This is a genomic window from Conexibacter sp. S30A1 (assembly GCF_023330665.1).
Lineage (GTDB): Bacteria > Actinomycetota > Thermoleophilia > Solirubrobacterales > Solirubrobacteraceae > Palsa-465.
This window is the reverse complement of the sequence record NZ_CP097127.1, coordinates 1,181,865-1,295,223: the sequence shown is the minus strand read 5'-3', so window position 1 is coordinate 1,295,223 and position 113,359 is coordinate 1,181,865. Positions and strand designations below refer to the sequence as shown.

105 protein-coding genes and 1 pseudogene (2 of these 106 only partly in view) are annotated in these 113,359 nt (G+C 69.3%); 56 read left to right on the top strand and 50 right to left on the bottom strand.

Features of this window, described 5'->3' with window-relative positions; all coding sequences use genetic code 11:
• The 4 genes from M3M54_RS06440 to M3M54_RS06425 all read left to right on the top strand — a co-directional run.
• Positions 1–198, top strand: partial view of a type IV toxin-antitoxin system AbiEi family antitoxin domain-containing protein gene (locus tag M3M54_RS06440; protein WP_249021358.1) — the 3' portion only. 543 nt of this gene lie to the left of the window's left edge; only the last 198 of its 741 coding nucleotides appear in the window; the start codon falls outside the window, past its left edge; its stop codon occupies positions 196–198.
• A 110-nt stretch (positions 199–308) separates the two neighbouring features.
• The gene (locus M3M54_RS06435) at positions 309–1,094 is read left to right on the top strand and encodes a nucleotidyl transferase AbiEii/AbiGii toxin family protein (protein WP_249021357.1); all 786 of its coding nucleotides are present in this window, start codon (positions 309–311) and stop codon (positions 1,092–1,094) included.
• Positions 1,095–1,247: 153 nt separating this feature from the next.
• Positions 1,248–2,699 (top strand): IS66 family transposase, encoded by a 1,452-nt coding sequence (locus tag M3M54_RS06430; RefSeq protein WP_256465820.1) that lies wholly within the window; start codon positions 1,248–1,250, stop codon positions 2,697–2,699.
• Between the two features lie 160 nt (positions 2,700–2,859).
• Positions 2,860–3,729, top strand: coding sequence for a hypothetical protein (locus M3M54_RS06425; protein WP_249021356.1), 870 nt, complete (start codon positions 2,860–2,862; stop codon positions 3,727–3,729).
• A 227-nt stretch (positions 3,730–3,956) separates the two neighbouring features.
• Here the strand turns inward: M3M54_RS06425 and M3M54_RS06420 are convergent, their stop codons facing one another.
• On the bottom strand, positions 3,957–4,322 hold the full coding sequence (locus M3M54_RS06420; RefSeq protein ID WP_249021355.1) for a helix-turn-helix transcriptional regulator: 366 nt from the start codon (positions 4,320–4,322) through the stop codon (positions 3,957–3,959).
• Positions 4,323–4,515: 193 nt separating this feature from the next.
• On the opposite strand from M3M54_RS06420, the gene M3M54_RS06415 reads away from it, so the two are divergent.
• Together M3M54_RS06415 and M3M54_RS06410 are read left to right on the top strand one after the other, a co-directional pair.
• Positions 4,516–5,211 carry a hypothetical protein gene (locus M3M54_RS06415; protein ID WP_249021354.1) on the top strand — a complete coding sequence of 232 codons (696 nt, stop codon included), beginning with the start codon at positions 4,516–4,518 and terminating at the stop codon, positions 5,209–5,211.
• A 4-nt stretch (positions 5,212–5,215) separates the two neighbouring features.
• Positions 5,216–5,788 (top strand): DUF6036 family nucleotidyltransferase, encoded by a 573-nt coding sequence (locus M3M54_RS06410; protein WP_249021353.1) that lies wholly within the window; start codon positions 5,216–5,218, stop codon positions 5,786–5,788.
• A 434-nt stretch (positions 5,789–6,222) separates the two neighbouring features.
• Here the strand turns inward: M3M54_RS06410 and M3M54_RS06405 are convergent, their stop codons facing one another.
• The 3 genes from M3M54_RS06405 to M3M54_RS06395 form a co-directional block, all read right to left on the bottom strand.
• Positions 6,223–6,522, bottom strand: coding sequence for a type II toxin-antitoxin system PemK/MazF family toxin (locus M3M54_RS06405; protein WP_249021352.1), 300 nt, complete (start codon positions 6,520–6,522; stop codon positions 6,223–6,225).
• A complete protein-coding gene (locus M3M54_RS06400) occupies positions 6,522–6,752 on the bottom strand; it encodes a ribbon-helix-helix domain-containing protein (RefSeq protein WP_249021351.1) in 231 nt (76 codons plus the stop codon). The genes M3M54_RS06405 and M3M54_RS06400 overlap by 1 nt, the downstream gene beginning before the upstream one ends.
• Before the next feature lie 66 nt (positions 6,753–6,818).
• On the bottom strand, positions 6,819–7,154 hold the full coding sequence (locus tag M3M54_RS06395; protein ID WP_249021350.1) for a PIN domain-containing protein: 336 nt from the start codon (positions 7,152–7,154) through the stop codon (positions 6,819–6,821).
• Between the two features lie 71 nt (positions 7,155–7,225).
• Between M3M54_RS06395 and M3M54_RS06390 the strand changes: the two genes are divergently transcribed.
• Positions 7,226–7,387: a hypothetical protein gene (locus M3M54_RS06390; RefSeq protein ID WP_249021349.1), complete on the top strand. Its 162-nt coding sequence runs from the start codon at positions 7,226–7,228 to the stop codon at positions 7,385–7,387.
• Positions 7,388–7,456: 69 nt separating this feature from the next.
• On the opposite strand, the gene M3M54_RS06385 is transcribed toward M3M54_RS06390, so the two are convergent.
• On the bottom strand, positions 7,457–8,131 hold the full coding sequence (locus M3M54_RS06385) for a type II toxin-antitoxin system VapC family toxin (protein ID WP_249021348.1): 675 nt from the start codon (positions 8,129–8,131) through the stop codon (positions 7,457–7,459).
• Here M3M54_RS06385 and M3M54_RS06380 point away from each other — a divergent pair.
• Positions 8,121–8,333, top strand: coding sequence for a hypothetical protein (locus M3M54_RS06380; protein ID WP_249021347.1), 213 nt, complete (start codon positions 8,121–8,123; stop codon positions 8,331–8,333). The two genes, M3M54_RS06385 and M3M54_RS06380, sit on opposite strands and share 11 nt — an antisense overlap.
• Before the next feature lie 154 nt (positions 8,334–8,487).
• Here the strand turns inward: M3M54_RS06380 and M3M54_RS06375 are convergent, their stop codons facing one another.
• Entirely contained in the window at positions 8,488–8,712 is a 225-nt protein-coding gene (locus M3M54_RS06375; RefSeq protein WP_249021346.1) for a type II toxin-antitoxin system Phd/YefM family antitoxin, read from the bottom strand.
• A 99-nt stretch (positions 8,713–8,811) separates the two neighbouring features.
• On the opposite strand from M3M54_RS06375, the gene M3M54_RS06370 reads away from it, so the two are divergent.
• From M3M54_RS06370 to M3M54_RS06355, 4 genes are read left to right on the top strand one after another with little or no spacing between them, the layout of a single operon-like run.
• Positions 8,812–10,350 carry a TIGR02677 family protein gene (locus M3M54_RS06370; RefSeq protein ID WP_249021345.1) on the top strand — a complete coding sequence of 513 codons (1,539 nt, stop codon included), beginning with the start codon at positions 8,812–8,814 and terminating at the stop codon, positions 10,348–10,350.
• Positions 10,347–11,549: a TIGR02678 family protein gene (locus tag M3M54_RS06365; protein WP_249021344.1), complete on the top strand. Its 1,203-nt coding sequence runs from the start codon at positions 10,347–10,349 to the stop codon at positions 11,547–11,549. Before M3M54_RS06370 ends, M3M54_RS06365 begins: the two co-directional genes overlap by 4 nt.
• Positions 11,546–15,640, top strand: coding sequence for a TIGR02680 family protein (locus tag M3M54_RS06360; RefSeq protein ID WP_249021343.1), 4,095 nt, complete (start codon positions 11,546–11,548; stop codon positions 15,638–15,640). The genes M3M54_RS06365 and M3M54_RS06360 overlap by 4 nt, the downstream gene beginning before the upstream one ends.
• Complete coding sequence (locus M3M54_RS06355) at positions 15,613–16,983, top strand: TIGR02679 family protein (protein ID WP_371878625.1); 1,371 nt, start codon at positions 15,613–15,615, stop codon at positions 16,981–16,983. The genes M3M54_RS06360 and M3M54_RS06355 overlap by 28 nt, the downstream gene beginning before the upstream one ends.
• A 62-nt stretch (positions 16,984–17,045) precedes the next feature.
• On the opposite strand, the gene M3M54_RS06350 is transcribed toward M3M54_RS06355, so the two are convergent.
• The 3 genes from M3M54_RS06350 to M3M54_RS16895 all read right to left on the bottom strand — a co-directional run bounded on the left by M3M54_RS06350 (position 17,046) and on the right by M3M54_RS16895 (position 19,153).
• A complete protein-coding gene (locus tag M3M54_RS06350; protein WP_249021342.1) occupies positions 17,046–17,321 on the bottom strand; it encodes a hypothetical protein in 276 nt (91 codons plus the stop codon).
• Between the two features lie 20 nt (positions 17,322–17,341).
• Entirely contained in the window at positions 17,342–18,625 is a 1,284-nt protein-coding gene (locus tag M3M54_RS06345; protein ID WP_249021341.1) for an NAD(P)/FAD-dependent oxidoreductase, read from the bottom strand.
• Between the two features lie 324 nt (positions 18,626–18,949).
• On the bottom strand, positions 18,950–19,153 hold the full coding sequence (locus M3M54_RS16895; RefSeq protein WP_371878648.1) for a DUF5661 family protein: 204 nt from the start codon (positions 19,151–19,153) through the stop codon (positions 18,950–18,952).
• Between the two features lie 323 nt (positions 19,154–19,476).
• On the opposite strand from M3M54_RS16895, the gene M3M54_RS06340 reads away from it, so the two are divergent.
• Both M3M54_RS06340 and M3M54_RS06335 read left to right on the top strand, forming a co-directional pair.
• A complete protein-coding gene (locus tag M3M54_RS06340) occupies positions 19,477–19,803 on the top strand; it encodes a hypothetical protein (protein WP_249021340.1) in 327 nt (108 codons plus the stop codon).
• 383 nt (positions 19,804–20,186) lie between these two features.
• Complete coding sequence (locus M3M54_RS06335; RefSeq protein WP_249021339.1) at positions 20,187–20,846, top strand: hypothetical protein; 660 nt, start codon at positions 20,187–20,189, stop codon at positions 20,844–20,846.
• 278 nt (positions 20,847–21,124) lie between these two features.
• Here M3M54_RS06335 and M3M54_RS06330 read toward each other — a convergent pair whose 3' ends face one another.
• The 3 genes from M3M54_RS06330 to M3M54_RS06320 form a co-directional block, all read right to left on the bottom strand.
• Positions 21,125–23,338: an APC family permease gene (locus M3M54_RS06330; protein ID WP_249021338.1), complete on the bottom strand. Its 2,214-nt coding sequence runs from the start codon at positions 23,336–23,338 to the stop codon at positions 21,125–21,127.
• A gap of 302 nt (positions 23,339–23,640) precedes the next feature.
• The gene (locus M3M54_RS06325) at positions 23,641–23,988 is read right to left on the bottom strand and encodes a DUF2892 domain-containing protein (protein ID WP_249021337.1); all 348 of its coding nucleotides are present in this window, start codon (positions 23,986–23,988) and stop codon (positions 23,641–23,643) included.
• A 135-nt stretch (positions 23,989–24,123) separates the two neighbouring features.
• Positions 24,124–24,411, bottom strand: a complete 288-nt coding sequence (locus M3M54_RS06320) for a hypothetical protein (RefSeq protein WP_249021336.1) — start codon at positions 24,409–24,411, stop codon at positions 24,124–24,126.
• A gap of 926 nt (positions 24,412–25,337) precedes the next feature.
• Between M3M54_RS06320 and M3M54_RS06315 the strand changes: the two genes are divergently transcribed.
• Entirely contained in the window at positions 25,338–26,687 is a 1,350-nt protein-coding gene (locus M3M54_RS06315; RefSeq protein ID WP_249018800.1) for a transposase, read from the top strand.
• A 642-nt stretch (positions 26,688–27,329) separates the two neighbouring features.
• Here M3M54_RS06315 and M3M54_RS06310 read toward each other — a convergent pair.
• Both M3M54_RS06310 and M3M54_RS06305 read right to left on the bottom strand, forming a co-directional pair.
• Positions 27,330–27,599, bottom strand: a complete 270-nt coding sequence (locus M3M54_RS06310; RefSeq protein WP_249021335.1) for a hypothetical protein — start codon at positions 27,597–27,599, stop codon at positions 27,330–27,332.
• A gap of 411 nt (positions 27,600–28,010) precedes the next feature.
• Positions 28,011–28,394 (bottom strand): STAS domain-containing protein, encoded by a 384-nt coding sequence (locus M3M54_RS06305; RefSeq protein WP_249021334.1) that lies wholly within the window; start codon positions 28,392–28,394, stop codon positions 28,011–28,013.
• A gap of 447 nt (positions 28,395–28,841) precedes the next feature.
• Here M3M54_RS06305 and M3M54_RS06300 point away from each other — a divergent pair, with 447 nt between their 5' ends.
• Positions 28,842–29,111, top strand: a complete 270-nt coding sequence (locus M3M54_RS06300; protein WP_249021333.1) for a hypothetical protein — start codon at positions 28,842–28,844, stop codon at positions 29,109–29,111.
• Positions 29,112–29,227: 116 nt separating this feature from the next.
• Here the strand turns inward: M3M54_RS06300 and M3M54_RS06295 are convergent, their stop codons facing one another.
• Positions 29,228–30,598 carry an NAD-dependent succinate-semialdehyde dehydrogenase gene (locus tag M3M54_RS06295; protein WP_249021332.1) on the bottom strand — a complete coding sequence of 457 codons (1,371 nt, stop codon included), beginning with the start codon at positions 30,596–30,598 and terminating at the stop codon, positions 29,228–29,230.
• 126 nt (positions 30,599–30,724) lie between these two features.
• Between M3M54_RS06295 and M3M54_RS06290 the strand changes: the two genes are divergently transcribed.
• Both M3M54_RS06290 and M3M54_RS06285 read left to right on the top strand, forming a co-directional pair.
• Entirely contained in the window at positions 30,725–31,213 is a 489-nt protein-coding gene (locus tag M3M54_RS06290) for a pyridoxamine 5'-phosphate oxidase family protein (protein ID WP_249021331.1), read from the top strand.
• On the top strand, positions 31,210–32,733 hold the full coding sequence (locus M3M54_RS06285) for a hypothetical protein (RefSeq protein WP_249021330.1): 1,524 nt from the start codon (positions 31,210–31,212) through the stop codon (positions 32,731–32,733). The genes M3M54_RS06290 and M3M54_RS06285 overlap by 4 nt, the downstream gene beginning before the upstream one ends.
• 7 nt (positions 32,734–32,740) lie before the next feature.
• Here the strand turns inward: M3M54_RS06285 and M3M54_RS06280 are convergent, their stop codons facing one another.
• Positions 32,741–33,973 carry an MFS transporter gene (locus tag M3M54_RS06280; RefSeq protein WP_249021329.1) on the bottom strand — a complete coding sequence of 411 codons (1,233 nt, stop codon included), beginning with the start codon at positions 33,971–33,973 and terminating at the stop codon, positions 32,741–32,743.
• Positions 33,970–35,187, bottom strand: coding sequence for an amino acid deaminase/aldolase (locus M3M54_RS06275; RefSeq protein WP_249021328.1), 1,218 nt, complete (start codon positions 35,185–35,187; stop codon positions 33,970–33,972). Before M3M54_RS06275 ends, M3M54_RS06280 begins: the two co-directional genes overlap by 4 nt.
• Before the next feature lie 16 nt (positions 35,188–35,203).
• On the opposite strand from M3M54_RS06275, the gene M3M54_RS06270 reads away from it, so the two are divergent.
• The 9 genes from M3M54_RS06270 (at position 35,204) to M3M54_RS06230 (ending at position 43,295) form a co-directional block, all read left to right on the top strand.
• Positions 35,204–36,502, top strand: a complete 1,299-nt coding sequence (locus M3M54_RS06270) for a D-arabinono-1,4-lactone oxidase (RefSeq protein WP_249021327.1) — start codon at positions 35,204–35,206, stop codon at positions 36,500–36,502.
• Between the two features lie 385 nt (positions 36,503–36,887).
• Entirely contained in the window at positions 36,888–37,538 is a 651-nt protein-coding gene (locus M3M54_RS06265) for a PDZ domain-containing protein (protein WP_249021326.1), read from the top strand.
• 24 nt (positions 37,539–37,562) lie between these two features.
• The gene (locus M3M54_RS06260) at positions 37,563–38,522 is read left to right on the top strand and encodes a VWA domain-containing protein (RefSeq protein WP_249021325.1); all 960 of its coding nucleotides are present in this window, start codon (positions 37,563–37,565) and stop codon (positions 38,520–38,522) included.
• Between the two features lie 19 nt (positions 38,523–38,541).
• Entirely contained in the window at positions 38,542–39,555 is a 1,014-nt protein-coding gene (locus tag M3M54_RS06255) for a MoxR family ATPase (RefSeq protein ID WP_249021324.1), read from the top strand.
• On the top strand, positions 39,555–40,505 hold the full coding sequence (locus tag M3M54_RS06250; protein WP_249021323.1) for a DUF58 domain-containing protein: 951 nt from the start codon (positions 39,555–39,557) through the stop codon (positions 40,503–40,505). Before M3M54_RS06255 ends, M3M54_RS06250 begins: the two co-directional genes overlap by 1 nt.
• Positions 40,502–41,458 (top strand): VWA domain-containing protein, encoded by a 957-nt coding sequence (locus M3M54_RS06245; protein ID WP_249021322.1) that lies wholly within the window; start codon positions 40,502–40,504, stop codon positions 41,456–41,458. Before M3M54_RS06250 ends, M3M54_RS06245 begins: the two co-directional genes overlap by 4 nt.
• A 57-nt stretch (positions 41,459–41,515) precedes the next feature.
• Positions 41,516–41,833 carry an antitoxin gene (locus M3M54_RS06240; RefSeq protein WP_249021321.1) on the top strand — a complete coding sequence of 106 codons (318 nt, stop codon included), beginning with the start codon at positions 41,516–41,518 and terminating at the stop codon, positions 41,831–41,833.
• Positions 41,830–42,765 carry an aldose 1-epimerase gene (locus M3M54_RS06235; protein ID WP_249021320.1) on the top strand — a complete coding sequence of 312 codons (936 nt, stop codon included), beginning with the start codon at positions 41,830–41,832 and terminating at the stop codon, positions 42,763–42,765. The genes M3M54_RS06240 and M3M54_RS06235 overlap by 4 nt, the downstream gene beginning before the upstream one ends.
• A 14-nt stretch (positions 42,766–42,779) precedes the next feature.
• Positions 42,780–43,295: a nitroreductase family protein gene (locus M3M54_RS06230; RefSeq protein WP_249021319.1), complete on the top strand. Its 516-nt coding sequence runs from the start codon at positions 42,780–42,782 to the stop codon at positions 43,293–43,295.
• A gap of 197 nt (positions 43,296–43,492) precedes the next feature.
• Here the strand turns inward: M3M54_RS06230 and M3M54_RS06225 are convergent, their stop codons facing one another.
• Together M3M54_RS06225 and M3M54_RS06220 are read right to left on the bottom strand one after the other, a co-directional pair.
• Complete coding sequence (locus M3M54_RS06225) at positions 43,493–45,715, bottom strand: DEAD/DEAH box helicase (protein ID WP_249021318.1); 2,223 nt, start codon at positions 45,713–45,715, stop codon at positions 43,493–43,495.
• 253 nt (positions 45,716–45,968) lie between these two features.
• Positions 45,969–46,562: a GNAT family N-acetyltransferase gene (locus M3M54_RS06220; RefSeq protein ID WP_249021317.1), complete on the bottom strand. Its 594-nt coding sequence runs from the start codon at positions 46,560–46,562 to the stop codon at positions 45,969–45,971.
• A gap of 65 nt (positions 46,563–46,627) precedes the next feature.
• Between M3M54_RS06220 and M3M54_RS06215 the strand changes: the two genes are divergently transcribed.
• A complete protein-coding gene (locus tag M3M54_RS06215; RefSeq protein WP_249021316.1) occupies positions 46,628–47,683 on the top strand; it encodes a hypothetical protein in 1,056 nt (351 codons plus the stop codon).
• Positions 47,684–47,706: 23 nt separating this feature from the next.
• Here the strand turns inward: M3M54_RS06215 and egtD are convergent, their stop codons facing one another.
• From egtD to M3M54_RS06140, 15 genes are all read right to left on the bottom strand, one after another.
• Complete coding sequence (egtD, locus tag M3M54_RS06210; protein ID WP_249021315.1) at positions 47,707–48,699, bottom strand: L-histidine N(alpha)-methyltransferase; 993 nt, start codon at positions 48,697–48,699, stop codon at positions 47,707–47,709.
• On the bottom strand, positions 48,699–49,985 hold the full coding sequence (egtB, locus tag M3M54_RS06205; protein ID WP_249021314.1) for an ergothioneine biosynthesis protein EgtB: 1,287 nt from the start codon (positions 49,983–49,985) through the stop codon (positions 48,699–48,701). The genes egtD and egtB overlap by 1 nt, the downstream gene beginning before the upstream one ends.
• 458 nt (positions 49,986–50,443) lie before the next feature.
• Positions 50,444–51,811: an FAD-binding oxidoreductase gene (locus M3M54_RS06200; protein WP_249021313.1), complete on the bottom strand. Its 1,368-nt coding sequence runs from the start codon at positions 51,809–51,811 to the stop codon at positions 50,444–50,446.
• Entirely contained in the window at positions 51,811–52,797 is a 987-nt protein-coding gene (locus tag M3M54_RS06195) for an oligopeptide/dipeptide ABC transporter ATP-binding protein (protein ID WP_249021312.1), read from the bottom strand. Before M3M54_RS06195 ends, M3M54_RS06200 begins: the two co-directional genes overlap by 1 nt.
• Positions 52,798–52,811: 14 nt before the next feature.
• Positions 52,812–53,225, bottom strand: a complete 414-nt coding sequence (locus M3M54_RS06190) for a VOC family protein (protein ID WP_249021311.1) — start codon at positions 53,223–53,225, stop codon at positions 52,812–52,814.
• Positions 53,222–53,854 carry a GPR1/FUN34/YaaH family transporter gene (locus tag M3M54_RS06185; protein ID WP_249021310.1) on the bottom strand — a complete coding sequence of 211 codons (633 nt, stop codon included), beginning with the start codon at positions 53,852–53,854 and terminating at the stop codon, positions 53,222–53,224. The genes M3M54_RS06190 and M3M54_RS06185 overlap by 4 nt, the downstream gene beginning before the upstream one ends.
• Positions 53,855–53,909: 55 nt before the next feature.
• Positions 53,910–55,559, bottom strand: a complete 1,650-nt coding sequence (gene groL / locus M3M54_RS06180; protein ID WP_249021309.1) for a chaperonin GroEL — start codon at positions 55,557–55,559, stop codon at positions 53,910–53,912.
• Positions 55,560–55,584: 25 nt separating this feature from the next.
• Entirely contained in the window at positions 55,585–56,619 is a 1,035-nt protein-coding gene (locus M3M54_RS06175; protein WP_249021308.1) for an NAD(P)-dependent alcohol dehydrogenase, read from the bottom strand.
• Positions 56,616–57,326, bottom strand: coding sequence for an iron-sulfur cluster assembly protein (locus M3M54_RS06170; RefSeq protein WP_249021307.1), 711 nt, complete (start codon positions 57,324–57,326; stop codon positions 56,616–56,618). Before M3M54_RS06170 ends, M3M54_RS06175 begins: the two co-directional genes overlap by 4 nt.
• Positions 57,323–58,348 (bottom strand): amidohydrolase family protein, encoded by a 1,026-nt coding sequence (locus M3M54_RS06165; RefSeq protein ID WP_371878647.1) that lies wholly within the window; start codon positions 58,346–58,348, stop codon positions 57,323–57,325. The genes M3M54_RS06170 and M3M54_RS06165 overlap by 4 nt, the downstream gene beginning before the upstream one ends.
• Before the next feature lies 1 nt (position 58,349).
• Entirely contained in the window at positions 58,350–59,699 is a 1,350-nt protein-coding gene (locus M3M54_RS06160) for a transposase (RefSeq protein ID WP_249019411.1), read from the bottom strand.
• 223 nt (positions 59,700–59,922) lie between these two features.
• Positions 59,923–60,273 carry a propane 2-monooxygenase effector subunit MimD gene (mimD, locus tag M3M54_RS06155; protein WP_249021305.1) on the bottom strand — a complete coding sequence of 117 codons (351 nt, stop codon included), beginning with the start codon at positions 60,271–60,273 and terminating at the stop codon, positions 59,923–59,925.
• 3 nt (positions 60,274–60,276) lie between these two features.
• Complete coding sequence (locus tag M3M54_RS06150; protein ID WP_249021304.1) at positions 60,277–61,374, bottom strand: aromatic/alkene monooxygenase hydroxylase subunit beta; 1,098 nt, start codon at positions 61,372–61,374, stop codon at positions 60,277–60,279.
• Positions 61,371–62,423 carry an FAD-binding oxidoreductase gene (locus M3M54_RS06145; RefSeq protein ID WP_249021303.1) on the bottom strand — a complete coding sequence of 351 codons (1,053 nt, stop codon included), beginning with the start codon at positions 62,421–62,423 and terminating at the stop codon, positions 61,371–61,373. Before M3M54_RS06145 ends, M3M54_RS06150 begins: the two co-directional genes overlap by 4 nt.
• Positions 62,424–62,496: 73 nt before the next feature.
• On the bottom strand, positions 62,497–64,158 hold the full coding sequence (locus tag M3M54_RS06140) for a hypothetical protein (protein ID WP_249021302.1): 1,662 nt from the start codon (positions 64,156–64,158) through the stop codon (positions 62,497–62,499).
• A 135-nt stretch (positions 64,159–64,293) separates the two neighbouring features.
• On the opposite strand from M3M54_RS06140, the gene M3M54_RS06135 reads away from it, so the two are divergent.
• Positions 64,294–65,811: a helix-turn-helix domain-containing protein gene (locus M3M54_RS06135; RefSeq protein WP_249021301.1), complete on the top strand. Its 1,518-nt coding sequence runs from the start codon at positions 64,294–64,296 to the stop codon at positions 65,809–65,811.
• Between the two features lie 52 nt (positions 65,812–65,863).
• Here M3M54_RS06135 and M3M54_RS06130 read toward each other — a convergent pair.
• The 3 genes and pseudogenes from M3M54_RS06130 to M3M54_RS06120 form a co-directional block, all read right to left on the bottom strand.
• A pseudogene (locus M3M54_RS06130) lies at positions 65,864–66,271 on the bottom strand (GGDEF domain-containing protein); the annotation flags it as partial.
• 264 nt (positions 66,272–66,535) lie between these two features.
• The gene (locus M3M54_RS06125; protein WP_249021299.1) at positions 66,536–66,898 is read right to left on the bottom strand and encodes a hypothetical protein; all 363 of its coding nucleotides are present in this window, start codon (positions 66,896–66,898) and stop codon (positions 66,536–66,538) included.
• A gap of 158 nt (positions 66,899–67,056) precedes the next feature.
• Entirely contained in the window at positions 67,057–67,419 is a 363-nt protein-coding gene (locus M3M54_RS06120; protein ID WP_249021298.1) for a hypothetical protein, read from the bottom strand.
• A 114-nt stretch (positions 67,420–67,533) separates the two neighbouring features.
• Between M3M54_RS06120 and M3M54_RS06115 the strand changes: the two genes are divergently transcribed.
• Together M3M54_RS06115 and M3M54_RS06110 are read left to right on the top strand one after the other, a co-directional pair.
• The gene (locus tag M3M54_RS06115; protein WP_249021297.1) at positions 67,534–68,607 is read left to right on the top strand and encodes a 6-phosphofructokinase; all 1,074 of its coding nucleotides are present in this window, start codon (positions 67,534–67,536) and stop codon (positions 68,605–68,607) included.
• Positions 68,608–68,922: 315 nt separating this feature from the next.
• On the top strand, positions 68,923–69,522 hold the full coding sequence (locus M3M54_RS06110; RefSeq protein ID WP_249021296.1) for a YceI family protein: 600 nt from the start codon (positions 68,923–68,925) through the stop codon (positions 69,520–69,522).
• Here M3M54_RS06110 and recD read toward each other — a convergent pair.
• From recD to recC, 3 genes are read right to left on the bottom strand one after another with little or no spacing between them, the layout of a single operon-like run.
• Positions 69,509–71,314 carry an exodeoxyribonuclease V subunit alpha gene (gene recD / locus M3M54_RS06105; protein ID WP_249021295.1) on the bottom strand — a complete coding sequence of 602 codons (1,806 nt, stop codon included), beginning with the start codon at positions 71,312–71,314 and terminating at the stop codon, positions 69,509–69,511. The two genes, M3M54_RS06110 and recD, sit on opposite strands and share 14 nt — an antisense overlap.
• A complete protein-coding gene (locus M3M54_RS06100) occupies positions 71,311–74,790 on the bottom strand; it encodes a UvrD-helicase domain-containing protein (protein WP_249021294.1) in 3,480 nt (1,159 codons plus the stop codon). Before M3M54_RS06100 ends, recD begins: the two co-directional genes overlap by 4 nt.
• A complete protein-coding gene (recC, locus tag M3M54_RS06095) occupies positions 74,790–78,164 on the bottom strand; it encodes an exodeoxyribonuclease V subunit gamma (protein ID WP_249021293.1) in 3,375 nt (1,124 codons plus the stop codon). Before recC ends, M3M54_RS06100 begins: the two co-directional genes overlap by 1 nt.
• A gap of 55 nt (positions 78,165–78,219) precedes the next feature.
• Between recC and M3M54_RS06090 the strand changes: the two genes are divergently transcribed.
• From M3M54_RS06090 to M3M54_RS06080, 3 genes are all read left to right on the top strand, one after another.
• Positions 78,220–78,486, top strand: a complete 267-nt coding sequence (locus M3M54_RS06090) for a hypothetical protein (RefSeq protein WP_249021292.1) — start codon at positions 78,220–78,222, stop codon at positions 78,484–78,486.
• An 85-nt stretch (positions 78,487–78,571) separates the two neighbouring features.
• A complete protein-coding gene (locus M3M54_RS06085) occupies positions 78,572–79,819 on the top strand; it encodes a hypothetical protein (protein ID WP_249021291.1) in 1,248 nt (415 codons plus the stop codon).
• A 78-nt stretch (positions 79,820–79,897) separates the two neighbouring features.
• On the top strand, positions 79,898–80,545 hold the full coding sequence (locus tag M3M54_RS06080; protein WP_249021290.1) for a hypothetical protein: 648 nt from the start codon (positions 79,898–79,900) through the stop codon (positions 80,543–80,545).
• Between the two features lie 38 nt (positions 80,546–80,583).
• Here the strand turns inward: M3M54_RS06080 and M3M54_RS06075 are convergent, their stop codons facing one another.
• Positions 80,584–81,549, bottom strand: a complete 966-nt coding sequence (locus tag M3M54_RS06075; protein ID WP_249021289.1) for a zinc-binding dehydrogenase — start codon at positions 81,547–81,549, stop codon at positions 80,584–80,586.
• Between the two features lie 123 nt (positions 81,550–81,672).
• Entirely contained in the window at positions 81,673–82,293 is a 621-nt protein-coding gene (locus tag M3M54_RS06070) for a nuclear transport factor 2 family protein (RefSeq protein ID WP_371878624.1), read from the bottom strand.
• A 29-nt stretch (positions 82,294–82,322) separates the two neighbouring features.
• Between M3M54_RS06070 and M3M54_RS06065 the strand changes: the two genes are divergently transcribed.
• Together M3M54_RS06065 and M3M54_RS06060 are read left to right on the top strand one after the other, a co-directional pair.
• Positions 82,323–82,778 carry an SRPBCC family protein gene (locus tag M3M54_RS06065; RefSeq protein ID WP_249021287.1) on the top strand — a complete coding sequence of 152 codons (456 nt, stop codon included), beginning with the start codon at positions 82,323–82,325 and terminating at the stop codon, positions 82,776–82,778.
• A gap of 136 nt (positions 82,779–82,914) precedes the next feature.
• Positions 82,915–83,145, top strand: a complete 231-nt coding sequence (locus M3M54_RS06060; RefSeq protein ID WP_249021286.1) for a hypothetical protein — start codon at positions 82,915–82,917, stop codon at positions 83,143–83,145.
• 112 nt (positions 83,146–83,257) lie between these two features.
• On the opposite strand, the gene M3M54_RS06055 is transcribed toward M3M54_RS06060, so the two are convergent.
• The 3 genes from M3M54_RS06055 to M3M54_RS06045 all read right to left on the bottom strand — a co-directional run bounded on the left by M3M54_RS06055 (position 83,258) and on the right by M3M54_RS06045 (position 85,851).
• Entirely contained in the window at positions 83,258–84,310 is a 1,053-nt protein-coding gene (locus M3M54_RS06055; protein WP_249021285.1) for an LLM class flavin-dependent oxidoreductase, read from the bottom strand.
• Positions 84,311–84,337: 27 nt separating this feature from the next.
• Positions 84,338–85,294 carry a hypothetical protein gene (locus tag M3M54_RS06050; protein WP_249021284.1) on the bottom strand — a complete coding sequence of 319 codons (957 nt, stop codon included), beginning with the start codon at positions 85,292–85,294 and terminating at the stop codon, positions 84,338–84,340.
• 65 nt (positions 85,295–85,359) lie between these two features.
• Entirely contained in the window at positions 85,360–85,851 is a 492-nt protein-coding gene (locus M3M54_RS06045) for a hypothetical protein (protein ID WP_249021283.1), read from the bottom strand.
• A 138-nt stretch (positions 85,852–85,989) separates the two neighbouring features.
• Between M3M54_RS06045 and M3M54_RS06040 the strand changes: the two genes are divergently transcribed.
• From M3M54_RS06040 to M3M54_RS06015, 6 genes are all read left to right on the top strand, one after another.
• Entirely contained in the window at positions 85,990–86,985 is a 996-nt protein-coding gene (locus M3M54_RS06040) for a beta-ketoacyl-ACP synthase 3 (RefSeq protein WP_249021282.1), read from the top strand.
• Positions 86,982–87,458, top strand: coding sequence for a carboxyl transferase domain-containing protein (locus M3M54_RS06035; protein ID WP_249021281.1), 477 nt, complete (start codon positions 86,982–86,984; stop codon positions 87,456–87,458). The genes M3M54_RS06040 and M3M54_RS06035 overlap by 4 nt, the downstream gene beginning before the upstream one ends.
• Positions 87,380–88,405, top strand: coding sequence for an acyl-CoA carboxylase subunit beta (locus M3M54_RS06030; RefSeq protein ID WP_371878646.1), 1,026 nt, complete (start codon positions 87,380–87,382; stop codon positions 88,403–88,405). The genes M3M54_RS06035 and M3M54_RS06030 overlap by 79 nt, the downstream gene beginning before the upstream one ends.
• Positions 88,402–89,523: an SDR family oxidoreductase gene (locus M3M54_RS06025; RefSeq protein WP_249021280.1), complete on the top strand. Its 1,122-nt coding sequence runs from the start codon at positions 88,402–88,404 to the stop codon at positions 89,521–89,523. Before M3M54_RS06030 ends, M3M54_RS06025 begins: the two co-directional genes overlap by 4 nt.
• A 69-nt stretch (positions 89,524–89,592) precedes the next feature.
• Entirely contained in the window at positions 89,593–90,741 is a 1,149-nt protein-coding gene (locus M3M54_RS06020) for a GAF domain-containing protein (protein WP_249021279.1), read from the top strand.
• Positions 90,734–91,366 (top strand): response regulator transcription factor, encoded by a 633-nt coding sequence (locus tag M3M54_RS06015; RefSeq protein WP_249021278.1) that lies wholly within the window; start codon positions 90,734–90,736, stop codon positions 91,364–91,366. The genes M3M54_RS06020 and M3M54_RS06015 overlap by 8 nt, the downstream gene beginning before the upstream one ends.
• Positions 91,367–91,378: 12 nt before the next feature.
• Here M3M54_RS06015 and M3M54_RS06010 read toward each other — a convergent pair whose 3' ends face one another.
• Positions 91,379–93,364 (bottom strand): glycoside hydrolase family 15 protein, encoded by a 1,986-nt coding sequence (locus tag M3M54_RS06010; RefSeq protein ID WP_249021277.1) that lies wholly within the window; start codon positions 93,362–93,364, stop codon positions 91,379–91,381.
• Positions 93,365–93,523: 159 nt separating this feature from the next.
• On the opposite strand from M3M54_RS06010, the gene M3M54_RS06005 reads away from it, so the two are divergent.
• From M3M54_RS06005 to M3M54_RS05990, 4 genes are all read left to right on the top strand, one after another.
• A complete protein-coding gene (locus M3M54_RS06005) occupies positions 93,524–95,362 on the top strand; it encodes an ABC transporter ATP-binding protein (protein ID WP_371878645.1) in 1,839 nt (612 codons plus the stop codon).
• Between the two features lie 119 nt (positions 95,363–95,481).
• Complete coding sequence (locus M3M54_RS06000) at positions 95,482–96,933, top strand: carboxypeptidase M32 (protein WP_249021276.1); 1,452 nt, start codon at positions 95,482–95,484, stop codon at positions 96,931–96,933.
• Between the two features lie 54 nt (positions 96,934–96,987).
• Complete coding sequence (locus M3M54_RS05995) at positions 96,988–97,944, top strand: hypothetical protein (protein ID WP_249021275.1); 957 nt, start codon at positions 96,988–96,990, stop codon at positions 97,942–97,944.
• A gap of 28 nt (positions 97,945–97,972) precedes the next feature.
• Entirely contained in the window at positions 97,973–98,284 is a 312-nt protein-coding gene (locus tag M3M54_RS05990; protein ID WP_249021274.1) for a hypothetical protein, read from the top strand.
• A 1-nt stretch (position 98,285) separates the two neighbouring features.
• On the opposite strand, the gene M3M54_RS05985 is transcribed toward M3M54_RS05990, so the two are convergent.
• Together M3M54_RS05985 and M3M54_RS05980 are read right to left on the bottom strand one after the other, a co-directional pair.
• Complete coding sequence (locus tag M3M54_RS05985; RefSeq protein ID WP_249021273.1) at positions 98,286–98,879, bottom strand: glutathione S-transferase family protein; 594 nt, start codon at positions 98,877–98,879, stop codon at positions 98,286–98,288.
• 7 nt (positions 98,880–98,886) lie between these two features.
• A complete protein-coding gene (locus M3M54_RS05980; RefSeq protein ID WP_249021272.1) occupies positions 98,887–99,540 on the bottom strand; it encodes a CHAP domain-containing protein in 654 nt (217 codons plus the stop codon).
• 118 nt (positions 99,541–99,658) lie between these two features.
• Between M3M54_RS05980 and M3M54_RS05975 the strand changes: the two genes are divergently transcribed.
• On the top strand, positions 99,659–100,933 hold the full coding sequence (locus M3M54_RS05975; protein WP_249021745.1) for an FAD-dependent oxidoreductase: 1,275 nt from the start codon (positions 99,659–99,661) through the stop codon (positions 100,931–100,933).
• Here M3M54_RS05975 and M3M54_RS05970 read toward each other — a convergent pair.
• A complete protein-coding gene (locus tag M3M54_RS05970; protein ID WP_249021271.1) occupies positions 100,905–101,465 on the bottom strand; it encodes a GNAT family N-acetyltransferase in 561 nt (186 codons plus the stop codon). The genes M3M54_RS05975 and M3M54_RS05970 overlap by 29 nt on opposite strands.
• A 62-nt stretch (positions 101,466–101,527) precedes the next feature.
• Here M3M54_RS05970 and M3M54_RS05965 point away from each other — a divergent pair, with 62 nt between their 5' ends.
• The 6 genes from M3M54_RS05965 to M3M54_RS05940 all read left to right on the top strand — a co-directional run bounded on the left by M3M54_RS05965 (position 101,528) and on the right by M3M54_RS05940 (position 108,537).
• Positions 101,528–102,724, top strand: a complete 1,197-nt coding sequence (locus M3M54_RS05965) for a trans-acting enoyl reductase family protein (RefSeq protein ID WP_249021270.1) — start codon at positions 101,528–101,530, stop codon at positions 102,722–102,724.
• A 44-nt stretch (positions 102,725–102,768) separates the two neighbouring features.
• Entirely contained in the window at positions 102,769–103,425 is a 657-nt protein-coding gene (locus M3M54_RS05960; protein ID WP_249021269.1) for a response regulator transcription factor, read from the top strand.
• A gap of 2 nt (positions 103,426–103,427) precedes the next feature.
• Positions 103,428–104,660: a HAMP domain-containing sensor histidine kinase gene (locus M3M54_RS05955; RefSeq protein ID WP_249021268.1), complete on the top strand. Its 1,233-nt coding sequence runs from the start codon at positions 103,428–103,430 to the stop codon at positions 104,658–104,660.
• A 102-nt stretch (positions 104,661–104,762) separates the two neighbouring features.
• Positions 104,763–106,514 carry an efflux RND transporter periplasmic adaptor subunit gene (locus M3M54_RS05950; RefSeq protein ID WP_249021267.1) on the top strand — a complete coding sequence of 584 codons (1,752 nt, stop codon included), beginning with the start codon at positions 104,763–104,765 and terminating at the stop codon, positions 106,512–106,514.
• Positions 106,511–107,320, top strand: coding sequence for an ABC transporter ATP-binding protein (locus M3M54_RS05945; protein ID WP_371878623.1), 810 nt, complete (start codon positions 106,511–106,513; stop codon positions 107,318–107,320). Before M3M54_RS05950 ends, M3M54_RS05945 begins: the two co-directional genes overlap by 4 nt.
• Complete coding sequence (locus tag M3M54_RS05940) at positions 107,317–108,537, top strand: ABC transporter permease (RefSeq protein WP_249021265.1); 1,221 nt, start codon at positions 107,317–107,319, stop codon at positions 108,535–108,537. Before M3M54_RS05945 ends, M3M54_RS05940 begins: the two co-directional genes overlap by 4 nt.
• Here M3M54_RS05940 and M3M54_RS05935 read toward each other — a convergent pair.
• A complete protein-coding gene (locus M3M54_RS05935) occupies positions 108,480–109,826 on the bottom strand; it encodes a transposase (protein WP_249021264.1) in 1,347 nt (448 codons plus the stop codon). The genes M3M54_RS05940 and M3M54_RS05935 overlap by 58 nt on opposite strands.
• A gap of 107 nt (positions 109,827–109,933) precedes the next feature.
• Here M3M54_RS05935 and M3M54_RS16785 point away from each other — a divergent pair, with 107 nt between their 5' ends.
• The 3 genes from M3M54_RS16785 to M3M54_RS05920 form a co-directional block, all read left to right on the top strand.
• Positions 109,934–110,641: a DUF5666 domain-containing protein gene (locus tag M3M54_RS16785; protein WP_305883097.1), complete on the top strand. Its 708-nt coding sequence runs from the start codon at positions 109,934–109,936 to the stop codon at positions 110,639–110,641.
• Positions 110,642–110,681: 40 nt separating this feature from the next.
• Complete coding sequence (locus M3M54_RS05925; protein WP_249021262.1) at positions 110,682–111,356, top strand: hypothetical protein; 675 nt, start codon at positions 110,682–110,684, stop codon at positions 111,354–111,356.
• A 76-nt stretch (positions 111,357–111,432) separates the two neighbouring features.
• On the top strand, positions 111,433–113,359 hold the 5' portion of the coding sequence (locus tag M3M54_RS05920; RefSeq protein ID WP_249021261.1) for an acetoacetate--CoA ligase. Its footprint extends 41 nt past the window's final position; the window shows 1,927 of its 1,968 coding nt (coding positions 1–1,927); the start codon lies at positions 111,433–111,435; its stop codon lies beyond the right edge, outside the window.

The following is a 113,359-nucleotide window of genomic DNA, read 5'->3' as shown; positions in this document are numbered from 1 at the left end:
GCCGATGCGCTCGCCAGTCATGCACATCGATTCAGACTCCGACGTCACGACGGTCTCGGACTGCTTCGGTGGCTCCTCGATCTGGTCGGCGACGGCGACACGGACTTCTGGGTGAATCAGGCGCGAGCTCACCATGAACGCGCCGCCGACATTGAGCGCGCGCCGAGACCTCGATCTCGCGAAGGTGCTGCGCCGTGAGCGGACGTGGGGCCTACAACACTCCGGGCGATTTCCGCCGGGCTCTCACGGACAAACTCCGGGAGCTGGCAAGTGAGAGTCGATGGGCGCTCCCACAGCTCCAACGACAGATGGCCTACGACCGGCTCCTCGAGCGGCTCTACTTGGTTGACAACGGATGGGTGGTCAAGGGGGCGATAGCTCTGCTTGCTCGTGAGATCGGCGTGCGAGCCTCGAAGGACATAGACGTCTACCGCCAAGGGGAGCGTGAACTGATCGAGGCCGAGCTTCGAGAGGCCGCGAGGTTGGATCTTGGAGATTGGTTCCGCTTCGATGTCGGCGCGACCCAGGCCAGCTCGGATGGCGGTGCCGGCGTCCGGCTGCCGATCGATGCCTATGTCGGTGACAAGGTCTGGGCAAGCTTCCACGTGGACCTTGTCGGCAGCGACCTACCGATGACGGGGCAACCGGAGAACATGCCTCCGCTCGCGCGGGTTGTGATTCCCGATTTCTCTCAACGCGGGTACAGGGTCTATCCCCTCTGTGATCACGTCGCGGACAAGGTCGTCGCGACCTTTGACGGCTACGGCCAGGACAAGCACAATCCTTCCACACGCTTCCGGGATCTGGTTGATCTGGTCGCGATCTCCCTGGCCGCCGCCATAGCTGCCGAGCCGCAGATCAAGGCGCTTGAGTCGGAGGCGTCGCGCAGGAATGTGAATCTGCCAGGACGGTTCGACGTTCCAGACTGGACCCTCTGGGAAACCGGCTACGCCGCCGAGGCTCGCCGCTCGCTGCTCCCCATCGCGCGTGAGCTTGATGAGGCACTGCATGTCGTGCGGCTGTTCCTCGATCCGCTTCTGGACGGAACGGCGCGCGGAACTTGGGACTCCCAACAACGGGTCTGGATCAGTTGAGCTCATAACCCGAAGCTCGCAGGTTCGAAGCCTGCCCCCGCTACTACAGAAGTCCCTGGAAATACGGGGGTTATGGTAGGCGTTCAGTCCCTGGGTTTGCCTGCGTAGGTTTTCATAGCGAGGGTTGGGGAGGCGGGTGGCGAACTTGTTGTCATGGACCAGGCCGAGGCCGAAGCGATCTATGACCGGGGCCGGGAGGCGTGCGTCGAGTTTCTGATGCGGATCGCTGACCGCCAAGTCCGGCTGGAGCAGCGACTCGTAGCGTTGGAGCAGAAGACCGGTCCGAGTTCTCGGACCGGGTCCCAGCCGCCGTCGGCGGACACGCCCAAGACCCGGCAGCAGCGTCGCGCTGAGGCGCGGGAGAAAGCGAAAGAGCTTCAGAAACGGGCCGGTCAGAAACGCGAGGCCGGCGGCCAGCCAGGCCATCGGGGGTCTGGGCGCAAGCTGTTGGATGTGGAGGAGATGTCCGAGATCATTGACCATTACCCGGACCGGTGCTCTGGGTGTGAGCGTGAGTTCAGTGACGCGGAGAAGGTCCCCCGTCACGGCCCCGGACGCCACCAGGTCACAGAACTGCCGGCCACAGCGGTATTTCATGTTGAGCATCGCACTCACCGACTGCGATGCTCGGAGTGTCGGACACGCACTCGAGCGAAGCTTGGGATTGTTGGCGAGTCCGTGTTCGGGCCGGCATTGCAGGCCGTGGTCGTCGCGTTGACGGTCCGTAACCGGATATCGCGGCGGGACATGTCAGAGCTCCTCTCAGAGTTCTTCGGGGTCGATATCTCGGTTGGCGCGATCGATCAGATCTGCCAGCGCGCCTCGACGCTGCTTGACGCGCCGCATGAGCGTTTGATCAAACAGGTGCTGGCTTCTGAGGCGGTCAACGTTGACGAAACGGGCTGGTATCTGAAAGGCGAGAACCGCACGATGTGGACCGCCAGCACTCCCAACGGTGCGGTATTCCGGATTGTTGAGGACCGACACCGGGACCGGCTTGAGGCGCTGCTCGGACCCGAGTTCGCAGGTGTCGTGACATCGGACCGTTGGTGGGCATATGACCTGCTGAGCCCAGAACAACGCCAGGTGTGCTGGTCACACCTGCAGCGTGATTTCAGGTTCCACTCAGAAGGGCTATCGGTCCAGAAAGAGTTCGGGGAAGCGGGTCTGGCGTTGACCGAAGCACTGTTCCGTGCATGGCATGGTTATGTCGATCATCAAGATCGTGACCGACTGATCAGTGACATGACGCCGGTCCAGACCAGGCTACGTGAGCTTCTTGAGCACGCCGCTGATGGCGGCAAACACCATCGGCTTCATCGTCGGTTCGCGAAGAACTTGATCAAGCTCTGGCCCGCGTTGTGGACGTTCGTGACCGTGCCGGGCGTCACGCCGACAAACAATGCGGCCGAACGGTCCCTCCGCGGACCGGTTATCCACCGCAAGCTCTCACACGGCAACCAGTCCGATGACGGCGAGCGGTTCACCGAACGATCCTTGTCAGCGTCGGTGACCTGCCGCCTTCAACACCGGTCGTTGTTGAGCTATCTCAAAGACCTGTTCACCGCCCACCATGCCGGCGGTGCGCTCCCAGCTCTTTTGTGATTCCGACCCCGGAGAACCCGGGAACTGAACGCCTACGGGTTATGAGGGCCTCGGGTGACCGGTGTCCTTTCTGTTTCGGGGGTTTGTCAGACGGATGTCAAACGCACGGGCACGGACTGGGCGGATTCCGCGGGAGCGGGCGACGGCCCACGGTGTGGAGTTGCTCGAGAGGATCTGCGACGGCGAGGGCGCCGCGAAGTGCGTGACTGCCTTCTGCGCGTTCGGCTCGTGGTCCCGTGGGGCGCTTGAGGTCGGGGATGTCGATCTCGATATCGAGTACGACCGCTCTCGCGATCCCGAGACGGCGCGGCAGATGCTGGACCTGCTCGTCGCCGGCCGTGACTGGAACTCGCCGCTGCGCAAGGCATTGAAGCCGCGGCGGGTGCTGCAGGTGTTGTACGAGGAGATCGCTCACATCACGGAGCCGGTCCTGATCTACCAGGACGGCGACGACCTGGAGGCGGCGCTGGCGCGCGTCAACGCCATCAACGCCGATCCGGCCACCGCTCGGGCTGAGCGTGATCCGGTCCACCCTGTGCTTGAGCCGGTCATCGACGCTCTGAGTCGACCGTCGCTGATCCTGCTTGGGGAGTTGCTGACCCACGGCCACATTGGCGTGTCGGTGCTGGACCTCCGGGACGTGGCTCTGAGCGACGTCGAGGATCCCGAGTTCCACAAGTTCCTGGTCGATGCCTGGGCTGAATCGAGCCCGCGGGCCCGGGCGGCGCGGGCCGGCGGGGCGTTCCTGCTGGGCCGCGGGCTTGAGCTGTCCCGTTTGGAGATCCTCGGGCGCCACCCGGGCGGGCCGGCCGACGGCTTGACATGGGCGGTTGAGGCACGGGAAGGCAAGCTCAAGAACTTGGCCCGGGACCTCGGCCATAGGTTTGAGAGCTGGCTGTACGTGGTCCGGCCCGAGCGCAAGCAACCACTCCGCGCGCTCGAGATCACCGCCCCGGCGACGTCGGTGCTACACGACGAGGACTTTGAGATGAACGCGTCGCTTCTGAAGCACGCGCCGCACATCCAATAGATCGGCTCCGCCCGAGGCTGACGAGACTCTCGGCGGCATTGGTGGTTCTCGTCCGGACCGGAGGGCAGATCCTCACAGCGTGGTGTACGCGTCGGGAGGCCAGCTTGATTTTGGCGGTGGTGGTCGCGGTACTGCCAGTTGGCGCGCGCTCATCCGCGACCGCGCGCCAACTGGCAGTCTTTGATGCCCAGACTGAACGGCCCACCCGGACCGGATAGGAATCGCTTTCAGGCGACGGCGGCGAACTCGCGCTCGACTTCGCCGTCAACGGTGCTCTGGAAGCAGAGGATCAGTTCTTCACCCAGGACGGCGGCGATCTTCTGCAGGGTGGCGAGGCTGGGCGTGTGCCTACCGCTTTCAAGCCGGGAGATTGCGGAGTGCGACGTGCCGGCGGCCGTGGCGACCTCCTGCTGAGTCATTCCGAGCTCATACCGGCGCTCACGCAGATGTGCAGCAACGGGGCTCATCTTCCGCAGTTCACGGATGCGGGCGTACTCCTCACCGGCGGCGCGGAACTCCTCGCTGCGCGCTGCTAGTTCGGCGCTGTGTTCTGTGACCGTTCGTCCTACTGGGCTGATCAAGGACTCGCTCATTGGTGGATCTTACCAAGACTGGTAAATCCGCCGATCATGGGGCATCCCGTCCAGCTGGTCGCGGCGGACGTCTGGGCGTGGCGTCCATCCGCGCACGGAAGTCATCAAAGCAGCGAATGCGGGACCGCTGGCCCGTTTGAAAGTTTCCACTTAAGGGTGGTTGCTGGAAACTTTACGCTATGCTCTTTTGGCCATGCGTGGCAGCACACTCCCCCGTAAACGTGAGCTTTTTGAGCAGCTTTTGGCACTGCGTCAGACGGCGCAGCACGTTCCGCTTGACGCGGGGCTTGCGGCCGTGCGTGCGTCGCTTGAGCGCGAGCTAGGGCAAACGGTGTCGATCAGGCTTGCGGGTGAACTGCTCGGTGTCAGTCATACCGCGATCCGGCGGTGGGTATGCAGCGGTGATCTTGCGACTGTGTACGCCCGTTCCGGTCGGCAGGAGATTCCCCTCGGCACGGTGCTTGATTTGTACGAGACGATCAGTGAGGCGCGTGAGGCGGGACGGCGTCATGTGATTGAGCCTGCGATGCGCGAGGCCCGCCAACGGGCGGGTCGGCTCAAGCCCGCCACGCTCCTCAGCGACACCCACAGCGACGGCGGCCATAGCGGCGCGGAGCGGCGGGCGCTGGCGTATCACCGGGTGGTCGCTAAGCGTCTGCGTCGCAAGGACGTGAATGACGCGCAACAGCGTCTGCTCTCGTGGCGTGAGGGCGGGCGGATAGACGCCCGGTACGCTGACGAGTGGGCGCAGTTGCTGGCCCAACCAATGCCCGCGATCCGGCGTGCCCTCAGCGCAGACACACAGCAGATGCGCGACCTGCGGCAGAACAGCCCGTTTGCCGGGATGCTCAGCGACCGTGAGCGCGCCAAGATCATCGCGGAGGTCTAGTCCGGTGCGACGCGCGGACATTGAGCACATTATTGGGGCGGCGGCGAACGTCACCGGGGAGCAAGAGTTCGTCATCATTGGCAGCCAGGCGATCCTCGGGAACCCGGTTGATGATCCTCCGGCCGACCTGCTCGTGTCGATGGAGGCCGACATTTACCCTTACCGCGCGCCGGAGAAAGCGGACCTGATCGACGGGAGTCTTGGGGACGGCTCGCGCTTCCATGAAACGTTCGGGTACTACGCGCACGGCGTTGGGCCGGAGACGGCCAAGGCGCCGGCCGGGTGGGAGAACCGCCTGATCGAAGTGCCCATCGCTCCGCGCCTCGGCTCCAGCACAGAGTCCACCGCACTGTTCTTGGAAATGCACGACATAGTGCTCTCCAAGTGCGTGGCCGGACGCGACCGCGACTGGGACTACGCCCGCGAGGCGATGCGGCACGGCCTGGTGACGCTCGAAGGGTTGCGGGCCGGTATCCCGATGCTGCCGATCCCCGAGCCGGACCAGCAGCGCATCGCGGCGATGCTTGAAGCTCTCGCCAGGCAGGCTGCCGCCCCTGCGGAGCGCCCGCAAGTCTGACGACGCTGGAAGTGCGGTGGCGAGTGCGCACCTGCTGGCCTAGCTGATGCTGTTCATGGTGTGTTGACGGACACACCGGATGGTGATGATCGCGCCGGCGCTCGTACTCGGCGGCTTGAGCGCGGTCGAGGTGACACGACGTTTGGTCCGCTCGTAACGCGAAAGTCACAGTTGAACGTCGGGCGGGTGAAACACGCCTCAAACAGGACAAGCAGCTCGTTCGGCGAAGATGGTCCTGCCTCTCCCGCGCCGGACAGCTCAGGCCATCAAACTCGCAGCCAGCCCGCCGCCGCCAACACGCGGCCGCTCAACCCACAAGAGTGCGAAACCTGAGCCGGAGAGGGTGGACCGACAAACGGGCGCCGTCCAGCGAGACTCGCGGCGACGACGGAATCAGGCCCGCTGCGCGCGCAAGGCGGGTGTCTGTTGTGCTGCTACTCGAGATCGAAGGCGGCGTGAATCGCTTCGGTCAAGGCGGGCTCCTGGTCCTCGAGTAGCAGTCCGATCTGCTCGCCGAGCGTGTGCGCTGGGATCGTTGTGATGTGGTCGCACGCGACGACGCAGTCGTGGTCAAGCCCGTTGCGGGTGCCGAGCTTGACTTCGGTCGATAGCCCTCGGATCGTGCTTGTGATTGGTGCGACCGTCACCGAGTTGAGGTGCGGTCGGACGAGCTCACGGGTGAGCACGAGCACTGGCCGCGATTTGTCGAGCGTTGCGGCGTGGATCGGTCGCATCAGTCTCTGACGCGAACTCCGGCGGCGTACCCCGCAAGCCCTTCGAGTTCGGGATCTGGTCCCGCGGAGGCGAGGATCTCCGCGTCGCGCGTAGCGACCATGCGTCGTCGCTCGCGCTCCAGTGCTCGGGTCACAACCGCGGCCCGGCTTGCTTCTTGTCCGCTTCCCACGACCTCGTCTACGAAGTCAACGAGGTCATCGGGCAGACGAACTGCGATCTGCTTGCTCATACCAGAACGGTACCAGCCCGGGATGCGGCCCTTCCCGGCGGGCCCGCTTACGCCTACGGACGCATATCACGCGCGCTGCCGCCGCTGACCGCTGATGCGCGGGTTGCGCGCATCAGCGGTCAGACGGGGCTCGGGGTGACCTGTGCCGTTGCCTGTGATGCGACCGAGACCATCGTCGTAGGTCAGTAGCTTCGATCCGAGAGCGCGTGCTGTCGCGAGCACGATCGCGTCCGGTGGTCGTAGTCGCCCGTGCGTTGCTCGCAACTGAGCCGCGTGCTCGCCGATCACGGCCGTCAGGGGTGTTACGACGATCCCCATGGCTGCGATCGCTTCGCGGGCGTCGGCTTGACGCATCGCCGCGACCGGGAGTGTGACCTCGTTCTTGGAGGAGACCTTTGCCATCCCTTTACTTTGTAATCGGTAGCGGTAAAGGTAAAGCCCGTCTCGGTTCCTTCGAGCACGAGCCTTTGGTGATGCTCGAGAGCACGCCGGCCGGTGCTCTGTTCCGCAAGCTCACACCGGCCCAGAAGGTCAGGTACGCCAAGCGCACTGGTGAGAACGTATTCTTCGCCTCAGTCGCCGAGATGGATGAGGCGGTTCTGGGGGTCGCGGTCGACGAGCCGGCGGACGAGTAGCCAGCTGCTGTCGCCGAACTGCAAAGCGTCGGCGCGTGTGCTGCGCGAACTTCGGAAGCTGGCGCTCGATCAACGCCGCGCGAAGTTCCGCACTGGCCCGCAAGTGCGGCCCGGCGAGCCGCATCTCGTTTGGCCGCGCGTCGGCACCCACGCTGTTCTCGACGAGCCCGCCGGATAGCGTCGCCGATCACCAGTCAGAAAGCGCCCGCTACGTGAGGCAAGCGCCAGCAGCCAGGCCCAACCGCGGACGGGCCGGTCTCGGTAGACGGTGAGCCCCGGCGATGACCAACGCTGCGCCGCGGCGGCCAGCCGTCGGGCCAGCTCGCTTGGGCGCACACCCAGCCCTGCGGTCAGCAGCGCCGCCTCCAGCGTGACCAGCGTCGCTTTCCGATCGCTGGCTGGCGCCGCGTAGGCGGCGTCGTGGAGCGTCAGCCCATGCGTCTCGGCGAGCTCGGTTGCCAGCCGCATCTGGTGGCGGCTCGAGGCGATCGCCGGGCACACTTCGCTCAGGGCATCCAGCACGACTGCAACTCGTTCGGCAGACGCCTTGGCGTGACCCCGAAGCAACGCGTTTCCCACCTCGCATGGCGTGATATCCAGTACCGCGAGCGCGATCAGCCGCGCCTTATGTGCCTCGATCAGGGCGCGAGACGGATCAACCCGTTCCTCGCCATCGGCGTGGAACCACTTCAGCGCGACGCTGGCGTCGCTAACAACGTCGATCACGCGCGTCGTGGTCGTCACGCTCAACACGGATCAGCTGCGCCGACTCGAAGGCTCCGGCACCAGCCAGCGCCTGGCGTCCGCGCAGGAGCGCTGCATCGATCTTTGCCGGATCCGGCCAACCAAGCTCCCGGCGCGCTGGCTCTTGAAGAAACGCGCGGCGCGTTGTGCCGCGCATGCCGGCCTCGCGATCGACGTGATCGAGCAGCTCGGCTGGGATTGAGATCATGACCTTCGGCATCTGCCGAGTACAGCTCCTGGCAATGCTCACTACGGATCGGGCGTGAGACGGTCCACGGGCGATGGGTGAGTTCGCGCAGCTCTACAGGAACGCTGTGCGGCGGCTCCAAACAGGCCGACGGGCGCCGTTGGGTGCCTCAGACGCCCTCGACCGTTTGCTGCCCAGAAAGCGCCCGCTCGACCCTGCTCCACTGCTCCAGCGAGACGACCACGGCACGCATGCGATTGCGCTGCGTGAGCACGAGCTTCTCGACCTCTCCGTCTTCGAGCGCGGTGAGCATGGAGCCGAGATCGCGCATCGCCTCGCGCACGGTGCGCAGCTCGTCGGGGCGGATGCGGATCGAAGGTGTTTCATCGATCATGGCACCGAAACGTAGACGAGGGTGCGGACGACTGACGACAGAGCGTCGACAGATCCGCGACGCGGTTCCGTCCGCGCACCCTGTCACCGTGTGCGCAGGATGGAGGATCCCGCCCGCTTCAAGCCGTTCTCGTACCTGACGTCGCAGAACGCCGATCTGTACCGCAAGGTGATGCTGACGTTCGTCGCCGCCAAACGCCGGTTCGTTGTGCACCTGCGTGCCGAGGACATCGCGGAGCGGCTGCCTGGTGCGGAGCTGCAGGCGATCGCCGATGCGCTCAAGCAGCTCGTGGCCTGGGGCAATCTGCGAGCCGACCCCGACACGAGCAGGGTGACGAGCGTTGAGGACTTCCACCGCGCCCGCTTCCTCTATCAGCTCACCCATGCCGGTGAGGCAGCCGAGCGGTCTCTGGCGGTGTATGACGAGCAGCTCGGTCGCCGCGGAGCGCTACAGGCGGTCGCGCTCGGGGACATCGCGGCCGGTCTGCGTGCGCTGCGTGCGCTCGCCGCCGAGCACGAACCCGATGTCGGGCGCAGCGGCCTTGTCCTGCGCGACCTCGTCGGCCGCTGTGGCGACCTTGCCGAGAACGCGCAGGCGTTCATGGGCTCGCTGCAGCGCACGATCGATCTCTACGAGCTGGAGGTCGATGCCTTCCTCGCTTACAAGGACCGGCTGATCGACTATCTGGAGCGCTTCATCAAGGGCCTGGCCAGTACCGGTGCCGAGATCGCAGAGCTGCTCGGCGAAATCGGCGAGGCCGACGTCGACCGGCTGCTCAGGCTGGTGGCCGAGCGCGACGCCGAGGATGTCGCGCCCGGCGGTGAGGCCTCGCGCGAGCAGAGCGTCGAGGCCGAGCTCGCCGTCTGGCGCGAGCGGTGGCTCGGCCTGCGGCAGTGGTTCATCTCCGCTCAAGGACACCCCAGCCAGGCGAAGCTGCTGCGCGCGAGCGCGCTGAAGGCGATCCCAGACCTGCTCGGAGTCGTCGCGCTGCTCAACCAGCGTCGCACCGGTCGCTCCGATCGCAACGCCGACTTCCGGGAGCTGGCCGTCTGGTTCGCGCAGGCGCCCAACGAGGTGGCGATGCACAGCCTCTGGCAGGCCAGCTTTGGTCTGAACAGCGCGCGGCACCTGACGATCGACGGCGACAGCGCCCAGGCACGCGAGCAAAGCCCGGTCAGGCCGTCGACACCGTGGCGCGATGCGCCGCGGCTGATGATCAGCCCACGCCTGCGAAGGACGGGCAGCTACGAGCGGCGTGGCAAGCCCAGCCGTGTGATTGACCGCCGCAGCGAACGGCAGTTCCTCGCGGCGCGCGCCGCCGCGGAGGCGGAGCAGACCGCGGCCGCGCGCGCCCGGTTGCTCACCGAGCATCCCATTCGTCTGAGCGAGCTCGACGAATTGGACGCGGATGCGTTTGCGCTGTTCCTGGCCCTGCTCGGGCAGGCGCTATCGGCGCGGCGGCCTGATGAGCCGCAGACCCGCACGGCCAGCGGTGACGGCTCGCTGGAGATCCTGCTCACACCGATCGCCGGTGCCGGCCTGGTTGAGATCCGCACCGACGAGGGGGTTTTCCGCGGGGCCGATCACCTCCTGCACATCGTCGACCTCAACAGTCGCGCGCGGAGGCTCGTCGCGTGAGCGAGCAGCTGAGCGGCGCACTGCAGGAGGCCGATGAGCGTGATCTGCGCCGCGCGGCGCGGGCGCTCCTGCGCCGGCCCCTGCTGCTGGCCCGTGATGACCCCGAGACCTTCCGCGTCGTGCGCCAGCAGGCGACGGCGCTGCGCGACTGGTTTGAGCAGAACACAGGGTGGCGGCTGCACGTCGACGCGGAGGTGGCACGGCTGTTCAAGCGCGCCGGCGTGGCGCCCGAGGGGACGCACCCGGCGCGTGAGCCGCGCTCCGGCCTGGCCTTCGGCCGCCGGCGGTACGTGCTCGTCTGCCTGGCGCTGTCGGTGCTCGAGCGCGCCGATCAGCAGATCACGCTCGGGCGCCTTGCGGAGGGCATCATCGTCGCAGCCAGCGACGAGCGCCTGGCCGCAGCGGGAGTCACGTTCGAGTTGGACGGCCGGGCAGAGCGGGGAGACCTCGTTGCCGTCGTACGGATCCTGCTCGAGCTCGGCGTCTTGGCGCGGGTCGCCGGTGACGAGGAAGCGTTCATGCGCGACGCCGGCGACGTCCTCTACGACGTCGAGCGACGTGTGATGGCGGTCCTGATCAGCGCCGTGCGGGGCCCCTCCACGATCACTGCGGAGAGCTTTGCCGAGCGCCTGGAGGCGCTCGTGGCCGAGAGCGAACCGGCCTCTGCGGAGCTGCGCAACCGGGCCACACGCCAGCGGCTGATGCGATCACTGCTCGACGAGCCCGTCCTCTACTACAACGAGCTCAGCGAGGCTGAGCTTGCCTATCTGAACGCCCAGCGCGCGCTGCTGACAGGACGAGCCGGTGAGCTCACCGGCCTGTTGCCTGAGATCCGTGCTGAGGGGATCGCGATGGTCGACCGTCGTGACGAGCTAACCGACGTGCGCATGCCGGAGATCGGCACCGACGGGCACGTGGCACTCTTGATCAGCGAGGAGCTGGCCGCGCACGACGGCGCGGTCACGATCGGCGAGCTGCGCGCGCTGGTGCGGCGCCTGGCTCAGGAGCACCGCTCCTACTGGCGGGGCGACACGCGCGAGCCTGGCGCCGAGGCGGGCCTGGTCGAGCACGCGCTCGAGCGCCTGGTAGCGCTGCGGCTCGTGCGGCGGGAGGGTGATCACGTGCGGCCGCTGCCGGCACTCGGGCGCTTCGGCCTGGACACACCGACGCTCACACAGGGCCAGGGGACACTCGCATGAGCCTGCCAGAGCCGGCCCGTGAGCGCTGGGCGCCGCTGCGCATCGGCCTCGAGGACCTCTTCTACTACGACCATCAGGAGTTTCACTTCCGCGACGGCCGGCTGCTGCTGCGCGGCAACAACGGGACCGGTAAGTCCAAGGTGCTTGCGCTCACGCTGCCTCTGCTGCTGGACGGCGAGCTCTCGCCCCACCGCGTCGAGCCCGACGCCGACCCGAACAAGCGGATGGAGTGGAACCTGCTGCTCGGCGGGGAGCACCCCAACCCCGAGCGGCTCGGCTACACCTGGATGGAGCTGGGCCGCCGCGGTGATGACGGCCCCGAGTTCTTGACCATCGGCTGCGGATTGAAGGCCGTCTCGGGACGCGGGATCACCGCGCACTGGTTCTTCATCACCGAGCTGCGCGTGGGCGCTCAGCTTTCGCTGGTGGACCACACCGGCGTCGCGCTCAGCGCCGAGCGTCTCGGTGAGGCGCTCGGACAGCGCGGCACCGTGCACCGCCGCAAACGCGACTATCGGCGCGCGATCGACGAGCGGCTGTTCGGCCTTGGCGAGCAGCGCTACGGCGCCCTGATCGACCTGTTGGTCAAGGTCCGCCAGCCGCAGCTCTCAAAGCGGCCCGACGAGCGCAGCCTCTCGGCGGCGCTGACCGACGCGCTGGCGCCGCTTGACCAGGCGCTCCTGCACAACGTCGCCGAGGCGTTTCGCGCGCTCGAGGATGATGCTGCCGAGCTAGAGGCGATGACGGAGGCCCATGAGGCCTCGCAGCGCTACCTGGCGACCTACAGCGCCTACGCCCGCATGGCGACCCGTCGGCGGGCGGCACCGCTGCGCCGGACACAGACGGTTGTTGAGCGCCTCAGCCGTGAGCTGGCTGATGCTGAGCAGGAACATCGCGGCGCCGTCGAAGAGCTGGCCACCGCGCGCGCTGAGCTCGTCACGCTGCGGACCGAGCAGGCCAAGCTGAGTGCCCGGCAGGAGGTGCTTCGCGCCGATCCGCTGATGCGCAGCGCACACGAGCTGCGCCGAGCCCGCGAGGACGCCGAGGCGGCTGAGCGCCAGCGTCAGGAGCTGCAGTCAGCGCTGCAGCGTCTCAGCGACCAGATCGCGGCGCGGCAGGCCCGTGTCAGCGAAGCTAGCGCCGAGCTCTCGGAGGCCACCGCCGCCCGTGAGACGATCAGCCAGCGGGCGCACGCGCATGCGCAGGGCGCCGCCATCGGCGCGCAGTTCGCAGAGGCGATGAGCACACGCGCGCTGAGTGATCTGCCCCGCGTGGTGAGCGAGCTCAGTGCGCGCCAGCACGCCGGGATTCGCCGCGTGGGGACGCTTCTGCGCCGCTGGGAAGAGGCGCAGCGGGCGCTCGTCTCCGCGCGGCACGGCACCGAGCAGCGCGAGCGTGAGCTCGCCGGCGTGGCCGAGCGCCGAGACGAAGCCCAACAGGATCTGCGCGGACGCAGTGACGACTACGCCCGGGACATCCGCGCTCACCTCAACGACTCGACCGAGTTCGCCCTGGCCGATGCGGCGACGGCCCTGGCGGCACTGGACGAGTGGCTTGAGATCCTCGCCGGAGCCAATCCGCTCGACCAGGCGATCCTCGAGGCCGGCCACGCGGCGGTTGGTCGGCTCGAGCGCGAGCAGGCAGAGATCGACGCGCGCACGCGGGAGGTTCGCTCAGCGATCGCGGAGCTTGAGCGCGAATGCGCCGAGCTTGAGTCGGGCGTCCAGCCCGCTCCGTTCGCCCCACCGACACGCGCGGCGGGCGTGCGCAGCGGCAGGCCGGGTGCGCCACTGTGGCAGCTCGTCGACTTCCGCGACGATCTCGATGCCGGCCAGCGGGCCGGCATCGAAGCGGCACTGGAGGCAAGCGGCATCCTCGACGGCTGGGTGACCCCGCAAGGCGAGCTCGTCGACCCGCACACAGAGGACACGCTGCTTGCTGCAACGGGCATCGGCGGGGACGGTCCGCGTCTCGGCGATGTGCTCAGCGCCGCGATTGGCGCCACCGCGCCGGTGGGCGAGCGCGAGGTGCAGCGGCTGCTCGAGTCGATCGGACTTGGCCAGAGCGACCGGACCGTGTGGGTGGCCGCGGATGGCCGCTACCGCAACGGCGCGCTGCGCGGGGCCTGGCACAAGCAGGCGGCGCGGTTCATCGGTCATGGCGCCCGGGAGGCGGCACGCCGCGCCCGGATCGCAGAGCTGCAGGCGGCGCTGGGGCACGCGCGTGCCGGGCTGGCGGAGCTCGAGCGCGAGACGGCGGCCCTGGCGGACCGCCGTGAGCGACTGGGGCGCGAGCTGTCTGACCGTCCTTCGGATGCGGCGGTCCGCGACGCTCATGCGAGGCTCGCGGCCGCGCAAGCCGAGCTGGCGGTGGCCGAACAGGCGCTCGAATCGGCGCGTGCGGCCGAGCTGGCCGCACTGGCGGCGGTGCAGGAGACCCGGGAGACGCTCGTGGCCGACGCTGCCGACCTGGGGCTGCCCGCGGGCGGGGCGGCGCTTGAGGCGCTCACGGGTTCGCTGCGCGAGTTCGAGCTCGCCGCCGCGACGCTCTGGCCGGCCTGCGCGCGGGCCGACCGGGCGCAGGGCGCGCTTGCCCGGTCGAGCGAAGACGTGCAAGAGGCGCAGCAGGGGCTGGTCGAGGCACAGGGCAAACTGGCCGACACCGATCGGCAACTCGCCGCGGCGATCGAGCGCCGCGACACGCTGCAGGCCAGCGCCGGTGCGGCGATCGCGCAGCTCGACCGGCAGCTGCGTGAGGTGGGCGATGCGCTGCGCGCCAACACGGCCGCCCAGGAGGGCATCGAGAGCCGTGTCGGCGAGGCCCAGCGCGCCGAGGGCGCGGCGGACGTGCGCCAGCGCGAGCTGCGCGGCAAGCTCAGCGACGCCACCGACGAGCGGCTCGCTGCGGTCGCCGGACTGCACCGTTTCGCCGAGACCGGGCTTGTTGAGGTCGCCCTCGCAGACATAGAGCTACCGGATGAGTGGAACGTCACCCAGGCCCTGCGACTGGCCCGCGACATCGAGCAGGCGCTCGCCACCGAGCCCGACGAGGAGGGTCGCTGGCTGCGGCTGCAGCGTCAGGTGAGCGACGAGCTCGGGCACCTCGCCGACGCGCTGCGCCGTCACGGTAACGACGCGGCGATGTTCCCGCGCGAAGAGGGCATCGTCGTGGAGGTGAGCTTCCAGGGCCAGACAAAGACGCTGCCCGGTCTGGTGAGCGGGCTGGCCGCCGAGGTCGCGGAGCGCCGCCGACTGCTCGACACGCGTGAGCGGGAGATCCTTGAGAACCACCTGGTGGGCGAGGTCGCAAGCGCGCTGCAGGAGCTGATCGTCGCCGCCGAGCAGCGCGTGCGTGACACCAATGCCGAGCTGGCCGCCCGCCCAACGAGCACCGGCATGCAGCTGCGTCTGCGTTGGATCACCGACCCTGAAGCGCCGGATGGTCTGCGCGACGCGCGCACCCGGCTGCTGCGCCAGAGCACCGACGCGTGGTCAGAGGAAGACCGCGCCGCCGTCGGCGGCTTCCTGCAGCACCAGATCCGCGCGGCCCGTGCCGCCGACGAGGCGGCAACCTGGATCGAGCTGCTCACGCGCGCCTTTGACTACCGCCACTGGCATCGCTTCAGCGTCGAACGCCGTCAGGCCGGCGGCTGGCAGCCTGCGAGCGGCCCGTCCTCGGGCGGTGAGCGCGTGCTCGCCGCCAGCGTGCCGCTGTTCGCGGCCGCGTCCTCCTACTACAGCTCGGCCGGCAACCCCCACGCGCCCCGCCTGGTGATGCTGGATGAGGCGTTCGCCGGCGTCGATGACCGCGCTCGTGCGAAGTGCCTCGGACTGCTCGCCGCCTTCGACCTGGACGTGGTCATGACCAGCGAGCGCGAATGGGGCTGCTACGCGGAGGTGCCCGGGCTGGCCATCGCCCAGCTCTCCCGCATCGACGGGGTCGCCGCCGTGCTCGTCACCCACTGGGAGTGGGACGGCTTTGAACGTACGCGGGCGCCCGAGGCGCCGGAGGCGCCCGGGCCGGCGACCGTGACCATGCTCGCTCCGCCGCAGGGAACGCCGCTGTGGGACAGGTCGACCACGAGCGACTGAGCCGGCTGCTCGGCACCGCCGAGCTCGCGTGGGTGATCGACCGTGCCCGCCGGCGGATGGAGCGCGGCGAACCGCTCGACGGGACCGTGACGCTGGCGAGCGCCAGCGCAGGCGAGCGCGACGCGCTCGCGCGGCTGCTCGGCCGCCAGCCACGCACTGCCCGCGGGCTATCGGTGTCGCTTGGTGACCTCGACGCACTCCTACGGCGCGCGGGTTTGCACGACGGCGGACTTGCCGGGGCGGTGATCACGCTGAGCGGTCCTGTGACCGTCCGCGCGCAGGCGCAGTCCGCGCAGGCGCTTGCGTGGGCGCAGGCGTTTGCGGGGCTCGAGGCGGCGATCGCCGCAAGGACCGGGGCCGCAGGCGGGGCCGAGCTCGCCGAATGGCTCGCGCATGTGCGCTCAAGCGGACTGATCAAACGCCTGGCGGGAGGATCTCCAGCCACCGGCGCGCGGCTGCTCGCGGGCCTTGCGCTGGTGCTCGAGGCGCTTCCGTGCCAGCGGCCGGAGTCACTGCCGGCGTTTGCCGCGCGCGTCCTTGGCCGGGCGCACGCCCTCGACGACGGTGCACCGCTCTCCACGCTCGCGCTCGGCGCTGCGCGGGCGCTGGCCGGCATCGCCGCACCCGGGCTCGGGGAATCCCCATCTGAGGCGCGTCGCGAGGCGTGGGCGGCCGTCGGCGTGCTCTGCGATGAGCTCTCGAGTGTCGTGCTCACGCTGGGACTCCCGGGCGATGGGACCGAGAGCGGCGGCCCGCTGGCCGCCGCTCACGCTGCCGGCGAGCCGCTGTGGCTGACGCTGCGCCAGCTCGTGCGGTCGCCGCCCACCTGGCGAGGGCTGCAGCGCGTGCTGATCGTCGAGAACCCCTCGGTGGTGGCATTCGCCGCCGACCGGTTCGCGCCGGCGTCTGTGCCGTTGGTCTGCACTCATGGCCAGCCGCGCGCGGCGACGATGGTGTTGCTGCGCTCGCTGGCGGCTGCGGGCGTACAGCTGGTGCATCACGGCGACTTTGACTGGCCCGGCATCACGATCGCCAACCTCCTGCAGCGCCGACTGCCGCTGAAGCCGTGGCAGTTCGGCGCCGATGCCTACCGTGAGGCGGTGCTGGCGCACAGGCACACGGCGAGCCTCGTGGGCGCGCCGGTTTTGGCGAGCTGGGACCGGGAGCTGACCGCGACGATGGCTGCCACCGGGCGCCAGGTCGAGGAGGAGCTCGTCGCTCAGGATCTGCTTGACAGCCTGGAGGGCGCATCCAATGAGGCACCCGGTGGACCTGCCGGCGGCCACCCAAGTTCAGGCGATGGCGAACCGCCTTGGCCTGCGAGGCTGGCACCGGCTTGGTAGCGCAGATCGCAGGCCACGACGCTTCGTGTGCACACGCCGGGGTAACGCTGCAAGGGCCTCACCTACCATTTGCCCGTTCGTGCCAGCTTGTCGCGGGCGGCCTGTTCACGATCGCGGTCGCCTTGGCTGCGTAGCGAGAGCCGCACGAACCAGTTGAACGTGGCTATGACGGGCACAGCCGCGAACAGCGCCAGTCCGAGCGCGCCGTCGCCCAGAACGATCAGCGCCGTGCCAGCCAGCACGAGCAGCGCTGGAATCACGATTCGTGCGACGGCGCGGCCGACCAGACCACGTCGCGAGTTCTCCTCGCCGACTTCGGCTGCCAAGAGCGGTTTCATCGCCTCTGCCTGGCCTGACCTCAGACGTGCGCGAGGCCGTGGTCCATGGTGAACTCCGTGAATGGCATGCCCCAGGAGACCGGCTTTCCGCCCGTGCGGAAATACATCTCCTTGAATGCCATCTTCATCGCGTATGGCGCGTACCCCATCTCGAAGACGCTGGTGTCGCCTCCGAACCAGGTATCGGAGTGGATGTAGAAGCCCTTGTGGCCTCCCATGTCGCCGAAGCACAGGATCGCGGGCTTGTACGGGTCGCGAGCGGCTGCTTCATCAGTCAGGCCAACCTGGACGGCGATCTGATCGGCGACGATCTCTGCCTGCTGATGGCCGAGAGATCCGAGCTTCGGAACGGTCAGCGCGGCGGCATCGCCAACGGCAAAGACCTCGGGATGGGTCGGGTTCCGCATGTGCGTGTCAGTGAGTATGAAGCCGCGTTCGTCACTGATTGGGAGGCCGGTGAGGAACTGGTGGGGCACCCAGTCGGGGAGCACGATCTTGATCTCCGCCTCAACGCTCGCACCGCTTTCAAACTCGATTCCGTCTGCGGAGATCGCCTTTATGTCTTGCGTGTTGTTCAGATACCCGAAGCCCATCTCTGTGGCCATCTGGAGGAACTCCCCGACTATCGCGTCGCCGGCGTCCTCGGCGATCTTCTCGGCTGGGGTGAACAGGGTGATCTTGTGGGCGTCGCCGAGTCCGCGATGCTCTAACCAGTGTGCCATCGTCAGGGCGAGCTCGAGCGGCGGACCCTCACATGCGGCGGCAGCTTCGGGCAGCCACGAAGGCTTGTCCTTGAGTCCCTGATGGAAGCGCGCTGACCCGATCGCGACCGGGCCACCCTTGTAATCATGGAACAGCTTACGCCGCAGCTTGTTTCCGTAGTGCCCGCTGGAAACCGCGTCGCCATGCTCGGCAAAGCCGTCGATGCGGTCATAGGCGAGCCGACTGCCGGTGGCGATCACAAGCATGTCGTAACGCAGCAGCTCGGGTGCCGAGCCGGCGCGATCGGTCGGACGGATCGTGACCCGCTTGGAGTCCAGATCTATTTCGATCGCCTCCGCGTTGACGAAGGCCGTACCGTCCTTGTCGTGGAACCGGACCGTGCCCATGTGCATCGTAACCAGCGGGTCATGATCGGCGAACACCTCCATCGGCAGGTTGGGCACGAAGATCAGATATGGGTTCGGATCGACAACGGTTAGGTGGATGCGGTCACCCAGCGTCTGATGGATATAGCGTGCCGTGGTCAATCCGGCAAAGCTGCTGCCGAGGATTAGAACTCGTGGGCGAGTGTCGGTGCTCATGTGCGCTTCCCTTCTGGCCGTGAGGCCTGTAGTGAAAGAAACGCCGCTTCAGCAGTAGCGCAGCTCCAGCGAAACCAGCAACGTCTGAACTTCTCGTTGGACTTAAGCCAAAACGGAGAAAGTCAGCTTCGGCTGCCACCATTTACGGCTGACGACCTGAGTGCCCTTCGAAATCTGACTGTAGCAATGCCGTGAGTGCGTCACGGCGGCCTTGGCGTGCGGGGCTGGTGTCGGCGATGCCGCCGGACTGGCAAAGGGCAGCGATCAGGGCGTCCACGAGTGTCCGGCGGTGTGTGCCGGCGATCCGGTGAGGTCGAGCTTGGGTCACTGGGGGTGTCCGGGGTTGTGTGCGGCCCAGTAGCGCTCCGCCTCGGCTTCCATCTGTGCGAGGCGGGCGTAGTAATCGGGGAACTCGTTCAGGTAGGCCCACGCGATCTTGCCGGTTGTGGCTTCGTCGTCATCGCTGACGTTCGTCGCTGGGTCGCGTCGCCCGTGCTCGAGTTCGACCTCCAGCCCGATGCGGAACAGCTCAACGTCGAACCACGAGTCTGGTCAATCTGGGTGGCAGGCGTCGGCGCGGCTCGCTGAGTCTCGATCTGGGAATCGCGATGCAGGCTCGGGATCTTGTGGTGTTTCGAGGCTGCGCCGGAGTTGAACGCACGCTGGCAGGTCACGGAGGTCAGCCAGGACATGTCAGCAGCGGTTTCCGAAAGGCCCGTCGCCAATCCTCGAAACGCTCCGGGTGTCTGCCGGCGCGATGACGACCGCGCGTGTCTCTCCAGCGCCATTGATGAGATTCCTCGCCAGCACGCCGAGCATCACGAGGATCTGTTGGCCAACACCAGGCACATGTGGCCGAGGCGGCCCGCGAAGCTCCCCGAGAACCGCGTGAGCTGCCTGACGAACCGCTCACCCAGCCGCTCGAGGCGAGTCGTGAGTGCACGGTGGCTGGGGAGCCACGCAGGTTCTGTGAGATCAGCGACTCGGACACCGCGCAGAAGTTCCTCACGCGCTGGACCGTTCGGGCGCGCAGCGGCGAACCTGGACCGCGCACCTGGTTCTGTGACCTGCTTGAGCAGCGTTGGCTCGGCGTGACCCGCCGAGATCGCGGCCGTATCAGCAACGGGCTGCTCGCGAGGTCAAACAGCCTGAGCCAGGCGGTCAAGCGGCGCCCCTGAGGAGCCAGTGCGCGCACGGGTTGGCCTTGAGGCGGTCGCGAAGCGGAGTACGCTTGAGCAAGCTGCTTCTCTCCAGCTCTCGGCGAGGCAGCAATGTTCCGGCTCCATCACTCGGTCGGCTGTCCCAGGGTGACCGTCAAGGTCGCTCGACCACAGACAGCGTCAGGAGCCTGAGAACGATGCAACACCACACGCAGTGGACCGGCGCAGCTGAGCAAGATGCGTACGCGGCGTCGACGCAGCGCAGGTCGGCTGTTCATGCCACCGGAGCACTGCAGCCCGAGCCGAGCGGGGGTGGGGCGATACTGCTCCCTCTCTTCGTTGGCCTCTCGCTGCTGGTTATCGCTCTGGTTGCGGTACTTGTCAAAACCAGAGCCGTGTGGATGCTTCCAGTGGCGTCGGGCCTGGAAGTGGTCGTGATCGCGGGCTCGTTGGTATGGCTGATGCTGCTGCTCGCCGACCATCCGGAGGCGCCGGCGACGGTGACCCTGGGGACAATGGGCGCGGCCAGGTTCGCGCCTGCCGAGGGCCGCCATCATGTGTTGGTCATTGCCAATCGCGGCCTTGAAGACCCGCGCCTCTGTGCGGAGGTGTGCAGCCGCGGCACACGTTCAGAGACGGACGTGACAGTGATCGCTCAGGTCGTCGCGGCCGGTTGGTTGCACAGCGTGCTGGGCGACATCGACGCCGAGCAGCGGGTCGCGCAAGGCCGCGTCAACGCCGGCTTACAAACACTGCTCAGGAACGGCGTCCGGGCGACGGGACACACGGTTGTCGGGCAGCCGATAACCTCGCTGCTCGACGGACTGCGGGAGTTCCCGGCCAGCGAGGTCGTGATGCTCAACGGCGGCGAAGCCGGTTGGACTGACGCGAGCACGTTCGCTGAGCGCGTCAGGTCACAGTTCGGCCTGAGGGTCACCGAGGTCGATCCGAGCCCTGGCTCGCCGCGCGCCGCACCGCAGCCTGAGGGCGCCGAAGAGGTCGAGGCCTCCGTGGCTGCAGCAGCCACGCACGCCCTTGGCAAAGACCGGGCGTCGACATGAGCCCGGACCAGGTAGCGATCGAGGCATGGGAGTCAGAGGGCGGCACAGTGCCGGTCACGCGGACCGAAGGCGCGCGCGATGGCGGTGTCCGGGACCCCAGCCACGCGACCATGGTGAGCGGAGAGTGGCGTCAGGCGCTCCGGCGTGGCGCCGCAAAGCTCCGCACACCCGGTCGCGCAGTGCGATCACGCTTGCGTCACTGAGCAAGTGGCGGAAACGAGGACCGTTCCTGCCGCGCATGGCCAGGCCCGGCTGCGTGCAAGACGTCGATGGCCGGGTCAGTTGGGCAGGTGGAAGGGGATGCTGGTGATCACGATCCCGGGTTGATGGTTGAGGGCCCTGCGCAGGCGTTGTCCGGTGCGGCTGTGCAGCGTCCGCTGCCAGCTGTGCCGGACGACGACCTGTGGGACGACCACGGTGAGGGTGAGCTCGGGCCGCTGCAGGTGCAGCGCCTCGATGTAGTTGGCCAGCGGTGCGAGGGTGGTGCGATAGGGTGAGACGAGTACTTCCAATGGGAGGTGGTCGCCCCAGTCTTGCCAGTAGCGGTGGAACCGATCGGCCTCCTGGTCGCTCGGGCTGACGTGAACGGCCAGGGTGGGAATGTTCAGCGAGGCCGCGTAGGCCAGCGCTCGCAGAGCGGAGCGATCCAGTGCCGCGACCGGCACCACCGCCAGGTGGGTGATCTCGGCTGGGGCGTCCTGGCCTTCGTAGGTTCTGGCCCCTGCGTCAGTTGACGGCAGTGCAGCATCCTCCACAGCCGGGTAGAGCGCCGCTTGGGCAAGCTGGTAGTGGCGGTGCACGCTCAGGCAGGCGACGATGATCATCGGGATCAGCAGGACCACGATCCAGGCGCCCGAGGTGAACTTGGTGACCAGCGCGATCAGCACCACTGCCCCGGACAGGATCGCGCCGAGCAGGTTGATCAACAGTCCGCGGCGCCACCCGCTCGCGTGGTGCTGGCGCCAGTGGGCGACCATGGCGCTCTGGGCCAGGGTGAAGGCAACGAACACGCCGATCGCGTAAAGCGGGATCAACGGCTCCGTCTGGCCGCCGAAGATCGCGTAGAGGAAGGCGGCCGGCACGGCCAGCACGACGATTCCCACAGAGAACGCGAGCCGGTCACCCATGTGCAGGAAGGCATGCGGTATGAAGTCATCACGGGCCATGAAATACAGCAGCCTCGGGAAGCCGTTGGCGGCCGAGTTGGCGGCGATCAACAGGATCAGCGTGGTGGAGAGCTGGACGTAGCCGTAGAGCAGCCCACCGCCGACGCTGCGATGGGCGATCTGCGACAGCACCGTTTCGGAACCGGGGCTAGCTCCATCCAGGTGGGCGACCACCAGGACGCCGATGAACATCGTCACCAGCAACCCGAGCATGACCGTGAGCGTGCGGCGCGCATTGTCGGCCTCTGGTGGTTTGAACACCGGGACCGCGTTGGAGATCACCTCAATGCCGGTCATTGCGGTCGCGCCTGAGGCGAACGCCCGCAGGATCAGCAGCAGGCCAAGCGCCTCGCTGGCGCCGTGGGTGGCGGGTGGCACCGCGGCAAAACCGTGAGACCCGGCGTCGACGAGCCCGACCACTGTGATCAGCGCGATCGCGACAATGAACATGTAGGTCGGCAGCGCAAAGGCGGCGCCAGCCGCCCCAACGCCGCGCAGGTTGGCAAGCACCAGCAGCACGATCACCACCAGCCCGATCGGGACCGCCCAAGGGCTGGCAGCAGGGATTGCAGAGGTGATCGCCGCCACGCCCGCGGCGACCGATACTGCCACCGTGAGGATGTAGTCGACGATCAGGCCGGCACCAGCCAAGAGGCCCCAGCGCGGGCCGAGGCTGTCGCTGGCCACGATGTATGAGCCGCCCCCGTTCGGATAGGCACGGATGACCTGCCGGTATCCCATGCCGACAGAGACCATCAGCGCCACCAGCACCGCCCCGATCGGTAGGGAGAGCTTCAGCTCTGCGCTCCCCGCCGCGACCAGGATCGCCATCATCGCCTCGGGGCCGTAGGCGACCGAGGAGAGCGCGTCAGGAGACAACACCGGTAGTGCCAGAAGCTTTCCCATTCGCTGCGCGGCGACGGCCGAGCTGCGCAGCGGAGGGCCGATCACCAGGCGCCGGACGTGGTGGCCGACCCGGCCCAGGCGGGTATCTTCGCCGCCGGCTTGTGTGGCCTCCAGCTCATCCTGGCCGCTGGCCAGCGGGTGGTGGACCTGGACGAACGCTCCTCGCTCATGGCGGCTGTCGTACCGGTAGCGGAGCTGAGGGTCCAGCGGCAGTGAGGCTCGCCGGGGATCCGGTGCGGCTTCCGGCGGGCCCCAGCGGCGGCCGACCTCGGCGAGTGCCCGCAGCGACGACTCATCGAGCTTTGGCAGCTGCGCATCCGCTGTTACCGTCGCGTCCGGACCGGCCGAGCCCGCCGCGCCCTGGTCTCGCGTTGGGCGCCCCGAGGACCGCGCCGGCTCTGTCCGCGGCCGCTTGCTCACGGGGTTCGGCGGCCCTTGCGAAGCGTCATCCACGGCTGCTCGCTCCGCGCCTGGAGACCGAAAATCAGCACGAGGCCGGGTCCCGGTGCCGGCCCCGTTGCGCCAGCCGGGTTGTTCCGCGCCCATCGCCAGCCGCAAGGTCGATCCCGCGCACGGCCGTCAGCTCGTCGGTGTCGGTGTCGGTGTCGGTGTCGGGCAGGGTGGCTCCTCGGCGCGGCCGAGGCCGCGGCGTCTGTCACAGCGGCCCCGGCCGTTGCTGTCCATTGCGGCTCCCATGCCGATGGCACCCCGACGCGCGTTGCTCAGCGCGGAACTTGGCGCTGCCCGCGGCTATCGAAATGCACCAGCGAGTAGGCTGGGCAGTAGCCCGTGGCTCCGGTCGCAACCATCACCCCTGCGACCAGGTACAGGATGATCGACACGATCGATGCCGGGCCCATCAGGATGCCGAGGATGACCGCCACCGGCGCGACCAGCGTTGTCCGCAGACGCCGGTCATGGTTGCTCATGTTCTTGTGCATGGAATGCTCCCTTTGTTGGTTGGTCGAAAGGTCATTTGGTCGGTGGCCGTTGTTCCACCGCAGCTTGCTGAGGCGTGAGCCCACGCCGAGTTTCAGCGTCGGGGCACCGATGATCAGCACTACCCCCATCGGTCAGACCAGTCACGTTTCCCGCCCGTGGCACACCCAGCAACCGCGCCCGGTCGGTCTCCGGTAGCCGTGAGCGGCGCAGGTTTCCACGACACCTCTGCCGTGCTGCGCGGATGGTCCTGGTCCTCGTGGCATTCAGCGTCCGCATTCGCTGTCCCCGGAAAGCGGCCGTGTGGCTGACTCAGCGGCACGACGGCGCTGTAACCGGCTCGTGCTCTGTGCTGGGGCGCGCGAGTTTGTGACCAGGCGGTAGCGCAGAGATCGCTGTCCGCTCTCATCTCTCACCGGAGCGCGCTCAATGACATGACCTACCAGTTGCAGGTCGTACACGGCCTGGGCGGGGGCGTCGATTCCCCGCTCAGACATCTCGCCGATCGTCAGCGTGCCGCGGCCCAGCAACGCCAGCAGGCGCGCCTGGTTCAAGTCCGCCGCACCCACGGGCCTGGCCCGATCCGCCGGCCCTGAGCCGGTCCTGCGAGCTCGGGCCAGTCGATACGGGGACGTGAGGGAGTTACGCAACGCTGGCGCCAAGCGGGAGAGCCGCGCACGAGCGGCTCCCGGCAGCGCGCGGGTGGGGGCGTCGCGTAGACCGGCGCTGGTCCTCTCAGCGCCCGTCGCCAAACTGGCGGCGGGTCCCCTGACCGCTTCGGGCTGCGCCAACAAGTTCTGTACAGCTGGCCCGTAGGTCCGATCGCCCCCGGATACTTTGCCAGAGCCTTGCAGAACCGTTTCGGCGTCGAGGTTTGCGTAGCTACCCATGGGAGTTGCCGTTGTGACGCCGCACAGCGAACGCCTTGGTGACAGCGCAGGCTCTCGACGAGAGTCGTCGACACCGAACACTCTCCCAGGTGATCGGAGTGCGAGTCGCTCTCGGGTTACTCGCTCTCGCCCGCCATGGCGAGGACACCGCGAGCCTGTTGCCAGCGGGAACGGCATGGGGTGGCGGATGCGTGTCAGATCGCGGCAGTGACCACGGCGCGCACCGCCATGGGGAACGCGCGTGGCGTTCGGGACAGTTCGTTTGAGGGGAGAATCCGGTCAATCGGCTCCTGACGCGTTGCTCAGTGCCGACAGGCTGGCCGACACGCTCACGCCGGCCGGGATCTGGAGCCGGAAAACTTCATCCGCCGAGGTGCAAACTCGGGTTTCGCACTTTTGGGCCTGTAGCGGCATAGCGGCGTAGCAGGTGGTGGTGGTGGGCGGGGCCGTGGCGGGCTGGTGTGGCCTGTTGGCGCGGTGTCGGGGAAGGAGCATCGGCGGCTTGCGCGAAAGCGGTTGCTGTCAACATAACCCGTCCGTCGCGGCCAAGGGGAGGCACGCTGCGCGGCTTCTCTTGGAGGCTGCCGCCGATGCTCTGCGTCCCATCTTCGCTGAACGAGCTGCTTGTCCTGTTTGAGTCGTGTTTCACCCGTCCCACGTTTGAGACGTTCCGGGGGGTGTTGGTCGGTCAGGTCTCGCAGACCTCTCTGCGGTGCGTGACCGGGATGCTGACAGGCTCAAGGCTGTCGGGGGTGTGGCATCACGCGCGTTGCCACCGGTTCTTCGCCAATGCCCGCTGGTCCGTGGACGAGCTCGGGTTACGGCTCGCCTGCCTGATCGTTGAGCGCTTCACAGAACCGGGTGCGAGCGTGCTGGTCGCGGTCGACGACACGCTCCTGAAACGCAGGGGACGCCGGATCCACGGCACCTTCTGGCATCACGACGCGACCGCCAACAGCCGCTCAGGCTCGGTCGCGTGGGGGAACAACTGGATCGTGGCCGGGATCTGTGTCAAGCTGCCGTTCCTGCAGCGCACCGTATGTTTGCCGGTCCTGTTCCGGCTCTGGCAGCCGCGGCGCGAACAGTTCGTCAAGCAGCACAAGCCCGATCCTGAGCGGCCCGGGAAGGTCAAGCTGGCCAGGGAGATAGTCTGCCTGCTCGCCAAACGGCTGCCGGATCGCCAGATCAACGTGGTCGGTGACAGCGCCTACATCAGCCAGGCGTGGCGTGCTGCACCCAAGCGGGTGACGATCACATCGAGGCTGCGTAGCAACGCGGTGATCTACGCCCCTGCGCCGCCGCGCACCGGCAAACGCGGCCGGCCACGCAAATGGGGCAAACAGCTTGAAAGCGTTCAACAGATCGCAGCCGACCCCGCCACCGAATGGGTAAAGACGACCGTCAGGCGCTACAGCAAAACCGAGACGCTCGAGCTGGCTGAGATCAACTGCCTGTGGGAGCCGCTCGGCGCCGAAACCCCGGTCCGTGTGATCCTCGTCAAAGACGACACCAAGCCGTGCGGCTACCAGATCGCGCTGATCACCACCGACCTTCACGCCACCGCCGCGCAGATCGTCGAACGCTACGCAGACCGCTGGCCGATCGAAGTCGCCTTCCAGGACGGCAAAGAACTGTTCGGCGTCGGTGATGCCCGCAACCGGACCGAGAAAGCCGTGCAACGGACCGTCCCATTCCAGTTCTTGGCGATGGACCTCACGATCATCTGGTACGCGCTCTACGGACATCACCCCGACATCGTCACAGAGCATCGCGCCCGCGCCCCCTGGTACCTCTCCAAGACCACCCCATCATTCCAGGACATGCTCGCCAAGCTACGACGAGTGATCATCGCCACCCAATTTCAACCCGAACAGGCCCGAACCCCCACAACCCAGGAAATCAACCAAGTCCAGCAAGCATGGGCAGCCGCCGGCCTATGAACTGCGAAACCCGAGTGCAAAGCGGACGAACATAAATCATACACCAGTAGCTGGCGCCACGCCGCGCTTGAACGGCAAGGCTGCCGCACTCCGCCTGGCTCCTACTGGCCTGACGGCGCCTGGTCATGGGTCTCCAGCGCGGCGTGAGCACCACGTCCCGTACGGTCGAAGAAAATGTCCGCCGCAGAGCAACCCTGGCGCGCGGCCTCGGCCTCCAACTCCCGCCATGGAAGCCGCGCGTGGCGACAGCGGTGGCGGTAGGCGGCACGCCGGACGAGGTCCCAGACAACGCTCATCGGGTCGAGCGGAGCCCGTCTCGACGCTGATCGGCGCCGCTGGCCTCGCCGGGCTCGGCCGAGCCGACTCGCCTCGGCGCTCCCGAGAACACCCGATTGAGCCGCAGCGACTCCCGAGATGTGCCCGTGCGGCCGGTCGCGATGTTGCCTTTGAGCACGGTCCCCGCTTCCAGCGTTGTGGCACGTAGCCCTGAGCCGTAGAGGTCAACGACGGTATGACTGCGTGCGACGCACCGCGGGCAGTGTCTGATCGCGAGTGAGGGGACACTCAATTCGATCGTCAGCCCGCAACGCGGACAGTTCAGGTGCGACCTGACTGTCTGGATGTTGGAACTTGACTGGGTGGTCACGCTTGCTCCTGACCGGGTCGTCTCACGGTCTGGGCGGCATCCCACGCTCTGCGTTTTGCTTCGTAGCTGGGTGGGACCTTCTCGCCGATCAGCTCGAGTGTCTGGATCCAGCCAACAGCCTCGGGGTAGTCACCGCGGTCGGCGGATTCCTGCGCCCATCTGAGGCTCTGCTTGATCGCGTCCTGGCGCAGCTCGGCAGCAGCGGGTGGCGGTGAGAGAGCAACGGCCGCGCGTACGCCCGAGGTTCGGCTGAGTCGGTTGGACATGGCGAGGCTCCTTGAGCGGCAGTTGCCGTGTCGACCGTCTGAGGGCGACACGCTCTTGCCGGCCGGGCGCTGGAGCCGGAACTTCGAGCCCACCGAAAGCTGGGGCGAGCCAGCCCGAATTATACACCGGAGCCAAACGCGCCCAGTCACACGATCCGGGGCTGCGAACTCCTGCTCGACGGGCCGGCCCACGGCCGCCGTGCGCGCGACGGATCGACTGGAGTCCCGGCATCAGGGGCGTCGTGAGCGCGACGCTCTCGCCGCCGACGGAAACCGAGCAATTGCCCGTGGCCGCTCGTCCTCATGGCGCGTATGTGGCTGTCTGGCCGCTGCGCTCGCCGTCACCGCGGCGGAGATTCCATCTCATCTTCTCGGCAGCGCACCACCCAAAGCGGGGGAGGCGGCTCCGCGCTACGCCGGTCTGGCAAGGGCCGGCGGCAGTGGCGGTCTCAGGTCGTCGGGCCCGTCGACGAAGGCCAGGCGCTGGTCGATGGCCGTCAGCGTGATCAGGCGATCGATGGACGCACCGCCCCGCATCACGGCAAGGCTGTGGCGGTTCTGCTGGGCCTCACTGTTTCGGTGCAGCAGTTCGTTGATGCCGGTGGCGTCCATGAAGGTGAGCCCGCGGAGGTCCAGAACGATCCGCTGTGTACTCTGCGCGTCGTCAGCGAGGCTGTCGAATGCGTCGGCGAGTAGCGAGACCGTGGCTATATCCAGTTCTCCGATTGGCTCGATCAGGACGGTGCCGCGATCATTTCGACGTCTGACTTCAAGGAGCTCTGTGGTGGCTGTCATGGCCTCACGCTGAGACGCAAAGGCGTCCGACCGTCGCCGTGCAGGGAGGCCCGGTGGCGCGCAGCCTGCCCCCGACCGGCCAAGGCTGCCTCACCCCACCGGACACTCGCTGAACTCGCCAAGCCGAACAGCGCAACGGCTGGACAAGTGCTCGTGATCCACCGCGAGCGGTGCGCAGGCGTCAACCAGTGCGGCGCGTCGTTGACGCTCAGATAGCGGCGCCGACATTTCGGGTAGGAAACATCTTGGCTCATCCAAACAGCTCCTCTGCGTTCTGGGGCGCTGACCTCGGCGGGTCCTTGATACGCCTACGCCGACCAGATGCTGGAGCCGGAAGGGACCTCGCCGAAGATTGGGGCGAGATCTAACTCAATGATACTCCTGGCGCAAGACCCGCGCCGGTGCTCACCCGACGACGGGTTGCCGGCCAGGCGTACCCTTGCTCCCATGCAGTTTCCGCGCTTCGGCAGGGGGATGACCGTCAAGGAGGAGCTCGTCGCGGTCGATGACCCGCGCTTCTCAGGCTGGGAGACGGTTTCCAGCTTCGCGGACCGCGACACCGCCGTTGCCTGGCGTGACCAGCTGCGGGCCATGGGCGTGCAGGCCAGCTGCGTTGCCGACAGCGCGCCCGACCGGTTCGGCAGGGGCGACATCTACCTGGTGGTGCCGCCGTCAGAGTGGTCACGGGCCAACGAGATCGTCGAGAACCTGGACTGACGGTCCGGGTCCGCCGGCCTGAGCGCGCCTGGCGACAACGCGCCCGGCCGCGCACCGCACACCGCGCCCGGCCGCGCACCGCACAGCGGGCACGGACCGGGCGCGGCTCACACGGCTCAGCCGCCGATGCGGATCATCTTCTTGTTGACGAACTCGTCGGCGCCGAAGCGGCCGAGCTCACGCCCGAAGCCGGAGCGCTTGACGCCGCCGAAGGGCAGCTCCGCGCCCTCGGCGCCGACCGCGTTGATGAACACCATGCCGGTGTCCAGCTTGTCTGCGACCCGCAGCGCCTGCTCCTGGTCGTCGGTCATCACGTAGGAGCCAAGGCCGTAGGGTGTGTCGTTGGCGAGCGCCACAGCCTCCTCCTCGGAGGCGACCCGGTAGACCTGCGCGACCGGCCCGAAGAACTCCTCGTAGCGCGCCTCGGCGCCCTCGGGGATGTCGGTCAGCACGGTTGGCGCGAAGAAGTTGCCGTCGTGCTCACCGCCGGTGATGAGCCTCGCACCCTGGTTCAGGGCACGCCTGACCTGGTCTGAGAGCCGCTCGGTCGCAAGCGCCGATGACAGCGGTCCGATCGTCGTCTCCGGCGAGCTCGGGTCGCCCGGCTTGGCGGCGGTCATCGCCGCCGTGAACTTGGCGAGGAAGTCGTCGTAGAGCTCGTCGAGCACGATGAAGCGCTTGCCGGCGTTGCAGGCCTGCCCGGCGTTGCCGAGCCGCGCCTCCGCGGCGGCCGCGACGGTTGCGTCGAGGTCGTCGCTGCCCAGCACGATGAACGGGTCCGAGCCGCCCAGCTCGAGCACCACCTTCTTGAGGTGGCGGCCCGCGGTCTCGGCGACCGCGGCGCCGGCGCGCTCGGAGCCGGTCAGCGACACGCCGCGCACGCGCGGGTCGGCGATCACGTCCTTGATCTGGTCGTTGGTCGCGTAGATGTTGATGTAGGCGCCCTCAGGGACACCCGCCTCGTGGAAGATCTCCGCCATCGCCGCCGAGGACTCCGGGCACTGGGGGGCGTGCTTGAGCAGGATCGTGTTGCCGATCACGAGGTTCGGGGCGGCAAAGCGCGCCACCTGGTAGTACGGGTAGTTCCACGGCATGATCCCGAGCAGCACCCCGTAGGAGCTGCGGCGCACGACCGCCGACCCCTCGCCGCCCAGCAGCTCGATCGGCTCGTCGGCCATCAGCCGCTCCGCGTTGTCGGCGTAGAAGTCGTAGATGTCCTTGCAGAAGGCGACCTCGCCGACCGCCTCGCTGATCGGCTTGCCCATCTCCCGCACGATGATCTCCCCAAGCCTCTGGGACTGCTGGTCGTGCAGCTCACCGACCCGGCGCACCATCTCGGCGCGCTGCGCGACGGTCGTCGTCTGGATCCACTCGGCGTGCGCTGCGTGCGCACGCGCGAGCGCGTCCTGGAGCTCAGCGTCGGTGATCGTCGGGTACTCCTTGATCGTCTCCCCGGTCCGCGGGTCGACAACTGCATAAAGGGCCATCTTGCTCTCCTCTTTACGGGATGACGATGAGAGGCTAGCCGACACTCGGCTGGAAGCTGCGCCAGGCCTCGAGCGCCGTGGGTAAGCTGGCGCAGGACATGTGCGGGTGCCGACGGATCAGCGGTCGTGAGTGAGGTCGGGGTGCCGCCGGGCCAGCGGGCCCGGCGGCTGCTCACCGAGACCCAGAACATGGTGCTGGCGAGCGCCTCGAGCGGCGGCGAGCCCTGGGTTTCGCCGCTGTTCTTCGTGGCTGACGGCCATGAGCGGCTCTACTGGACATCCGAGCCGAGTGCTCGGCACAGCCGCAACCTGCAGGTGAACCCGCGCGCGGCGATCGTGATCTACGACGACCGGGCGGGCCACCCGGTGGACGGGTTGTACCTGACCGTCGTCACGCGTGAGCTGGGCGATCCGGATGAGATCGCGCGGGCGCTTGCGGTGATGGCGCAAAAGCGCCAGCCGGAGCGCTGGCGGGCGGACCTCGCGGCTGTGACAGGTGAGGGCCCATGGCGGGTCTACCAGGCTGACATCGTCGGTGCAGAGCTGCGCGCCACCGAGCTTGTCGGTGGCCGGCCGGTCGCCCGCCGCATGGCCGTCGAACTGGAGGGAGCGTGAGCCTGCGCGAGGCGCTCCTGCGCGTTCGCGGGCGCGGGCCGTGGTCTGGCGCGAGAGGGCGCGCGGCGCTGCTTGCCGCCTTCCTGTTGGCGTTAGCGCCCGCGCCGGCGGGCGCCGCCCAGCCGCCGGTCGCGCTCAACGTCACCGGCGCCACGGCCGGCCCGCCGGTCCCAGCCGGGTTTGTGGGCCTTGCAACCGAGTATTGGGACGTCGAGAAGGAGGTCGGCACAAACCCCGCCAAGCCCGACACGGCCTTTGAGCAGACGGCGCGCAACCTCGCGCCCTACGGCGGGCTCAGCTTCCGGGTCGGCGGCGACAGCACCGACTGGACCTGGTTTCCGGTGCCGGGCATGGCGCAGCCACCCTGGGTGCGCTGGACGATGACGCCAACCTGGGCGGCCGTCACCAGCCGGCTCATCGACGATCTGCACGCCCACCTGATCGCCGGGATCAACATGGAGGCAGACAGCGCTGCGGTCGCGCGCGCCGAGGTCCAGGAGATCCGCGCGACGATCGGTGCATCCGCGCCGGTCACCTACGAGCTCGGCAACGAGCCGGAGCTCTACTCGCACTTTCCGTTCTATGACAACGCCGCCGGGGTGGCGGTGCTCGGCCGCCCGAAGGGCTTCTCCTACGCGGGCATCGCGGCGCAGTGGAGCCGCCTGGCGCGGGCGCTGCCCGGCGTGCGGCTTGCGGGACCGGGTTACTCGGGGCCGCGGGCGCTGCCCTACGTCGGCCAGTTCCTTGACGCGAGCGGCCGCCTGTCGCTGCTCACGGTGCACACCTATCCGCTGAAGTCGACCCGCTGCGAGGCGGGCGAGCACCTGCAGGAGTCAGCGCTCTTTGACAGCCAGTCGCTGGCGGGGCTTGCTGGTGCGCTGCGCGGCTGGACCGCGCTCGCGCACGCACACGGCGTGAGCCTGCGCGTGGATGAGATGAACGCGGTCACCTGCGGGGGACAGCCAGGCTTCACCAACACCTTCGGCCCGGCGCTCTGGGCGCTCAACATCCTGCCGCTGTACGCCGCCGACGGGGTGGGCGGGGTGAACTTCCAGACCAGGCCATACACCGCCCAGAACCTGATCCAGACCGACCACACGCCCGCCGGCTGGCGCGTGAGCGTGCAGCCCGAGTACTACGGGCTCTTGGCCTTCGCGCAGCTCACCCCGCCCGGCTCGCGCATCCTGCGCCTGCCGGCGCTCGGACAGGGCCTCTACGCCTGGGCGGTGCGCACCCCGAGCGGCCAGACCCATGTCGTGCTGACCAACGTCGGCACGAGCGCCCAGAGCTTCACGCTCCACGTCGCCGGCGCGCACGGCGCCGCCAGCGTCCGCGCGCTGCGCGCCGCCTCGGGCGGGCTCCAGGCCTCAGCCGGTGTGAGCCTCGCCGGCCAGACGGTCTCCGCTGCAAGTGGCCGGCTCGTAGGCCGTGCGCTTGAACAGACGGTCAGACCCGCGGGCGGCGCCTACGACATCAGCGTGGCGCCCGCCAGCGCGGAGATCGTCACCGTCAACCCCTGACTCACCGTCAACCGCTGACGGTTGCGGCGTCGACTGCCGTGGCGTCCATGGTCGCGGCGTCCGGCGCGAGCTCGCCCGAGAGCGACCCCCGCCAGACGACGCGCAACACGACCGCCGCGACCGCCGCCATCAGCAGAAACGCGACCAGCGGCGTGCCGACGACCGCCTGCACCAAAAGCGCGATCACGATCCCGCCGGCGTTGCCCGCCAGCCAGATCAGTGCTGTGGCGCTCGTCCCAGCCGGGCCGGCGCGGCGCTCGGCGATCTCGAGGATGACCGGCAGCGCCGCCAGCATGAAGAAGCCGATCAGGGCTGCACCCGCCGCCACGGCTGGCACCCACTTCCAGACCGCGAAGAGCACGCAGGCGCCGCAGGTGGAAAGCCCGGCGGCGCGAAACAGCAGGTGGTCGGCCTGCCTGCGGATCACCGTCGGCGGCAGCACGATCGAGCCGATCACGCCCGCGACCACCGCCCCGACCAGCACCCAGCCGGCGGTGGACGCCGGGATGCCGGCGGGCTTGAGCAGCGTCTGCAGCCAGGTCGTCAGGGCGATGAACAAGCCGAAGCCGACAAACGACACCGTCGCCAGGCGGCGGATGCCGGGCTCGCGCCACACGCTGCCCAGCCCGAACAGCCCGGTCACGTCGCCGCTCAACGCAAGCGCCGGCGCCAGCGCCAGCGCGCCGAGCAGTCCGGCCGCGGTGATGACCGCAAAGACCGCGTCGATCACAAGCAGCGTATGCAGGTGCGAGCCGCCGACCGCCGCGCCGAGCACCAGCGACATCAGCATCCCCAAGAAGATCCCGGCGGAGCCGATCGCGATCCCGACCGGTCGCGAGCGCTCGCTCAGATAACCGCTGGCCAGGCCCGTGACCGCGTTCAGGATCAGCGGCTGCGCGAGCGCGACCAGCGCCTGGCCGGCGAGCGCCCAGGCGAACGTGTCGCCGCCAAGTCTGAGCAGGCCACCGGCGGCGGTGAGCGCCGTGCCGGCCATCAGCGTCGGGCGAAACCAGCGGTCAAGCAGCGACGCCGCCGGCACCGCCAAAAGCACGTAGAGCAGCGGGAAGATCTCGGCCAGCAGGCCGATGTCAGAGGCGCTCACGCCGTAGTGGCGCGCGGCCGGGGTCGTGACCGGCGTGAAGGTCAGCCACAGCATCTGGTTGGCGGCGCCCGCCAGCGCGTAGGCGCCGATCACCGCCCAATGGTCCGCGCGCGCTGCCGGCCCACGCTCAGCACTCATAGAAAGCATCTCCCTTCGCCACGGTAGGTCGCCACCTCGTCCACGATCCGCTCGCCGCTGACAAGGTACAGCCGGGTGAAGCGTTCGCATAGCTCACCGGCCTTGGCGTGGCGCATCCACACCCGGTCACCGATCGCCAGCTGGTCGGCGGCGCCGCCGCGAAGCGGCGTCTGGGTCTCGCCGGCGCCCTCGTTGCGGTCAAGTGAAAGCCCCGCTGGCCACCAGGGCCGCGGCAGCCTGTCTGCGCCCGCCGGCCCGGAGGCGACATAGCCACCGCCGAGCGCCGTCACCACTCCCCGGCCGGGGCGGCGTACCACCGGCAGCACGTAGAAGGCCGCCGGCCGCGGACGAAAGCGCGTGTAGTCGTCAAACAGCGCGGGCCCGAACAGCCCTGAGCCCGCGGTCAGCTCGCTGACCCACGGCTCGGCCGCCGAGGATTCGAGGCTGCCGGTGCCGCCGGCGTTGACGAACGCAAGCGGCCCGGCGACCGCCTCCACGGCCGCCACCAGCTCGCGGCGGCGCGCGCGCAGCTCACGCCGTGAGAGGCCCTGCATCGCCCGGATCGCGCCCGCCCGCAGCGGCCGTCCCGCCGGACTGTCGCCGACCCCGGCGATCTGCCCCTCATAGGCCATCATGCCCACCAGCTCGAGCCCTGGGCGGCGGGCAATCTGCTTGGCAAACGCCCCCACCTGCGCCGGTGTGTGCAGCGGCGAGCGCCGCGGCCCGATCCGCAGCCGCCCGCCGAGCAGCCACAGCCCCGCATCCGCCTCGATGCTCACCCGGAAGCGGCCGCCGAGCGAGCCGAGCAGGTCGAGGTGCTCGACGGCGTCGACCATCACGGTGATCCCGGTGCCGGGCGTCCCGCTGGACGCCCGGCTCGCCACAGCGTCAAGCGCTGAGCGGTCGACGCTCGGGTAGCCGACCACGACGTCGGTCACACCGTGGTCTGAGAGCCACAGCGCCTCGGCCACGGTCAGCACGAGTACCCCGCTGAAGGCCCCGGCAGGGTCGGCGAGCAGCCTCATGATCAGCTCCCGGCAGCGCAGCGACTTTGAGGCAAGGCGGATGCGTTTGCCGGCCGCGCGGCGGGCCAGCTCGCGCGTGTTGGCTGTGAAGGCGTCCATGTCGATCACCGCAAACGGCGCCTCGAGCTCCGCACAGGCGCGCGCGAGCTGCTCATGGTCTTGGGTGTCTGGCGTGGACAAGCTGCGCATGTTCTAATGCACAGCGATGTCAGCTGCCGAGTGGGCCAACTGGGATGGGCGCCAGCGCGCCCGCCCGCGCGTGCTGGCAAGCCCACGGTCGCTCGCCGAGCTGGCGCAGCTGGTGGGTGCGGCAGACGCGTGCGGGGAGCAGGTGCGGGTCGCCGGCGCCGGGCACTCCTTCACCGCCCTGGTGCCGACGAGCGGCACGCTGATCTCGCTACGCGAGCTCGATCGCGTGCTCGACATCGACCCGGTCGGCGGGCGTGTCAGGGTGCAGGCCGGGATCACGATCGCGGCCCTCAACCGTGTGCTCGACCGTCACGGGATGGCGTTTGAGAACCTCGGCGACATCGACAGCCAGACGCTGGCGGGCGCGGTGGCGACCGGCACCCACGGCACCGGCAGCCGGCTTGGCAACCTCTCCTCGCAGATCGAGTCGCTCGAGCTGATGGGAGCCGACGGGCAGGTCGTGGTGCTGGACGAGCGCTCCGATCCCGAGGGCCTGCGCGCCGCGCGCGTCAGCCTCGGGGCGCTCGGCGTGATCACCGCGCTGACGCTGCGCACGGTCCCCGCCTTCCGCCTGCACGGCCGTGACGGCCCGGCGGGGCTTGCGGCGACGCTCGAGCGGCTGCAGGAGCTGGCCGACGCGCACGACCACTTCGAGATGTACTGGTTCCCCTACAGCGACACCGCGCTTCTGCGCCGCAACGACCGCACCGACGCGCCCGCCAGGCCGCGATCGCGCGCCCGCACCTACATGGAGGACATCGTGCTTGTGAACCACGGCCTGCAGGCGCTCTCGCGCCTCGGTCGCCGCCACCCGGCGCTGATCCCGGTGCTCAACCGCACCGCCACGCGGCTTGCGGGCTCCAGCGAGCGCGTCGATCGCTCGCACAGGATCTTCGTCACGCCGCGGCTCGTGCGCTTCACCGAGATGGAGTATGCGATCCCGCGCGAGCACGCCGCCACGGCGATCGGCGCGATCCGCGACGGCATCCACGCTGCCCGCCTGCCGGTGAACTTCCCGATCGAGGTGCGCTTCGTCGCCCCAGACGACGCGCTGCTCTCCCCGACGCATGCGCGCGCGAGTTGCTACATCGCCGTGCACACCTACGAAGGCATGGCGTTTGAGCCCTACTTCCGGATGGTCGAAGAGATCATGGACGGCTTTGGCGGCCGCCCGCACTGGGGTAAGCGCCACTTCCAGAGCGCCGCCACACTGGCCGGGCGCTACCCGGCGTGGGAGCGCTTCCAGGCGGTGCGCCGGCGGCTTGACCCCGACCTGCGCTTTGGCAACGACGAGCTTGCGCGGGTGCTCGGATGAGAGGCTGGTGGCGGGAACCTGAGCCCGAGCCTGAGCCGCCGGGTGCGGTCGGGCCCGCAGGCCCGCAGCTGGACGGCACCCGGCTGCGGATCATCGAACCGTCCCTGCGAAGGCCGACCGTTCTGTGCCGCGGCACCGATCGCCGCGATGGCCGAGTCGCCATTGCTGTCCGCCAACCGCCTCCAGCCACCAAACCTGCCCGCCCACAGGAGTTTTGTGCAGTCCGCGCGCTCCCATCGCGCCAAATGCACAAAACTCGCCCGGCGGCCCCAGTTTGGGGGCTGGAGGCGGTTGGCGGCGCGCCTGAGGTGGCAGCCAGCGGGTACGTCGGTGGACCTCTTACACGCCTCTAATCATCGGCCCATAGGCTGCTCGCAGAGCGGCGATGTCAGGACCTAAGCATCTGTGGTCAGGCGACTGGGAGCGCGAGTCCGGGCAGTCTGCCCAGGACCCGGTTGGAGGCAGGCTGTCTGCGCTCGTGGCGCCGTCGGCGACGGCTGCGGCTGGGTCCGGCCCGGCCGGCACGCCCGCCACCGATGCCCGCGACGGGCGCATGCCTCCGCGCACGCGCCTGCTGGTGGCGGCCAGCAGCATCACGGCGCTTGCCGCCGCTGCGGTGGTGGTGCTGGTGCTCGCGGGCCCTGGCACGCGGGTACCGGCCGCACGCCGCGCGGTCGCACACGTCAGCACCTCACACGGAGCGACTAGCACGCCGGCCGCCGTGCCCACTCCGACGACACCGGCCAGCGTGCTCGCCGGGCCGACGATCAACTGGCTGGGCATGCAGATCGTCACCGGTCCGACCGGCGCGGTGGTGAACACCGTCAAGCTCGGCAGCCTCGCCGACGCGGCGGGCTTTGAGCCGGGTGATCAGATCGAGCAGATCGACGGCTACGCGATCGCCTCGGTTCGCGCCATCCGCCGGGTGGCGGCGCGAATCCCGCTGGGCCACAGCATGCTCGTCTCGGTGTTGCGCTCGACCGTCACCGTGCAGCTGTCGCTGCCGATGCTGGCGCAGCCGACATTTCATTCGTGAACCTGATCGCGTGAGCAGCTACCGGTGAGCTTTGCCACGCCGCTCGTGCTTCTGGGCCTGCTGGCGCTGCCGGTGCTCGTCTGGCTCTACCTGCGCGAGCAGCGACGTCGCGCGGCGGCGCTCGAGCTGGCGGTGTCCGCACCGCTGCTTGCCTCGCTGGCGCCACGGCGGCCCGGCTGGCGCCGCCACGCGCCCTACCTGCTTCTGGGCCTCGGCATCGGCGCGCTGATCCTGTCTGGGGCACGGCCGCGCCACGTTGTCTGGCGTCCGCTGCGCTCGGCGACCGTGATGCTGCTCAACGACGTCTCAGCGTCGATGAGCGCCGGCGACGTGCGGCCTTCGCGGCTGGTGGCGGCCAAGCGGGCCGCCACCAGCTTCCTTGACGGTGCGGGCCCGGGCATCCGGGTCGGGTCGATCGTCTTTGCCCGTCATGCGACTGTCCTACAGGCGCCCACCAGCGACCACGCGCTGACCCGCTCCGCACTTGCGCGGATCACGTCCGGTGGCGGGGGCACCGCGATGGGCGCGGCGATCGCGCTTGGCCTGGCGTTTGTGCGGCCGCATGCCCACCGCGGCGCCGCCGCGGTGCCGGGATCGATGATCCTGATCTCAGACGGGGGCGCCAACGTGGGACCCGACCCGGTGGCCGTGGCGGCACACGCCGGGCGCGAGCACGTCCGTGTCTACACGGTCGCCGTCGGCACCGCGCACGGTGAGGCGAAGATCCCCCACCGGCACGGTGAGCGGCTCGAGCCCGTGCCGGTGCAGGCGCTGACGCTGGCGCGCATCGCCCGCGCCTCCGGCGGCCGGGCCTACCGTGCCGCCGACGCCGCCACGGTGAGCGCGATCTACCGGCGGCTCGCCACGACGCTCAGCCACCGTCGCGTGGATGCTTCGCTTGCGGGCTACTTCGCCGGGGCCGGGCTGGTGGCGCTGGCCCTCGCGGTTGCGCTCTCGCTGAACTGGTTTGGCTGGCTGGCATGAGGACCTACAAGGAGACGCAATGACCGACACGAACGAGGACCTCAAAGCGCAGGCGCTTGCGCGCAACGCCATGCAGGAGGCGCTCGCCGAGATCCGGCGCGTGATCGTCGGCCAGGACGCGATGCTCGACCGCGTGCTCGTGAGCCTGCTGGCTGGTGGTCACGTGCTGCTCGAGGGCGTTCCGGGGCTCGCCAAGACGCTCACCCTGCGAACGCTCGCGGCGGTGCTCGGCGGCAGCTTCGGCCGCATCCAGTTCACGCCGGACCTCGTTCCCTCCGACCTCGTCGGCACGCGTATCTGGCGCCCGGACAGCGGCAGCTTCGAGACCGAGCTGGGGCCGGTCTTTCACAACTTCATCCTGGCTGATGAGATCAACCGCGCGCCCGCCAAGGTGCAGTCGGCGTTGCTCGAGGTTATGCAGGAGCGTCAGGTCACGATCGCCGGCGCCACCTACCCGGTGCCTGAGCCGTTCATCGTGATGGCCACCCAGAACCCGATCGAGTCCGAGGGCACCTACCCGCTCCCGGAGGCGCAGCTCGACCGCTTCCTGATGAAGATCGTGGTCGACTATCCCTCCCGCGAGGAGGAGGCGATGATCGTCGCACGCAGCCTCCAGGAGGCGGTCGGCGTGCGGGAGTGCCTGAGCCTCGCGGACCTTGAGCGCCACGCTCTCGCGGTGGCGAGCGTGGCCTGCGACAGTCAGGCGATCGCCTACGCGGTCGCGCTGACCGACGCGACCCGCCACCCCGCTGCGCACGGGATGCCGGACCTGGAGGCGCTGATCGAGTTCGGCTCCAGTCCGCGCGGGCCGATCGGTCTGGTCCAGGCGGGCCGGGCGCTGGCGCTGCTGCGCGGGCGTGCGCACGCGTCGGTGCGTGAGATCCGCGACCTCGCGCCCGATGTGCTGCGCCACCGGATCGTGCTCTCCTATGACGCGCTGAGCGAGGGCATCGGCGCCGACGACGTGCTCGAGCGGATCATCGCGACGGTCCCAGAGACCGCCGGGGAGGCGGCCAGCGCGCTGGTGCAGTGATGACCGGTCCCGGCGATCTGGGTAACAGCCTCGCGGCGTTGCGCGTGCCCGATGCCAGCCAGGGCCCGGGGCCGATGCCGGCGCGGCTGGTGGATGCGCTCGACCTGCAGCTCGGGCGGCTGATCACGCACACGCTGGCGGGGGCACGCAGTGCCACCGGCACGGGCGCCGGCACAGAGCTTTCCCAGCTGCGCGCCTATGCGCCAGGCGACGACGTCCGCCACGTCGACGCGGCCGCCAGCGCCCGCACCGCCACGCTGCAGGTGCGCGTGCACGTGCCGGAGCGGGCGCTCACGACCTGGCTTGTGATCGACCTGTCGCCGTCCATGGCGTTCGGCACCGCCCTGCGGCTGAAGTCGGATGTGGCGCACGGTGCGGCGCTCGTGTTCGCACGGCTGGGCACGCGACGGGCCGGCAATGTCGGCGCGGTCGCCTTTGGCGTCCCGGACGCGTTTGACGGTGTGCGTGTGCTCGCGCCGCGCGGCGCCCGTCGCGGGTTGGTGGCGGTGCGCCGGCTGCTCGACGCCGGTGTCGCCGCGGACAGCGACACGGGCCGGCGCGAGGGCACGCTGGCGCAGGCGGCCGAGCGGGTGCTGCGCCTCGCCCGCCTTCCGGGGCTGGTCGTGGTGATCTCTGACTTCCGTGACCAGCAGGGTTGGGAGCGGCCACTTGGGGCGCTGCGGCTGCGTCATGCCGTGCTGGCGGTGGAGGTGACCGATCCCGGTGAGAGCGCGCTGCCGCGTCTCGGGCGCCTCGCGCTCGTGGACCCCGAAAGCGGTGTGGTGGTGAGGGCCGACACCGCCGACCGGCGTTTGGGAGAGCGCTTCGCGGCGCTCGAGTCCGAGCGCCGCGAAGCGCTCTCGCGTGAGCTGCGCCGCCTCGCCATCCGCCACGTGACTCTGTCCACGGCAGATGACTGGCTGGCGGCACTGGGGCGGGGGATCCGGTGAGCTTCAGCGACCCGCTGTGGCTGCTCGGCCTCGCACTGGTGCCGCTGGCGCTTGCCGCGCAGCGCCTGGTGCGCCGCTTCGCCCGCCGCCGTGCTCGCCGCTACGCGCTGCGCTATCCGGCGGCGGCGACGATCAGCCGGGCGCTCGCCGCAGGCGGCGGCGGCCCGCGGCGCAGCTGGCTCCCGGTGGCCGCACTGCTGGCCGCACTGGCGGTCGTGGCGCTCGCGCTGGCGGGACCGCGGCTGCGCGAGCGTGTGCCAACCCATGACGCGTCGATCATGCTGGTGCTCGACCACTCAGGGTCGATGGCCTCCCAAGACGTCCACCCGTCGCGGCTGGCCGCAGCGATCCGTGCCGCCAACACGTTCATCAGCGAGCTGCCGGCGGGCGTGCGGGTCGGTGTGGTCGCGTTCTCGACGGTGCCCCAGACGGTCCAGGCGCCGGTGCTCGACCACGCTCTCGCGCGCGCGGCGATCGACCGCCAGCAGGCGGGCGGCGGCACCGACACCGGGCCGGCGCTCGAGCTGGCGCTCAAGCTGCTTGACGGCGGCGCGCGCGACCACCGGCCCGCCGCGATCGTGCTGCTCTCAGACGGCGCCGCGAACCTGGGTGTCAGCCCGCTGGTTCCCGCCACCCAGGCGCGGCGCGACCACATACCGATCTACACGGTCGCGCTCGGCACGCCCGGCGGCGTGCTCAACGAGGGCATCTACGGAATCGTCCCGGTGCCCCCCGACCCGCAGCTGATGGCGGCGATCGCCCGCAGGTCCGGTGGCCGCGCCTACGACGCCCGCACCGAGAACCGCCTGAGCTCGATCTACCGCGCTCTCGGTGTGAGCCTTGGCAGCAGCACGCGTGAGCGCGACATCGGCCCCTACTTCCTGTTGGCCGCTGCCGCGCTGCTGCTGATCGCGCTGCTCGCCTCCGTCCGCACCCTGGCGGCGCTGCCGTGAGAGAATGCCTCGTGCGGGGACGCGCCCGTCGGGTGAACGACCGCTGAAAGGAAACGCATGGGTTTCGCAGACAAGCTGAAGGAGCTGGCCGACCAGGCGCAGCAGGCGGTGAGCGAGAACAGGGAGAAGATCCAGGGTGCGGTGCAGAACCTCGGTGAGGCGGTCAACGACCGCACCGAGGGTAAGTACGCCGAGACGATCGCCAAGGCCGGTCAGCGTGTCAACGAGGCGGTCGACAAGATCTCAAAGCCCGACGCGGAGGGGGCAGCCGGTGCTGACCGCGCCGACGCCGGCACCGGCACCGGGTCGGAGCCGGCGGGTGCCAGCGATCAGCCGACGGCCGAGCCATCAAGCGCGCCGCCCGAGTTCGAGTGACCGCGCCCGCGCTCGCACCGGACCAGATCACGATTGCCGACCGCGAGGCGGCGTTTGCGGCGACCTTCTGCCCGAAGCTCGGGATGATCGGCTGCTCGTTGCGTCACGAGGGGGAGGAGCTGCTCGATCAGGGGGCGGGCCTGTCCGCCTACGCCGAGCAGGGATCGACGTTCGCGCTGCCCTTCCTGCACCCGTGGGCCAACCGTGTGAGCGCATGGAGCTTCGACCTGGGCGCGCGGCGGGTGAGGCTCGCTGAGGACTCGCCGATCGTCCACCGCGACGCTGCGACCGCCACTGCAATACACGGGCTGCTGGCCGCAAGTAAGCACTGGCAGGTGATCGACGCGGGCGCTGACACGCTCACGGCCGAGCTCGACTTCGGCGCGGTGCCGCAGTATCTCGCCGCCTTCCCGTTCCCGCACGTGGTGCGCTACACCGCGACGCTCGCCGGTGCGAGCCTGACGGTCACGATCACCGTGCAGGCGAGCGCTGACGTGGCGGTTCCGGTCTCCTTCGGCTTTCACCCCTACCTCACGCTGCCGGGCTCAGACCGCCGCGACTGGTGGATCGAGCTGCCGGTCGCAAGCCGCGCGTTGCTAGACGAGCGCATGCTCCCGACCGGCGAGCGGGTCAGCATCGCCCCAGGCGAGCTGGACGGCCCGCTCGCGGATCGCACCTTCGACACGAGCTTCCCTGAGCTCCACGGCGAGCGGCCGGCGTTTGTGCTGGCCGACGAACGCCGGCGCGTGACGCTGACGCACGCGGGCGGCTACCCGGTCTCCCAGGTCTACGCCCCCGAGCGCTCGCAATTCATCTGCTTTGAGCCGATGACCGCTCCGGTCAACGCCCTGGTTTCAGGCGATGGCCTGCGCTGGGTGGCACCTGGAGAGCGCTTCACGGCTATCTTCGCGATATCAGCCGGTAAGCCCTGAATCTGGAGGCCATGATGGAGACCTGGGATGCGATCCGCGCGCGCCGCAATGTGCGGGAGTTCACCGACCAGCCGCTGTCCGAGCGGGAGCTGGCGCGGATCCTGGAGGCTGGCTGGCGGGCGCCATCCTCGCGTAACTGGCAACCGTGGGACTACGTGGTTGTGACCGCCCGCGAGCAGCTCCGTGAGCTCTCCGAGGTGTGGCGTGGCGGTGGCCACATCGCTCACGCCGCCGCGGCCGTGGCGTTGGTCGTCGACGACTACGCCGAAGCCAGGGACCGCGAGATCGCGGCCTACGACCTGGGCCAGGCGTCGCTTCAGATGATGGTGGCCGCCGCCGACCTCGGGATCGGCTCAGGCCATTCCGCTGTCGCCGACCAGGATCTCGCCCGCCGTGTGCTGGGTCTCCCGGAGGCGAAGATCGTTCGCTACATCATCGACTTCGGCCATCCGGCTGACCGCCCGCTCAAGCCGATCCGTAAGCCGAACCGCCGGCCGCTTGAGGAGGTTGTGCACCGCGATCACTGGTGAGGCCGGGCGTCTGGCGCGAACCTTTTGCGTACGGTGTACGTATTGCGAACTGTACGCAAAAAGGTCGGGCGGCAGGCGCGGCGGGCGGCAGGCGCGGCGGGCGGCGGTGCGCCCGGCGGCGGTGCGCCGAGCGGCGGTGCGACGAGCGGCGGCGGTGGGCCCGGGGGCGCCGCAGACGGCCCCGCGGCGTCCGCGGCTCACACCTTGCGCCAGCGCCGCTGCGCCCCGCCGGCCAGCGGCGCGTCGGCGCCGGTGTCGAGTGCGACCGCGTGCAGGTGACGGAACGGCCTTCCCTCGCGCAGCTCCCGCACAACTCCGTCGATCAGCCCGCCGTCGGGCAGCTCACGGCCGTCGGTGACCGCGTCGATCACCTGCCGCTTGCGCTGGATCAGCCGCGCCATCGTTTCGTCGATCGTCTCGGCCGCCAGCAGGTACCACGCGCAGACTGAGGCGCGCTGGCCGATCCGGTGGCAGCGGTCCTCTGCCTGGTCGTGGATCGCGGGCGTCCACTCGAGCTCCAGAAAGCACACGTTCGACGCGCGCGTGAGCGTGATCCCCTGTGCCGCCGCGCGGGTCGCGCAGACGATCAGCGCCGGCCCGTCGGGGCGCTGGAAGGCGTCCACCGCAGCCTGCCGGGCGCCCACCGGATCGTCTCCAAACAGGTGCAGGGCCCACGGGAATCGCTCCATCACCGCCTGCTGCACCTCGCGATGGCGGCAGAAGACGACCAGCGGCTCGCCGGAGGCGAGGAAGTCGTGGATCCAGGCGAGCGCCGCCGCGAGCTTGCCGCGCGCCGCCAGCCGTTGCAGCGCTGTCAGCTGTGCGAGGCGCTCGGCGCGCAGCGCCGCCGCGATCTTTGCGTCGAGCACCTTCAGGTCAAGCGGCTGGCTGCGTAGCCACGCCACCACATCCTCCTCGGCCAGCCGGTACTCAGCCAGGTTGTTGAGCGCCACCGGCACCACCACCTGGCGCTTGGCCGGCAGCTGCGGCAGCACCTCGGACTTCAGCCGCCGCACGAAGCAGCGCCGGCGCAGGTGCCAGTGCAGCCGCTCCTCGGAGAGCTCGCCCTCGAACTGGCGGCTGAAGCTGGCCCCCGACCCGAACTCGGCCAGGCGCCCGATCACCCGCAGCTGCGCGATCAGCTCGTCGGCGTGGTTCATGACCGGCGTGCCGGTCAGCGCGAGCCGCAGCCCGTCCGTCGCGACCGCGTCGGCCAGCCGCCTGACCGCGCGCGTGCGCTTTGCGGTGGGGTTCTTGCAGTAGTGGGACTCATCTGCCACCAGCGCTCGTGGCCCGCTGGCCACGAGCGCCTCAAGGCGCCCGGCGACGATCTCGTAGTTGAGGATGACTATCTCCGCGTCGGGGAGCGGGCGGCCCTCCCGTCCGCTCAGCACCGCGACGCTGCGGTGCGGCAGCCAGTGGTTTGCCTCGCGCTCCCAGGTGAGCTTCATCGACGCGGGACAGATGACCACTGCGGGGAAGGCGCCATCGGCTTCGAGTGTCGCCAGCGCCTCGACCGTCTTGCCGAGCCCCTGCTCGTCGGAGAGGAAGGTGCGGCGCGCCTGTAGCGCGTAGCGAACCGCCGCCCACTGAAATGGCGCGAGCTCGCCGCCGAGGCGTGGCGCGACTTCGGCAAGCGGTTCGGCGGTGGTTGCGCGTGAGGCGGCGACCGCGCGCTGTGCGGCGCGGTGCTCGGCGGCCATCTGCTCGAGTGCCTGCGCGGCCGTAGGCGCGACGTCGATCTCGTGGCGGGCGATGAACGCGTCGAGCTGATCGACGATCCAGGCGTCGAGCTTGAGCTCGTTGGCGGCCGCGCCCGGCAGCGCTTCAAACGCGGCCTGCGCGTCGGGATCCCAGAAGGTCTCGAGCGTGAGGCGCTCGCCAGCGACGCTGCGGGTGAGTATCAGCCTGGCGGCCGGCGGCTGTTCGCCACATTCCAGTGACTCGATGCAGCGCCGCGCCCCGAGGCTGAGGCGCGGGTCGCGCAGCTCGGCGATCGCGGCGGCGTGCGCCGGCGTGAGCGGCACCAACCAGCGCCCCTCCAGTGCCAGCGCGTCCTTGCGCAGCGCCTTGGGCGGCTCGCCCGCGAGCGTGTCCAGCGCAAACCAGCCGCGGCCGTCGTAGCGGGTCGTGCGCACGTGCCCGACCCAGCGGCGCTCGGCCGCGGCCAGCCACTCGTCGAACTCGGCGCTGCGGCGCAGATCCGGTCGCGCGCCCAGGATCGTCGCGAGCTTCGCGGCAACCCAGCCGTCCGCCGGGGCCGACCACTCCCTGCGATCCCAGTCAAAGCGCCGTCCTGGCAGCGTGCGCACCGCGGCGACCAGGTGGCCGTCGTAGGGGAAGGCGAGCACCACCTCCTGTGTGTCACCCGCGCCGCTTGAGCGCAGCGTGACGTTGGGCTCGTCAGGTACCGCTTGCAAGCGCGATCCTGGTGGTCAGGCTCGCGCGCATGGCCGGTCAGTCATCGTCGCAGACAGGTTAGAGCGCGACGCTGACGTCCGGTGAGCGGATGCGCCATGCAGCCGCCGATCAACCGCCTCCAGCCCCCAAACCTAACCGTTCACTCGAGCTTTGTGCATCCCGGGTGCTGTGAGCGCGCGAACTGCACAAAGCTCACGATCTGCGCGAGGTTTGGGGGCTGGAGGTCGTTGGGACCGCCACCCGGCGTCCGCTTCAGAGCGCGGCGATCCTTGCGGCCAGCCGCTCACGCACCGCCGGCCACTCCTCGTCTATCACCGAGTAGAAGGCCGAGTCGATCTTGGCCCCATCGGCCTGGCGGATTGAGTAGTTGCGCCAGACGCCCTCAAAGCTCGCGCCCAGCTTCTGAAGGGCAGCCCTGGAGCGGGCGTTGCGCGCGTAGGTGTCAAACACCACGCGGATGCAGCCGAGCGTCTCAAACGCGTAGCGCAACTGCAGGAACTTGGCCTCGGTGTTGGCGCCGCTGCCCCAGGCGGCCGGTGTCAGCCAGGTCCAGCCGATCTCAATCCCCCGGTCCTGCTCATGCGGGTCGCAGAAGCTGGTGCTGCCGACCGGCTCGCCGGTCGCCTGCAGGATCGTCGCGAAGTGGCCCTCACGGCCAGCCGCTGCCTCGGCCAGACAGCCGTCCAGCCAGGCGTCAAAGTCGGCTTCGCTGCGCGCCGGGTTAAAGGACCAGTGCGCCCAGATGCGCTCGTCGCCTGCGGCCGCGAGCAGCCCGTCACGGTGCCTGCGCGCAAGCGGCTCGAGCCGCACCACGCGCCCGGTCAGCGTCGGCTGGAGGTTCCACACAGCGAGGATCGTATCTGCAGGCGCCGAAGCGACTGTCGCTGCTGCGAAACTCTGTATCAGCGCCAATGCAGTCGACCTTCGACAGGATCAGCGGCCTTGAGCTTCAACTCGACGAGCTGCGGCTGGAGCAGCTCCGCGCCGAGCTCGGCCCCGGGCGCACGCGGCAGTGCACGCTGGTCACGCTGAGCGGCGCCGGTGCAAGCGGGGTGGGGGAGGATGTCGGCTACGAGCCGGCCGAGCATGAGGCCTTTCTGGCCGCCGGCCCGCCGCCCGGGCTGAGCGGCCGCTTCACGCTCGCGCGCTTCTGTGAGCGGGTGGAGTCGCTTGACCTCTTTCCAGACCCGCCACGCTCGGAGGTCTCGCGCCTCTACCGCGTCTGGGCCATCGAAAGCGCGGCGCTCGATCTCGCCCTCAGGCAGGCGGGCGTGTCGTTGGCGCAGGCCCTCGGCCGCGTCATCAAGCCGATGCGCTACGTGGTCTCGACCCGGCTCGGCGAGCCACCGACGATCGAGCCCGTGGCGCTGCGGCTCGGACTCGACCCGTCGCTGCGCTTCAAGCTGGACGCAACCAGCTCCTGGACGCCTGAGCTGATCGCCGAGCTGGTTTACACCGGTGCCGTTGAGGCGGTTGACTTCAAGGGCTTCTATCGCGGCAGCAGCGTGGACCAGCCGGCCGACCCGGCGCTCTACCGGCGTGTGGCGCAGGCGTTCCCGGACGCCTGGCTCGAGGACCCGGATCTGAGCGAGACGGCTGCCGCGGCGGCGCTCGCCGGCGAGCATCGCAGGATCACCTGGGATGCGCCGATCCACTCGATCGAGGACATCCAGGCGCTCGCGTTCAAGCCGGCGATGGTCAACGTCAAGCCGTCCCGGATCGGTTCGCTGCGCCGCCTGATGGACACCTACGATTACTGTGAGCAACAGCAGATCGACGCCTACGGCGGCGGCCAGACCGAGATCGGGCCCGGACGCGGTCAGTGCCAGTACCTGGCGGCGCTCTTCCATGCTGACGCTCCCAACGATCTGGCGCCCTCGGCCTACAACCTCGCGCGCCCTCCTGCCGGCCTGCCGTCAAGTCCCCTGACCGCTGAGATCGCCGGCCCCGGCTTCCGCTGGCCCTAACCGCAGGCAGCTCGCCAGCGGCCTCAGACGGGCCGCGCCAGCGCGACCGCAAACAGCCCGGCTGGGTCGCTCATCAGCTCGACCAGCTCAAGTCCGCTGTCGGCCAAATCGCGGGCGAGTCGCTGCGGCGTGAACTTCGCGCTGATCTCGGTGCGGATCTCGTCTCCCGCGGCGAACTCCACGACCAGGTCGATCTCGCGTACGGTCACGGTCAGCTCGCGCGTGGCCCGCAGGCGCATCTCGATCCACTCGTTGGCCCGGTCGAAGAAGGCGACGTGCGCAAAGGCCTTGAGCGGAAAATCAGCCTGCAGCTCGCGGTTGATGACGGCCAGGACGTTGCGGTTGAACTGCGCGGTGACGCCGGCCGCATCGTTGTAGGCCGCCTCGATCACAGCCGGATCCTTGACCAGGTCGACGCCGAGCAGCAGATGATCCCCGGCGTGCAGCTGTGCGGCGACCGTGCGCAGCAACCGGCGCCGCGCGCGGGTTTCGAAATTGCCGATCGTCCCACCCAGGAATGCGAAGAGCCGCCGCGCGCCGGGGCGCTTGGCCGGAATCAGGTGCAGATGCCGCTCAAAGTCACCGGCCACGCAGTCCACCGCCTCAAGCGACGGGTACTCGGCTGCGACGCTCCGTCCGGTGCGCAGCAGCGTCTCGCCGTCGATGTCAAAGGGGATGTAGCGCCTCGGTCTGCCTTGCTGGAACAGTGCGTCGAGCAGCAGACGGGTTTTGGCCGCGGTCCCGGCGCCGAGCTCGACCAGCTCGGTAGCCTGCGTCAGCGCTGCGATATCGGCCGCGCGACGCTCGAGGATGGACCGCTCGGTGCGTGTCGGGTAGTACTCGGGCAGATCACAGATCTGGTCAAACAGGTCCGAGCCGCGCGCGTCGTAGAAGTGCTTGGGCGGCAGCTCGCGCAGCGGTGCCTGAAGGCCCCGGCGGACGTCGTCAGCGAGCGTGCTGGCGCCAACACCGTCCGCCGCAACCAGGTTCACGCGCTCGTCATCGATGACGCTCATCACGCGTCTCCCGCCAGTCTGACACCGGCGAAGATCTGCCGGCGCTGCGGCAGATCCCAGTTGCGGAAGGTCACGCTTGCCACCCGTGGCCGGGTCGCCCAGGAGCCGCCGCGCAGCACCCGGTAGTGCTCGCCAAAGAACGGCTCTGAGTACTCGCGGTAGGGGTAGGAGGAGAATCCGGGATAGCCGTCAAACCAGCTGGCTGTCCACTCCCAAACGTCGCCGATCAGCGCGCGCAGCCCGGTCTGTGTCGCGCCGTCGAAGCTGGTGGCCGCGACCGGTCCGCCACCGACCTGGTCGACGTTTGCGCGCGCCCGCGCCACCGGCTCCGTACCCCACGGCAAGGGGCTGCGCTGGCCGCTTGCAGGACCGCTGCTCGCCGCCAGCTCCCACTCGAACTCGGACGGCAACCGCAGACCGTGGAAGGTGGCGAAGGCGTCGGCCTCAAACCACGAGATGTGCATGACGGGCGCCTCCGGGTCGATGTCGACGAGCTCACCGAGCCGCCACAGGCGGCCGTCCTCGGTCCAGTGCAACGGCCGCTCGATCCGCTCCGCCTGCCGCCAGCGCCAGCCCTCACGCGTCCATAGCTCGCGCCGCTGATAACCGCCGGCGTCCATGAAGGCCAGCCAGTCGGCGTTGGTGGCCGGTGTCAGCGCCAGCCTGAAGGGAGCGAGCGCGCGGACATGCACGGGCCGCTCGTTGTCGTAGACAAAGCCGCGTTCTGGGCCGGCCCCGATCGTCACCTCGCCGCCTGCGAAGCCAACCAGCTCAAGCGCACCTCCCGTTGGCGCCGGCGCTCTGGAGCTGGCGGCAGGCGGCTCAGCTGCCTGCGCCCGCGTGAACGGGTTTGGCAGGTGCGCGAGCGCGAGCAGCTGCAGCATCGTCTCGTTGTGCTGTTGCTCATGGCAGATCACCAGCTCGACCAGATCGCTGCGGTCGGTGGCGACCTGCGAGACCAGCGCCTCGGTTCGCGCCCTGACCGCAGCCAGATGCGCGAAGCTCTCCTCGGTACCGAGCAGCTCGAGCTCACCGCGGCGCGAGCGTGGGGTCTCAAGCGCGTCGTAGGTGGTGAACAGCTCAGGTGCCAGTGCCGGCACGCCGGCGGCCCGCGAGATCCACAGATCCTCAAAGCACGCGATGTGAGCCAGATCCCAGACAAGCGGGCTCAGCAACGTCGAGTAAACCGTCTCGAACTCGACCGTGTCCAGACCGGCAACCAGGGTCAGGGTACGCTCCCGGGTCTCCGTGAGCGCCTCGGTAAGGAGCTGGGGGAGGTCGCTCACGTGTGGTTCATCCTACTCCGGTCCGATGGTGCACCGTGCAAGCTGCGTCAGGGCTGGCGCTGGCAGTCCGGTACGGGTAATCGTCGGAACGGCCGGTCGCAGGCCCCGGTCGTTGGGAGAGATCCATGCAGCCGCGCGGGGGTGTAGCGAGCCTCTTTGCAAGGAGCAATCGGGCGGGCCGGGACTTCAGCCTCGGAGCAGAAGCAATCGGGTAGCCGGGCAGCTCATTGTGCGGTGGAGCGTTCGAGCGCAGCTCACTACGAAGGGCTGCGGTCCAGTGCCAGTCGCGTCTGGCGATGGCTGCGTGCTGTGCAAGGGCGCGCGCCGGAGCTATTCGCGCACCGGGCGTTCGGTGCCGCCGCCTGAGGACAGGGTCAGAACAGGCGGATGACGGGAGACTTGTCACGTCCGGTGCTGCGAGAGCTGGGGTTTCCAATTGGCCCTCGCCACAGGACCGCTCAAGTCTTCTTGCCCGGGTTGAAGAGGCCTTTAGGATCGAACGTCGCCTTGATGCCATGGTGCAGTTCGATTGCTGCCTCATTCCACTGGAGATGAAGCTGGTCGCGCTTGAGCCACCCTAGTCCGTGCTCGCCCGAGATTGAGCCGCCTAGGTTTGTCGCTAGTTCGTGCAGTGCTCGGGCTGCTTGGTGGGCTCGTTTGAGTTCGTCGTCGTTCTCTGGGTTGATCAGGAAGGTTGAGTGGAGGTTGCCGTCGCCGGCGTGGCCCCAGCTGCACGCTTCAAGCCCGAATCGCTCGCCGATCAAATTGGTGCCATCGATGGCGTCTCGCAGGCGGTCCAGTGGCACGACTATGTCCTCGCTGACCTTCCCGCCGCGCTGTGCCGAGACGGCAAGCGAGACACCGTCACGCCAGCGCCAGAGCGCCGAGATCTCCTGGCGCGTCTTTGGCGCCTGTAGCAGCAGGGCGTTGGGTTGAAGCAGCTCGCGCAGCTCCTCTGCGGCAGCAGCGGCCTCCGCTGCTGTGCCGTCCGTCTCGGCGATCACAAGGAAACGCGCCGCTTCGGGCAGGGCGGCTGGGAAAGCCCCGCGGCTTGCGGTGAGTGCGGTGCCCTCTACGAACTCGACGGCCGCAGCAACGAGCCCGCTGGCGAGGATCGATTCGATCGCGGCACACCCCTCTTGGACACTGTCGTAGGCGGCGGCGACGGGAAGAACCACCTCCGGCGCGGGGATCAAACGAAGCCACGCTCCCGTGATGATCCCAAGCGTTCCCTCAGATCCAACCAACAGGCCCCGGATGTCGTATCCGGCCACATCCTTGCGGATCGCACCACCTACCCGGATGATCTCGCCAGGGGCGACCACCGCCTCGATCCCAGTTACCCATGCGCCAGTGGCACCGTACTTGAAAGCATGCGGGCCGCCGGCGTTGGTGGCTATGTTGCCGCCGATCTGAGACTGCTCGGCAGCACCCGGATCAGGCGGAAATAGCAGCCCGTGCTCGCGCGCCAGTCGTCTGACGGTGCTGGTCAGCACGCCTGCGTCAACGTGCATCCGCCAAAGCTCGGGATCGAACGCTCGTACACGAGCCATCCGCGAAAGGTCAACGACAACACCCCCATCGACCGGTACCGCTCCGCCCGAAAACCCTGTGCCGCCACCGCGGGGCACAAGCGCCACATCGTTTCGGTAGGCCCATGAGACGATCCGTGCGACCTCCTCAGCGCTCTGCGGCTGTACGACAGCGTGCGGCTCGCCGCGCAGCCCCTCGTGCTCGGTGGCATCGGCCGCGTACGCGCTCAGCGAGCCGGCGACAACCCGGCCCTGACCCAACACTCGTATGAGGTCTTCAGCCAGTGCGCTCATCATGACTGAGTTCTCACGCCCGACTGCCGTGCAGCGATGTGACAGGCCGCCGCATGCTCGGGGCGCAGGCACTGAAGGGCAGGGTGCTCGTTCAGGCAGATCTCCTCAGCCAGGGAACATCGCGGCTGATAGGGGCAGCCGGGCGCCAGAACGCTCGAACTGGCTGTGCTGCGCGAGCTCGTGGCCGTGTCTCGCAACCCGCCTGTGATGGCCGGATCCGCCACCAGCGCCGCGCTGGCCAAAGCGCGGGTGTAGGGGTGTAGCGACTCGTCCAACACCTGCTGATAAGGCCCGTGCTCAACGACCCGTCCCAGGTACATGACGACGATCTGATCGCTGATGTGCCTGACCATCGCAAGGTCGTGGCTGACGAACACGTAAGAGAGACCCAGCTCGTCCTGCAACCTGATGAGCAGTTCCATGATCTCGGCCCGAACGGAGACATCAAGCGCATATGTCGGCTCATCTAAAACCATTACCTTCGGCTGCACAGCCAGCGCCCGGGCAACAGCGGCACGCTGAGCCTGGCCACCGGAGAGCTTGTACGGGTAGTGGGCGGCGAAGCGCTTGGACAACGGCACCATCTCAAGCAGCTCAAGCGCCCGGCCGCGACGGCCGCCGCGCCCCACCAAGAGATCTACCTGCAACGCCGCAGTCAAAACCTGCTCGACGCTGAGGCTCGGCTTGAGCGAGGAGTACGGGTCCTGAAAGACCAACTCCGCCAGCCGGGCAAGTTGGGGAGCTGGTGGCAAGTCAGGCGAGCCGAGCATCTCCTCAGCGATCGCGACCGTGCTCGACGTCGGAGCCCCCAGACCGACCAGAGGCCGCGCCAGCGTCGATTTCCAGCAGCCGCTCTCACCGACAATCCCAATCGTGCAGCCTGCCTCAAGCCTGATGCTTACCCGATCCAGCGGCCTCACGGGCGGCGGACCGCCGTGCATCCTCGAGCTAGGCTTGACCGCCACCCGCCGCTTCGTGGACGCCATCTGGGCTCCGTAGCTCACCCAGCCGGCACGGGATCCTGTGGCGTGGGGAAGTGGCCGTCGATCAGCTCGACGCGGTAGCCGTCCGGATCGGTGAGGAAGCATATCCGGTATTCCGTTCGTCCTCCGGGAGCGTACGGCGGCTGCTCGGGCTCAATGCCGGCGGCGGCCAGTAGCTGAAGCGCCGCGTCTAGGTCATCGATGCTGAGCGCCAGGTGCCCGTAGCCAGTTCCGAGTTCGTATGGCTCAGCACGGCCGTCGTTCACGGTCAGCTCAAGCACGTCGTCGCCACCGGGGAGGCCGAGATATACGTTGTGCGCGCCAGCGAACTGCAGTCGGCCACGCTGCTCGAACCCCAGCGCGGCGTAGAAGCGCAGCGACGCCGCTTCGTCGCGCACCCGGATGCAGACGTGTACAAACGCCGCCGTCACTTGATGACCGGCCTGCCGAGCGGGTATGCAGGGCCGCCCAGGGCCGCGGACGCGGTCCCCAGGAACAGATAGAGGCCGAGTGCAGCGAACACCAGCACAACCACGCCTGCCGCGTGGGTGAGAGCCGTGCTGGGGCTGAGCGTGGCAGGAACGAGCAGGATGAGCGCCAGCACGACCAACCCGAAGACGGCGGTGAAAGCCAGTGGCAGACGGAGGCTCGCGATCGTCAACGCGGCCATCACGATCGCCCACGTGATCAGGAACAGCGCCTCGGCGTGCGTAACGTCCTTGACGGGCACGAGGAACCAGGTGTGCAGGATCCCGAGCAGGAGCATCGCGTAACTGAGCCAGAAGCCCGCGAAGAGCCCGTAGACGCCTGCCACCATCGTCTGTCCCAGCGATAGCGACCAGATCGTCGAGATGACAAGTCCGACGCCAGTGCCAGCCAGCACGATCGGTAGAACCGCGCCTATGGCCGCGGCCGGCACGTATCCGATCAGCGCCAGGCCCAGGCAGACCGAGCCCGCGGCAAAGATCGGCAGTCCGAGTATGCCGGGATCACCGGCGCTGATGAGCGACACCTGCACGGTGGTCGGCTGGGCGTCTGTGCCTGCCGTGACTGTGGCCATGTTCCTCTCTCCTCCTCAGACGTTCGGGTGTGACGTTGTGCGCGGTTGAACCAGATCAGATCGGTGACGAAGGCCGCGCAAGGCCCTCGGCTAGATCGCCGAAGCCGGGGGCCAGCACAGCACCAGGCTGTGCTGGTAGCCACTCGGCGACCACCGCCTCCGTGGTGAGCAGCAGAGCGGCCACCGAGGCCGCGTGCTGGATCGTCAGGCGCGTGACCCTCAGCGGATCGATCACGCCGAGCTCGAACAGGTCGCCGAACTCGCCGGTGAGCGCGTTGAGGCCGCCGCCGGGGGGCATAGCCAGAACCTGGTCGACGACCGCCTGGCCGTCGAAGCCGGCGTTCGTGGCGATCCAGAAGAGCGGCTCTGACAGGACCCGCCGGATGATGTCGGCGCCGATCTTGTAGTCGCCGTCGAGGTCGAGGCTGGCAAGCGAGGCGGCCGCGCGCAGCAGTGCCGTCCCGCCGCCTGGCACGATCCCCTCCTGCACCGCGGCCGTTGTTGCGGCAAGCGATCCCTCGACGCGGCGACGGCGGTCGGCGAGCTCCACGTCGGTGGCCGCACCCACCTTGATCACGGCGAGTTTGCTCGTGAGCTTTGCCAGGCGCTCCTGGGCGACCTCGCGGTCGCGTTCGTGAGTCGCGCGGCCGATCTCGGCACGAATCTGTCGGATCCGCGCGGCCAGCAGCGCCGGATCACCGCCGCCGTCGACAAGCGTCGTGGAGTCGGCCGTGACGACTACCCGGCGGGCGGTCCCAAACCAGGACGTCTCGACGTTCTGAAGCGTCAGGCCCGTCTCGTCGGTCAGCACATCAGCTCCGGTGAAGGCGGCGAGGTCCTGCAGATGCGCGAGACGGCGGTGGCCGAAGCCGGGGGCGCGAACGGCGACGGCCTGAAGCAGCCCGTGTGTGGTGTTCTGAATCAGCGTCCCGAGCGCGGACCCGTCGACCTTCTCGGCGAAGATCACGAGCGGCCGGGGTGCGCGCTGGACCGCGCCGAGGATCGGCATCAGATCCTGGACCGCCGAGATGGGCTTCGTCGTCAGCAGGATGTAGGGATCCTCAAAGACGGTCTCCATGCGGTCCTGGTCGCGCGCCATGTAGGGCGAGATGAAGCCGTTCTCGACCTGCACGCCCTCGGAGAAGGAGACCTCGACACCCGGTTCCGGCACCTCCTCGATGGTCACCACTCCGTCCAAGCCGACGCGCTCGAGCGCCTCGGCGACGGCGTCTCCGATGCGCCTGTCCGCCTTGGCCGCGATAGTGGCCACGTGCCGTAACTCGTCCGGCTTCTCGACGGCCCGCGCGGACTCTCGCAGCGCTTGCACCACCCGGTCGATAGCCTCCTCGATGCCACGACGGATGAGCACAGCGTTGGCTCCGGCCTCGATCGAGGCCATGCCTTCCCGGACGATTCCCTGCGCCAGCACAGTGGCCGTGGTCGTTCCGTCGCCGGTGAGGTCGCTGGTCTTGTTGGCGACCTCACGGACAAGCTGGGCGCCCATGTTCTTGAACGGGTCCGGCAGCTCGATCTCGCGCGCGATCGTCACGCCGTCGTTGGTTATCGTCGGCGGGCCTGCCAGCCGCTCGAGGACCACGTTGCGGCCCTTCGGGCCAAGCGTCACCTTGACCGCATCGGCCAGCTCGTCCACGCCGGCCTGCAGCCGCTGGCGAGCGTCCTGACTGAAGTACAACGTCTTTGCCATGTCAGTCCTATCTCTCGGGTTGATCTCAGGCGGTCGCGGGGATCAGGATCCCACGCCCCTGAAGCCGTCCGCCATTGAGGTCTGCCATCGCGTCATTGATCGCCTCGAGCGGGTAGGTGGTGGTGTGCAGGGTGACCTTCCCCTGAGCGGTCAGCGTCATCAGCTCGTGCAGGTCGTTGTAGGTGCCAACCAGGTTGCCGATGAAGGAGATCTCCCTCGAGATCACGTCGATCGTCGGGATGTCGAGGTTCTCCCCGTAGCCGATCACGTAGTAGAAGCCGGCGTTGCGGATCATCGCGATGCCGTCTTCGATCGCGCCCCGCTCGCCGACGAAGTCGATGATCGCCTCGGCGCCCCGGCCGTCGGTGAGATCTGCGACGATCTCGCGTTGGGAGCCGTCGGCCGTCACCATGTGGTCAGCGCCCAACTCGGCCGCCAAGGCCAGCGCCCGCTCGGACGGATCGACGACGATGATCTCCGCCGGTGTCAACGCCCGCAGACACTGGATCCCGATGTGGCCGAGGCCGCCGGCGCCGATCACGACCACCCGCGTGCCAGGGCCGAGCACCGGGATGGCCTTCTTGACCGCGTGGATCGCGGTGAGGCCGGCGTCGGCGAGAGCTGCGATGTCCTTCGGCGCCAGACCCGTGTCGAGCTTGACAACTGAGCGAGCGGACGTCTTGAGCAGATCCGCGAAACCGCCGTCGCGGTCGATCCCCGGGAACGAGCCGTTCAGGCAGTGCATATCGTTACCCTGGCGGCACGGGTCGCACAGCCCGCAGGAGATGAACGGGTGGACGATCACCGTGTCACCGACCTGGACGTTGCTCACCGCGGAGCCGACCTCATGCACCCATCCTGCGTTCTCGTGGCCCGGTGTGTACGGCAGCGCAACACCGGACTTCTCGGCCCACTGGCCCTCCTGGATGTGCAGATCGGTGCGGCACAGACCGGCCGCGCCGATCCGTACGATCACGTCCAGCGGCCCTTCAATCCTCGGCTCGGGAACGTCATCGAGCCGCAGCTCGTCGTGGTATGCGTGCAGCCTTGCAGCCTTCATGACTCGATCATCTCCTCTGAAGTGGCGTCCAGCCCGTGGCGGTGGCGCAGCAGCGAGCGGCAGATGCCGCCGTTTGCCTCGAGGCTCATGCGCACGAGCCTCGCCGTGCGCAGCCAGCCGCGCAGATCCTGTGCGGCTACGGCCTCGCCCCCCGGGGTGACAAACGCGGGGGCATCGTCGGCAGCCGCCAGGCCGAGCCGCGCCCGCAGCTCGCGGCAGCGCCTGGCATCCGGCGCGTCGGGCAGCTGGGCCAGCGTCAGGGACGCGACCGCCTCCACGCCGGCGCCGTCGGCGAGCATCGACTCGCAGATCCGCGCCTGGCGGGCGACCAGCGCCTTGCGCAGGAACAGGTTGCGCAGCGCGACCAGGTCGGTTTCGTCGGTCTCACCCGGAAACGCCTGTGCGAATCCACCACCACCGCGCAGCGACTCGTTGATCTCCTTACCCGTGTAGTGGTCCTCGAGCACGACGCTGACGTCTCGCACCCCGGGCAGCCGACGCAGCGCATCGCGCGCGTCAGCTGCCATCAGATAGGCGAAGTTGGGCGCGCACTGCGGCGTCGGCAAGCGCAGCCGGACGTCCACGTCACCATCCGGCGAAACTTCACACGAGGACACGAAGCGAAGCGCGGTGATCGGCTCATCGAGCTCCGGGTCGTAGACGTCGTCGAGAGCCGCGAGCACCTGTGCGCACCCACCCTGGATCACCGCACGCCCACCTGTTCCCGCAGCCCGAGCTCCGGCGGCACCTCGATCCCGTACAGCCGCGCCGCGTTCAGCCCGAGGATCTTCTTCTTGGTGTCGGTGGTGACGGCTGGGTAGTCGGAGAACTCCTCGTCCGGGTAGTTCCAGTCGACGAAGCCCTCGATCTGCCACTTCGGCTCCCAGATCGCGTAGTCGGAGCCGAACAGGATCTTGTCCTCACCGACCCAGAACAGCAGCTCACCCATGACCTTCGCGAAGAACCGCGGCCGCGCGTGCATGAGCCCGCCGATCACCACAGCGCATCCCGCATAGACGTTGGGCTCCTGCGTCGCCATGAAGCAGAAGTCCTCGATCCGCGGCAGGCCGACGTGCTCGACAATGAAGTTGAGCTCGGGGTAGGTCGTGGCCGCGTAATCAACGTCGGCTACGTCGAACGCGTCCTTGTCCAGCGGCCAGATCGTCGGTCCCTTGTGGACATGGACGTTCTTGATCCCGAGCTCCACGCACTTGTCGAGGAACGGCTGCGCCTCGGGCTCCTTCAGGGTCCATCCGCGCGAGCCCTCACGCCACTCGGCGGTGTAGAGCTTGACACCTTGGAGGCCGTATTGCTTCGCGTCCTTCTCGAGCTGGCGTAAGCCGGCCTTGCCCTCACGAGGGTCCCAGCGGCCGTTGGTGATGAGCCGGCCGGGATGCTTGGCCGCGAGCGCGGCGTTCGTCTCGAGAGTGTTGAACCCCGTCGTGTACCACTCCTTGAGGTAGGTCGACTGAAAGATGCCGACATCGACGTGCCCATCCTCGAACACGTCCCGCTCAAAGTCGGCCTCGCTGTATTTCTGGAACTTCTGAATCGGCCAGTGCGTCGACTTGGGGCCGAGGCTCTGGTAGGCGTGGAAGCACTCGATCCAGCCCTTCGCGTACTGCTCGGCGCCTGGCACCCAATTCGCAGGGCTGGCGTCCCAGAAGTGCACGTGGCCGTCAACGATGAAGTATTTCTCTCCGTCTTTCTCGTACCTCGGGTTTCGCAGTTCATAGGCCGGCGGCTGCCCATGCTTGCTGGACTTGGTTGATTTCCTGGGTTGTGGGGGTTCGGGCCTGTTCGGGTTGAAATTGGGTGGCGATGATCACTCGTCGTAGCTTGGCGAGCATGTCCTGGAATGATGGGGTGGTCTTGGAGACATACCAGGGGGCGCGGGCGCGATGCTCTGTGACGATGTCGGGGTGATGTCCGTAGAGCGCGTACCAGATGATCGTGAGGTCCATCGCCAAGAACTGGAATGGGACGGTCCGTTGCACGGCTTTCTCGGTCCGGTTGCGGGCATCACCGACGCCGAACAGTTCTTTGCCGTCCTGGAAGGCGACTTCGATCGGCCAGCGGTCTGCGTAGCGTTCGACGATCTGCGCGGCGGTGGCGTGAAGGTCGGTGGTGATCAGCGCGATCTGGTAGCCGCACGGCTTGGTGTCGTCTTTGACGAGGATCACACGGACCGGGGTTTCGGCGCCGAGCGGCTCCCACAGGCAGTTGATCTCAGCCAGCTCGAGCGTCTCGGTTTTGCTGTAGCGCCTGACGGTCGTCTTTACCCATTCGGTGGCGGGGTCGGCTGCGATCTGTTGAAGGCTTTCAAGCTGTTTGCCCCATTTGCGTGGCCGGCCGCGTTTGCCGGTGCGCGGCGGCGCAGGGGCGTAGATCACCGCGTTGCTACGCAGCCTCGATGTGATCGTCACCCGCTTGGGTGCAGCACGCCACGCCTGGCTGATGTAGGCGCTGTCACCGACCACGTTGATCTGGCGATCCGGCAGCCGTTTGGCGAGCAGGCAGACCATCGCCCTGGCCAGCTTGACCTTCCCGGGCCGCTCAGGATCGGGCTTGTGCTGCTTGACGAACTGTTCGCGCCGCGGCTGCCAGAGCCGGAACAGGACCGGCAAACATACGGTGCGCTGCAGGAACGGCAGCTTGACACAGATCCCGGCCACGATCCAGTTGTTCCCCCACGCGACCGAGCCTGAGCGGCTGTTGGCGGTCGCGTCGTGATGCCAGAAGGTGCCGTGGATCCGGCGTCCCCTGCGTTTCAGGAGCGTGTCGTCGACCGCGACCAGCACGCTCGCACCCGGTTCTGTGAACCGCTCAACGATCAGGCAGGCGAGCCGTAACCCGAGCTCGTCCACGGACCAGCGGGCATTGGCGAAGAACCGGTGGCAACGCGCGTGATGCCACACCCCCGACAGCCTTGAGCCTGTCAGCATCCCGGTCACGCACCGCAGAGAGGTCTGCGAGACCTGACCGACCAACACCCCCCGGAACGTCTCAAACGTGGGACGGGTGAAACACGACTCAAACAGGACAAGCAGCTCGTTCAGCGAAGATGGGACGCAGAGCATCGGCGGCAGCCTCCAAGAGAAGCCGCGCAGCGTGCCTCCCCTTGGCCGCGACGGACGGGTTATGTTGACAGCAACCGCTTTCGCGCAAGCCGCCGATGCTCCTTCCCCGACACCGCGCCAACAGGCCACACCAGCCCGCCACGGCCCCGTCCACCACCACCTGCTACGCCGCTATGCCGCTACAGGCCCAAAAGTGCGAAACCCGAGTCGTACATGGCTGCTCCTAGGAAACCGGCGTCAGATCGAACGAGATGTACTCGGCCGCATCCTCGGGGTTGGCGAACATCACGATTCGGTCGTCGAGCACGACCATCCGGCCGTAATGGGTCGACATGATCTCCTCAAAGTCGTCGTTGCCGAAGTCGTCCCACCCGAGCGCCTCGGCAATCTCGGCATAGTCGAACTCGAACTTCCCGACGCCGTCGACGCGGATCATCGACGGCAGGTCGGTGACGGTCACGCCCGGTTTCCCGGCCATCACCTGTGCCACCACGTACCCGACCTGGTTGTTCATCAGCGTGACACCGGCCATGTTCGACGACGTCGGGTCCGCCTTGAAGCGTTCAGCGGTCATGGATCACAGCTCCTTGTCGTAGGTGAGACCGAACTCCGAGAGGAGGTCGGTAAAGGTGGTCTTTGCGCGCCTCATGGACTCGTCGAAGGTCAGAACCTTCTCCGAGAGCTGCGACCAGATCGGCTGCAGACCGCGACCGGCGGCCACGCTCCGCGGCACCCACGCTGCGAGCCAGTTGGTCATCACGGCGCGGTTGGCGGCACCGTACTCGGGATCGTTGGCAAGCAAGCTGAACAGCCGCCGCGCCCCCGCCCGGTCGCGGCCGGCGTCGGCCTCGCCGACACCGATCACAGTTGGTGTCACGTAGTCGCCGTGTCGTGCCGCGACCTGCATCACGAAATGGCTGCGAAACAGCTCGCCGACGAGCGGTTCGAACACGATCGCGGTCGCAAAGAACGCCTCCGCCCAGTCCCGGGTGCCGGTAAGCTGCTCGACGTTCTCACGCGTCGGCTGCCACAGCGGGTCCGACTGCCAGACCGCCCTGTGAGCCGAGCCGTCGAAGTCCGGCACCTGCTCGGACACCTCCAGGTTATAGAGGATCAGGTCCTGGGCGAAGCGCAGCTTGTGCGCCGCAGCCACCGCGAGCGCGTTGTTGATCATGTTCGTCGGCGCGTCGCGCTGGCATGCGGTGTAGACGTACATCCCGATGCCGTGCTCCACGTGGGCCCATGCACTCACATGCTTCTCGAGCACCGACAGCCAGCTCCGGTTCTCGGTGAGAAATGAGCCGGCAGCCTTTGCGTTGGCAACCGTCTGCTGGACCTGTCGCACGACGTTGGCGTTGTTGCGATAGATCGTCTGCTCCCACTCCTCGTTGGGGTCGAGGAACTCATGCCAGTTGCTCGACTTCAGCGTCGTCCACTCATGCGGGTAGCCGCCGACGCCGTCGGCAAACCCGTACAGCCAGCCCTGGGAGAGGTGGCGTTCCGGGTCGGGCTGCACGTCAACGGTGACGTCCTCGTACAGCGTGGCGCGACGCTTTGCTGGGGTGAAGTAGTTGTAGTGGCGGCTGGTCGATGATGGAAATTCCAGCGCCCCGGCCTCGGCGTCGGTGAACACCGGTTTGGGAACGCTGCGGGCCTGCTCTGTGGTGGTGCTCATGTGCGGCTGCTCTCCTCCGTATTGGCAGTGGTTGTGAACTTGTCGTAGTAGATGTTGGAAGCTGGCACGCCGCTGCCCTCGAGCAGGGCGATCGCGGCGTCGACCATCGGCGGCGGGCCGCAGACGTAGGCGTCCACCGCGGCTAGGTCGCGCTCCAGCCTGGCGACAACGTCGGTGACCTGGCCGGTCTCCCCAGACCAGCTTGGGTCTCCGTTCTCCGAGAGCGCGGGGACGAAGCGCAGACCGGGCAGTCGCGAGCACAGCGCGGCGATCTCCTGCACATAAAACAGGTCGGCGCGTGTGCGGGCCCCGTAGTAGTAGACCGCGGGTCTGCGGGACCCCATGGCCGCCATCGAGCGCAGCAGCGACAGGATCGGCGCCATGCCGGCCCCCCCGCCGATGAACAGCAGCGGCCGCTCCGACTTCTGCCTCAGCGTGAAGACCCCGTAGGGACCTCGGACGGTGAGATGTTGTCCAACGGCGATCCCGCCGTCACACAGCAACCCGGAGAAGCGTCCGCCCGGGTAGCACTTGATCATGAACTCGAGCCGCCCGTCCTCTCCCGGCAGGTTCGCCATCGAGAACGAGCGGTGCTCGTCGCTGCCTGGAATCTCGATGTCCACATACTGACCCGGGTGAAAGGGCAGCGCCTGCCCTGGCGCGATGAACAGGACCAGACGGCGGATGTCATGCGTGAGCTCCTCGATCGCTTCGACCTCGGCCGTCGCGGTCTGCAGCGCGATCCCGCTGCGCAGGATCTCCTCGTCGTAGTTGATCAGCTCGACCTGGACGTCGGAGAGCGCGTGGGCGCGGCAGAGCAGCGTCCAGCCCTCATCCAGCTCGAAGTCGTTCAGCGCGAAGGTTGAGTAGCGGTCCAGGTCGACCTCTCCGTCGAGCAGGAACGACTTGCACGCCGCGCACTGCCCCTCCTTGCAGCCGTGCATCAGCATCAGCCCCTGCCGGAAAGCCCCGGCGAGGATCGTCTCGTCCTCGTAGACCTCGAACTCGATCCCGACCGGCTCCAGTCGGACCGTGCGCGTCACAGTCATCGTGTTCGTCTCTCCTCAGTTGACAGGCGGGCGCCGGAGGAGGTCCTGCCGGCGCCCGCCTCGCTCAGTGCGCCTAGGCCGCGGCCTCCGCCGGCGCCGGGCGTCCGGCCGGCCCGCCGCGCTTGTACTTGGCGATGTGCGCCTCGCGCTCCGCGGGGCTCATCGCGTTGAGCAGCACATTCGGGCTCTGCATCGTGATCCCCTCGACCGAGTCGATCGTCCACATCTCCTTCGGATCCAGGTTCAGATGCGGCTGCGGGATCAGTGTCTTGCCGTCATCTCGCAGGTATCCGAGGTCGCGGATCACGTCCGCGTAGTCCCAGCCGTGGTACAGGCTCTCCCACTCACGCTTGCCGGTGAGTCGACCCATCGACGGCGTTGGGCGTCCCTCGTACTCGGGCCGGAACGCCACCGCGTCGGTCCAGTGACAGGTCTCCGAGCAGTACGTGCGCACCTGGCCATCCACCTCGTCAACGACCGTGTCCTCGCGGATCAGGCACGGGACCATGCAGGTCCAGCAGCGGTGCGGGTACTCGTAGTTCGCCGCCTCGCCCTCGAACATGATCGGCTTGTGGCCGTTGCGCTTGGACATTGCGCTATAGGCCTCCCACCACTTGCCGTACTTGTTGTACCAGCCCGGGTACTTGTGCTCAAACCACTCAAAGTCGGCGTCATCCATGGGGTCGATCCGCCAGTAGTTGGCGGCCCAGCCGGTTGCGAAGAACTGGGCTACCTCGTGGACGTAGCCCTTGTTCCAGATCCGGTTCCATGCCTCCTCGACAAGGTCATGTGGGATCACCAGCCCGTACTTCTCGAGCGGGACGAGATAGCTGCGGTAGTAGTCGTCGTAGATCCAGCGGCGCCACATCTCGGCGTAGCTGTCGCGATCTTTGCGACGGTCCTTGGTGCCGTACTCGATGAAGGTGCCGATCGCCGCATCCACGACCGCGTGGTTGTTCCACCACGCGTAACGCAGATCGCGCTCCAGCAGTTGCCGGTTGCGCTCATCTGACAGGGCCATCAGGATGATCGAGTAACCGTTTGAGATGTGGCGCGACTCATCGGACTGAACCGAGTGGAAGACCGTCGGCAGCAGGTAGTCGCCATTGGCGGCGGCCTCGGCTGGCATCGCGACGAACAGCACGTTCGTAAACGCCGTCTCGGCGACGATCGTCAGGTAGACGTTGGCCGCGGTGATCGCGTCGCCGGTGATGAAGCCCTCACCGAACTGGCGACCGATCGTGCCAGCGTAGTTGTTCTGAAACGCCTTGAGGGTGTTGTCAAACCCCGCCGGGTCGATGTAGTGGTTCATGTACAGGCGCTTGAGGTTCATCTGGATTGTCGAGTGTCGAACCTCGTCGATCATCTGAATCGCCAGACCGTTATGAACCTCGGGGTTCGGGACCGCATTGATGACCAGCGGCATCGCCCGCGCGGCCGAGATCTCGGGAAACGGGATGATCGACAAAAACAGCTTCTGCCACTCCATCCAGCGCTGCTGCACCTGGCGGAACATGTTGCCGCGGATCGCGCCATCCATCGCGCCAAAGACCCGGTTGTCCTTCTCTTCCTCCATGGGGAAGTAGGAGCGCAGGATCTGCTTGAGCGGATCCTTCTTCTGGGCCTTCTCGAACGTGTAGTCGGTCGCGAACTTCTCGACCGGCGAGACGAACGTGGGCTCCCACGCGAGCTCCTGGATCTTCTCATGGGACTTTGTGATGCTGGCCCTACTCACGATGACTCTCCTCCTTCTAGGGGGCAGCAGATTGAGCGCAAGGTCTAGCTGGGCGTGCGTTACATCTGCGTTTCATCAGATTTGGAACTCGCTGCGCCAGGCGATAACGTGGCTGTCGAGCGGAGGACGTTGACAGTGCCACGTAACCAATGGCTGGCGATCGACACCGGTACGGTGCCGACGGTTCGCGCACGCGAACTCAAACAGGCGTGGGAGGAGTACGTCGCCGGTGGCGAGGCGATCGAGGTGCGCGAGCCGATCGCCGAGTCATGGCGCAGGTCGTCTGAGGCGGGCGTCGATCCAGTGGGCCGGACCGTCGCACCGCTCGTCGCAGACTATGAGGCAACCGTCGCTCGCTGGGAGGATCATCCGCTCGCCACGGCACGAGATCTCATCCGGGCCTGTATGAGTCCGATCGCAGACGGTGAGGGCCAGTTGCTGGTTGTCTCCGACGCCGACGGCATCCTGCTTTGGGTGGATGGCCCGGAATCCGTCCGGCTCGATGCTGCCGATGCGATGAACTTCACCACGGGGGCCGGGTGGGGAGAATGCGACGCGGGCACGAACGCGGTCGGCACCGCACTTGCCGCAGACCACGCGGTGCAGGTCTTCGCAGCCGAGCACTTCAACGAGATAGTTCAGGACTGGACCTGTGCCGCAGCACCCGTCCACGACCCAGACAGCGACGAGCTGCTTGGCGTCATCGACCTCACCGGCCGGATCCGCACCGCTCACCCGCACAGCCTCGCCTGCGTGCTCGCCACCGCGCACGCGGTCAGGCTGTACCTGAACGAGCTGATGCAGGCGCGCGACGCCCATCTGCTGGCTCGGCACGAAGCCAGCCTCGTCGGCCCCGGCCATCGGGCGTTGGTGGCACCAAGCGGTCGGGTGATCGCCGGCGACACCGCTTGGACCGGGTCTCGGCGTCTTGCGCTCCCCCCCGATGGCGGCGAGCTGACGCTTCCGACTGGCGCGCTGGCATTCGCGGAGCCGCTTGGACACGCAGAGGCATTCATAGTTCGATCCGTTGCCGGGACGGCCAGAGGTCGTAGCCGCCAGTTCTTGGACATGACGCTCCTCGGCTGCGAACATGCCCATGTCTCGCTCGGCGGCCAGCCGCTAGCGCTTACCCGCCGACAAACCGAGATTCTCGCGCTGCTTTCGAGGCGACCCGACGGGATGACGTCGGAGGAGCTTGCGGCGGATCTGTATGGCGACGCCGGCCACCCCGGAACCGTGCGTGTCCAGGTGTTCCGGATGCGCAAGCTTTTCGGCGAGATCGTGAAGACCGATCCCTACCGCCTCGGTTTCGACGTGCGTTCCGACTGGGCCTGCGTAGAGGCCCTTCTCGACTGCGGCCGCACGCGTGATGCCGCCGAGTGCTATCACGGGCCGCTCCTGCCCCACTCAGAGGCTCCAGGCATCGTGCGTGAACGCAACGAACTCGAGGCGTGGCTGCGTCAGGCGATCATGACCTGTGAGAGCCCGGAGGCGATCTGGGCCTGGGTGCAGACGGAGTCCGGGAAAGACGATCTGCTGGCGTGGCGCCGGCTCCTCGCAGGCATTGACTACGCCGACCCTCGCCATTCTCTTGCGGCCACGCGCGTGCGGGCTCTGCGCGAACTCTACGCCGCTGAGCCTCGGCCAGCCTGACTGCGATCACACCAAACATCGGCGTAGGACCGCAGTGGCATGAGTGAGCCCGTCACGCCGAGCTGGTCCCAGCGCCGTACCGGCCGCTTCGCTTGTGCCGGTACATGAGCTGGTCCGCCCGGCGGATCAGGTCCGACGCCCCCTCGGCCCAGTCCCACGTGGCGACACCGACAGACGCCGAGACGCTGTGGGGTAGCACCTCGCCGAGACGCTTGGCCAGCACGCGGGCACCGAGCTCATCCGTGCTTGGTGCGAGGATGGCGAACTCGTCGCCGCCGAGACGGGCGAGAAAATCGCCGCCGCCACGCACCACGCCCTGCCACGCTCGGGCAACGTCTTGGAGCAGGCGATCGCCCGCCTCGTGCCCGCGGGCGTCGTTGACCGCCTTGAACGAGTCAAGGTCGACTATCACTACTGACAGCGCCGCGCCGCTGCGCCGCGAGCGTTCCATCTCTTGCTCTAGCCGCTCGTCTCACATCCGCCGGTTGGCAAGCCCAGTGAGAGGATCCTCCCGGGCGGTGGCGCGCAGCACTGCCAACAGGCCAAGCACGACGACCCCGAGAACGGCTGCTGTTCCAAACACCGAGAGCCACGCCAGGATCCGCGGCGTGTCCACTGGCGGCCCGACACCGAGCACGATGGCGTAGGCGACCCCGGCGAACGTGAGATGACCGAGCGCCGCGCGGACCGGCAGGTAGAGGATGGCAAAGACCTCGACAAGCAGCTAGAGGTTGGCTAAGTTGACCTCACGGCTCAGTCCGGTCGCGACGATGGCGCTGACCGAGAGGTTGCCGAACGCGACGTCGACCTGGAGGCTCCAACGGGGCAGGCGCTCACCGATCGCGACCCGCACGCCGGTGTTGGCGAGCGCGACGGCGAGCGCGGCTAGAAGGACCGTGTGCGACCAGTTGGGCCAGTGGCGCAGGGACAGCACGGCTATCGCCACCGCTCCGATGACCTGCAGGCTGGCGACGACGCGGCCCGGGCGGGAGAAGAACGCCCGCGCGAAGGCAGAGACGGTCGTATCCACCGGCGCCGGTGGCCGGTCACGCTCGGATCGTCGGGGGTCGCGTGCCGCGCGCACCATCACCGGTCAGCGCCATCGGTGAGCCTGGGTGCGGCCGCACTCCACGTCACGAGGGTCGGGGCTCTCAGATCCGTTGGGTGAGTCATCGGCGTCTGCTTGCTTCAAACGAGCCCGCCATGGTGGCGAACCCGCGACTGTCATCGGCACACCGGCTCCGATCATGACTTCCAGCTCGGGCGCTTGGCCGAGCATGCTAGGACCACAATGGCCACCCGCGAGAGCTCGGATCCGAAACCAGCGCCTGCCGGGCAGTGTCGTGAGTCTCGCCGCATCGCCACCGACCGCACTGTGGCGGAGTCCTGCGCACCGGCCAGCGCGGCGGCCACGACCCGCAGGCCCAGTCCGTGAGCGACGGTGATTATCCCCTCGACGGAGAGCGCACCGGGCCTGTCGTTCCCGAACCCGGCCACGAACGCCTCACGGTGGGGAGCCTTCGCGCGCACAGGTGTCCGGGTGGAGCGCCGGCCGGGTGCGGCGCCGGCCACCACTTCGCGTGCGAACGTCGCCGCCAGCGTCGACAACGCCCCGGTAGCATCACCTGCGATCACCACCGCCGCGCGCTCGGACGTCAGGGACCTTCCGCCCGCTATCCGGTCGTTACTCGCCAACAACTAGCACCGCTTCTCTGACAAACAATGGCTACCTTCGGGGTCCTGACCGGTGGCGGTGACTGTCCCGGGTTGAACGCGGTGATCCGGGCGGTGGTCAGGCGCGGGCTGGCCGACAACCACAGCTTCATCGGCTTCCACGGCGGCTGGCGTGGTTTGCGCGAGGACGATTGTCAGCCGCTGGATCTGGCCAACACCGCCGGTCTGGTGACACGGGGTGGGACGATTCTCGGTACCTCGCGCACCGACCCGCTTGCCAGCGGCGCCGGTGGACTGGACGAGCTGAGAGAGACGATCGCCCGGCGCGGGATCCAGGCGGTCGTCGTCACCGGCGGCGACGGGACGCTCGGCGCGGCCCGCGACCTGTGCCGTGAGGGGATACCGCTCGTCGGCATCCCGAAGACGATCGACAACGATGTCAGCGGCACCGATTTCAGCGTTGGCTTTCAGACGGCGGTGCAGATCGCGACGGACGCCATCGACCGGCTGCACACCACCGCTGAGTCACACAACCGGGTGATGATCGTCGAGGTGATGGGCCGCCACGCGGGCTGGATCGCCACCGCCGCGGGGCTTGCCAGCGGCGCCGACATGATCCTCGTGCCGGAGCGACCGTTCGCGGTCGATGATGTCTGCGAACAACTGCGCGCCCGGCACCGGAAGTCCCGCAACTTCTCGATCGTCGTGGTCGCCGAGGGCGCTCGTGCAACCGACCCGGATTGGCAGCCGCTGACAGAGTCCGACCAGCACCTCGCCGGAGATTCGCTGGCCGGCGCCACCACCTCGCATCCGCGCAGCGCCGCAACCGCAAGCGGCGTTGGCTTCAAGCTGTGCGAGCAGATCGAGGCGCGCACCGGCTTCGACACGAAGGTGACCGTGCTCGGTCACGTGCAGCGCGGCGGCACGCCCGTCGCCTTTGATCGGATCCTCGCGACCAGGTTCGGCGTGGCAGCCGCCGAGGCCATGCTCTCAGGCCGCTACGGATGCATGACGGCGCTGCGGGACGAGCGCATCGTCGAGGTCGACCTCGCCGAGGCGCTCGCACAGCCCAAGGCGCTCGATCCGACGCTGTATGAAACGGCCGCGGTGTTCTTCGGTTGAGCCTGTCGGTTGCGGCCGGCAACGGCGCTGAGTGTCCGGCAGGACCCGCGCCGAGCGGGTAACCTGAGCTCGCCGGCGGATCGCCCACTCGACCGCGGGCCCGTCAGGGCCCACCGGCGCCACGCGTCCCGCGCGAGCGGGACGGCCAGTCCCGGAGGTCGGGAGTGTCACGCCGCCCAGGCATCAGACACTCAAAGTCCTGGGACGTAGTAGTTCAGTGGTGATCCATGACCGGCGCGGTGGGGCCGGGCGTCAAGCCCGGCCCCACACGAACGCTCACGCCAAAAGCCCACGCCTGTGGGAGACTGGCAGGTGATGACCGACGAGAGCCACCACGATCACGACCACGACCACGGCAGCGGCCATGACCACGAGCACGAGCACGACCACGAGCACGACGATGTTCTGATCGTCGACCAGCTTCCGGCCGGCACCTGGCGGGTGGACACGGACGGCAGCGAGGTGGCGTTCACGGCCCGCACGCTGCTCGGCCTCGTGCCTGTGCGCGGGCTCTTTGAACGTTTTCACGGCGAGCTGCTGGTCGCTGCAGACGGGGCTTCAAGCGGCGCTCTGGTGGTCGAAACCGCCTCGATCCAGACGGGCTTGGCAAGACGCGACCGCGACCTGCGCGGCCAGCGCTACTTTGACTCAGAGCGCCACCCGGAGATGGTCTTCACGCTGGCGCAGATCACGCCCGCGCCCGCGCAGGAGCTGGACGTCAGCGGGACGCTCGAGGTCTGTGGCAAGCATGTGGCGATGAGCTTCAGGGCCCAGGCGATCGCCCACGGCGACCACCTGCACATCGAGGGCAGCGTCAGCGTCGACCACGATCTGGCCGGTCTCGGCTGGGCAAAGCCGGGGCTGGTCTCAAGTCGCGTGCGCGCCCAGGTGGCGCTGACGCTCACGCCGGCGTAGGCCCCCACAAGAGCTCCTCAAGCCCGCTCGCACGGCCCGCTGGCCGTGCGAGCGCAGCACGCACCGCCGCCTCGCTGCCCGCCAACAGCAGCCGCTGGCGGGCACGCGTGACCGCCGTGTAGAGGAGCTCGCGGCAGAGCAGCGGCGAGTCCGCCTGCGGCAGCAGGACAGCCGCGGTGTCGAACTCTGAGCCCTGGCTACGGTGCACGGTCTGAGCAAAGAGCGGCTCGATGTCGGCCAGGCGTGAGGGTGCGACGGTGACCTGGCCGCCGCCGGCGTCAAAGACCGCACGCAGATCACCTTCGGCCGTGCGGATCACGATGCCGGCGTCGCCGTTGTGCAGCCCCAGCTCGTAGCTGTTACGGGTCACGACCAGCGCCAGGCCGGCGTATCGCGGCCCGCTCATATCAAGCTCGGGAAGCTCCGTACGCAGCCAACCCTCGATGCGCGCCGCCCAGCTGAGCGCGCCATACGGTCCGTGACGGTGGACGCAGAGCAGCCGGAAGCGCGACAGCTCGGCGAGCGCGGTGGTGGCCTCACCCGCGCGGGCGGCGGCCATCATCGGCAGATAGGCGTCAAGCGCCGCCGTTCGCAACACGCCCGGATCGGCGATTGGGTCAGGCACCCAACTGATCACCTGCGCGTGCTGCTCGTCGCGCAGCAGCGCCACCGCCTCCTCGCCGTCGCCGCGGCGGATCGCCTCCGCCAGGCGCCCGATCGGCGCCAGGCTGCGGTGGCCGTGACGCAGGAGTGCGATCGCGTCGCCCAGCGTCGGCCCGCGATCGCCCGGCGGTTGCGGCACCGAGGCGCAATCGTCCTCCAGGACGCGTTCGAGCGTGGCGCACATGCCGGCGCTGCGGCGCGGCCCGCCTGCGGCGGGGCCGACGATGTCGGCCAGCACCGCGCCGACCTCGATGGCGGCGAGCTGATCGGGGTCGCCGACCAGGATCAGCCGCGCATCCTCGCGCAGCGCGTCGACCAGCCTGACCATCAGCCACAGCGGCACCATCGAGGTCTCGTCGACGATCACCGCGTCGTGCGGCAGCGGGTTTGTGGCGTCGTGGCGGAAGCGCCCTCCCGCCGTCGCGCCCAGCAGCCGGTGAATCGTGCTCGCCTGAAGTCCGCCGCCCACCGCCTCGCGCAGGCGGGCCGCCGCCTTGCCGGTCGGCGCGCAGAGCGCGATCAGCGGCTGCGCCTGCCCCTGTACGCCGGACAGCTCGCGCAGCAGCGCCACGACGCGCGCCACGGTGGTGGTCTTGCCGGTACCCGGGCCGCCGGCGATCACCGCCAGCTGGCGCAGGAGCGCCACGGCCACGGCCGTGCGCTGCTCGTCGCTTCCGGGTTCCGGGTGGGCGGCGACCAGCAGCCGGCGCAGGGTGGCCAGCTCGCCGACGTCGGCCCGCATCCGGTTGCGGGTGAGCAGCGCCGCCGCCAGCCGGCGCTCCTCGCGCCAATAGCGGTCCAGATACAGCCGCCTGCCGACCAGGCGCAGTGGCGCGTCCTGCTGCGCGTCGGTGCCGACCAGGCCTGAGGCTGTTGCAAGCAGCGCGGCATCGGCTGGGCCCAACTCGACGAACGTGTGTCCCTGACGGGCGGCGGCCACCGCCAGCGCCGCGCAGCGCTGGATCTGCTCGTCGTGGACGCCCGTGAGCTGCCCGAGCACGGCTGCCACGTGGATGTCTGAGGCGATCAGCGTGCGCTCGCGGTTGAGCTGCGCGAGCGTGGCGGGGGCCCTGAGCGCCAGGTCCGGGGCGTGGGGATCCTGCAGGTCGAGGTCAGGCTCCGCCCTCATCGCTCGCCGCCCTGCGCCAGCAGATCGCTGCTTGCCAGGATCAGTGCCGCGGGCGGGTCCCAGGAAAAGACGCCCTCGCGCCCCCCGGTCATACCACGCAGAAACAGGTAACGCACCCCGCCGAGGTCGCGCACCGGGTCGTAGTCGGCCACACGCCAGCGCAGGTAGCGGTGCAGCGCGACCGAGTACAGCAGCGCCTGCAGCACATAGTGAGCGCGCTGCATCTCCGCCGCCAGCGCGGCGGGCGCGTAGTCGGTGGCGGCGAGCGGCTGCCCAGGGGCCGCCAGCCAGTTGGTCTTGTAGTCGATGACCTGATAGCGCTCCTGGCCGCCAGCTTCCTCGCGGGTGCGCAGGACCAGGTCGATGCTGCCGGTCAGGTAGCCGCGCAACGTTGCCGCAAGCTGCGGGTCGCGCAGGCGCGCGGTGTAGCCGGCGAGCGGGTCTGAGCCCGGCAGCAGCATGTCCATCAGGTCGGCGAGGTCGTTCAAGGTCGGTGCCGCCGGTGGCTCTGTGGTGACGGCCAGCGGCAGCTCGAAGGTGAGCTCATCCAGGCGGTCACGGCGCTCGACGCCGGCGAGCGGGAGCCCGGCGCGCTCGCCACCCAGCGGGGTGGCGAGCGCCAGTGCCAAACCTGTGGCGGCCTGCTCGGGCGCACAGCCCAGCAGCTCCGGCCGACGGTGGGTGGCGTTGCTCAGCAGCTCCAGCAGGCTGGCCTGGAGGTCCGGCACGGCGAAATCGAGCTGTTGCAGGACGCGGTGGATCAGCGTGCCGAGCTCCGGCCCGCTGGCCATCTGGGCAAGCGGCAGCTCGGAGCGCTGCGGCTCGGCCGGCGTCCACGGCTCGTCGCTGATCGGCTCCTGCTCCTGCTCGGCGGCGATCGTGGCCGCGTGGGCCTGGGCGGTCAGCGCGCTGTAGGAGGTGCGCCGCCAGGCGGTGTCGAGCGTGCGCGTGAACCGCGCGCGCTGGAGGGCGGCCGGATCCTGCTGTCGCGACGCACTGACGGCCACGCTTGCCGGTGGTGGCCAGTGGTGGCGGGCGGCAACGACGCTGACCGCGTGGGGTGCGCTCGCCGCAAGCTGCTCGAAGCGTGCGCGGGCGTCCTGCTCACGCGGGCGCCTGGAGCCCTCAGGCGCGACGTTGCCGTCCTTATCACGGGCGAACAGCAGGCGCCCAAGGGGCGAGTCGCGTGCCTGCCAGACGCTCGCCCACCAGACCACCGCGCGGTGGCGCGCGCGCGTCAACGCGACATAGGCCAGGCGCAGCTCCTCGTCGCGCTCCTCGAGGTTGTGGCGGCGCAGATGGGCCTGGTACTCCGGGCCCTCGAGGCCGACATCGAGCGCGCGGCGGCCGTCGTCTGCGTGGAAGTAGACCGGCTCGCCGTCCTTGGCCAGGCGCCCGGGCTCCCATAGGAACGGGCAGAACACGATCGGGAACTCGAGACCCTTGCTGCGGTGGAAGGTGAGCACCTGGATCGCGTCGGCGTCCGAGTCCAGTCGGCGCGTGCGCTCGTCGCCTGTGCCCTCACGGTCGGCGGCGCCGATCCGTGTCTGCAACCACGAGGCGAGCGATGTGACCCCGGCCCCTTGCACGGTCGTATCGGCGGCCAACAGCTGGCCGATGTGCTCGAGGTCGGTCAGATGCCGCTCGCCACCGGTCACAGACAGCAGCCGCTGCACCAGCTCCTGGCGGTGCAGCACGGCCCGTACGAGCGCCGTCACGCCATGCTCACGCAGTGTCTGCGCCCAGCCGTGCAACAGCCGGTGCAGCTGCTCAAACGTCGGCTCGTCGGCGAGGGCGAGCTCTGTGGCGCTCCAGCCGATCGCTGCGCTCAGGGCCGCGGTGCGTGCCCGCGCCGGCTGGGAGGGATCCTCGAGCGCCCGCAGGATCACGAGCCAATCCTGTGCTGCGGGAGTGCCGAAGACGCTGCCGGAGCCGTTGATCACCGCTGGCAGGCCCACCTGTTCCAGCGTCTCCTTGACCGTGCGGGCCTGTTGGTGGGTGCGCACCAGGACCGCCACGTCACCGGGCTTCAGCGCCACCATGGCGCTGCCGGCAGCACCGGGCCGTTCGCGCGTCAGCACTTGGGCGCCTGAGCCGAGCAGCCGGTGGGCCTCCGCCGCGAGGTCACGCGCGATGTAGGCGCGCGCCGACGCGCTCTCCGGAAAGCCGGTCTTCGCGGTGCGTCGCACCGATGTCTCGCCGGCCTCCAGCAGGCGGATCTGCAGGGCGCCGTCACCGGGGGCGCCCTGCAGACGCGGCACCGCGTTGGCGGCCGTGGCGCGGACGCGGCGGTAGACGATCTCGGGGTGGCCCAGCCGCGCGTTGCCAAACAGCGCGTCGAGCCCGTCAAGCAGCAGCTGGTCGCTGCGGTGGTTGACCGCGAGCGTCGCGCGGACGCCGGCACTGCGGGCAGCTGCCAGGTAGGCGTGCACGTCGGCGCCGCGAAAGGCGTAGATCGCCTGCTTGGGGTCGCCGATCAGAACCAGGGTCGTCTGCTCGGCGAAGGCGCGGTTGACGATCGCCCACTGGGTCGGGTCGGTGTCCTGGAACTCGTCGATCAGGACGACGCGAAAGCGTGCGCGCAGGCTGGCCACAGCCGCCTCGCCGTGGCTTCCGTCAAGCGTCCGCAAGAGCCGTGTGAGCTGGTCATCGTGGGTCATCAACCCCTGGGAGCGCTTGCGCGCGTCGAGCTCGCTGCGCACGGCCTGCGCCAGCCGCCGGCGCAGGGCCGCGGCCGAGCCGTCGTCGGCGGCCAGCGGGTACAGCGGCTGGGGCGGGTTGGCGATCGCTGCTGAGGCGACCGTCTGCGCCTGTTCGTAGCCGATCAGCACGCCCTCCGCCTGCCGGGCAAAGCGCCTCAGGTAGAGGTCATCAACGACCTCTCGGGTGAGCTCCTCGAGGCTGTCGGTGAAGGTGGCCGCGGGGTCGCTGTCGGCGAGCGTGCCCAGGCCGTCCAGCACGTTCTGGCAGAACCCATGGGTTGTCTCGATCGTGATCGCGTCGAAGTTCGCGATCGCGTCGGCGAGCCGCTGCAGTCGTTGGGCGAGGATCGGTGCGGGCGCCCGCGCCAGCTTGGCTGCCACCTCATCAACGGTCCCGGCCTCAGCCTTGGCTTCAGGGTCAGAGTCAGGGTCAGGGTGAGAGTCAGAGTCAGACTCAGACTCAGCCTCAGTCTCGGCCCCAGCCCCGGCGCCGGCGCCGGCGCCGCGAGCGGCGGCGCGGGCCAGCGCCTGCTCGGTCAGCACCAGCCGTTCGCGGACCCGCTCGCGCAGCTCGCTCGTGGCTGCGCGCGTGAAGGTCACGATCAGCAGCTGATCAAGCGGGACTGCGCGCTCGGCGATGAAGCGGGCCGCGAGCGCCGCCAGCGTGTAGGTCTTGCCGGTGCCGGCGCTTGCCTCGAGCACGGTCACGCCCTGCGGGAGCGGCCCGGTGAGATCAAACGGCCGGGTTGGCTCGCTGCTGCTCCCGCCCTCCATCAGCGCTCCTTGAGCTCGTGCGCGAAGAGGGGACGCCACAGGTCGCTTGCAAGCTCGGCAAGCCGGGCGATGTCGAGCTCGCCGTCGGCGAACGCGAGGCGGTGTTCGGGGTCCGCGTCCTCGCCGTCTCTGTGGGCGCCCCGCGACCAGCCCGTGCGCCAGCGGCGCATCGCCGCCGCGACCGGGTCACCGCCCGTTTGCAGTGCCGCCTGCGCATAGGCGTGGGCGCTCCTGCAGGGCAGCGGCAACGGTTCGCGCAGACCGACCTCGCGCAGTGTGCACAGTCGCTCCAGCTCGGCCGTGGCGCGTTGGTGACGGGCCTGGGCGGTGGCGCCCAGCTGTGGCAGCCGGATCACGCTGAGCGGATCCTGCTCGTCCCCGCGGCCGATCGTGACGGCTTCATAGGGTGTCGTGGGGTCGGCTGCGCTGAGCGCCAGGAGCTTCGTCCAGGCTTCAAGCCGCTGCCGCGCTCCCAGGCGCGCGTAGGAGGCGGTGACCAGGACGTGGCCGTGAACGGCGCTGACCGTTCCGGTCAGCCGGCGTCCGTCCGTGAGCACCAGGTTCGTCTGCTGCGAGCGCACCGTGTGGCCGCCGGCATAGGCGCGCGCGGTTTCGGCGATCAGCTGCGCGGTCGGCAGGATCGAGCGGATCACGGGGACCCCGAGCGCTCCTGGCGGCAGCGTGCCGCGCGCGATCTCGGCGCGGTAGGCGTCGTGCGGTCCCAGGCCCGAGCTGATCGCCTCGACCAGACGTTGGCCAACCGCCCAGCGTTCGAGCGGGTCAAGCTCGATCGGCAGAGCGTCCTCGAGCGCCACCTCGTCCCGCTCGAGCGCGATCGCGAGCCGCTGGCGCAGGAAGGCGCGCACCGGTCGGCGCAGAAACTCGATCAGCTCCGCGAGCGTCAACGACTCGGCGCCGGGAGCTGGGGGCAGCGGGCTTTCGAGAAACGGCGTCGGCGGTAGCCTCGGCGAGCTGACCGCGCGCGCACCTGCCAGCGCAGCCTCGTCGAAGCTCCACGGACCGCCCGCCGCGCGCGCCGGTGCCGAGGCGGCGCTCATGAAGTTCTGGGGATCAAAGGGCTGCAAGGGGTGCCTGACGAGCAGCTGCTCGCGCACGGTGGCGGCCTCACGCACAGACGCGTCGGTGCGGGCCGTCGCCTCGCAGGCATCCAGCAGCTCGCTGACCACCACCGCCGGCGCCAGTGGCGCATTGGTGCGCTCGTCGTGGCCGTTGTAGGTGATGACCAGCGCGTCCTTGGCGGCGAGCAGCGCATCGAGCAGCAGCTGACGGTCCTCACTGCGGGGGTCACGGTCACCCGGTTGCGGAGCGCTGCGCAGCAGATTGTCGCCGTCGTGGGGGAGGGATCTTGGGAAATATCCGTCGTCGAGCCCGAGCAGACACACCACGCGGTGTGGCACCGAGCGCATCGGCGCGAGCGTGCAGAACGTCAGGTGACCGCTGCGGAAACCGGCGCGGGTCGGACGGGCCCGCAGGTGATCCGCCAGCAGCGCTGCGAACTCCGTGCGCGTCAGCTCGGTGGCGCCCTGCCCGTGCTCGCCCGCCTCCTGGCTCATCTGGTCAAGGAGCAGGTCGAGCTGGTGGCGCTGCCAGGCGTCATCGGGGCCTGAAGCGGTCAACGCGTCGGTGGCTGCCGCCAGGGCGGCGCTCCAACCGAGAAGCGGCTGTGGGCCGGCGAGCTCCGCGAGGCTGACGGCCAGCCGGTCCAGGAGTTCGTGCAGGCGGCCGGCCAGCTCTATCTGGCTGCTCTGTATCGGCACCGGCGGCAGCGCGCCGCCCACCGGTGCAAGCGCCTGTGAGTCCAGCGCGACGCCCAGCAGCAGGCGCTTGAGGCCGGCCTCCCAGGTCCCCTCGGAACGGTCGTCGAGGTGGTAGGCCGAGCGAGCCTTCGCGTCGATGCCCCAGTGGATCTCCGCGGCCGCGACCCAATTGCGGATCTGCGCGAGCTCGTCGTCATCGAAGGCAAAGCGCCTGCGCACGGGCTCGCTGTCGGCGAGGTCGAGCACCGCCGAGGCGGTCACTCTGCCGCCGGCCAGCTCAAGCAGCGCGACCAGCACCGCCAGCAGTGGTGTCGTGCGGCGCGGCGAGCGGTCGGCCAGGCGCACCTCGAGCAGCGGGCCAGGCGCTTGCGCCTGCGAGGAGGCGAACGCCGCCTCGATCATGGGTGCGAAGGCTTCGATGTCCGGGCACATGACAATCACGTCGCGCGGCTCGAGCGTCGGATCGTCGGCGAGCCGATGCAGGATCGCCTCCCGTAGCACCGCAACCTGTCGGGCGCGTCCGTGGCAGATGTGGATCTGGATGCTGCGATCCTCGCTTGGCAGCAGCACCCGTGTGTCGCGCGCACCCTCCACATGCGGCGCTCCAGGCGGCTTGCGGTTGGCGATGATGTCAGCCTGCAGGGCCGCCAGCAGCGAGCGGGGCGCTGCCGGGGGTGGGCTCTCGGCTGGGCTTGACGGCCGTGTGGGCTCGGTGGTGTGGTGGCGCTGAGCACCGATCCCAGCGAGCAGCGGTTGCAGGCTCATGACATCGCGCCCCCAGGACCCGAGCAGCCGATTCTCGGCGGTCCCCGTCGCCCAGGCGTCCGGCGAGGGGTGCAGGAGCATCAGATGTACCTCGCGCCTGTCGGCGAGCGCCTGGATCACGCGCAGCAGGGCCGGTGTCAGCCTCGTGAGACCGAAGAAGCTCAGCAGCTCTGGCAGGTCGACCAGACCAGGGTTCGCGTGCAGCGCCGCACACGCCGGTTCGACCCGCTCGGCCGGGCTGGGCACGCCGATCGCGGCGCGCAGGCGCCGCCACAGCTCGGGTTGCCAGGCGAGCGCCGCGCGTGTCGCCGGCCCGGCGACCTCGCCGTCCGCCGCGCCCAGCCAGGCGGCTCCCGACTCGCCCCGCGCCCAGGCGCAGATCAGCTCCGGTCGGTGGATCGCGTACTCGTCAAAGAGCTCGGCGACGTGGCTGATGCGCGTGTAGCGCTGCGCCGAGTCGTCGCGCAGGTGCTGGAGCAGCGGCTCCAGCCAGGGCTCCTCGCGGCTGTCCTGCACGACCTCTATCAGCGGCCAGAGCATTCGTTCCCGGCGCCAGGGGTCGTGCTCGGGCTCAAGGCCCGTGGCCCTGGCCAGCGTGTCGCGCACGAGCCCCTGCGGTGAGGGAAAGCTGACGTTCGCGCAGACCCCGTCCTGCGCAGCGCCGTCGCTGCCAAGCTGGGTCGCCAGCGTCTGGGCGAGCCAGCGCTCGATCCCGCGTGTCGGCACGGCGACGAGGTCTGTCGCGAAGGGGTCGGGCCGTGGCCGGGCGAGCAGGCGCGCAAGCGCCTGCGCCAGCACATCCGCCCGTTCTGCTCGATCGATGAAAAGCATGGTGTCCTGTGAGCCTTTTAGTCAAGCGCCTGGCGGGGTCGTAATCTGCGCAGGCGTGCGCCTGGAGGGAATCGAACGCGGAGACATCGTCGAGATCGACCGGCTGGGACGGCGCTTCCACGCCCTGGTGTGCGGCAGTGCGCCCGGTGGGCTTGCGATCCAGCCGCTCGACCGTCGTGTCAGCTACCGCACGTGCAGGGCGCGGGAGGTGACCGCGCACTGGGCCAAGCGTGGCCGCCCGCGTGTCACCGAGGAGCCGCTCAACCCAACCGCGCTGCAGCTGGAGCTCGACCTGACGCCGCCGACCGAGCCCGCGCGCTGAGCCTGCGTCGCGCTGGGCCTGCGTCGCGCTGCGCCTGCGTCGCGCTGGGCCTGCGTCGCGCTGCGGCCGGTCGGTCTCAGGCACAATGCGCGCTGTGCGGCAGCGGGCGCTCGGTATCGCGAATGCAGCGCCGGCCGCTCGGCGGTCGGCGAGCTGGCGTGCGCGCCTGGCCGCCGGGTGCTTCGCCCTGCTCGCTGCGCTGGGTGCGGCGTTCGCGCCTGCGCCGGCCGCTGCACGACCGTCGCGGCCAGGTCTGCTGCCGCCCGCCAACCCCCGCTACTCGCTGGCGGTTGCCCGGTATATGTGGGAGGCTTGCACGGGCGCCACGGACTATGCGCCCGGTTGCCTGCGCTCGTCGTTGGCGGTCCTGAACGCGGGGCGTCGCAGCGAGGGGTTGGGGCCGGTGCTGCTTCCGGCCAACTGGGCGATGCTCACCGTCGCCGAGCAGCTCTTTGTCCTGACCGAGCTCGAACGTACCGCCCGCGGGCTGCCGGCCGACGGTGGCCTTGTGGCCAGCCTGAACGCGGTGGCCCAATCCGGCGCGGTCAGTGGCCGGGATCCCAGCTCAGGCGGCCGCGGCGTTCAGAGCGTGTGGGCCGGCGGTGAGCCCAACGCGATCGTGGTGATGGCCGACTGGGTGTATGCCGACGGAATCTTCCGGGACGGCGCGTCCGAGAATCTGGGCTGCTCGCTGCGCGACCGCGCCGGGTGCTGGAGCCACCGCGACATCATTCTGCACGACCGCGGCACGATGGCGTGCGGGTCGCGCTGCACGCTCGGTGCCGGCTTTGCCGAAGGTGGCTACGGCGCCGGTGTGGCCGGCTACGGCCGGCAGTCCTTCGCCGAAGTGTTCGCTGGCCGTGGCGGCGGTGGCGGACCGCGGGTCTTCGCCTGGGTGGCCGAGCGCGGCCAGCTGCCGGCCTGCGAGCGCCGTGGCGACAGCTGCCCGTGGGCTGGGATCCCGGTGGCCAGTCCCAACGGCATCCGCGAGACACGCGGCCGGGTCGCACCGACACAGCCATGGTTCCCGGTTGGCGTGCGCAGCCGCGTTTGGCCGCGCGGCACGCTGAGTATCGAGGTGCGGGCATCCGTCCGTCTGGTGGGCGTGAGCGCTGTTGCCAGCCTGCACACAGCCGGCCAGGGGGCACAGGTCCGCCGCAGGCTCACCGTCCGCCGCAGGCTCACGGTCCGCCGCACGGGCACCTACCGGTTCAGGCTCAGCGGACGCCTCAGGCCCGGACGCTGGCGCGTGAGCATCCGCTACCGGATGACCCGCCGGCGCGGCTACCGACCGCAGTCGGTCCTGATGCTCACGGTCCCGCGTCGCGCCTGAGGAGCCCCTCGACGACCGCCAGCCGTCGCCGCGGCCAACGTCCTACGCTGTGTCCCTGCGCCCACGGAAAGGAATGCGATGAACGATGACTGGCGTGTGAACGTCACCTGCCCCACCGGCGATCTGGCTGAGCGGTTCGGCAAGGCATTGGGTAGTGGTTCGGTCAGCCACGGGCTCCGCGATGACGCAGCCGAGCGGGTGATCGTATCGGTCGACGGTACGCAGCTTTTCATCTACGCCGGCACACGGGAGCAGGCCGAGCAGGCGGCAGCCGCCGTGGCGTCGCTGGCGCAGGCCGACGGCGCTCAGGTGACCACCAAGCTCTGCCGCTGGCATCCGGTGTCAGAGGAGTGGGTCGACCCCGACCTTCCGCTCCCCGGCAGCGAGGCGGCGGTTGCGGCTGAGCACGCGGAGGCGGTCGAGCGCGATCGTGCGGCAGCCGCGCAGCACCACTATGCGGAGTATGAGGTGCGGGTCGGAACCGGTTCACGTCGCGAGACGCTGACGCTCGCTGCCGCGCTCGCCAACGAGGGCATCTCCTGCCTGCGACGCTGGCGCTATCTGCTGATCGGCGCCGCCGACGAGGACAGCGCGCAGGACATCGCCGCGCGTGTGCGGGCGCTTGCGGGCGAGGGCGTCACCGTTGAGGTGCAGGCCACACCGGCCGCGGTGGCGGCGGCGCTGCCGCCAAACCCCTTCGCCGTGTTCGGCGGCCTCGGCGGCTGACGCTCAGCCGCCGACGGTGTCGGTCGCCGCCCCCGGGATCAAACCTCGAAGACGATCTTGCCGGCAGTCTCGCCGCGAGCCATCGCCGCGAAGCCGGCGCGCGCCTCGCTCAACGGCAACGTCAGGCCGACCGGCGGCTCGATCCTCTGTTGGATGACCATCTGCACCAGCCGCTCCAGCTCCTCGCGCGTGCCCATCGTCGAGCCCAGGACCGCGAGCTGCAGGAAGAAGACACGGGTCAGCTCGGCAGACGGGGCATCGCCGCTGGTTGCGCCGGCGATCACCAGTCTGCCTCCCGGCTTCAGCGAGCGCAGCGAATGCGACCAGGTGGCCGCTCCAGAGGTCTCCATCACCGCGTCGACCCGCTCGGGCAGCCGCGCGCCGGGCTCAAACACCTGCTCGGCGCCCAGGGCGGTTGCCAGCGCGCGCTTGCCCTCGCTGCGTCCGGTCGCCCAGACGCGCACGCCGGCACTGGCGGCCAACGAGATCAGCGCCGTGGCCACGCCACCGCTTGAGCCCTGGACCAGCACGGTCTGGCCCGGTGTCACCTGACCGCGCGTGAACAGCATCCGGTAGGCGGTCAGCCAGGCGGTTGGCAGGCAGGCGGCCTGCGCGAAGCTCAGCTGCTGAGGCTTGGCGATGAGGTTTGCGCGTGGCACGATCACGCGCTGCGCGAGCGTGCCCTGATGGAGCTCCGAGAGCAGCGTCCGTTTCGGGTCAAGTGTCTCATCGCCACGCCAGCCGGGTGAGCTGAGCACCGCGTGCACGATCACCTCGTTGCCGTCCTCATCGACGCCGGCGGCGTCACAGCCGAGGATCATCGGCAGCCGCTCGGCGGCCAGCCCGACGCCACGCAGCGACCAGAGATCGTGGTGGTTCAGCGCCGCCGCGCGCACCTCGACGCTTGCCCAGCCCTCGGGCGGCTCGGGCTCAGGTCGCTCGCCGACCTCCAGGCCCGCGAGCGGATCCTCGCGGTCGATCGTTTTGGCGTAGACGGCCAGCACAGCTCATATTGATACCCGAGCACGCCCGCTGGCGCGCCGACGTGGTTACGCGCGCTGCTGCTGGCGGGGCGACGTGGTTGCGCGCGCCGCTGTCCGGGTGCGCGGTCGGGCCGCTCAGAGCGGTCAGACCGTGAGCGCGTCACCCGCGAGCCAGGCGTCGCCCTGCGCGTAGAGGCGCTCGAGTGCCGGGCCCTCGAGACCGGGCATGTCAGGCTTGACTTCGTAGCCGGCCAGGGTCTGCAGGTAGGCGAGATGGCGGTAGCCGGACGGGAAGCGAGCGAGCACGGCTGCATCGAGCGCCGGCGCGGAGCCTCCAGCGACGGGCACCAGCCTGTCCATCTCGTAGATCGGCTGGCGGAGCACCAGACCCCAGCGGCTCTCGCGGTGGGCGAGGAAGTCGTAGAAGCGCCCCGTGCACACGACATCGCAGAGCACGCCTTCAAGCTCGGCGCGCTGTGTGATCGTCATCTTGGTCTGCGCGATCGCACGCTCGCCCGCCAGCTCTATCGTCGAGCCGCCGAGGAAGTGCAGGATCCGCACGCCGCGGTCCCAGCCCTCCTGGCTGACACGGATGAACTCCTCGAACGGGCCCTGCCACCAGGTGGCCATCATCCGGCCTTCGGCGTGCCAGACGGTGCGAAAGCGCGCCCAGTCGCGCGCGTCGCGCCACACCGCCCAGCCCTCGATCAGCTCGCGGATCGCCTGGCGGTCGGCGGCACTCGTTGTGTGGGTCACTCCTGTCATGAGGCTCGCCACAGGGTAATGTGCCGGGCGTGGCCCTGAAGGATCTGTCAGCCAGCGCCTCGGGCGAGGCGCCCGTGGCGATCGAACGCTGCTACGCGCACCTCAGCGACGTGGAGCGCTACCCGCAGTGGTATCCGTCGGGGGCGCGCAGCGTCACCGTGCGCGAGCGCGACCAGGACGGCGCCGCGCAGCTGGTGGACGCCGTGCTGGCGGTGGCGGCCGGGCCGCTGCGTCGCGAGGTCGCGCTGCGCCTGGCGGTGGAGCGCCAGCCCCCGTCCTCGGTGACGGTGGTGCGTGTGGCCGGTGGCCGCGACGACCGCGAGCGCCTGGAGATCAGCTGGACCCTGGTGAGCGTCGCCGCGGCGCAGACGCAGATCACCGTGGCGCTGCGCGGGCGGATTGACGTGCCGATGCTGGTGCCCGCCGACGCGGTCGCTCGCGAGATCGCCAGCGGCTTCCTGCAGGCGGCGCTGCGGGCGCTCTGAATCGCCCCGCCAGCGCCCTTCACCCATCGCCGCTGCATCGAGCCCGAAGGCACAGTGCGGTCAAACCCCCATGTGCGGGCGGACGCGCAGGGAGATACTTGCAGTGCAGTTATCCACGCGAGCCGGAGGTGTTCAGATGTCACGGGTGTTGCTGGTCATAGGCGCGATTCTGTTTGCGCCGATCCTGCTCGTGCCGGTGGTCATCGTGGCGATCGCGGCTGGCCCGGTGCTCGCCACCGTGCTGTTGGCTGCGGCCTGCTGGCTGGTGCTCTTCGCATTCCTGAACGTCTTCAGGGCGGTGGGTCTCGTCGTCCGCCATTTCAGCGGCCATCCCGGGACCGGCCACCAGGTGGGGCTGGCTCGTTAGTCTCGGCGCGGGCGCGGCTGCGCGGGCGCTGGTGCGGGCACGGCCGCGGGCACGGCTGCGCAGGCCCGGGCACGGCTGCGCGGGCGCTGGTGCGGACCCGGGCGCGCTCCGCTCAGCTGGCGGCGGCCAGCGCGGGCCCCGCTGCGGGCTCGGTGCCAGCGCGCTCGAGTTCCAGTGCGTCTGCGATCAGCTCGTAGGAGCGCAGGCGCGCTGAGTGGTCGTGGGTGATGGTCACGACGATCAGCTCCTCAGCGCCGTAGAGCTCGGCCAGCTCGCGAAGCGTCGCGGCGACGGTCTGCGGCGAGCCGATCACCCCGCGGCGTCCGTCCGTGAACCCGTGGTCGGTCGGCTGGCCGATCGAGCGCAGGTAGGCGATCGCCTTCTCTGGCGCCGGCACCGGGATCAGCTGACCCTGGCGCAAAAGCCGCATCGACATGCGGCTCGAGCTGGCCAGGTACTGGGCCTCCTCGTCGGTGGGCGCACAGATCGCCCAGACCGCGACCGCGGTGCGCGGCGGACGCTCGCGGTGATGCTCGGCGTGCAGGCGCCGGTACTCGGCCGCAAACTCGGCGCCGCCCGGGTTGATGAAGTCGGCAAACGCGTAGGAGAGCCCCAGCTGACCGGCCCAGATGGCGCTCTGGCGCGAGGAGCCGAGCAGCCAGCGCTCGGGCGTCTGCGGCCGCCCGGGCAGCGTGTGCGCGAGCCTTGCGAACGGGTGCTCGGAGGGCAGCTCGCCGTCCAGGTAGGCCAACAGCTCGGCCAGCTGCTCCGGGAAGTCGTCGGGCGCCGCCTGGCGGCGGTCACGCTGCAGCGCGAAGGTGGTCAGCGGGTCGGTGCCCGCGGCGCGGCCGATCCCCATGTCGATGCGCCCGGGGAACAGGGCGGCGAGGATCGAGAACGCTTCAGCCACCTTCAGCGGGCTGTAGTGCGGCAGCATCACCCCGCCTGAGCCGACCCGAATGCGGCTGGTGAGAGAGGCGATCGGCCCGATCAGCACCTCCGGCGCGGCGCCCGCGAGCATCGGCCCGCCGTGATGCTCGGCCACCCAGTAGCGGTGATACCCGAGCGCCTCGGCGTGCCTTGCCAGCTCAAGCGTGTTGGCCAGCGCGTCTGATCCGGTTTGGCCCTCCGGGATCGGAGACTGGTCAAGCACCGAGACACGCATCACTCCAGCTTAGGAGACACGCCGCCGTCAGCTGATGTCGGCGCCGATCAACAGCCCGATCTGGTGCACGAACGTCCGGCTGGTCAGCGGCGTCTGCGCGCGACCCGCGACCCAGAACTCGATCGGGTCACACGCGTTCCAGCCGGAGCCGCGCTCGCGGCCGCGCATCACAAACACCGTCGCTTCTGCCAGGGCCGGTCCCGCTGGACCGGCCCTGAATTGCAGCGTCAACTTCGGCGCCTGGTCGCCGACGATCTCAAGAGGACACGAGTAGGCGACACCCGGCTGCACGATCTGCAGCGAGTCGAGCTCGCGCACGATGCGCGCGACCGTCGACGGGCGGTGCACGAGCTGGGTGCGGGTGTGCATGTGACGCTCGGCGAAGGGCCCGGTGCCGATCCGCAGCGAGATCGCGATGTCGTGGACCCCCGCCGGCACGCGTTCGCTGGGTGCGCGCGGCACGATCCAGGAGGCCTCGCTCTGGGCGACGATCGCCGAGTCCCCGCGGCTTGGCGTGATCACGGTCAGTGTCAGCGTGCGGTTGTAGACCTGCTCGCCGACGGGCGGCCAGGAGAGCTGCAGCTCAAGCGAGGTCAGGGCCGCAGCCGGGTCGCTGCCGCTGCCGCTGCCGCTGATCGCGGCGCCCGCCGGCCGGTGTGCCCTGACGTAGGCGATGATCGCGGCGGGGTTGGCCGCAGTCGCCCACCACGACTCGTCGTCGGCGTTGTGGGCGTTGCTCGTCGGTCCGGCGCCGAACAGCGGCCGCGCGAAGCGCGGCTCACCGGCGGTCCGCCGGACGTCTGCCGGCAGACGCAGGCTCGCCAGTGCGACAAGCGCGTCCTGGCGTGCGGTCTGCTCGTTGCGCTGCAGCTGGGAGGCGGGTGGGCCGCTGTGGGCGCCCTGGGCGATCGCCACGGTGCAGGCACCAAGCCAACCCGCCACCAGCAGCACGATCATCGCCAGCTTCCAACGCATCTCAGTCATCAGAGAACACTACGTGGCGGCGGGTGATGCGTCACAGCCCCTGGTCGCGGGCTGATTGCGCCCGGTCAGCTGATCGCCTGACCGATCAGGCGCCCGATCAAGCGCACAAAGCTGTTGCCGACCAGCGGCTGCATACGGCCGTCGGCGGTGTAAAACGTGATCGGGAAGCAGGCGCTCGAGCCGGAGTCGCCCCGTCGCCCGAGCATGACCTGCACGCGCGCCTGCGCGAGCGTCAGCCGGTCGTGGCGCCCGCCCTTGAACACCACGGTCAGGTCGGGTCCCAGGCGCATGAACAGCGGGCAGGCGCCATGGATCACGGCCGGAGTCAGGCGATCGGCGGCCTGCACCACCTCGCGCACGCTGGCTCGGCGCTTGAGCGTGCGCTCAAGCGAGCGGTGGTGCCCTTCGCCGCTCGGCAGGAAGCTCAGCGTCACGTCAATCTGCCGCACCCCAACAGGTACGCGAGCGGTCCCGCTCGCCCGGGCCGGGATGCTCCCGGCGGCCCACAGGACTGCGACGGTCAGGATCGTGACAACACCCACAAGTAACCGTCGCACGCCCCAAGGGTAGTTCCGGGCATGCGAGCTTTGGCAGAAACACGTGGTCGCCTTGCGCCCCCCCGGCCGGGTGGTTCGCGCATGAGTCTGGTGGAACAAACCTGCGTGCGGCGCGACGCTTCAATACCAGTGACTGCGATGACGAGGCCGACCACAGTCCCTGGAATCAGCGCTGCGCGTTTGCGTGTGGGCGGTGCAGCGGTTGCGGCGGTGGGCTCGAGCCTGCCCGCTGGCGTCGTTGACTCAGCCGAGATCGAGCAGCGGCTCGGACTCGCGCCCGACTGGATTGCACGTCGCACCGGGATCCGCGCGCGCCACGTCGCGGCGCCGCAGGAGCGCCTGGACACGCTCGCCGCGGCCGCGGCCGCGATCGCGCTCGAGCGCGCCGGGGTTGTGCCCAGCGACGTCGATCTCGTCCTGGTTGCGACAAGCACGGCGGATGAGGTCATGCCCAACGCGGCGCCCATGGTCGCCGGTGCGCTCGGCGCCACCCGCGCCGGTGCCTTTGATGTCGGCGCCGCCTGCTCGGGCTTTCTGGCGGCGCTTGCGACCGGCGCGTCGATGATCGACGCCGGCCGCGCGAGCTGTGTGGTCGTGGTGGGCGCCGACCTGATGTCGCGGATCGTCGACCCGGCCGACCGTGGTACCTCCGCAATCTTCGCCGACGGTGCCGGCGCGGTCGTGCTCGTCGCCAGTGGCGAGGCCCGGATCGGACCGATCCTTTTGCGCAGCGAGCCCGATACCGACGGGATCATCTACGTCGACCGCGAGGAGCAGCGGATGCGCATGGCCGGCCACGAGACCTTCAAGCTGGCCGTCGCGCGCCTGTCAGAGACAACCGCCGAGGCGGTTGCCGCGGCGGGGCTCGCGCTCGACGACATCGATCTCTTCGTCTACCACCAAGCCAACGGTCGCATCCTGACGGCCGTGGGTGAGCGCCTCGGCCTGCGCAGCGAACGCGTGGTCGATTGCATCTCGGGCCTGGGCAACACGTCCGCGGCCACACTTCCGCTCGCGCTGGACCACAGCGTTCAGAGCGGGCGCCTGCATAACGGCGACCGCGTGCTGCTGGGCGCGTTCGGCGCCGGGCTGATCTGGGGCGCGACAGTTCTCGAATGGGGGGTGCCAGCATGAGTGCAGTGCTTTCGACCAGCGACCAGGAGACGCTCACGCCGATCGAGCGCCTCGAGGCGCTCTGCGATCCCGGCTCGCTCGACGTGATCCGCTCGGAGGTCGTCTCGAGCCACATGGGTCTCAAGGCCCGTGCCGGTGACGGCGTCGTGGGCGGCGCCGGCCTGGTCGACGGCCGCCCGGTGTTCTGCTACGCCCAGGACAACTCCTACGTCGGCGGGTCACTGGGTGAGATGCACGCCGAGACGATCGTCAGGGTGCTCGAGCTCGCCGACCGTGCGCGGGCTCCCGTCGTCGGCTTCGTCGGCTCCGGAGGCGCACGCATGCAGGAGGGGGTGTGCGCGCACTCGGCGGCTACGGCCGGATCTTCCGTCAGACGGTTGCGCTCTCGGGCAAGGTGCCGCAGATCTCGATCATCAGCGGCCTCTCAGCCGGGGGCGGCGCCTATTCGCCGGCGCTCACCGACTGGGTCGTGATGACCAAGGACGCGAGCATGTTCCTGACCGGCCCGGCCGTCGTCAAGGATGCGCTCGGTGAGGATGTGACCGCCGCCGAGCTGGGTGGCCACCGCGTTCACGAGCGCAACGGCGTGGCGCACTTCGTGGCCCCCAGCGACGCCGACGCGGCGCTGCTCGCCCGCGACCTGCTCGGCTTCCTGCCAAGCCACCGCGACCTGCCGCTGCCGCTCGCCGAACCGCGGCCGGCCGGTGCCGCAGACCCGTCGGTTCACGTCTCTGACAACCCGCGCCAGGTCTACGACGTGCGCTCGGTGATCGCCGGCATCGCCGACGGCGGCGATCTGCTGGAGGTGGCCCCCGGCTGGGCCCGCAACCTGGTGACCGCGTTCATCCGGATCGAGGGCCGGCCGGTCGGTGTGGTGGCCAACCAGCCGCGCTATCTCGGCGGTGTGCTCGACACCTCGAGCTCGGAGAAGGGCGCACGCTTCGTCAGTCAGTGCGACGCGTTTGGCGTGCCGCTGCTGGTGCTGGTCGACACGCCCGGCTTCATGCCCGGCTCAAGCCAGGAGGCGGCCGGCGTGATCCGCCTTGGCGCCACGTTCGTGCACGCCTTCGCCAGGGCGACCGTCCCCAGGGTGACCGTGATTCTGCGCAAGGCCTTTGGCGGTGCGTTCATCACGATGAACTCCAAGGACCTGGGCGCCGATTACGTCTTTGCCTGGCCGCAGGCGGAGATCGGCGTGATGGGCGCCAAGCCCGCCGTGGGCATCATCCACCGTCGCGAGCTGGCGGCGGCCGAGGATCCGGACGCGGCGCGCGAGGAGCTCGCCGTGCGTTACGCCGAAACACATCTGCGCCCCCAGGTCGCGGCGGCGAGCGGTCACATCGACGAGCTGATCGCGCCCGAGCAGACGCGCCAGCGCGTCGCCTGGGCGCTGCGCTCGCTGGCCAGGGCGGGAAGTTGAGCGCCGGTCGGGTCTTTCTGACGGGCGCCACCGGCTTCGTCGGCATGGAGGTGCTCGTGCGCTACCTCGAGCGCGGCGAGCGTCCGGTCACGTGTCTGGTGCGCGCACCCTCGGATGCGGCCGCGCGCGAGCGACTGGACGGGATCCTGGACGAGCTGGTGGCCAACGGCGCCGAGCTCTTCGCCCATCGCATCGAGGCGGTCGCGGGCGACGTCGCCGACAGCGACCTTGGTCTCAGCCAGCCGACGCGCGAGCGGCTCGCCGCCGAGGTCACGACGATCGTGCACTGCGCCGCCAACGTCTCCTTCGAGCAGACGCTCGAGGACGCTCGGCGGGTCAATGTCGGCGGCACCAGGCACATGCTCGACTTTGCCACGCTGGCTCAGCAGCGCGGCGGTCTGCACCGTTACGCGCAGATTTCCACCGCCTACGTGGCGGGCACACACACGGGACGCTTCACCGAGGAGGACCTCGATGTCGGCCAGGAGTTTCGCAACACCTACGAGCAATCCAAGTTCGAGACCGAGCAGATGATCCGCAGCGAGGCCGACCATCTGCCCTGGATCGTGCTGCGCCCGAGCATCGTCGTGGGCGACCGTTCCAGTGGCTGGACGGCCGCCTTCAACGTCATGTATTGGCCGCTGCGCGCGCTCTCCACCGGCCTCTTTCGCGCGGTGCCGGCGATGCCAGAGGCACCGCTCGACGTCGTCTCGATCGATTACGTCGCCGACGCCATCTACGAGCTCAGCGAGGCGCCCAACGACGCCGACCACCGGACGTTCCTGCTCACCGCGAGCGAGGACGCCTCCACCTTTGCGGAGATCGTCTCGCTGGCGGCGCGTTATTTCCGCCGGCCGGAGCCACGGGCGGTCCCGCCGGCCGAGTTCATCGCCGGCGCCGGCACACTCTCAGACGCAGCGGTGGGGGCGATCCGCATCTACTTCCCGTACTTCGCGATCGCGACCGTGTTTGACAACGCGCGCACGCGGACGCGGCTGGCCCAGGCGGGGATCCACTGCACGCCGCTGCGCGAATACATGAACCGCCTGCTTGACTTCGCGACACGCAGTCGCTGGGGCAAGCGCCCGATCGCCCGGGCGCAGGCGCCGACCGGCTAGCCGCGGTCCCGGGGCTCGCGCCTGCGACTCGCGGGCGCCGGCAAGGCCCCGTCGTCTGATCGAGCGCCGATGTCCGACACCATCCGAACCACCAACCAGAGCGAGGATCCCAGCGCGCGCGCCGTCGCGGTGGAGGCGATCGAGCTCTTTGCCGACGTGCTCTCGCAGTCTGAGCAGGAGCCGGCTGCCGGCGACGATTTCTACGATCGCCTGTGCCGCGCCGTCTGCCGGCTGGCACGGCTGCGTCGCGCGATCATCTTCCGCTACGACCAGAGCAGCCGACAGGTGCGGGCTGCGGGAGCCTACGGGGTGGACATCGAATCGTTCACCGACGCCTACATCTCGGTTGACATGGCGCCCTTCGCCGCGCGCGCGATCCGTGAGGATCAGGTCGTGGAGACGGCGGGCGACGTCCGCGAACAGCTGCCAAAGCGCTACGCACACCTGGTTGGGGAGCCGGCCAGGCTCGTCTGCGCGCCGATGGTCGCCGCCGGCAGCGCCCGTGGCGTGATCGTGGCGGAGCGCAGCCTGGAGGAGCCGCCGCTGGGGCCGGCGGAGCGTGACCTGCTCTGGACGCTTGGCAAGGCTGCGGCGCTGGCGGCCGTCGCGCGCAACGTTGCCACACAGGCGCAGACCTCGCGACAGCTGCGCCAGCGCATCGACCTCGCGCGGGAGGTGCACGAGGGCGTGGTGCAGCGACTGTTTGGCATCTCGATGGTGCTCGACGGTTCCGGCGACCTGCCCGCAGAGGTTCGTGCCCGCTGCGCCGAGGAGATCCAGGCCGCGCTGGGGGAGCTGCGCGACGCGATCCAGCGGCCGCTTGGCCGTGAGTCGCGGGCCACCGCCACGACCTTTGACGCCGAGCTGTTGCGCCTCACGCAGTCAAACCTCGATCTAAACCTGACGTTCAGTGACGGGGTTGCGGCGAGCGTGCCAACACAGCTTGAGCCGCTCGCCCAGAGCGTCCTGGCGGAGGCTGTCCGCAACGTCAGAAAGCACGCCAGGCCAACCTCCGTCGAGGTGCGCACCGCGCAGCTCGACGGGGCGTTCGTGCTCGAGGTCATCAACGACGGCGTGGACGTAAAGCACCCGCACACGCCCGGCATGGGCCTGCGTCTGGCTGCCTTTGAGGCGCTGCAGAGCGGCGGCATCGTCGAGTTCGGCCCACTGGGTGAAGACCGGTGGCAGGTTCGCCTGGTGGTTCCCCACGATGTCTGAGGCGACGGGCGGGACCGCGACGCGCAGCCCGCAGCGGTTGCGCGTGCTGGTCGTGGATGATCACGACGTGGTGCATTGGGGGTTTCGCCTGATGCTCACCCAGCAGCCGTGGGTTGAGCGCTGCCTGACCGCCTCTACGGGCGAGGACGCCGTGGCGCTGACCCGCCGCTACCGGCCGCACGTCGCGGTCGTCGACCTGTTCATCGGCGAGGAGTCGGGTGCTCAGGTCTGTGAGCGCCTGCGCGAGGCGGAGCCCGGCACCCGGGTCCTGCTGTTCTCCGGCGCCGGTGAGATCTCGGCCAGCGCCGCGCGGGCGGCCGGCGCCTCCGGCTTCGCCTACAAGGATTGGCCGGCGGCCAAGATCGCCGGCGCGGTACGGCTGGTCGGTCTCGGTGGCAGCGTCTTTGAGCGCCAGGATCGCTCGGGCGTGCTCGGGCTGTCCGAGCGCGAGCGCGAGGTGCTCAACCTGATGGCGGCGGGACTGACCAATCCCGAGATCGCGGCGGCCCTGCACCTGAGCCCGCACACGGTCAAGGAGCACACCAGCTCGCTGTATCGCAAGCTCGAGGTCCGCAACCGCACCGAGGCGGTGCAGCGCGCGCAGCGGCTGGGACTGCTGGCGTAGGCCGGCGGTCGCTCAGCGCCAGCCGTGCGTGATCGGGCCGCCGTTGGGGAACGCCTGCGCCTCATCGGCGCGGATCACGTGCATCACCGCGTTGATCAGCGCCAGGTGCGTGAACGCCTGCGGGAAGTTGCCCAGATGCCGCCCGGTGCGCGGGTCGATCTCCTCCGCGTAGAGCCCCAGCGGGGAGGCGTAGCCCAGCAGCCGCTCGCACAGCTCACGCGCGCGCGTCAGCTCGCCGATCTCAGCCAGCGCCGAGACCAGCCAGAACGAGCAGATCAAAAACGTCCCCTCGGTCCCGCTCAGGCCGTCGTCGGTCTCCTCGGTGCGGTAGCGCAGCACCAGGCCGTTCTCGGTGAGCTCATCGGCGATCGCCAGCACGGTGGCGCGCACGCGCTCGTCGCTGGGTGGCAAAAACCGCAACAGCGGCAAAAGCAGCATCGCCGCGTCGAGTGCGGTCGTCTCGTAGTGCTGCACGAACACGCCCCGCTCGTCGACGCCGTGCTCACAGATGTCGGCGTGGATCTCATCCGCGGCCTGCTGCCAGCGTCTTGCCAGGTCCCAGTCCTCACGGATCTCGGCCAGCCGGGCGCCGCGATCACAGGCAACCCAGCAGAACATCTTGGATGAGGTGAAGTGCTTGGGCTCGCCACGCACCTCCCAGATGCCGCGATCGGGCGAGCGCCAGTGCTTGATCGCCATCTCGACCTGGCGGCTGAGGATCGGCCAGACGCGCTCATCGAGCGAGTCGCGCGAGCGCGTGTGCAGGTAGACGGAGTCGAGCAGCGCCCCCCACACGTCGTGCTGCACCTGACGGTAGGCGTCGTTGCCGATCCGGACCGGTCGGGCGCCCTCGTAGCCGGAGAGGTGATCAAGCGTCCGCTCCTCGAGGTTGCGCTCGCCGCCCGGCCCGTACATCACCTGCAGGTCCTCCTGGCCGCCGGCCACGTCGGCGATGAAGTAGAAGAAGTCGTTTGCCTCCCAGTCGAAGCCGAGCGTGTAGAGCGCCCACAGCATGAAGGTCGAGTCCCGGATCCAGCTGTAGCGGTAGTCCCAGTTGCGCTCGCCCTGGGGGGTCTCGGGCAGCGAGGTCGTGGACGCCGCGATCAGCGCCCCGGTCGGGGCGTAGGTCAGGCCCTTCAGGGTCAGGGCGCTGCGCTGCAGGTGGGCCCGCCAGGGGTGGTCCGGGAAGGTCCCGCGGTCGACCCAGTGCTGCCAGTGGTGCGCGGTCCAGACCTGACGCTCGTAGGCCTCGTCAAAGCTCTGCGGTGGTGCGTGCTCGGACCAGTAAAGCGCGCAGTAGAGCTGCTCACCCTCCTTCATGCGGTGGCGCGCGGTCGCGCGCGGGCCCTCAAAGCCGATCCGCAGGTTGGTGCGCAACCCCAGCCTGATGTCACTGCCGGGGGCGGTCGCGACCCCGTCGTTGTAGCCGGGGCCGGTGTACTCCCAGCGCACCAGCTTGCGCCCGTAGTCGAAGACCGGCTCGCAGTCCATCACGATCTCCACCTGTCCGTTGACGCAGCGGATCGTGCGCAGCAGCACGTGGTCGGCGTCGTAGTCGGTGGGGGCACGGCGGTGTGTCCCCGAGCGTTCGTCCTCGTGGTGCCAGCCGCCGATCAACAGCGCGTCGCGCACAATGATCCAGCCGGAGCCGGTGCCCCAGCTGGTCTCGAGCACCATCGTGCCCGGCAGGTAGCGGCGCGCCGCGGGCACGCTGATCCCCGAGGGGCCGAGCCGAAACGAGCCCGCGTCGCGGTCGAGCAGCGCCCCAAACACGCTTGGGGAGTCGATCCGCGGCAGGCAGAGCCACTCGATCGCCCCACTCGGGGCAACCAGCGCCGTGGTCTCGCAATCGGACAGAAAGCCGTATTCGGCGATTGGCGGAAACGGGCTGCCGCCGAGCAGCGGTGAGGATGCCGGTGGACCGGCGATCCCGGCGATGGTGCCCACCTGCGGGTCAAGTGGCACATCGGGCCCGGGGCTGTCAAGCGGCTCGTTCATGTGCGTGTAGTCGGCAGCTGCGGGGCGGGGTGAAAGTGCGGCGACGGCGCTCGCCGCGCATGATCGCAGGTCGCGCGTACGGACCCGTCATCATGAGCGGTGATGAGTTTCGGTGGCAGTGGACTGGGCGCGATGCACGGCAGCGGCGGCTCGGGCGCGATGCGCCAGTTCCGCACGCCCAAGAAGGAGCAGCCGGCGCTCATGGACCCCTCGCGTCCGCGTGACCCGCGGCGCATCCTGAGGCTGTTTGCGCCCTACCGCCTGCGCCTGTCGATCGTGCTTGTGATGATCGTCTTCGCCTCGGCGGTCGCGATGCTGAACCCCTTCCTGCTGCGTGCCGCACTGGACCAGGGGATCATCGGCCACAACGACACGGTCCTCACCGAGATGGTCGCCGGCATGATCCTGGTGGCACTGATCTCGCAGGCCACGAGCGTCTGGCAGACCTACATCTCAAACGCCGTCGGGCAGCGGGTCATGCACGACCTGCGCGCTGCGGTCTACCAGCGCCTGCAGCAGATGTCGCTTGCGTTCTTCACCCGCACGCGCACCGGTGAGGTCCAGTCGCGCATCTCAAACGACATCGGCGGACTGGACAACGTCATCACCAACACCGCCACGACGATCGCCTCGAACGTCACGACCGTGATCAGCGCGACCGTCGCCATGCTGCTGCTGGACCCGCGGCTCGCGGGGATCTCGCTGCTTTTGGTCCCGCCCTCGGTGGCGATGACGCGCAAGGTCGGCAAGATCCGCCGCCGCATCACCACCGAGCAACAGCGCCGTCTGGCCGACATGAGCGCGCTGGTGGCGGAGTCGCTGTCGGTCTCGGGGATCATGCTCGGCAAGACGATGGGCCGTGGCGATGACCTGGCCCGTCGTTTCACCGACGAGTCCAAGGACATAGCCGACCTGGAGGTCCGCTCGCGGATGGCGGGCCGCTGGACGATGGGCACGATCCAGTTCGTCTTCGCGGCGATGCCGGCGCTGATCTACTGGTTCGGCGGTCAGAGCTTCATCGGTCATATCAACGTCGGCACGCTCGTGGCCTTCACGACCCTGCAGACGCGGCTTTTGTTCCCGGTCCAGTCGCTGCTCGGCGCCGGCACCGAAATCGAGGCATCGCTGGCTCTGTTTGACCGCATCTTTGAGTACATGGACCTGCCGGTGGACATCACGGAGGCCGAGAACCCGGTCGTGCTCGACCCCGCCCGTGTGGTCGGCGAGGTGCGCTTTGAGGGGGTTTCGTTCCGCTACGGCGCGGGCGCCGGCCCGCTGGCCGGCGCCCGCGAGCAGGCCCCGGAGTGGACGCTGCGTGACATCGACCTGGTTGTCGCGCCGGGCACACGCACCGCCGTGGTGGGCGAGACCGGCTCGGGCAAGACGACGCTCGGCTATTTGGCGGCGCGGCTCTATGAGCCCCAGCGCGGGCGGGTCATGATTGACGGCGTGGACATCCGCCGCGTGAGCCTGGAGTCGCTGGCCGCGACGATCGGCGTGGTCTCCCAGGAGACCTACCTCTTTCACGCCAGCGTGCGCGAGAACCTGCGCTTCGCCAAGCCTCAGGCGACCGATGCGGAGATCGAGGAGGCGGCGCGCACGGCCCGCATCCACGAGCTGATCGCGTCGCTGCCCGACGGCTATGACACGGTCGTCGGCGAGCGCGGCTACCGCTTCTCGGGCGGGGAGAAGCAGCGCATGGCGATCGCCCGCACGATCCTGCGCAACCCGCCGGTGCTGATCCTCGATGAGGCCACCTCTTCGCTCGATACCCAGACCGAGGCGGCGGTCCAGGCCGAGCTCGAGCGCCTCTCCGAGGGTCGCACCACGATCACGATCGCCCACCGCCTCTCGACCGTGCGCGACGCCGACCAAATCGTCGTGCTCGACCACGGCGTGATCGCCGAGCGCGGCAGCCACGAGGAGCTGCTCGAGCTGGGCGGCCTCTACGCCGCGCTGGTGCGCCGCGACGTCGCCACCGAGCCGCTCGGCAGTTAGCCTCAGGACGCCGTGGCCCTGGGCCACGAACTTTGTGAGCCCGACCACCAGATCTGGTGGTCGGGCTCCCAAAGAACGACCCGAGCTGCGCGGCAGCGGGCTTTCTCTATGCTGAGGCGGTGACCGCGATCGAGAGCCTCCGCGGCCGGCTGGCCGAGCTTTCTGACCTTGATGGCGTCCAGGCCCTCCTGGGCTGGGATCAGCGGGTCATGATGCCCCAGGAGGGCGCCGAGGCACGCGCGCAGCAGCTTGAGACGGTCGCGCGCATCGCGCACGGGCTGCGCACGGCCGAGGAGCTCGGCGAGCTGTTGGCGGCGCTCGACGCCGCGACGCTCGATGAGCTCGACGCCGACATCGTGCGGATCGCGCGCCGCGACTTTGAGCGGGCGCGGCGGGTGCCGCAGGAGCTCGCCGGCGAGCTCGCCCGGGCACACGCCGATGGCGAGGAGAGCTGGCAGCGTGCACGCGAGCAGGACGACTTCAGCGCCTTCGCGCTGGCGCTTGCGCGCAACGTCGAGCTGGCGCGCGCCTACGGTGAGTGTGTCGCCGACGACGGCTCAGGGCCCTACGACGGGCTGCTCGGCGACTACGACTTCGGCCTGCGCGCCGAGGAGCTGCACAGGCTCTTTGACGAGCTCGCCCAGACGCTGGTGCCGCTGGTCGCCGAAGCCCAGCAGCACACGCCGCGGCGGCGGCTCGAGGTGCCCGAAGCCGCCAGGCGCGCGGCGGTCCAGGGCGTGCTCGCCCGTCTCGGGGTGGCGCCTGAAAGCTGGCGGGTGGACGTCTCCTCACACCCTTTCAGCACCAGCATGGGCCCGCGGGACTCGCGCATGACCACCAGGTACAGCGACGCCGACCTTCAAGCCGTGGTGATCGCGCTGCACGAGTACGGCCACGCGCTGTATGAGCGCCAGATCGACCCGCGGCTTGCGCGCACCAACCTCGGCACCGGGACGTCGATGTCGATCCACGAGTCGCAGAGCAAGCTGTGGGAGAACCACGTCGCGCGCAACCCCGCCTTCGCGCCGGTGATCATCGCCGAGCTGGCCAGGGCCGGGTTTGCGCTGGGGCCCGACGAGCTGCACGGCGCGATGCTCGGCGTGCAGGCCGGCCCGCTGCGCGCAGCCGCCGACCCGCTGAGCTATCCGCTCCACATCATCCTGCGCTTCGAGCTCGAGCTGGCGCTGATCGACGGCCAGCTGGCCGTCAGCGACCTGCCGGCGGCGTGGCGCGACCGGATGCGCCGCCTGCTCGGCGTGGAGGTGAGCTCCGACGCGCTCGGCTGTCTGCAGGACATCCACTGGGGCGGTGGCGACTTCGGCTACTTCCCGAGCTACGCGCTCGGCTGCCTGATCGCGGCACAGCTGTGGGAGACGCTCGAGGCCGAGCTCGGGCCGCGCGAGGATGACCTGCGCAGGGGCGAGGTGGCGCCGATTCAAGGCTGGCTGGGCGAGCGCGTGCACCGCCACGGGCGCCGCCTCGACACGACGGCGCTGGTCGAGCAGGCGACCGGTGCGCCGCTCGGCTCGGCTGCGTTCCTGCGCTGCTTTCGCCCGCTCGCCGGCCGCTGAGCCGCATTCGTGGAACCGAACGACAAGCAGCTTACGGTTGGTAAGCTCGATGGTATGACCGCCCCGATCAAAGCCACGCTCTTCAGCGACCCCGCCTGTCCCTTCGGCTACTCCGAGAACCCGGCGCTGCGCGTCATCGAGTGGCGCTACGGCGAGCAGATCGACTGGGCGCTCGTGCTGGTCGGCCTGAGCGAGGACGTCAGCCGCTACGAGGCCCACGGCTACACGCCACTGCGCCAGGCGCAGGGCGCGCTGATGTTCCGCGAGCGCTGGGGGATGCCGTTTGCGCCCGTGCCCAAGGAGCGTCTGGCGGCCTCATCGCGTGCCTGCCGCGCGGTCATCGCCGCAAGGCGCGAGTCGCCGGGCAGCGAATGGGCTGTGTTCAGGACGCTTCAGCTTGCGAACTTCACCACGCCGCTGCTGCTCGACGACGACGGGGATCTGCGCGAGGCGCTCGGCTGCCTTGAGGCCGTGGATGCCGAGCGGATCGTCTCGCTGATCGACGAGGGCGAGGTGCAGGCCGAGTACGAGCGCGACAAGGCCCTGACCCGCACCGCCGCCGGCTCGCCCACCGAACTGCAGGGCAAGGCCGGCAACAGCGACGGCCACGTCCGCTACACGGCCCCGTCGGTGGTCTTCACGCGCACCGCTGACGGGCTGCGCCTGGAGGCGGGCGGCATGCAGCCGGTCGAGGCCTACGACGTGCTGCTCGCAAACCTCGACCCGACGCTTGCGCGCCGCGACCCGCCGCAGGACACAGGTGAGCTGCTCGAGCGCTTCCCGCTCGGCCTCACCACGGCCGAGGTGGCCGCGATCCTGGCGCCCAACAACGCGCTGCCCGACCGGCAGGCCGCCGAGCGGGCGCTGCTCGAGCTGGTTTCAGAGGGCCGCGCGCAGCGCCATCCGCTCGGCGATGATGCGCTCTGGAGCCTGCCCGGCGGACAGCGCCCGCCACGGCTTGAGCGCGCGTTGACGGGTGCGGCGGCCAGCGGGCCGCAGGCCGCAAGCTGACCAGGGGCGGGCCTAGAATCGGAGCGGTATGCCGTCTCCGTTCACGAATGTCGCCGTCGCGCGCGCGGCCAAGCGGCTGCCGCTGTTGCGCCGCCTGCCGCTGGTCGAGCTGGTGCTGATCGCCGAGCTGGCGATGCTCGCAAAGACACACTTTGAGCGGCTCACGCCGGCCGAGCGCCGGCGCCTGGTGCTGCTTTTGCGCGAGGCGCGCGGCCGCCCCGCCAGCCTCAGCGGCCAGCGCCACGACGAGTTTCAGGCGCTCGTGGCCAAGCTCGAGCCGCGGGTGCTGATCAACGAGGCGGTCAGACGCTTCTCGCCGCTCGGCCCCTGGCGCCCCTGACTCAGGACGTGATCGCGATGTGGCCGGGCTGGGCCGCCACGCGCGCGAGCCACGCCCTGATGGCGGGGTAGGGAGCCAGGTCGAAGCCGCCCTCGGCCGCCACGTGCGTGTAGCCGTAGAGGCTTATATCGGCGACGCTGTAGCGATCCGCGACCAGGAAATCGCGGCCCTCAAGGCCGCGCTCGAGCGCGTCAAGGCCCCTGCGGCCCGCCTCGCGCTTCTGCTGCCAGGCGCTGTCGGGCTGCTCGATCCCGAACAGACGCCAGAAGCGAGCGACCGCGAGGTTGGGCTCGATCTCGTACTGCTCGAAGAACTGCCAGGCCAGCACCTGTTGGCGCTCGTAGCGGTCCTGCGGCAGGTAGGGCGTGCCCTCGGCCAGGTAGTCGATGATCGCGTTTGACTCAAACAGCGCGCGGCCGTCGTCGAGCACCAGCACCGGCACCCTCAGGACGGGCGTGAGCTGGCCGATCACGGCCGGCCGGTTGCTGCGATCAACGACATCCAGGTCGTGCAGCTCCAGGTCGAGTCCCAGCTGCGCGGCCAGCAGTCGCACCTTGTAGCAGTTGCCGGAAGCCGGGTTGTTGTAGAGCAGCACGCGCGGCTCAGTAGCCGCCGGCGGCCGTCAGCTGCGCGCCGCCGACGCGCTGGCCGGGCGGCGGCATGGTGCCGGGCACGGCGGGACCCTGGAAGTGGATGAAGTCGGACGGCCACGGCTCCCAGGCGGGGCCGCGGCTGATCTGCTCCCACTCAAAGCCGTCGGCGGCCGTGCCCATGCCGCTCTGTGACACGTCGATGTAGCTTGCGCCCGGGCCCACCGCCTCCACCACCGCGACGTGGCCAAAGCCACCCATCCCCGGCGCACCCGCCGCCCACACCGCGACCGACCCGACGGTCGGCGTCTGGTTGACCGGGATGCCGGCGCTCGCGGCGTTGGCCGCCCACTGGTAGGCGTTGCCAAGCAGCAGAGCCGGCTCGGGCACACCGTAGACCTGGGACTCGACGTAGGCCGCGTAGTTGGTGCAGTTGATGCCCGCATACATGCGCCACCACGACTGCCCGGCCGCATTCTGGTAGCCGTTGGTCGTAAAGGCGCCACTCGAGCAGCCGCTGTATCCGGCGCAGAGCTCAAGGCCGTCGGCCCGCGCGCCAGCGCTCATCACGAGCAGGCTGGCGGTGAACGTGAGCGCCAGCACGGCAGCGATCCGCAAGCTTGTGGCGCGCAGACACGCGACGCCCCCCTCGAGCCTTGCTGTCATCGCGGCATATAGAAGCGCATGGCGCGGCGGAATGCGCCGCGGCGAGAAATCCGGCCTGTTCGTGGGTGCTTTCTTGCAGGTGCCGCGGGGTGTGCGCAGAAATGGCCCCTTGAGCGCCGTGGCGCTGCCAGACCCGGACGCAGCCCAGAGATCCTTGCACAGCCCCAAGCGAACCATCGAGACCGACGTCTGCGTCGTTGGCGGTGGTGTCGTCGGGGTCGCCCACGCCCTGGCGGCGCGGCGCCGGGGGCTCGGCGTGGTGCTCCTGGAGCAGGAAGCCCGTGCGCATGGTGCCAGCGTCAGGCACTCCGGGCACCTGTTCTTCACGGCGCTGGCCGGCGCTGGCACCGATGCGGGGCCGCTGGCCGCCCGCGAGCTCTGGTTGGAGCTCGCACGTCGTGCTGGCACGCCGGCCGGCACCGACGGCACCATCATCCTGGCGCACAGCCGCGAGGAGCTTGAGGTCATGCAGGCGGTCGCGGGCGAGCACCCCGGCCGCGCGCGCATGCTCACGCGGCGCGAGGCCACCACGCTGCTGCCGGCGGCCGGGGAGCGGATCACGGGGGCGCTCTTCGGCCTCATGGATCTGCTGGTCGATCCACGCACGATCACCGCGGCGCTGACACGCCTGCTGGCAAAGGACGCACAGGCACGGGTCGAGTTCCGCGCACACGTTCACGCCCTCGGCGGCGGGGTGGTGGAGGCCGGGCCGTTGAGCGTGCGCGCAGGCAACGTGATCGTGTGTCCAGGCGCTTATGACCACGGTCTGCTGGCGGCGCTGCCGGCAGGCGAGGAGCTCGTCTCTGAAACGGTGCAGATGCTCCGCCTCGCGGGCCTACGTAGGCTCGGCCCTGCGATCACCACGGGCATTGCGCTGCTCGAGCATCCCGTCTTCGCCAACGCGCCGGGAGCCGAGGCGCTCCGCGCACGCCTGGAGCTCGAGCATCCAGCAGCGGTCGAACACGGTGTCGCGCCGCTGCTTGCGCCGCTGGCCGGCGGTGGCCTGATCGTCAGTCAGGCACGCTCAGGCGGGCGGGGTCGTGCGCCGTTTCGCGCCGAGCGCCTGGACGCGCTGCTGCTCGAGGCGACGCGAGCGCTGCTCGGCTGCGACCTGGAGGTGCGTGAGCGCTGGACGCTGCGCGTCCTGCGCGATCCTGCCGATTCGGGCGCTGAGCAGGACTTCCACATCCGCGCGCCGGAGAGCGGCGTGCGCGTCGTGCGGGCGCTCAGCCAGCGCGCGCTGGCGCTGTGTCACTGGCAGGCGGAAAAGACGCTGGGCGAGCTTTTGGATGCACCGGCACCGGCGCGCCCGCCCGTGCCGCCGGTGCTGACCGTCACCGACCTGCGGGCACACGCCGACGCCTTCAGATCTCGACCGGGCCGCTCAGTCTGACCGGGGCGCCGGGCGAGGGCGGCGCGCTGGTCTCGGTGGGTGGGCGGCCGAGCGGGCGTTGCAACCAGGCGACATCCCGCCACGCTCCGGCCTTCCAGCCGACGTTGCAAAACACACCAACATCGGCGAAGCCAAGGCTGTGGTGGAGCCTTATGCTTGCCGGGTTGGGCAGCGCCACCGCGGCCAGGAGCTGCCTGTAGCCCTGCTGCTCGAGCAGCTCAAAGAGCGTGCGGTACAGCCCCTTCGCCACGCCCTTACGGTGATGGCGCGCAGCGACGTAGACACTGACCTCGGCGCTCCAGCGGTAGGCGGGCCGCTCGCGGTAGGGCCCGGCGTAGGCGAAGGCTGCGAGCTCGCCGTCGGCCTCTGCCACCAGGAACGCGTGCGTGCGCAGAATGCGCCTGATCCGCAGCGCGAACTCATCGACGGTGGGCGGTACCTCCTCGAAGCTGGTCGCGCCGGCGCTCACATGCGGCGCGTAGATCGCAAGGCAGGCGCCTGCATCCTGCGGCATGGCGGCTCGGATCAGCACCCGGCGATTATCGCCTGCGCCGCGCGCGGGCCGGGCCGGCTCACCGCTGTAAAGTCGCGGCGGTGGAACGCAGGTTCGACATCGCCCTGTTCGGCGCCACCGGCTTCACCGGCGCCCTGACCGCCGAGTACCTGGTGGCCAACGCGCCGCCCGGAGCGAAGCTCGCGCTGGCCGGCCGCAGCCCCCAGAAGCTCGAGGCGCTCGCTGCCAGGCTCGGTGACCCTGCGGTGGGGCTGGTGGTCGCCGACGTCAGCGACCCCGAGTCGATCCGGGCACTGGCCCAGTCGACCCGCGTGGCGATCTCCACCGTCGGCCCCTTCCTGACCCACGGTGAGCCGCTCGTGGCTGCGTGCGCCGCCGCCGGGACCGACTACCTGGACATCAGCGGCGAGTCCGAGTTCGTCGATCTGATGTATCTGCGCTACCACGAGCAGGCGCGCGAGAGCGGCGCGCGGCTCGTGCACTCCTGCGGATATGAGTCAATCCCCTTCGACCTCGGGGCGCTGTTCACCGTGAGCCAGCTCGCCGCCGGCGAGCCGGTCGCGCTGGCCGGCTTTGGCCAGTCCAACGGCTCCATCTCCGGCGGCACCCTGCGCTCGGCGGTCAACGCGCTCGCACGCTTTCAGGAGGCCGGACGCGTCTCGCGTCAGCGGCGCGCGATCGAGCGCCACGCGCCCGACGGGGTGATCGCCGAGGGGCGCACGGTGCGCAGCGCCCAGGCCCGCCCGCACCGCGAGTCGCTGGTCGGGGGCTGGGTTGTCCCGGCGCCGCTGATCGACGCCCGCCACGTGCTGCGCAGTGCGCGGCTTGACAGCGCCTATGGCCCCGAGTTCACCTACGCGCACTACGTCGTGACCCGTCGGCTGGGCCGCACTATCGCGCTCTACGCGGGGCTGCCGGTGCTGCTCACGCTGGCGCAGTTCGGGCCGACCAGGCGACTGGTGCTCACCTACCGCAGGGCCGGTGAGGGACCGAGCGCCGAGCGCCGGGCACGCTCGCGCTTCAAGGTCACCTTCATCGCCGATCATGGGTCGCCCAGGCGTCGCCGGCGGCTGGTCACGTCCGTGTCCGGGGGAGACCCCGGTTATGACGAGACGGCCAAGATGCTGGCTGAATCGGCATTCGCGCTGGCCTTTGACGATGACCTGCCGGCAAGGGGCGGCGGACAGCTGACGCCGGCGCTGGCGCTGGGGCATCCGCTGATTCGGCGCCTGCAGCGCGCCGGCATCCGCTTCGAGGTCCTGTCTGACGAAGTCTGAGCGGTTATATTGCTCTTACCAACGGGCGTAAGGGTCTACCTGAGATGCGTGTTCTGGTGGTGGAAGACGAGCGGCGACTGGCTGACGCCATCGCTCGAGGCCTGCGGCGCGAAGGCATGGCCGTGGACCTCTCAGGCGACGGCCAGGACGCACTGGCAAAGGCCCGCGTCGTGCGCTACGACGTGATGGTCCTTGACCGTGACCTGCCAAAGCTGCACGGCGACGAGGTGTGCCGTGCACTGCGCCGCGAGCGGCCCCAGACCGCGGTCATCATGCTGACCGCGGCGGGCGAGCTCTCCGACGTCGTCGAGGGGCTCTCGCTTGGCGCCGACGACTACATGGCCAAGCCCTTTCGCTTCGCCGAGCTGGTGGCCCGGATCCGGGCGCTCAGTCGCCGCACAGCCACGATCCGCCCGCCGGTGCTGCGCCATGGTGACATCGAGCTTGACCCCGGCAGACGCAGCGTCACGCGCGCCGGCCAGCCGGTCGAGCTCGCCCGCAAGGAGCTTGCGGTGCTCGAGGCGCTGATGGTGGCCGATGGCGCGACCGTCTCGGCCGAGGAGCTCCTGGAACGCGTCTGGGACGAGCACACGGATCCGTTCACCAACGTCGTGCGGATGACGATCATGACGCTGCGGCGTAAGCTCGGCGAGCCGTCGGTCGTCGAGACGGTCATCGGCGTTGGCTACCGTATGGCGTAGCGATGAGGCTCAGGGCCCGCACCATCCGGTTGCGACTGACCCTGATCTACGGTGGCGTCTTTTTGATCAGCTCCGTCGCGATGCTGAGCATCGGTTACCTGCTGGTGCGTCAGAACCTCGCGCACCGCCACAGCTTCCACGCGGAGGCGCTCGGGCTCGGCCCCTCCCTCTACCACTCGCTGTTTGGGCAGTATCGCGCGCTGTTCGGGCGTCAGCCGGTGCCGGTCGGAGAGGATGTGCGGGCGTTTCAGGCGGGCTACCAGCAGGCGGTGGACGCCGCTTTGCACCGCCTGCTGCTCGAGTACGGCGCCGCCCTCGTCGGCATGACCGGCATCTCGGTCGCGCTCGGCTGGTGGATGGCGGGGCGTGCGCTCTCACCGCTGCGGTCGATCATCGCCGCGGCCCAGCGCGTCTCGGGCGAGAATCTGGGCGAGCGCATCGCGCTTGAGGGACCCGAGGACGAGCTCAAGGAGCTCGCCGACACCTTCGACCGGATGCTGGTGCGCCTGGACGGCGCCTTCGCCAGCCAGCGGCACTTTGTCGCCAACGCCTCGCACGAGCTGCGCACCCCACTTGCGGTCATGCGTACCGAGATTGACGTGGCGCTGGCCGATCAGCGGGCGGATGTCGGTGAGCTACGGGCGATGGGTGAGGCGGTCAGGGAGACCGTCGACCGCACCGAGGCGCTGATCGAGGCGCTGCTCTTTCTCGCGCGCAGCGAGGCGGTCTCCCACAGCGCCGAGACGGTCGACCTGGGCGAGCTCGCGGCCGGGTGCATCACCGACCTGCACCGCGCCGCCGACCAGGCGGGGATCAGGATCACGAGCAACCTCGGGCCGGCGCCGACGTCGGGCGACCCGGCGCTTTTGGAGCGCATGCTCGCGAACCTGATCCAGAACGCGATCGCCTACAACCTGCCGGGCGGCAGCCTGATGATCGCGACCTGGTCCCAGGATGGGCGCACGGAGTTGCTGGTCCGCAACGACGGGCCGGTGATCGACCCGGCTGAGGTTGGCTCGTTAACGGAGCCGTTCCGACGTCTGAGCCGCACGGGCGGTGGTTTCGGCCTGGGGCTTTCGATCGTCGCCTCGGTGGTGAAGGTTCACGGCGGGACCGTCGAGCTGACGGCTCCCGCCGACGGTGGCTTGCAGGTTCACGTGAGCCTCGCAGCTGCTCCCGGTGCGCCGCCGCGGCCGTCGGTTCCGCACCGGATGCGCGCGCTTACACAGAACTGACATCGCCGGGCGTGAGCTGCCCGGTGTGGCGAGCGCCCACGGCCGCCTGCGCGAGCGTCGCGGTGAGTCGAAGCTCTTCGGCTTCTATGAGCGATTTCTCATGTGGCGATCGTAGATTCAGGCTTCATGAACCAACAGCGCAGCAGGCGCGTTGTGCCGCGGTGGTATGTCGCGCTGCTCGCGGCCGCCGCGGCCGCCATCATCATCTTCGCGATCACGCAGCTGGGGGCGCCGGCGACCAGCTCCGCCCGAACCTCCACCGAGGATGTGAGCGCGACAGATGGTGTCGTCCAGGCCACGGTCGCGGGCAGCGGCACGGTTGAGCCGGGCATCGACGACACGCTCAACTTCGGCACCTCCGGGACGCTTGAGGCCGTCTACGTGAAGGTCGGTGAGCACGTCAAGAAGGGACAGCTGCTGGCCAAGCTAGACCCGTCCGCGGCGGAGCTCACGCTGGCGGAGGCGCGCGCCAGCCTGACCTCGGCGCAGGACAATCTGACCCAGGTGGAGGACGGGACCGCGAGCAGCAGCTCGGGTGCGTCGAGCTCGGGCGGCTCATCGTCCGGATCTGCGGCTGCCGGTGGGACGAGTGCGGCAAGCGCCGCGTCGGTTGTCGCCAGCGCGGCGGCGGTCCGTGGAGCCGAGCTGCTGAGCCACGGCTCCGGCACGCAGACGTTCACAGGCACGACCCCGTCGACGCCGACGACCACGTCGACTGTCCCCACTTCGACTGCCCCCACCGCGGCTGACACCACGACGCAGACCGTCCCCCCCACGACGACGACCACGAGCACGACGACGACGGGCAAGACGACCAGCCCCGCCAAGTCCAAGACGCCGACGTCCAGCAGGACGACGAGCACATCCAAAGCGACCAAGACGCCAACCAGCTCCACGACGTCCACAGGGAGCTCGAAGCAGGCCACGTCTGGCACGACCACGACCGGCGTCCGGACGACGGCTGCGATCACGACCACGACTACGACCAAGCCCACGGCGGCACAGATCCAGCAGGCTAAGGTTGAGGTTGAGGCTGCGCGGGCGACGGTCAAGGCCGACGAGCAGGCGCTCGCCGAGACCAAGCTGTACGCGCCGGCGAGCGGCATGGTCGCCTCGCTCGCCGCCGACACGATCGGCCAGAGCGTCTCGGGTGGCGCCAGCGCGAGCGGCGCCGCGGCGTCGAGCGCCGCGAGCACCACGTCCGGCGCAAGCGGCCTGGGCACCAGCGCGAGCGGCACGAGCTCGAGCTCCGGCTTCGTGGAGCTGATCAACGACAGCACCATGACGATGACCGTCTCGCTGAGCGAAGACCAGGTCTCGAGCGTCAAGGTGGGCCAGCCTGCCACGGTCTCGATCACGCCGCTGAGCGGTGTCGAGCTGGCGGGCAAGGTCAGCTCGATCTCGCCACTTGGCTCTGACTCAAGCGGCGTGGTCACCTACAACGCGACCATCTCCGTCGACCAGAGCAACCCCAAGGTTCTGCCGGGGATGAGCGCCACCGCCACGATCGTGACCAGCCAGGCCGAGGGCGTGACCGTGCCAAACGACGCGATCACGGGCGCCGGTACGGACGCGGTCGTCGAGGTGGTCAAGAACGGCAAGGTGAGCGCCCAGACGGTGGTCGTCGGGCTCCGGGGAAGCTCCCGAACCCAGATCCTCAGCGGCTTGAAGAGCGGCCAGCAGCTGCAGGTCAAGATCACGCTGCCGGCGCTCGGGACGACCACCACTTCCACCACCAGCTCCACGAGCGGCTTCGCCGGGGCCGGAGGGTTCGCCGGCGCGGGCGGGTTCGCCGGCGCAGGGGGCGGCGGTGCGGCCGGCTTCCGGGCGCTGTTCGGCGGGGGTGCCGGATGAGCCTGGCCTGGCGATCGCGCAGACGCGAGCCGTCAGCCGCCGGCGGCGCGCCAGGCGCATCTGGACAGCGGCGCAGCTCGGTTGGGCCGCGTACGCGCGGGCCGGTGATCGACGTGCGCGATGTCCGCAAGCGCTATGAGCTCGGCGGCATCGTCGTGCGCGCCCTGCGCGGTGTCAGCCTGCAGATCGAGCAGGGCGAATACGTGGCGATCATGGGACCGTCGGGCAGCGGCAAGAGCACGCTGATGCACATCCTCGGCTGCCTGGACACGCCCAGTGCGGGCAGCTACCGGATCAACGGGGTGGACGTCGCGGGGCTCGACGAGGACGACCTCTCGGACCTGCGAAACCGCTACATCGGCTTCGTCTTCCAGTCCTTCAACCTGATCCCGCGAACGCGTGCGCTGGCCAACGTGGCGTTGCCGCTGCAGTATGCGGGTCTGCCCAAGGCCGAGCGCGCGCAGCGGGCCAAGACGGCACTGGCGATGGTCGGTCTGAGCGACCGCACCGGCCACATGCCATCCGAGCTCTCCGGTGGCCAGCAGCAGCGGGTGGCGCTGGCGCGGGCGCTTGTCACCAATCCCGCGCTGATCCTCGCCGACGAGCCGACCGGCAACCTTGACTCGAGCTCAACGCGGGAGGTGCTCGAGGTCTTCGCCCACCTCAACCGCCAGGGCCGGACGATCGTGCTGATCACCCATGAGGAGGAGGTCGCGGCGCACGCCCGCCGTGTGATCCGCCTGCGCGACGGCCGCATGGTCTCAGACAGCGCCGCCGCGACCCAGACTGAGGCGACGAGGCCATGACCGAGGTGCTTGCGGTTGCGCTGAGCGGCCTGGCGGCTAACAAGCTGCGAACCGCGCTCACGATGCTCGGGCTGATGATCGGCGTCGGCTCGGTGATCGTGCTGGTCGCCGTCGGCACCGGGTCCTCGGCGGCGGTGCAGGCACAGATCGACGCGCTGGGCGCCAACACGCTGACCGTCACAGCCGCGCCGACGCTCGGCGGCTTCTTCGCCCGGGGCGCGAGCGTGGGCGTCACGCTCACGCTCGCCGACGCTCAGGCGCTCGAGAACCACTTCGAGGCCCCCGACATCAAGGCCGTTGCGCCCGTCGTGGCGGACTCGTCGGTGACCCTGACCTACGGCACATCCACCTTCAGCCCAACCACCTTCGTCGGCACGACGCCGAGCTACGCCTCGGCCCGCGACTACAAGATCGCCTACGGAAAGTGGTTCACCACCCAGCAGGTCAACGACAGGGCTGACGTGCTCGTGCTCGGGCCGCAGGTCGCGCAGGAGCTCTTCGGCACCGCCGACCCGGTCGGCGACAACGTCGAGATCGACAACACGAGCTTCGAGGTGATTGGTGTGACCGTGTCCAAGGGGACCGACGGCTCCACCAACCTGGACGACTTTGCCGCAGCCCCGATCTCAACCGTGCAGGAGCTGCTCACCGGGTACGGGACGATCAGCCAGATCCTCGTGCAGGCGCGCGCGGCAAACGCGGTCAACGCCGCCCAGACCGAGGCGACCGACATCCTCAACACGCTCGACCCCCCGAGCGCCGGCTCGAGCACAACCAGCAACTTTGAGGTCGTAAATCAGGGCTCGATCCTCGCCACCTCCAACTCGAGCAACAAGGTGTTCACGACACTGCTGGCCGAGGTCGCGGCGATCTCGCTGTTGGTCGGCGGCATTGGCGTGATGAACATCATGCTCGTGTCCGTCACCGAGCGCACGCGCGAGATCGGCATTCGCAAGGCTGTCGGCGCACGGCGGCGTGACATCCTCACCCAGTTTCTGGTCGAGGCGGTGCTCGTCTCGATCTTCGGTGGAGTCGCCGGTGTGCTCGCGGGACTGATCGGCGGCCAGTTCAAGATCGCCGGCGTGGCGCCGGTGATCGCCCCCTACTCGATCGGCCTGGCGTTCGGCGCCGCGGTGCTCGTGGGGCTGTTCTTCGGCACTTACCCAGCCTGGCGCGCCGCGGCGATGCGCCCGATCGATGCACTGCGCTTTGAATGACCAGAGTTGACTTCCTCCCCTTCCTTACTGAAGGGATTCCCGGCGGTCGCCCGGCGGGTTTCCTGCTTCATCGAGCGCTGCCCCGGCCGCCTTGGCGGCCGGGGTCTGACGTGTTCTCCACAGGCGTTTTGGCTCTCCGCCAGCCCGGCGGCGAGGATATTGAGCGCGGCGTTTATGTCCCGGTGAAGCACCAGGCCACACCTGTCGCATGTGTAGGTTCGTTCCGAGAGGGCGAGCTTGGTTCTCGCGTGACCGCAGCCGGAGCACGTTTTAGAGGATGGCAGCCAGCGGTCCACGACCCGCAGGTCACGGCCGTACAGGCTTGCTTTGTAGACGAGTTGGGATCGGATCGTGCCGAACCCCACGTCAAGGACCGCGCGGTTCAACCCGGCCTTTTGTGCCACGTTGCGCCCTGGCTGCTCGATGGTGCCCTTGGCGGTGGCGCTCATGCCCTTGACGTTCAAGTCCTCAACACAGATCACATCGTTCTCACGAACCAGCGCCGTAGTGGCTTTGTGCTGCCAGTCCCGGCGGGCGTCCCTGACCTGGGCGTGACAGCGCGCGACCTTCATCTTGGCCTTCGCTCGGTTCTTCGAGCCTTTACAGGCACGTGCGAGCGTCCGCTGCGAACGCGCCAACGCCCGCTCGCGACGACGCAGATGCCGGGGGTTCTCGATCACCGCCCCGTCCGACAGGGCGAGCGCGGCCTTGACGCCGAGATCAACCCCGACCGTGCGGCCGGTCGGGGAAAGCGGTGTTTCCTTGACCTCAACACACAAGCTCGCGTGCCAGCGTCCCGCCGCGTCCAACGTGACGCTCACCCCTGTCGGGTGGCTGGGCAGCCCCCGCGACCATCGCACGATGATCCCCCCTTTTACCCCGGCGAGCAGCAGCCCGCCATCAGGATCGAGGCGGTATCCGTTGCGGGTGTAGCGCACTGTTTTCCAGCCGCTGCCGCGTTTACGGCGCGGCCCCGGCAGCGGCACTTTCCGGCCGGTCGTCATGCGCGCCGTAAACGTGCGGCCGTACGCGGCGCAGAGTTCACGGATCGCCTGCTGCTGACAGTCAACGGACCCGGCTCGCAACCACTCGCTCTCGCTGCGTGCGACAGTCAGGTGGCGGCACAGTTGCGCGTACCCAACCGACCGGCCTTCCGTGTGCCACACACGCTGGCGGAGCGCGTGCGCTTCGTTCCACACCCACCGACATATGCCCATCTGGTTGAGAAGCATCATGGCCTGCTCGTCGGTGGGATAGACGCGATAGCGGTAGCCAGCCTGCACGAACATATGTTCCCAACCGGACCGGACAGCAAACCGAAGCACCGGGGCTATCCCTCCCCGCCCCAACGGACAGGGCTTCCCGCCCCCGGACCCCAAAAAAATGGTGAAAGCAGATGAGCGAACCACAGCTACCCGAACCGACCACGCAGATAATGGGTCCGCCGGCAGGGACGGGCGGCACGCAGCAGCTTCCAACCCAGTTTGACGACTACGACGACGGCTTCGCTGACACGCTGCCGGTCAGGCCACGGGCCCGTTACCTGACACCGGTCACGGCGCTGCTGATGGCGCTGATCCTCGGTGGCGTCGGCTTCTACGTGGGCATCCGCGTGGAGAAGTCGCAGAGTTCAAGCAGCGCTGGTGTGGGCAGGGGGTCGGCGTTCGCGCGTGCCTTCGGCGCCGGGGCATCCGCCGGCGCCGGCGCCGGCAAGACCGGCAGCGGTGGTGCGGGAGCCTCGGCCGCCGGCCTCGCGGGCAGGTTCGCGGCGGCCTTCGGCGGGGCCGGCGGGGCGACCGCCGGCTCCGTGACCGAGGTTGACGGCAACACCATCTACGTGCAGGAGGCTGGCGGCAACACCGTCAAGGTCAAGCTGACGAGCGCCACGAAGCTCACCAAGAGCGAGCCCGTGTCCAGGAAGAAGATCTTCCCTGGTGACGAGGTGGTCGTCTCGGGCACCACCGGCTCCAAGGGCACCGTGGATGCCACCTCGGTGAGCGACTCCGGCTCAAGCGCTGCGTCCAGCGGCGCCTCGACCGCCAGCGGCAGCTCGGCTGCCGGTGGGAGCGCCTCTTCGGCGATCAGCTCGCTGTTCGGCGGCTGAGCCTCACGGGACTCACACGATGAAAGGACTGACTGAGAGCATGAGCACTACACGGCACAGACTGCGCGGCGGGGTGGTGCTGGCGGCGGCGCTGCTGGCCGGCCTGCTGATCGCGGCCTGCGGTGGCTCGAGCAGCGCCGCCAAAACCAGCACGAGCAAGGCTGCCGCCGCCACCACGCCGGCGAGCGCGACCGCCGCGCGCACGGCCTTCACCAGCTGCCTCAAGCAGCACGGGGTGACACTCCCGGCGCACGCCGGTGGCTTCCCGTTCCGCGGTGGGACGGGCACCACGGGGGCGCCGCCGACCGGCACGACCGGCGGTGGCGGCTTTGGCCCAGGTGGTTTCGGCGGCGGCGGGTTCGCCGGTGGAGGATTTGCCAACTCCAAGTTCGCCAAGGCCTTCAAGGATTGCGCCTCCAAGCTTGGCAAGTCGGGCTTCGGGTTCGGTCACGGTGGCTTCAGGCCTGGCGTCGGGCACGTCGCGCCACACTTCTCGACCACGGCGCTCAAGTCCTACGTGGCCTGCATCCGCACGCATGGCTACCCGTCGATGCCCGAGCCCAACACCTCAGGCAAGGGGGCTGTGTTCCCGGCGAGCGTGGAGAAGAGCGCGGCGTTCAAGAAGGCAAGCGCTGCGTGCGTGAGTATCCTGCGCCGCGCGTTCGTGCCGCCCGCGAGCGCCACCACGACGACCGCGACGACGGCCACCACCTGACGGCCTGAGCGTCAGCCATGCAGGGCGCGCGCCGCGAGGCGCGCGCCCGGCGCCAGTTTGCGCATACTTGGCGACGATGGCCGAGCGCGAGATCCTCTGGCAGCCCTCAACGGAGCGCATCGCGCGCACGCAGATCGAGCGCTACCGCGCCTGGGTCAATGAGACCTACGGGTTGGCGCTGGCCGACTACGGCGAGCTTCACCGCTGGTCGGTGACCGAGCTCGAGCGCTTCTGGGAGTCGATCGTCAGCTACTTCGGCGTGCAGTTCGCCACACCGCCACGGCGGACGCTGTCAAGCCGCCAGATGCCCGGCGCGCGCTGGTTTGAGGGCGCGAGCGTCAACTACGCCGCCCACGTCTTTCGCGAGCGCGACCCGCAGGCGCTGGCGATCCAGGCAAGCTCCGAGCTGCGGGCGCTGACGCGCTGGAGCTGGGGCGAGCTTGAGGCCGAGACCGCACGCGTGGCGGCCGGTCTGCGCGCGCTCGGCGTGGGCCGCGGTGACCGGGTCGCCGCCTACATGCCCAACATCCCCGAGACCGTGGCGGCGATGCTCGCCTGCGCGAGCATCGGCGCGATCTGGTCATCGGCGGCGCCGGAGTTCGGCGCCGGCGCGGTGATCGACCGCTTCAGCCAGATCGAGCCGAAGGTGCTGCTTGCCGTGGACGGCTACCGCTACGGCGGGCGTGACTACGACCGGCGGCACACCGTCGATCAGATCGTCGCGGCGATCCCCTCAACGCCCGCGCTCGTGCGCTTCGGCTACCTGGACGGCGGTGGCTGGGGGGAGGAGTTCGGCGGGCGCTCGGGCAGCGCGCCCGCGCAAGCGCGCGCGGGCGCGCTGGAGTTCGCGCAGGTGCCGTTTGAGCACCCGCTGTGGGTGCTCTACAGCTCGGGCACGACGGGGCTGCCCAAGGCGATCGTCCACAGCCAGGGCGGGATGCTGCTCGAGCAGCTGAAGCTCGTGCACCTGCACCTCGACGCCTCAGCCGACGGGCGCTTCTTCTGGTTCACCACGACCGGCTGGATGATGTGGAACTTCCTTGGCGGCGTGCTGCTCTCCGGCGCCTCGATCGTGCTCTATGACGGCAACCCCGGCCATCCCGACATGAACGTGCTCTGGAACCTGGCGCAGGAGACCGGCATGAGCTGCTTTGGCACGAGCGCCGCCTACCTGTCGGCCTGTGTCAAGGCCGGGCTGCGCCCGCGCGATGACCACGACCTGCAGCGGCTTGTAGCCGTCGGATCGACCGGCTCACCGCTTGCCCCGGAGGTCTTTCGCTGGGTGTATGACGCCGTGGGTGAGGACATCTGGCTGTTCTCGACCTCCGGCGGCACGGATGTCTGCAGCGCCTTTATCGGCGGCGTGCCGACCCTGCCGGTGCGCGCCGGGGAGCTGCAGGCCCCGGCCCTGGGCGCCGCGGTGCAGGCCTATGACGCGCAGGGTCAGCCGCTGACGGGCGCCGTCGGCGAGCTCGTGCTGACCGAGCCGCTGCCGTCGATGCCGGTCGGCCTGTGGGGCGATGAGAGCGGTGAGCGCTACCGCGAGAGCTACTTCGACACCTACCCCGGCGTGTGGCGTCACGGCGACTGGATCGAGCTGCACGCCGACGGCGGGGCGGTCATCCACGGCCGCTCCGACGCAACGATCAACCGTGGTGGCGTGCGCATCGGCACGGCCGAGATCTACGCGGCCGTGCTGACGCTCGAGCAGGTCTCAGACGCCTTGGTGGTCGACCTGCCCAAGCCGGGGACCGACGGCTGGATGGAGCTGTTCGTGGTGCTGGCGCCCGCGGCGGTGCTCGACGATGCGCTGCGCCAGGCGATCCGCGGGCGCCTGCGCGAGCGCTGCTCACCGCGCCATCTGCCCGACGCGATCACGCAGATACCCGAGGTGCCGCGGACGCTGTCGGGGAAGATCCTCGAGGTGCCGGTCAAGCGCATCCTGTCCGGCACGCCGGTCGAGCAGGCCCTCAGCCCGGGGTCGCTTGCCAACCCCGATGCGC

What these genes read in the sequence shown, in the direction of transcription:
- M3M54_RS06435 (WP_249021357.1), top strand. Translation starts at nt 309, where the DNA reads ATGGCCTACGACCGGCTCCTCGAGCGGCTCTACTTGGTTGACAACGGA.
- M3M54_RS06430 (WP_256465820.1), top strand. Translation starts at nt 1,248, where the DNA reads ATGGACCAGGCCGAGGCCGAAGCGATCTATGACCGGGGCCGGGAGGCG.
- M3M54_RS06420 (WP_249021355.1), bottom strand. Translation starts at nt 4,322, where the DNA reads ATGAGCGAGTCCTTGATCAGCCCAGTAGGACGAACGGTCACAGAACAC.
- M3M54_RS06415 (WP_249021354.1), top strand. Translation starts at nt 4,516, where the DNA reads ATGCGTGGCAGCACACTCCCCCGTAAACGTGAGCTTTTTGAGCAGCTT.
- M3M54_RS06405 (WP_249021352.1), bottom strand. Translation starts at nt 6,522, where the DNA reads ATGCGACCGATCCACGCCGCAACGCTCGACAAATCGCGGCCAGTGCTC.
- M3M54_RS06400 (WP_249021351.1), bottom strand. Translation starts at nt 6,752, where the DNA reads ATGAGCAAGCAGATCGCAGTTCGTCTGCCCGATGACCTCGTTGACTTC.
- M3M54_RS06395 (WP_249021350.1), bottom strand. Translation starts at nt 7,154, where the DNA reads ATGGCAAAGGTCTCCTCCAAGAACGAGGTCACACTCCCGGTCGCGGCG.
- M3M54_RS06390 (WP_249021349.1), top strand. Translation starts at nt 7,226, where the DNA reads ATGCTCGAGAGCACGCCGGCCGGTGCTCTGTTCCGCAAGCTCACACCG.
- M3M54_RS06375 (WP_249021346.1), bottom strand. Translation starts at nt 8,712, where the DNA reads ATGATCGATGAAACACCTTCGATCCGCATCCGCCCCGACGAGCTGCGC.
- M3M54_RS06370 (WP_249021345.1), top strand. Translation starts at nt 8,812, where the DNA reads ATGGAGGATCCCGCCCGCTTCAAGCCGTTCTCGTACCTGACGTCGCAG.
- M3M54_RS06360 (WP_249021343.1), top strand. Translation starts at nt 11,546, where the DNA reads ATGAGCCTGCCAGAGCCGGCCCGTGAGCGCTGGGCGCCGCTGCGCATC.
- M3M54_RS06350 (WP_249021342.1), bottom strand. Translation starts at nt 17,321, where the DNA reads ATGAAACCGCTCTTGGCAGCCGAAGTCGGCGAGGAGAACTCGCGACGT.
- M3M54_RS06345 (WP_249021341.1), bottom strand. Translation starts at nt 18,625, where the DNA reads ATGAGCACCGACACTCGCCCACGAGTTCTAATCCTCGGCAGCAGCTTT.
- M3M54_RS06335 (WP_249021339.1), top strand. Translation starts at nt 20,187, where the DNA reads ATGCTTCCAGTGGCGTCGGGCCTGGAAGTGGTCGTGATCGCGGGCTCG.
- M3M54_RS06325 (WP_249021337.1), bottom strand. Translation starts at nt 23,988, where the DNA reads ATGGGGGTAGTGCTGATCATCGGTGCCCCGACGCTGAAACTCGGCGTG.
- M3M54_RS06315 (WP_249018800.1), top strand. Translation starts at nt 25,338, where the DNA reads ATGCTCTGCGTCCCATCTTCGCTGAACGAGCTGCTTGTCCTGTTTGAG.
- M3M54_RS06310 (WP_249021335.1), bottom strand. Translation starts at nt 27,599, where the DNA reads ATGTCCAACCGACTCAGCCGAACCTCGGGCGTACGCGCGGCCGTTGCT.
- M3M54_RS06305 (WP_249021334.1), bottom strand. Translation starts at nt 28,394, where the DNA reads ATGACAGCCACCACAGAGCTCCTTGAAGTCAGACGTCGAAATGATCGC.
- M3M54_RS06300 (WP_249021333.1), top strand. Translation starts at nt 28,842, where the DNA reads ATGCAGTTTCCGCGCTTCGGCAGGGGGATGACCGTCAAGGAGGAGCTC.
- M3M54_RS06295 (WP_249021332.1), bottom strand. Translation starts at nt 30,598, where the DNA reads ATGGCCCTTTATGCAGTTGTCGACCCGCGGACCGGGGAGACGATCAAG.
- M3M54_RS06280 (WP_249021329.1), bottom strand. Translation starts at nt 33,973, where the DNA reads ATGAGTGCTGAGCGTGGGCCGGCAGCGCGCGCGGACCATTGGGCGGTG.
- M3M54_RS06275 (WP_249021328.1), bottom strand. Translation starts at nt 35,187, where the DNA reads ATGCGCAGCTTGTCCACGCCAGACACCCAAGACCATGAGCAGCTCGCG.
- M3M54_RS06270 (WP_249021327.1), top strand. Translation starts at nt 35,204, where the DNA reads ATGTCAGCTGCCGAGTGGGCCAACTGGGATGGGCGCCAGCGCGCCCGC.
- M3M54_RS06265 (WP_249021326.1), top strand. Translation starts at nt 36,888, where the DNA reads ATGTCAGGACCTAAGCATCTGTGGTCAGGCGACTGGGAGCGCGAGTCC.
- M3M54_RS06255 (WP_249021324.1), top strand. Translation starts at nt 38,542, where the DNA reads ATGACCGACACGAACGAGGACCTCAAAGCGCAGGCGCTTGCGCGCAAC.
- M3M54_RS06250 (WP_249021323.1), top strand. Translation starts at nt 39,555, where the DNA reads ATGACCGGTCCCGGCGATCTGGGTAACAGCCTCGCGGCGTTGCGCGTG.
- M3M54_RS06240 (WP_249021321.1), top strand. Translation starts at nt 41,516, where the DNA reads ATGGGTTTCGCAGACAAGCTGAAGGAGCTGGCCGACCAGGCGCAGCAG.
- M3M54_RS06230 (WP_249021319.1), top strand. Translation starts at nt 42,780, where the DNA reads ATGGAGACCTGGGATGCGATCCGCGCGCGCCGCAATGTGCGGGAGTTC.
- M3M54_RS06215 (WP_249021316.1), top strand. Translation starts at nt 46,628, where the DNA reads ATGCAGTCGACCTTCGACAGGATCAGCGGCCTTGAGCTTCAACTCGAC.
- egtD (WP_249021315.1), bottom strand. Translation starts at nt 48,699, where the DNA reads ATGAGCGTCATCGATGACGAGCGCGTGAACCTGGTTGCGGCGGACGGT.
- M3M54_RS06200 (WP_249021313.1), bottom strand. Translation starts at nt 51,811, where the DNA reads ATGAGCGCACTGGCTGAAGACCTCATACGAGTGTTGGGTCAGGGCCGG.
- M3M54_RS06195 (WP_249021312.1), bottom strand. Translation starts at nt 52,797, where the DNA reads ATGGCGTCCACGAAGCGGCGGGTGGCGGTCAAGCCTAGCTCGAGGATG.
- M3M54_RS06185 (WP_249021310.1), bottom strand. Translation starts at nt 53,854, where the DNA reads ATGGCCACAGTCACGGCAGGCACAGACGCCCAGCCGACCACCGTGCAG.
- groL (WP_249021309.1), bottom strand. Translation starts at nt 55,559, where the DNA reads ATGGCAAAGACGTTGTACTTCAGTCAGGACGCTCGCCAGCGGCTGCAG.
- M3M54_RS06175 (WP_249021308.1), bottom strand. Translation starts at nt 56,619, where the DNA reads ATGAAGGCTGCAAGGCTGCACGCATACCACGACGAGCTGCGGCTCGAT.
- M3M54_RS06160 (WP_249019411.1), bottom strand. Translation starts at nt 59,699, where the DNA reads ATGCTCTGCGTCCCATCTTCGCTGAACGAGCTGCTTGTCCTGTTTGAG.
- mimD (WP_249021305.1), bottom strand. Translation starts at nt 60,273, where the DNA reads ATGACCGCTGAACGCTTCAAGGCGGACCCGACGTCGTCGAACATGGCC.
- M3M54_RS06150 (WP_249021304.1), bottom strand. Translation starts at nt 61,374, where the DNA reads ATGAGCACCACCACAGAGCAGGCCCGCAGCGTTCCCAAACCGGTGTTC.
- M3M54_RS06145 (WP_249021303.1), bottom strand. Translation starts at nt 62,423, where the DNA reads ATGACTGTGACGCGCACGGTCCGACTGGAGCCGGTCGGGATCGAGTTC.
- M3M54_RS06125 (WP_249021299.1), bottom strand. Translation starts at nt 66,898, where the DNA reads ATGGTGCGCGCGGCACGCGACCCCCGACGATCCGAGCGTGACCGGCCA.
- M3M54_RS06115 (WP_249021297.1), top strand. Translation starts at nt 67,534, where the DNA reads ATGGCTACCTTCGGGGTCCTGACCGGTGGCGGTGACTGTCCCGGGTTG.
- M3M54_RS06110 (WP_249021296.1), top strand. Translation starts at nt 68,923, where the DNA reads ATGACCGACGAGAGCCACCACGATCACGACCACGACCACGGCAGCGGC.
- recD (WP_249021295.1), bottom strand. Translation starts at nt 71,314, where the DNA reads ATGAGGGCGGAGCCTGACCTCGACCTGCAGGATCCCCACGCCCCGGAC.
- M3M54_RS06100 (WP_249021294.1), bottom strand. Translation starts at nt 74,790, where the DNA reads ATGGAGGGCGGGAGCAGCAGCGAGCCAACCCGGCCGTTTGATCTCACC.
- recC (WP_249021293.1), bottom strand. Translation starts at nt 78,164, where the DNA reads ATGCTTTTCATCGATCGAGCAGAACGGGCGGATGTGCTGGCGCAGGCG.
- M3M54_RS06085 (WP_249021291.1), top strand. Translation starts at nt 78,572, where the DNA reads ATGCGCGCTGTGCGGCAGCGGGCGCTCGGTATCGCGAATGCAGCGCCG.
- M3M54_RS06080 (WP_249021290.1), top strand. Translation starts at nt 79,898, where the DNA reads ATGAACGATGACTGGCGTGTGAACGTCACCTGCCCCACCGGCGATCTG.
- M3M54_RS06070 (WP_371878624.1), bottom strand. Translation starts at nt 82,293, where the DNA reads ATGACAGGAGTGACCCACACAACGAGTGCCGCCGACCGCCAGGCGATC.
- M3M54_RS06060 (WP_249021286.1), top strand. Translation starts at nt 82,915, where the DNA reads ATGTCACGGGTGTTGCTGGTCATAGGCGCGATTCTGTTTGCGCCGATC.
- M3M54_RS06055 (WP_249021285.1), bottom strand. Translation starts at nt 84,310, where the DNA reads ATGCGTGTCTCGGTGCTTGACCAGTCTCCGATCCCGGAGGGCCAAACC.
- M3M54_RS06050 (WP_249021284.1), bottom strand. Translation starts at nt 85,294, where the DNA reads ATGACTGAGATGCGTTGGAAGCTGGCGATGATCGTGCTGCTGGTGGCG.
- M3M54_RS06040 (WP_249021282.1), top strand. Translation starts at nt 85,990, where the DNA reads ATGACGAGGCCGACCACAGTCCCTGGAATCAGCGCTGCGCGTTTGCGT.
- M3M54_RS06035 (WP_249021281.1), top strand. Translation starts at nt 86,982, where the DNA reads ATGAGTGCAGTGCTTTCGACCAGCGACCAGGAGACGCTCACGCCGATC.
- M3M54_RS06020 (WP_249021279.1), top strand. Translation starts at nt 89,593, where the DNA reads ATGTCCGACACCATCCGAACCACCAACCAGAGCGAGGATCCCAGCGCG.
- M3M54_RS06015 (WP_249021278.1), top strand. Translation starts at nt 90,734, where the DNA reads ATGTCTGAGGCGACGGGCGGGACCGCGACGCGCAGCCCGCAGCGGTTG.
- M3M54_RS06010 (WP_249021277.1), bottom strand. Translation starts at nt 93,364, where the DNA reads ATGAACGAGCCGCTTGACAGCCCCGGGCCCGATGTGCCACTTGACCCG.
- M3M54_RS06005 (WP_371878645.1), top strand. Translation starts at nt 93,524, where the DNA reads ATGCGCCAGTTCCGCACGCCCAAGAAGGAGCAGCCGGCGCTCATGGAC.
- M3M54_RS05995 (WP_249021275.1), top strand. Translation starts at nt 96,988, where the DNA reads ATGACCGCCCCGATCAAAGCCACGCTCTTCAGCGACCCCGCCTGTCCC.
- M3M54_RS05990 (WP_249021274.1), top strand. Translation starts at nt 97,973, where the DNA reads ATGCCGTCTCCGTTCACGAATGTCGCCGTCGCGCGCGCGGCCAAGCGG.
- M3M54_RS05980 (WP_249021272.1), bottom strand. Translation starts at nt 99,540, where the DNA reads ATGACAGCAAGGCTCGAGGGGGGCGTCGCGTGTCTGCGCGCCACAAGC.
- M3M54_RS05960 (WP_249021269.1), top strand. Translation starts at nt 102,769, where the DNA reads ATGCGTGTTCTGGTGGTGGAAGACGAGCGGCGACTGGCTGACGCCATC.
- M3M54_RS05955 (WP_249021268.1), top strand. Translation starts at nt 103,428, where the DNA reads ATGAGGCTCAGGGCCCGCACCATCCGGTTGCGACTGACCCTGATCTAC.
- M3M54_RS05945 (WP_371878623.1), top strand. Translation starts at nt 106,511, where the DNA reads ATGAGCCTGGCCTGGCGATCGCGCAGACGCGAGCCGTCAGCCGCCGGC.
- M3M54_RS05940 (WP_249021265.1), top strand. Translation starts at nt 107,317, where the DNA reads ATGACCGAGGTGCTTGCGGTTGCGCTGAGCGGCCTGGCGGCTAACAAG.
- M3M54_RS05935 (WP_249021264.1), bottom strand. Translation starts at nt 109,826, where the DNA reads ATGTTCGTGCAGGCTGGCTACCGCTATCGCGTCTATCCCACCGACGAG.
- M3M54_RS16785 (WP_305883097.1), top strand. Translation starts at nt 109,934, where the DNA reads ATGAGCGAACCACAGCTACCCGAACCGACCACGCAGATAATGGGTCCG.
- M3M54_RS05925 (WP_249021262.1), top strand. Translation starts at nt 110,682, where the DNA reads ATGAGCACTACACGGCACAGACTGCGCGGCGGGGTGGTGCTGGCGGCG.